At 61.6% G+C, this 111,664-nt stretch carries 119 protein-coding genes and 2 pseudogenes (2 of these 121 only partly in view); 67 read left to right on the plus strand and 54 right to left on the minus strand.

The window, feature by feature from the left end:
- The 6 genes in view from ISG32_RS21585 to ISG32_RS21610 are tightly spaced (at most 6 nt apart) and all read right to left on the minus strand, a layout consistent with a single transcriptional unit that may run on beyond the window.
- Positions 1–2,290, minus strand: the 5' portion of a protein-coding gene (locus ISG32_RS21585; protein ID WP_194773088.1) for a hypothetical protein. Its footprint begins 443 nt before the window's first position; the window shows 2,290 of its 2,733 coding nt (coding positions 1–2,290); the start codon lies at positions 2,288–2,290; the stop codon falls past the left edge of the window.
- Positions 2,266–2,778, minus strand: coding sequence for a glycosyltransferase family A protein (locus ISG32_RS21590; RefSeq protein WP_194773089.1), 513 nt, complete (start codon positions 2,776–2,778; stop codon positions 2,266–2,268). Before ISG32_RS21590 ends, ISG32_RS21585 begins: the two co-directional genes overlap by 25 nt.
- Positions 2,778–3,218, minus strand: coding sequence for a hypothetical protein (locus ISG32_RS21595; RefSeq protein WP_194773090.1), 441 nt, complete (start codon positions 3,216–3,218; stop codon positions 2,778–2,780). The genes ISG32_RS21590 and ISG32_RS21595 overlap by 1 nt, the downstream gene beginning before the upstream one ends.
- Positions 3,219–3,220: 2 nt before the next feature.
- Entirely contained in the window at positions 3,221–6,205 is a 2,985-nt protein-coding gene (locus tag ISG32_RS21600; protein ID WP_194773091.1) for a hypothetical protein, read from the minus strand.
- A 6-nt stretch (positions 6,206–6,211) separates the two neighbouring features.
- The gene (locus ISG32_RS21605; RefSeq protein ID WP_194773092.1) at positions 6,212–6,673 is read right to left on the minus strand and encodes a hypothetical protein; all 462 of its coding nucleotides are present in this window, start codon (positions 6,671–6,673) and stop codon (positions 6,212–6,214) included.
- Positions 6,670–7,839 (minus strand): hypothetical protein, encoded by a 1,170-nt coding sequence (locus ISG32_RS21610; protein ID WP_194773093.1) that lies wholly within the window; start codon positions 7,837–7,839, stop codon positions 6,670–6,672. The genes ISG32_RS21605 and ISG32_RS21610 overlap by 4 nt, the downstream gene beginning before the upstream one ends.
- Positions 7,840–8,008: 169 nt before the next feature.
- Between ISG32_RS21610 and ISG32_RS27790 the strand changes: the two genes are divergently transcribed.
- Positions 8,009–8,131 (plus strand): hypothetical protein, encoded by a 123-nt coding sequence (locus ISG32_RS27790; RefSeq protein ID WP_267254048.1) that lies wholly within the window; start codon positions 8,009–8,011, stop codon positions 8,129–8,131.
- 17 nt (positions 8,132–8,148) lie between these two features.
- Here ISG32_RS27790 and ISG32_RS21615 read toward each other — a convergent pair whose 3' ends face one another.
- On the minus strand, positions 8,149–8,376 hold the full coding sequence (locus ISG32_RS21615) for a hypothetical protein (protein ID WP_194773094.1): 228 nt from the start codon (positions 8,374–8,376) through the stop codon (positions 8,149–8,151).
- Between the two features lie 184 nt (positions 8,377–8,560).
- On the opposite strand from ISG32_RS21615, the gene ISG32_RS21620 reads away from it, so the two are divergent.
- Both ISG32_RS21620 and ISG32_RS21625 read left to right on the plus strand, forming a co-directional pair.
- Complete coding sequence (locus ISG32_RS21620) at positions 8,561–8,767, plus strand: hypothetical protein (RefSeq protein WP_194773095.1); 207 nt, start codon at positions 8,561–8,563, stop codon at positions 8,765–8,767.
- 56 nt (positions 8,768–8,823) lie between these two features.
- The gene (locus ISG32_RS21625; RefSeq protein WP_194773096.1) at positions 8,824–9,720 is read left to right on the plus strand and encodes a hypothetical protein; all 897 of its coding nucleotides are present in this window, start codon (positions 8,824–8,826) and stop codon (positions 9,718–9,720) included.
- On the opposite strand, the gene ISG32_RS21630 is transcribed toward ISG32_RS21625, so the two are convergent.
- Both ISG32_RS21630 and ISG32_RS21635 read right to left on the minus strand, forming a co-directional pair.
- Positions 9,647–12,238, minus strand: a complete 2,592-nt coding sequence (locus tag ISG32_RS21630; protein ID WP_194773097.1) for a hypothetical protein — start codon at positions 12,236–12,238, stop codon at positions 9,647–9,649. The genes ISG32_RS21625 and ISG32_RS21630 overlap by 74 nt on opposite strands.
- Complete coding sequence (locus tag ISG32_RS21635) at positions 12,228–13,538, minus strand: hypothetical protein (RefSeq protein WP_194773098.1); 1,311 nt, start codon at positions 13,536–13,538, stop codon at positions 12,228–12,230. Before ISG32_RS21635 ends, ISG32_RS21630 begins: the two co-directional genes overlap by 11 nt.
- 379 nt (positions 13,539–13,917) lie before the next feature.
- Here ISG32_RS21635 and ISG32_RS21640 point away from each other — a divergent pair, with 379 nt between their 5' ends.
- Positions 13,918–14,493 (plus strand): hypothetical protein, encoded by a 576-nt coding sequence (locus ISG32_RS21640; RefSeq protein WP_194773099.1) that lies wholly within the window; start codon positions 13,918–13,920, stop codon positions 14,491–14,493.
- Between the two features lie 42 nt (positions 14,494–14,535).
- Here ISG32_RS21640 and ISG32_RS21645 read toward each other — a convergent pair whose 3' ends face one another.
- From ISG32_RS21645 to ISG32_RS21755, 23 genes are all read right to left on the minus strand, one after another.
- Positions 14,536–15,867 carry a hypothetical protein gene (locus ISG32_RS21645; protein WP_194773100.1) on the minus strand — a complete coding sequence of 444 codons (1,332 nt, stop codon included), beginning with the start codon at positions 15,865–15,867 and terminating at the stop codon, positions 14,536–14,538.
- A gap of 16 nt (positions 15,868–15,883) precedes the next feature.
- Complete coding sequence (locus ISG32_RS21650; RefSeq protein WP_194773101.1) at positions 15,884–16,540, minus strand: phage adaptor protein; 657 nt, start codon at positions 16,538–16,540, stop codon at positions 15,884–15,886.
- A gap of 2 nt (positions 16,541–16,542) precedes the next feature.
- The gene (locus ISG32_RS21655) at positions 16,543–16,917 is read right to left on the minus strand and encodes a hypothetical protein (RefSeq protein ID WP_194773102.1); all 375 of its coding nucleotides are present in this window, start codon (positions 16,915–16,917) and stop codon (positions 16,543–16,545) included.
- Positions 16,918–16,994: 77 nt separating this feature from the next.
- The gene (locus tag ISG32_RS21660; RefSeq protein ID WP_194773103.1) at positions 16,995–17,396 is read right to left on the minus strand and encodes a hypothetical protein; all 402 of its coding nucleotides are present in this window, start codon (positions 17,394–17,396) and stop codon (positions 16,995–16,997) included.
- A 66-nt stretch (positions 17,397–17,462) separates the two neighbouring features.
- Positions 17,463–18,566, minus strand: a complete 1,104-nt coding sequence (locus ISG32_RS21665; protein WP_194773104.1) for a N4-gp56 family major capsid protein — start codon at positions 18,564–18,566, stop codon at positions 17,463–17,465.
- A gap of 165 nt (positions 18,567–18,731) precedes the next feature.
- Positions 18,732–19,745: a hypothetical protein gene (locus tag ISG32_RS21670; protein ID WP_194773105.1), complete on the minus strand. Its 1,014-nt coding sequence runs from the start codon at positions 19,743–19,745 to the stop codon at positions 18,732–18,734.
- 23 nt (positions 19,746–19,768) lie between these two features.
- Complete coding sequence (locus tag ISG32_RS21675) at positions 19,769–19,954, minus strand: hypothetical protein (protein WP_194773106.1); 186 nt, start codon at positions 19,952–19,954, stop codon at positions 19,769–19,771.
- A gap of 8 nt (positions 19,955–19,962) precedes the next feature.
- Positions 19,963–22,098 (minus strand): portal protein, encoded by a 2,136-nt coding sequence (locus ISG32_RS21680; RefSeq protein ID WP_194773107.1) that lies wholly within the window; start codon positions 22,096–22,098, stop codon positions 19,963–19,965.
- Between the two features lie 3 nt (positions 22,099–22,101).
- Positions 22,102–23,670 carry a terminase gene (locus ISG32_RS21685; protein WP_228529997.1) on the minus strand — a complete coding sequence of 523 codons (1,569 nt, stop codon included), beginning with the start codon at positions 23,668–23,670 and terminating at the stop codon, positions 22,102–22,104.
- Entirely contained in the window at positions 23,657–24,331 is a 675-nt protein-coding gene (locus tag ISG32_RS21690; RefSeq protein WP_194773108.1) for a hypothetical protein, read from the minus strand. Before ISG32_RS21690 ends, ISG32_RS21685 begins: the two co-directional genes overlap by 14 nt.
- Positions 24,332–25,121: 790 nt before the next feature.
- Positions 25,122–25,640: a hypothetical protein gene (locus ISG32_RS21695; RefSeq protein ID WP_194773109.1), complete on the minus strand. Its 519-nt coding sequence runs from the start codon at positions 25,638–25,640 to the stop codon at positions 25,122–25,124.
- 74 nt (positions 25,641–25,714) lie between these two features.
- Positions 25,715–25,879 carry a hypothetical protein gene (locus ISG32_RS21700; RefSeq protein WP_194773110.1) on the minus strand — a complete coding sequence of 55 codons (165 nt, stop codon included), beginning with the start codon at positions 25,877–25,879 and terminating at the stop codon, positions 25,715–25,717.
- A gap of 83 nt (positions 25,880–25,962) precedes the next feature.
- Positions 25,963–26,481 carry a hypothetical protein gene (locus ISG32_RS21705; RefSeq protein WP_194773111.1) on the minus strand — a complete coding sequence of 173 codons (519 nt, stop codon included), beginning with the start codon at positions 26,479–26,481 and terminating at the stop codon, positions 25,963–25,965.
- Positions 26,478–26,951, minus strand: coding sequence for a DUF1367 family protein (locus ISG32_RS21710; RefSeq protein WP_194773112.1), 474 nt, complete (start codon positions 26,949–26,951; stop codon positions 26,478–26,480). Before ISG32_RS21710 ends, ISG32_RS21705 begins: the two co-directional genes overlap by 4 nt.
- Positions 26,948–27,295, minus strand: a complete 348-nt coding sequence (locus ISG32_RS21715) for a hypothetical protein (protein WP_194773113.1) — start codon at positions 27,293–27,295, stop codon at positions 26,948–26,950. The genes ISG32_RS21710 and ISG32_RS21715 overlap by 4 nt, the downstream gene beginning before the upstream one ends.
- Positions 27,292–27,507 carry a DUF7220 family protein gene (locus tag ISG32_RS21720; RefSeq protein WP_194773114.1) on the minus strand — a complete coding sequence of 72 codons (216 nt, stop codon included), beginning with the start codon at positions 27,505–27,507 and terminating at the stop codon, positions 27,292–27,294. The genes ISG32_RS21715 and ISG32_RS21720 overlap by 4 nt, the downstream gene beginning before the upstream one ends.
- A complete protein-coding gene (locus ISG32_RS21725; RefSeq protein WP_194773115.1) occupies positions 27,504–27,965 on the minus strand; it encodes a RusA family crossover junction endodeoxyribonuclease in 462 nt (153 codons plus the stop codon). The genes ISG32_RS21720 and ISG32_RS21725 overlap by 4 nt, the downstream gene beginning before the upstream one ends.
- A 2-nt stretch (positions 27,966–27,967) precedes the next feature.
- The gene (locus ISG32_RS21730) at positions 27,968–28,663 is read right to left on the minus strand and encodes a hypothetical protein (protein WP_194773116.1); all 696 of its coding nucleotides are present in this window, start codon (positions 28,661–28,663) and stop codon (positions 27,968–27,970) included.
- A gap of 44 nt (positions 28,664–28,707) precedes the next feature.
- Positions 28,708–30,117, minus strand: a complete 1,410-nt coding sequence (dnaB, locus tag ISG32_RS21735) for a replicative DNA helicase (protein WP_194773117.1) — start codon at positions 30,115–30,117, stop codon at positions 28,708–28,710.
- Positions 30,114–31,010 (minus strand): DNA-binding protein, encoded by an 897-nt coding sequence (locus tag ISG32_RS21740; protein ID WP_194773118.1) that lies wholly within the window; start codon positions 31,008–31,010, stop codon positions 30,114–30,116. Before ISG32_RS21740 ends, dnaB begins: the two co-directional genes overlap by 4 nt.
- Positions 31,003–31,308: a hypothetical protein gene (locus ISG32_RS21745; protein ID WP_194773119.1), complete on the minus strand. Its 306-nt coding sequence runs from the start codon at positions 31,306–31,308 to the stop codon at positions 31,003–31,005. Before ISG32_RS21745 ends, ISG32_RS21740 begins: the two co-directional genes overlap by 8 nt.
- The gene (locus tag ISG32_RS21750) at positions 31,308–31,469 is read right to left on the minus strand and encodes a hypothetical protein (protein ID WP_194773120.1); all 162 of its coding nucleotides are present in this window, start codon (positions 31,467–31,469) and stop codon (positions 31,308–31,310) included. The genes ISG32_RS21745 and ISG32_RS21750 overlap by 1 nt, the downstream gene beginning before the upstream one ends.
- Positions 31,466–31,849 carry a hypothetical protein gene (locus ISG32_RS21755; protein WP_194773121.1) on the minus strand — a complete coding sequence of 128 codons (384 nt, stop codon included), beginning with the start codon at positions 31,847–31,849 and terminating at the stop codon, positions 31,466–31,468. The genes ISG32_RS21750 and ISG32_RS21755 overlap by 4 nt, the downstream gene beginning before the upstream one ends.
- A gap of 557 nt (positions 31,850–32,406) precedes the next feature.
- On the opposite strand from ISG32_RS21755, the gene ISG32_RS21760 reads away from it, so the two are divergent.
- Entirely contained in the window at positions 32,407–32,658 is a 252-nt protein-coding gene (locus tag ISG32_RS21760; RefSeq protein ID WP_194773122.1) for a hypothetical protein, read from the plus strand.
- Positions 32,659–32,714: 56 nt separating this feature from the next.
- Here the strand turns inward: ISG32_RS21760 and ISG32_RS21765 are convergent, their stop codons facing one another.
- Positions 32,715–32,969, minus strand: coding sequence for a helix-turn-helix domain-containing protein (locus ISG32_RS21765; protein ID WP_194773123.1), 255 nt, complete (start codon positions 32,967–32,969; stop codon positions 32,715–32,717).
- Positions 32,970–33,052: 83 nt separating this feature from the next.
- Here ISG32_RS21765 and ISG32_RS21770 point away from each other — a divergent pair, with 83 nt between their 5' ends.
- From ISG32_RS21770 to ISG32_RS21850, 17 genes are all read left to right on the plus strand, one after another.
- Positions 33,053–33,826: a helix-turn-helix transcriptional regulator gene (locus ISG32_RS21770; RefSeq protein WP_194773124.1), complete on the plus strand. Its 774-nt coding sequence runs from the start codon at positions 33,053–33,055 to the stop codon at positions 33,824–33,826.
- A 15-nt stretch (positions 33,827–33,841) separates the two neighbouring features.
- The gene (locus ISG32_RS21775; RefSeq protein WP_194773125.1) at positions 33,842–34,135 is read left to right on the plus strand and encodes a hypothetical protein; all 294 of its coding nucleotides are present in this window, start codon (positions 33,842–33,844) and stop codon (positions 34,133–34,135) included.
- A gap of 11 nt (positions 34,136–34,146) precedes the next feature.
- Entirely contained in the window at positions 34,147–34,530 is a 384-nt protein-coding gene (locus tag ISG32_RS27920; RefSeq protein ID WP_407645087.1) for a nucleotidyltransferase family protein, read from the plus strand.
- A 216-nt stretch (positions 34,531–34,746) separates the two neighbouring features.
- A complete protein-coding gene (locus ISG32_RS21785) occupies positions 34,747–35,040 on the plus strand; it encodes a hypothetical protein (RefSeq protein ID WP_194773126.1) in 294 nt (97 codons plus the stop codon).
- A gap of 210 nt (positions 35,041–35,250) precedes the next feature.
- Positions 35,251–35,481 (plus strand): hypothetical protein, encoded by a 231-nt coding sequence (locus ISG32_RS21790; protein WP_194773127.1) that lies wholly within the window; start codon positions 35,251–35,253, stop codon positions 35,479–35,481.
- A 44-nt stretch (positions 35,482–35,525) separates the two neighbouring features.
- Positions 35,526–35,801: a hypothetical protein gene (locus tag ISG32_RS21795; RefSeq protein ID WP_194773128.1), complete on the plus strand. Its 276-nt coding sequence runs from the start codon at positions 35,526–35,528 to the stop codon at positions 35,799–35,801.
- Positions 35,798–36,079 (plus strand): hypothetical protein, encoded by a 282-nt coding sequence (locus ISG32_RS21800; protein ID WP_194773129.1) that lies wholly within the window; start codon positions 35,798–35,800, stop codon positions 36,077–36,079. Before ISG32_RS21795 ends, ISG32_RS21800 begins: the two co-directional genes overlap by 4 nt.
- The gene (locus ISG32_RS21805; RefSeq protein ID WP_194773130.1) at positions 36,076–36,717 is read left to right on the plus strand and encodes a hypothetical protein; all 642 of its coding nucleotides are present in this window, start codon (positions 36,076–36,078) and stop codon (positions 36,715–36,717) included. Before ISG32_RS21800 ends, ISG32_RS21805 begins: the two co-directional genes overlap by 4 nt.
- Before the next feature lie 302 nt (positions 36,718–37,019).
- The gene (locus tag ISG32_RS21810; RefSeq protein WP_194773131.1) at positions 37,020–37,970 is read left to right on the plus strand and encodes a recombinase RecT; all 951 of its coding nucleotides are present in this window, start codon (positions 37,020–37,022) and stop codon (positions 37,968–37,970) included.
- Between the two features lie 13 nt (positions 37,971–37,983).
- A complete protein-coding gene (locus ISG32_RS21815; protein ID WP_194773132.1) occupies positions 37,984–39,900 on the plus strand; it encodes a YqaJ viral recombinase family protein in 1,917 nt (638 codons plus the stop codon).
- 68 nt (positions 39,901–39,968) lie between these two features.
- Complete coding sequence (locus ISG32_RS21820) at positions 39,969–40,595, plus strand: 3'-5' exonuclease (protein WP_194773133.1); 627 nt, start codon at positions 39,969–39,971, stop codon at positions 40,593–40,595.
- Positions 40,592–42,514, plus strand: coding sequence for a DNA cytosine methyltransferase (locus tag ISG32_RS21825; protein WP_194773134.1), 1,923 nt, complete (start codon positions 40,592–40,594; stop codon positions 42,512–42,514). The genes ISG32_RS21820 and ISG32_RS21825 overlap by 4 nt, the downstream gene beginning before the upstream one ends.
- A 217-nt stretch (positions 42,515–42,731) precedes the next feature.
- The gene (locus tag ISG32_RS21830) at positions 42,732–43,601 is read left to right on the plus strand and encodes a hypothetical protein (RefSeq protein ID WP_194773135.1); all 870 of its coding nucleotides are present in this window, start codon (positions 42,732–42,734) and stop codon (positions 43,599–43,601) included.
- Positions 43,598–43,972 carry a VVA0879 family protein gene (locus ISG32_RS21835; RefSeq protein WP_194773136.1) on the plus strand — a complete coding sequence of 125 codons (375 nt, stop codon included), beginning with the start codon at positions 43,598–43,600 and terminating at the stop codon, positions 43,970–43,972. The genes ISG32_RS21830 and ISG32_RS21835 overlap by 4 nt, the downstream gene beginning before the upstream one ends.
- Positions 43,969–44,178, plus strand: coding sequence for a hypothetical protein (locus tag ISG32_RS21840; protein ID WP_194773137.1), 210 nt, complete (start codon positions 43,969–43,971; stop codon positions 44,176–44,178). Before ISG32_RS21835 ends, ISG32_RS21840 begins: the two co-directional genes overlap by 4 nt.
- The gene (locus ISG32_RS21845) at positions 44,171–44,455 is read left to right on the plus strand and encodes a hypothetical protein (RefSeq protein ID WP_194773138.1); all 285 of its coding nucleotides are present in this window, start codon (positions 44,171–44,173) and stop codon (positions 44,453–44,455) included. The genes ISG32_RS21840 and ISG32_RS21845 overlap by 8 nt, the downstream gene beginning before the upstream one ends.
- On the plus strand, positions 44,430–45,515 hold the full coding sequence (locus tag ISG32_RS21850) for a tyrosine-type recombinase/integrase (protein ID WP_194773139.1): 1,086 nt from the start codon (positions 44,430–44,432) through the stop codon (positions 45,513–45,515). Before ISG32_RS21845 ends, ISG32_RS21850 begins: the two co-directional genes overlap by 26 nt.
- A 398-nt stretch (positions 45,516–45,913) precedes the next feature.
- On the opposite strand, the pseudogene ISG32_RS21855 reads toward ISG32_RS21850, so the two are convergent.
- The 6 genes and pseudogenes from ISG32_RS21855 to ISG32_RS21880 form a co-directional block, all read right to left on the minus strand.
- Positions 45,914–46,848 (minus strand): annotated as a pseudogene (locus tag ISG32_RS21855) (IS5 family transposase).
- 143 nt (positions 46,849–46,991) lie between these two features.
- Positions 46,992–47,714: an ABC transporter ATP-binding protein gene (locus ISG32_RS21860; protein WP_194773216.1), complete on the minus strand. Its 723-nt coding sequence runs from the start codon at positions 47,712–47,714 to the stop codon at positions 46,992–46,994.
- Entirely contained in the window at positions 47,714–48,571 is an 858-nt protein-coding gene (locus ISG32_RS21865; protein ID WP_194773140.1) for an ABC transporter ATP-binding protein, read from the minus strand. Before ISG32_RS21865 ends, ISG32_RS21860 begins: the two co-directional genes overlap by 1 nt.
- Positions 48,568–49,872: a high-affinity branched-chain amino acid ABC transporter permease LivM gene (gene livM / locus ISG32_RS21870; RefSeq protein WP_194773217.1), complete on the minus strand. Its 1,305-nt coding sequence runs from the start codon at positions 49,870–49,872 to the stop codon at positions 48,568–48,570. The genes ISG32_RS21865 and livM overlap by 4 nt, the downstream gene beginning before the upstream one ends.
- Before the next feature lie 8 nt (positions 49,873–49,880).
- Positions 49,881–50,795, minus strand: a complete 915-nt coding sequence (locus ISG32_RS21875) for a branched-chain amino acid ABC transporter permease (RefSeq protein ID WP_194773141.1) — start codon at positions 50,793–50,795, stop codon at positions 49,881–49,883.
- Between the two features lie 71 nt (positions 50,796–50,866).
- Positions 50,867–51,970, minus strand: a complete 1,104-nt coding sequence (locus ISG32_RS21880; RefSeq protein WP_194773142.1) for a branched-chain amino acid ABC transporter substrate-binding protein — start codon at positions 51,968–51,970, stop codon at positions 50,867–50,869.
- Positions 51,971–52,511: 541 nt separating this feature from the next.
- Between ISG32_RS21880 and pruA the strand changes: the two genes are divergently transcribed.
- Positions 52,512–54,062 (plus strand): L-glutamate gamma-semialdehyde dehydrogenase, encoded by a 1,551-nt coding sequence (pruA, locus tag ISG32_RS21885; RefSeq protein ID WP_194773143.1) that lies wholly within the window; start codon positions 52,512–52,514, stop codon positions 54,060–54,062.
- Between the two features lie 88 nt (positions 54,063–54,150).
- Positions 54,151–55,314 carry an NAD(P)/FAD-dependent oxidoreductase gene (locus ISG32_RS21890; RefSeq protein ID WP_194773144.1) on the plus strand — a complete coding sequence of 388 codons (1,164 nt, stop codon included), beginning with the start codon at positions 54,151–54,153 and terminating at the stop codon, positions 55,312–55,314.
- Here the strand turns inward: ISG32_RS21890 and ISG32_RS21895 are convergent.
- Positions 55,284–56,210 (minus strand): LysR family transcriptional regulator, encoded by a 927-nt coding sequence (locus ISG32_RS21895; protein ID WP_194773145.1) that lies wholly within the window; start codon positions 56,208–56,210, stop codon positions 55,284–55,286. The two genes, ISG32_RS21890 and ISG32_RS21895, sit on opposite strands and share 31 nt — an antisense overlap.
- A 361-nt stretch (positions 56,211–56,571) precedes the next feature.
- Between ISG32_RS21895 and ISG32_RS21900 the strand changes: the two genes are divergently transcribed.
- The 19 genes from ISG32_RS21900 (at position 56,572) to ISG32_RS21990 (ending at position 73,759) form a co-directional block, all read left to right on the plus strand.
- A complete protein-coding gene (locus tag ISG32_RS21900) occupies positions 56,572–57,444 on the plus strand; it encodes an amidohydrolase family protein (RefSeq protein WP_194773146.1) in 873 nt (290 codons plus the stop codon).
- Between the two features lie 21 nt (positions 57,445–57,465).
- Positions 57,466–58,608, plus strand: a complete 1,143-nt coding sequence (locus ISG32_RS21905) for an acyl-CoA dehydrogenase family protein (protein WP_194773147.1) — start codon at positions 57,466–57,468, stop codon at positions 58,606–58,608.
- Positions 58,605–60,086, plus strand: a complete 1,482-nt coding sequence (locus ISG32_RS21910) for a class I adenylate-forming enzyme family protein (protein ID WP_194773148.1) — start codon at positions 58,605–58,607, stop codon at positions 60,084–60,086. The genes ISG32_RS21905 and ISG32_RS21910 overlap by 4 nt, the downstream gene beginning before the upstream one ends.
- Positions 60,087–60,099: 13 nt before the next feature.
- Entirely contained in the window at positions 60,100–61,167 is a 1,068-nt protein-coding gene (locus ISG32_RS21915) for a Bug family tripartite tricarboxylate transporter substrate binding protein (protein ID WP_323745977.1), read from the plus strand.
- Between the two features lie 20 nt (positions 61,168–61,187).
- Entirely contained in the window at positions 61,188–62,054 is an 867-nt protein-coding gene (locus ISG32_RS21920; RefSeq protein ID WP_194773149.1) for an NAD(P)-binding domain-containing protein, read from the plus strand.
- A gap of 65 nt (positions 62,055–62,119) precedes the next feature.
- Entirely contained in the window at positions 62,120–62,788 is a 669-nt protein-coding gene (gene pxpB / locus ISG32_RS21925; RefSeq protein WP_323745978.1) for a 5-oxoprolinase subunit PxpB, read from the plus strand.
- A gap of 13 nt (positions 62,789–62,801) precedes the next feature.
- The gene (locus ISG32_RS21930) at positions 62,802–63,146 is read left to right on the plus strand and encodes a hypothetical protein (RefSeq protein WP_194773151.1); all 345 of its coding nucleotides are present in this window, start codon (positions 62,802–62,804) and stop codon (positions 63,144–63,146) included.
- 26 nt (positions 63,147–63,172) lie between these two features.
- The gene (locus tag ISG32_RS21935) at positions 63,173–64,153 is read left to right on the plus strand and encodes a 5-oxoprolinase subunit C family protein (protein ID WP_194773152.1); all 981 of its coding nucleotides are present in this window, start codon (positions 63,173–63,175) and stop codon (positions 64,151–64,153) included.
- A gap of 104 nt (positions 64,154–64,257) precedes the next feature.
- Positions 64,258–65,229: a Bug family tripartite tricarboxylate transporter substrate binding protein gene (locus tag ISG32_RS21940; protein WP_194773153.1), complete on the plus strand. Its 972-nt coding sequence runs from the start codon at positions 64,258–64,260 to the stop codon at positions 65,227–65,229.
- 33 nt (positions 65,230–65,262) lie between these two features.
- Positions 65,263–66,465 carry a pyridoxal phosphate-dependent aminotransferase gene (locus ISG32_RS21945; RefSeq protein ID WP_194773154.1) on the plus strand — a complete coding sequence of 401 codons (1,203 nt, stop codon included), beginning with the start codon at positions 65,263–65,265 and terminating at the stop codon, positions 66,463–66,465.
- The gene (locus ISG32_RS21950) at positions 66,462–67,394 is read left to right on the plus strand and encodes a LamB/YcsF family protein (RefSeq protein ID WP_228529999.1); all 933 of its coding nucleotides are present in this window, start codon (positions 66,462–66,464) and stop codon (positions 67,392–67,394) included. The genes ISG32_RS21945 and ISG32_RS21950 overlap by 4 nt, the downstream gene beginning before the upstream one ends.
- A complete protein-coding gene (locus ISG32_RS21955; RefSeq protein ID WP_194773155.1) occupies positions 67,391–67,855 on the plus strand; it encodes an acetyl-CoA carboxylase biotin carboxyl carrier protein in 465 nt (154 codons plus the stop codon). Before ISG32_RS21950 ends, ISG32_RS21955 begins: the two co-directional genes overlap by 4 nt.
- Entirely contained in the window at positions 67,848–69,212 is a 1,365-nt protein-coding gene (gene accC / locus ISG32_RS21960; protein WP_194773156.1) for an acetyl-CoA carboxylase biotin carboxylase subunit, read from the plus strand. The genes ISG32_RS21955 and accC overlap by 8 nt, the downstream gene beginning before the upstream one ends.
- Positions 69,209–69,634, plus strand: coding sequence for a hypothetical protein (locus ISG32_RS21965; RefSeq protein WP_194773157.1), 426 nt, complete (start codon positions 69,209–69,211; stop codon positions 69,632–69,634). The genes accC and ISG32_RS21965 overlap by 4 nt, the downstream gene beginning before the upstream one ends.
- Before the next feature lie 51 nt (positions 69,635–69,685).
- Entirely contained in the window at positions 69,686–70,588 is a 903-nt protein-coding gene (locus tag ISG32_RS21970; RefSeq protein WP_194773220.1) for a transporter substrate-binding domain-containing protein, read from the plus strand.
- 76 nt (positions 70,589–70,664) lie between these two features.
- The gene (locus ISG32_RS21975) at positions 70,665–71,417 is read left to right on the plus strand and encodes an AraC family transcriptional regulator (RefSeq protein ID WP_228530001.1); all 753 of its coding nucleotides are present in this window, start codon (positions 70,665–70,667) and stop codon (positions 71,415–71,417) included.
- Between the two features lie 221 nt (positions 71,418–71,638).
- Complete coding sequence (locus tag ISG32_RS21980; RefSeq protein ID WP_194773159.1) at positions 71,639–72,439, plus strand: NAD(P)H-dependent oxidoreductase; 801 nt, start codon at positions 71,639–71,641, stop codon at positions 72,437–72,439.
- Positions 72,440–72,466: 27 nt separating this feature from the next.
- Positions 72,467–72,934: a VOC family protein gene (locus ISG32_RS21985; protein ID WP_194773160.1), complete on the plus strand. Its 468-nt coding sequence runs from the start codon at positions 72,467–72,469 to the stop codon at positions 72,932–72,934.
- A 36-nt stretch (positions 72,935–72,970) separates the two neighbouring features.
- Entirely contained in the window at positions 72,971–73,759 is a 789-nt protein-coding gene (locus ISG32_RS21990; protein ID WP_194773161.1) for a crotonase/enoyl-CoA hydratase family protein, read from the plus strand.
- A 723-nt stretch (positions 73,760–74,482) separates the two neighbouring features.
- On the opposite strand, the pseudogene ISG32_RS21995 reads toward ISG32_RS21990, so the two are convergent.
- The 5 genes and pseudogenes from ISG32_RS21995 to ISG32_RS22015 all read right to left on the minus strand — a co-directional run bounded on the left by ISG32_RS21995 (position 74,483) and on the right by ISG32_RS22015 (position 80,033).
- Positions 74,483–75,416 (minus strand): annotated as a pseudogene (locus ISG32_RS21995) (IS5 family transposase).
- Between the two features lie 246 nt (positions 75,417–75,662).
- Entirely contained in the window at positions 75,663–76,760 is a 1,098-nt protein-coding gene (locus tag ISG32_RS22000; protein WP_194773162.1) for an alpha/beta hydrolase, read from the minus strand.
- A 78-nt stretch (positions 76,761–76,838) separates the two neighbouring features.
- Positions 76,839–77,924, minus strand: a complete 1,086-nt coding sequence (locus tag ISG32_RS22005; protein WP_194773163.1) for an alpha/beta hydrolase — start codon at positions 77,922–77,924, stop codon at positions 76,839–76,841.
- A 2-nt stretch (positions 77,925–77,926) separates the two neighbouring features.
- Positions 77,927–79,120 carry a (R)-mandelonitrile lyase gene (locus ISG32_RS22010; protein WP_323745979.1) on the minus strand — a complete coding sequence of 398 codons (1,194 nt, stop codon included), beginning with the start codon at positions 79,118–79,120 and terminating at the stop codon, positions 77,927–77,929.
- A 61-nt stretch (positions 79,121–79,181) separates the two neighbouring features.
- Positions 79,182–80,033, minus strand: a complete 852-nt coding sequence (locus ISG32_RS22015; RefSeq protein WP_194773165.1) for an aldo/keto reductase — start codon at positions 80,031–80,033, stop codon at positions 79,182–79,184.
- A 136-nt stretch (positions 80,034–80,169) separates the two neighbouring features.
- Between ISG32_RS22015 and ISG32_RS22020 the strand changes: the two genes are divergently transcribed.
- Positions 80,170–81,168 carry a LysR family transcriptional regulator gene (locus ISG32_RS22020; protein ID WP_194773221.1) on the plus strand — a complete coding sequence of 333 codons (999 nt, stop codon included), beginning with the start codon at positions 80,170–80,172 and terminating at the stop codon, positions 81,166–81,168.
- A 205-nt stretch (positions 81,169–81,373) separates the two neighbouring features.
- Here the strand turns inward: ISG32_RS22020 and rng are convergent, their stop codons facing one another.
- Entirely contained in the window at positions 81,374–82,864 is a 1,491-nt protein-coding gene (gene rng / locus ISG32_RS22025) for a ribonuclease G (RefSeq protein ID WP_194773166.1), read from the minus strand.
- 66 nt (positions 82,865–82,930) lie between these two features.
- Positions 82,931–83,758, minus strand: coding sequence for a uroporphyrinogen-III C-methyltransferase (gene cobA, locus ISG32_RS22030; protein ID WP_194773167.1), 828 nt, complete (start codon positions 83,756–83,758; stop codon positions 82,931–82,933).
- Positions 83,759–84,029: 271 nt separating this feature from the next.
- On the opposite strand from cobA, the gene ISG32_RS22035 reads away from it, so the two are divergent.
- The 15 genes from ISG32_RS22035 (at position 84,030) to ISG32_RS22105 (ending at position 98,850) form a co-directional block, all read left to right on the plus strand.
- Positions 84,030–85,751 (plus strand): cytochrome D1 domain-containing protein, encoded by a 1,722-nt coding sequence (locus tag ISG32_RS22035; protein ID WP_194773168.1) that lies wholly within the window; start codon positions 84,030–84,032, stop codon positions 85,749–85,751.
- A 17-nt stretch (positions 85,752–85,768) separates the two neighbouring features.
- Positions 85,769–86,137, plus strand: a complete 369-nt coding sequence (locus tag ISG32_RS22040; RefSeq protein WP_194773169.1) for a c-type cytochrome — start codon at positions 85,769–85,771, stop codon at positions 86,135–86,137.
- Between the two features lie 15 nt (positions 86,138–86,152).
- Positions 86,153–87,364 carry a cytochrome D1 domain-containing protein gene (locus ISG32_RS22045; RefSeq protein WP_194773170.1) on the plus strand — a complete coding sequence of 404 codons (1,212 nt, stop codon included), beginning with the start codon at positions 86,153–86,155 and terminating at the stop codon, positions 87,362–87,364.
- A gap of 2 nt (positions 87,365–87,366) precedes the next feature.
- Positions 87,367–88,416, plus strand: coding sequence for a siroheme decarboxylase subunit beta (gene ahbB, locus ISG32_RS22050; protein WP_194773171.1), 1,050 nt, complete (start codon positions 87,367–87,369; stop codon positions 88,414–88,416).
- On the plus strand, positions 88,403–88,876 hold the full coding sequence (locus ISG32_RS22055; protein WP_194773172.1) for an Lrp/AsnC family transcriptional regulator: 474 nt from the start codon (positions 88,403–88,405) through the stop codon (positions 88,874–88,876). Before ahbB (ISG32_RS22050) ends, ISG32_RS22055 begins: the two co-directional genes overlap by 14 nt.
- Positions 88,866–89,348: a siroheme decarboxylase subunit beta gene (ahbB, locus tag ISG32_RS22060; protein WP_194773173.1), complete on the plus strand. Its 483-nt coding sequence runs from the start codon at positions 88,866–88,868 to the stop codon at positions 89,346–89,348. The genes ISG32_RS22055 and ahbB (ISG32_RS22060) overlap by 11 nt, the downstream gene beginning before the upstream one ends.
- Positions 89,349–89,351: 3 nt before the next feature.
- The gene (gene nirJ, locus ISG32_RS22065) at positions 89,352–90,572 is read left to right on the plus strand and encodes a heme d1 biosynthesis radical SAM protein NirJ (RefSeq protein ID WP_194773174.1); all 1,221 of its coding nucleotides are present in this window, start codon (positions 89,352–89,354) and stop codon (positions 90,570–90,572) included.
- A gap of 121 nt (positions 90,573–90,693) precedes the next feature.
- A complete protein-coding gene (locus ISG32_RS22070) occupies positions 90,694–92,337 on the plus strand; it encodes a nitrite reductase (protein ID WP_194773175.1) in 1,644 nt (547 codons plus the stop codon).
- Positions 92,334–92,939 (plus strand): cytochrome c oxidase subunit 3, encoded by a 606-nt coding sequence (locus tag ISG32_RS22075; RefSeq protein WP_228530003.1) that lies wholly within the window; start codon positions 92,334–92,336, stop codon positions 92,937–92,939. Before ISG32_RS22070 ends, ISG32_RS22075 begins: the two co-directional genes overlap by 4 nt.
- Before the next feature lie 7 nt (positions 92,940–92,946).
- A complete protein-coding gene (locus ISG32_RS22080; RefSeq protein ID WP_194773176.1) occupies positions 92,947–93,228 on the plus strand; it encodes a cytochrome C oxidase subunit IV family protein in 282 nt (93 codons plus the stop codon).
- Positions 93,229–93,296: 68 nt separating this feature from the next.
- A complete protein-coding gene (locus tag ISG32_RS22085) occupies positions 93,297–93,731 on the plus strand; it encodes a c-type cytochrome (protein WP_194773177.1) in 435 nt (144 codons plus the stop codon).
- 19 nt (positions 93,732–93,750) lie between these two features.
- On the plus strand, positions 93,751–95,187 hold the full coding sequence (locus ISG32_RS22090) for a cbb3-type cytochrome c oxidase subunit I (protein ID WP_194773178.1): 1,437 nt from the start codon (positions 93,751–93,753) through the stop codon (positions 95,185–95,187).
- Positions 95,188–95,218: 31 nt separating this feature from the next.
- The gene (locus ISG32_RS22095) at positions 95,219–96,097 is read left to right on the plus strand and encodes a CbbQ/NirQ/NorQ/GpvN family protein (RefSeq protein WP_228530004.1); all 879 of its coding nucleotides are present in this window, start codon (positions 95,219–95,221) and stop codon (positions 96,095–96,097) included.
- Between the two features lie 45 nt (positions 96,098–96,142).
- Positions 96,143–97,996, plus strand: coding sequence for a nitric oxide reductase activation protein NorD (locus tag ISG32_RS22100; protein WP_194773179.1), 1,854 nt, complete (start codon positions 96,143–96,145; stop codon positions 97,994–97,996).
- 101 nt (positions 97,997–98,097) lie between these two features.
- On the plus strand, positions 98,098–98,850 hold the full coding sequence (locus tag ISG32_RS22105; RefSeq protein WP_194773180.1) for a Crp/Fnr family transcriptional regulator: 753 nt from the start codon (positions 98,098–98,100) through the stop codon (positions 98,848–98,850).
- 18 nt (positions 98,851–98,868) lie between these two features.
- Here the strand turns inward: ISG32_RS22105 and ISG32_RS22110 are convergent, their stop codons facing one another.
- From ISG32_RS22110 to ISG32_RS22135, 6 genes are all read right to left on the minus strand, one after another.
- Complete coding sequence (locus tag ISG32_RS22110) at positions 98,869–99,486, minus strand: Maf family protein (RefSeq protein WP_194773181.1); 618 nt, start codon at positions 99,484–99,486, stop codon at positions 98,869–98,871.
- Positions 99,487–99,515: 29 nt separating this feature from the next.
- Entirely contained in the window at positions 99,516–99,983 is a 468-nt protein-coding gene (gene rlmH, locus ISG32_RS22115; RefSeq protein ID WP_194773182.1) for a 23S rRNA (pseudouridine(1915)-N(3))-methyltransferase RlmH, read from the minus strand.
- A 77-nt stretch (positions 99,984–100,060) separates the two neighbouring features.
- The gene (gene rsfS, locus ISG32_RS22120; RefSeq protein WP_194773183.1) at positions 100,061–100,783 is read right to left on the minus strand and encodes a ribosome silencing factor; all 723 of its coding nucleotides are present in this window, start codon (positions 100,781–100,783) and stop codon (positions 100,061–100,063) included.
- A gap of 182 nt (positions 100,784–100,965) precedes the next feature.
- Positions 100,966–101,922 (minus strand): oxygen-dependent coproporphyrinogen oxidase, encoded by a 957-nt coding sequence (hemF, locus tag ISG32_RS22125; protein ID WP_194773184.1) that lies wholly within the window; start codon positions 101,920–101,922, stop codon positions 100,966–100,968.
- Positions 101,922–103,208 carry a phosphoribosylamine--glycine ligase gene (gene purD / locus ISG32_RS22130; RefSeq protein WP_194773185.1) on the minus strand — a complete coding sequence of 429 codons (1,287 nt, stop codon included), beginning with the start codon at positions 103,206–103,208 and terminating at the stop codon, positions 101,922–101,924. Before purD ends, hemF begins: the two co-directional genes overlap by 1 nt.
- A gap of 18 nt (positions 103,209–103,226) precedes the next feature.
- Positions 103,227–103,946 carry a YebC/PmpR family DNA-binding transcriptional regulator gene (locus ISG32_RS22135; protein WP_194773186.1) on the minus strand — a complete coding sequence of 240 codons (720 nt, stop codon included), beginning with the start codon at positions 103,944–103,946 and terminating at the stop codon, positions 103,227–103,229.
- A gap of 79 nt (positions 103,947–104,025) precedes the next feature.
- Between ISG32_RS22135 and ISG32_RS22140 the strand changes: the two genes are divergently transcribed.
- A complete protein-coding gene (locus tag ISG32_RS22140) occupies positions 104,026–105,537 on the plus strand; it encodes a helicase HerA-like C-terminal domain-containing protein (protein WP_194773187.1) in 1,512 nt (503 codons plus the stop codon).
- Positions 105,538–105,760: 223 nt separating this feature from the next.
- Here the strand turns inward: ISG32_RS22140 and gcvA are convergent, their stop codons facing one another.
- The gene (gene gcvA, locus ISG32_RS22145; RefSeq protein ID WP_194773188.1) at positions 105,761–106,663 is read right to left on the minus strand and encodes a transcriptional regulator GcvA; all 903 of its coding nucleotides are present in this window, start codon (positions 106,661–106,663) and stop codon (positions 105,761–105,763) included.
- A gap of 142 nt (positions 106,664–106,805) precedes the next feature.
- On the opposite strand from gcvA, the gene ISG32_RS22150 reads away from it, so the two are divergent.
- The 7 genes from ISG32_RS22150 to ISG32_RS22180 all read left to right on the plus strand — a co-directional run.
- Positions 106,806–108,098 (plus strand): adenylosuccinate synthase, encoded by a 1,293-nt coding sequence (locus ISG32_RS22150; RefSeq protein ID WP_194773189.1) that lies wholly within the window; start codon positions 106,806–106,808, stop codon positions 108,096–108,098.
- A gap of 329 nt (positions 108,099–108,427) precedes the next feature.
- Complete coding sequence (locus tag ISG32_RS22155) at positions 108,428–108,667, plus strand: hypothetical protein (protein WP_194773190.1); 240 nt, start codon at positions 108,428–108,430, stop codon at positions 108,665–108,667.
- 53 nt (positions 108,668–108,720) lie between these two features.
- Positions 108,721–108,885: an Imm58 family immunity protein gene (locus ISG32_RS27925; protein WP_194773191.1), complete on the plus strand. Its 165-nt coding sequence runs from the start codon at positions 108,721–108,723 to the stop codon at positions 108,883–108,885.
- A gap of 73 nt (positions 108,886–108,958) precedes the next feature.
- Positions 108,959–109,489 (plus strand): hypothetical protein, encoded by a 531-nt coding sequence (locus tag ISG32_RS22165; RefSeq protein ID WP_194773192.1) that lies wholly within the window; start codon positions 108,959–108,961, stop codon positions 109,487–109,489.
- A gap of 92 nt (positions 109,490–109,581) precedes the next feature.
- Entirely contained in the window at positions 109,582–110,046 is a 465-nt protein-coding gene (locus ISG32_RS22170) for a hypothetical protein (RefSeq protein WP_194773193.1), read from the plus strand.
- Positions 110,047–110,181: 135 nt separating this feature from the next.
- A complete protein-coding gene (locus ISG32_RS22175; protein ID WP_194773194.1) occupies positions 110,182–110,886 on the plus strand; it encodes a glutathione binding-like protein in 705 nt (234 codons plus the stop codon).
- A gap of 31 nt (positions 110,887–110,917) precedes the next feature.
- Positions 110,918–111,664, plus strand: the 5' portion of a protein-coding gene (locus tag ISG32_RS22180; protein WP_194773195.1) for a threo-3-hydroxy-L-aspartate ammonia-lyase. The gene runs 231 nt beyond the window's last position; only the first 747 of its 978 coding nucleotides appear in the window; the start codon lies at positions 110,918–110,920; the stop codon falls past the right edge of the window.

The raw sequence follows: 111,664 nt of genomic DNA on the forward strand, positions 1-111,664 counted from the left end.
ACGTGCGCAGGTTGATCGCATAGGCCTCGTGCTCGACGATTTCCTCGACCGAGAACTCAATGCGGCCACGCACCGCAGGCAACGTCAGCACCGCCTCGACCCAGCCACCAGCCACCACGGCGGGCAGCATGATTTCGGCGCGGGCGAATGCTTCGGTGGAGGCTTCGCCATGGGCGCGCACGGCCGGAAGCCCGATCACCGCCGAAGCAATACCCTCGGCGGTCGCAGCCCCGAGTGCCTGGACGGCCGGCAGCGCCGCCGCAGCCCGCGCGCCGGACTGCCCTCCGGCCACCAATGCCGGCAGCACCAGCACTGCTTCAGCCCATCCCCAAGCCGTCGCGGATCCATGCGCCACCACGGCGGGCAGCACGACCTCAGCACGCGCCAAAGTGCCGGTGGTGGCCTCGCCAGAAGCGCGCACGGCGGGCATTTTGATCGCGGCCTGCACACCGCCCTGCCCGCTGGCCAGCAGCGACGGAAGCGTGATCTCCGCGCCGACACCGCTGCGCGAAGCTTTGGCCGTGGCGCGTACAGCGGGCAGCGTCAACGCCGCCTGTGCGCCGGTCTGCGCGCGCAGCTTCAGGCCCGGCATCGGTACAGGCCTCTGCAGATAGCCTGCATCCGCGAGGGCGCCGAACATCGGCATCATCCCGGCGCGGAAATCACCATAGGACCGGTCGGCCCACAAGCTGTGCAGCGGCCGCATGGATGCAGTCGAGGTGAAGATGCCGCCGGTCTTTCCAGTGAGCACGCCACCCATCGGGTACATCTGGCTGTAGAGCAGCGCATAGGGCGGCACGCCGCGGCCATCCAATTGCCCGCCCATCGGTGCCATCTGGCCTGCGAAAGTACCATAGACCTTGTTGGTCAGCATCCCTGCCAGAGGACGAAATGCGCTGATGAAGCGCGAGCGCAGTGCACTCAACTCGCCACCGAGCGGGTGCATCTCCGTGCGAAAAATCGAATACGGACGATCCGCGAGCAGGCCCCCCATCGGGCGCATCGTGCTCGTGATGGCGCCGGAGCCGCCCTGCGTGAGCACCAGTTTGGGATCGTTGATGACGTCGGCGCTCGAATACAGCGAGGAGTCCAGAAACACCACGCCGATGCTCGGGGTCTGGCTCACATAGAACGCAACGCCATTGCGCGAATACGTGACGCGGCTGCCAAAGCGTTCGATGCGGAAAACGTCCGACTCGACGAATGACCCACCGAAGTACTTTTCTTCGCCACTATCGATCACGCGGAATGTGGAGCGACTGAAGTACAGGCCGTGCTGAATCTCGGCGTAATCCTGCGACGCATCGCTGTCGTTCAGGCCCACGACGGCGGCCACAGCCGGAAGAATCGTGAACTCGTAGTAGCCGCTCGCCGGGAGCAGATCAACGGATCGCGCGCCAGCATTCCAGCCGAGACCGAATAGCTCAATGACCGATGCGGCCCGAAATGCCACGGCAGGTTTCGCTGGCTGCGCGGGCATCGCCGGATGGTTGATGGTGACCGTCTGGTCCTCGCAGACGCGGACATTCTTGATGACGGCGGCGCGCGCGGGGACCCACTCGTAGCGCTCGATCTCACGTTTTGAGTTGTAGACAGGCGAGTAGGTCGCCATCGAGCCTGGGTCGATGGTCTTGGCTTCGATCCAGCACACTCGCTCGGTCTTCGTCTCGGTCCATGCCTTGGTAGCAGGGCGATACGGCTGGGCGGCCTGCGCGGCGCGCGCTGGTACGGTCGTGATGGCGGGCTTGATCTTGTGCAACCCCTGATCGCTCGTCTCGAGGGTGCCTACTCGGTCGGTCCAGAATTCCTTCGGCTCGGTCGGACCGCCGCCGGTCTCGCGCATCCACGCCAGGTACACATACGGAGTGGCGGTATTGGGGCCGCCGTACCCCACGCAGGTGTAACCATCCCTCCCCGCCTGCGCCCAGTTGATCGCTGTTGGGTTGAAGTCCAGCTCAGCGTCCGTCTCCGACGCGAAGATCGCATCATCTCCAAGGCTTGGGCTGTAGGCGTAGGTGCAGCGCAGCTCGCCCTCACCCACGAGCACCGATGGCTCATAGGCCGGGTTGCTGATGGTGTTTGCGTCGCCCTGGTAGCCGTACCGGTTCTGGTAGCCGGATTCACCGCATGTAAATTCAGAGGTGCCCTGCAGTTCGAAATGCCCATCCGCAAACAGGTAGAACACCCGCACGGGCATGGGCGGCCACGGCAAATCGTAGCTGCGGTCATAGTTCCACGCATGCCATGGCGAGCAAGAGGTGTAGCCTACGGCGACGGGTAGATCGGCCATGTTCCGAAACTCCGATGAGACTGTTGGGGGTGTTGGCGCCAGACGTAGGTGATTGCGTCGATTTCGAGCGGCGGGCAGATGTTGGCCAAGGCCGTGACACAGTGGTCGCGCGCGAAGCGTTTGCCGTAGCCGGGCAGATGCGGGGCGACGACCTCGCGGCGCAGTGCAAACAGGTGATGCTTCACGAACGGCCCGTGCCGTGCACCATCCTCGGTGAGCACCAGCTCGCGCGCGCAGGCAGCCGGGGCCCTCTGCAGCGCCTCGCACATGGCGTCCATGGCGCCCGGCAGCACAAAGTCGTCCGAATCAACGAAGGTCACATAGGGATGCTCGCCAAGCCCAAATCCGATCTCGCGACCGGCGGCGATGTTGCCCTCCACGCCCGCCACGACATGGACCGTGCACGGCTCACGCGCGAGCGACTCGAGGCACTGGTCGAGCCAGTCGGCTCGCGTGCCCGAATGCGTGAGGACGTGCACGTCGATCATCAGAACGTCGGCAGGTTGAGGCTGTACTCGTCGACGGTCTGGATCGCACCGGACACCAGATTCACCGAGCTCAGATTGCCCTCGGCGCCCGAGGTGGAAATCTTGCCCTGCACGCGCGGCTCCGTACTCGACGCTGCACCGGTGTCGGCCGAGCCGACATGACGGTAATACCCTGCGACGCTTGTCGCCAGCACGGTGCCCTGCAGGATGTCGGTCGGAACCTTGGCCAGCACGCCATCGGCCGAGGCCGTATCAAGAGTGAAGCCCACGCCCGCTCCGTCCTTGTCGATCACGCACAGCAGCGTTCCGGTCTCGGCTGCGTCGGCCGATGCCGGTGGTGTTCCGGTGAAGATGCGGATCTTGCCGCCAGCGAGCGCTTGGCGCGCGGAGCCCGTCACCAGCATGTAGTCGCGAAGACCTTGGGATACCTTGAGTGTCATGTTCAACCTCCATCGAAGTGGTAAAAAATTCCTTGCGAGCAAAACGATCCGAGCTGCATGTCATCGCCGCCCGGCTCTGCCATTTCGTCGTTCGTCTTCTTCTCGTCGCCGTAGTAGTCGTAGCCGCGCGGGTGTGCAGCAGGGTCTGCCGACTCGCTGCTCAGCACGTCCTTGAATGCCTTGTTGAAGGCCTCGCGATGCGTGGAATCCTTGCCGCCCTGCATGTGGATGACATCGATCCACGCGGGCGCGGTCGATTCCGGCAGCGGATCATCGAGCGAGTAGTCCGGGCCGTCTCCGGTGTCCAGGCTCGTGCGCTGCGTGCAGTTCCAGCACACGGCCCAGTGACCTTTCGGGCTCGCCGCGACGTGGTGGTGCAGATCGACATAGATCGAGCGGGCGGCGAACTCCTGCTGCATGGCAAGCGCCGCGCCTTCGTTGCCGCATGGCTGGCTGCCGCGCGGCAAACTGGGCAGAAGGACGGCCGTCTCGGATGGCTCGGTCTTGTTCCATGCGGGATCGCCGCCGAGCGCTTCGACGTCGGGCGTGTACAGCACGCTGCGAACCGCATCCCCACGGATGTGCAGATGCCGGTTCGGCTTGACCAGCGCCAGCGACGGGTATACGGCAGACTGGGTGAGGCCGGCGCTCGGTGTGGCCTGCGCGCGCTGGTAGGTCAGCGTCATGAAGTTCAGATAGCGCAGATCTGCGAATGCGATCGTCGCCATGAAGGACGCGGGCATCAGGTTGCCCGAGACGTACTCGCCGCGCTTCGGGCTGATGCGCGAGCCGACTTCTTCGTCGATCGGGGCGAGCGGCATGAATGTCTTGCCAGGGACGCCCCACACATACTCCTGCGAGCTCTGGTCAATGATGTTCTGGTCGTAGCCGCGAAACATCACGTCGCGCAGCATGTCCGTGTGGCCGTGCTCCCAGCGCAGGTTGTGCGCCACGCAGATGCGCTGGATCCGCTGATCGCCCTTCTTGACCGTGTAGTACGCATAGACGCCATTCGCCCGGAAATGACCGGTCAGACGACTCTCAAGGTGTGGCTCGTCGATGTGATCATGGTGTGCGCGCGTGGGCACGGTCTGCAGTGCGCCGCTCTGCCCCTGCACGAATGCAGGCGCTCCGATGTACGGGCCGCCCTGCGCGAACTCGGGATCGAGGTAATGCGGAAAGTATTCACCGCCAAGGTCCTTGGCCACGTCAACGCCGAAATCCTTGGCCGCGCCTTGATTGGCCCGCCTGGGCGTGAAATAGCATTCAATCTCCGCCGTCAGCAGATCGTCGCGCGCGAGGCCGTCGGCCGCGTCTGCCGCCTTCGCGCCCGGCCGTGGGACAGGGATGTAGTACGCGGCATCGATGAGATAGCGCTTTGACTCGCTGTAGGGACGATCCTGCAGCACCGTGAACACCACATCGAAATCAGACGGATCAGTCTCTGCACTGGTGCCCGGAACAATGCGGATCTCCAGTTCCAGCAGCCCCGGAATGTAGGTGAACGCAGGGTCGTAGTTCGCAGGATTCACGGACATCCACGTCACCTTGCGCATGCTGGCTGTGAACGTGTTGATGGCGTCTTCCTGTGTGGTTCCGAGCAGCTGTCCCGACTCGAACTCGTAAGCCGCCACCGGCACGCGCGCTCCGGTCGACCATGGGCGCTTGTGGCGCCACTCACGGACGCGGAGATACTGCACCGCATCGTCTTCGGTGATCAGGCTGCCATCGGCGTAGCGGCGCGGCGCGGCCGTTGTTGAGTCCAAGTCCTGGCGCTGTGTCAGGTTGAGGCCGGCATCGGTGAACACGGATGAGTAAGCACGCATCGCGCAGGTGTCCGCCAGCGCCATGAAGTTCTCGGCATTCGGTGCATCGCTCTTCGTCCAGATCCAGACCCACGATTCCACGCGCTCGAGCGCCGTGGTGACGCAGCGCGTGCCGTCGGAATTCCACTGCCAGAGCATCTGCTCGTTGGTTGCGTCCTCGCCGACTGGGACGGTGTGCACCCATGCCGGGTATGGAGGCGTGACGCGTTTGGCGTAGTCCTTCACATCCCAGAAGCCGCCGCCCTGCTCGTACAGGCCGGGGAACTTGCCCATGCTCTGGTAGGCGTCGAGCGGCCAGACCGAGAAGACGCCATGCGTGTCGGTCTGGATCACATACTGCCGCTTGGCGCCGCTCGGCAGCTCGACCTCCTGCACCGCGCAGCGGCGATACCAGACCTTGTCGCTGCCTGGATACTGGCTCGCGCCCACTCGCATGCCGTCGGCACGATAGAACGCGGACTTCGTGTCGAAGTGCTCGTCCATGTTGTTGGTGAGCGGAGACCACTCTCCGCGCCCGCGGCGGTTTGCGGCCACGGGCTTGAGCGCCGTGCTGCGCGGCGACGCCGTGTAGGCATAGGCCCCGATGCCAACGCCCGCGCCGTTGGGTGATGTGAGCACGCTCTTGCCGCCAGGCGAGTAGCTGACATAGGCCGCCGCCAGACGCTGGTTCTGCCACGAGTACCGGGTCGTGAAGTCGTCGGGCTTGCGGCGGATCGCGGTGTCGTCGCTGGTCTTTTCCGGCATCGGCACATCCACCTTCGACCACGATGAGACGCCCTCCGGAGGCTCGAAGACGTGGGAGAACAGGGGCGAGGCTTTGCCGTCCTTGTCGTAGCCCACGCCGTGGCCCTTCGTGAAATTGCCCACCGTCACGTTGCCGGTGTTGTCGTCCTCGACGGGATACTGCAGCCACCCGGCCGACCCGGTGGCCGCGTCGTATTCCCGCAGATCCTCGGTGACGAAGAACTCATATCCGGCGCTTCCGCCCCGTATGGCGATCCACGTCACCTCGTCATGGATACGCACAGTGATCGTGAAGCCCTGCACCACGAAATTGCGCGTCACATCCTGAACGCCAGAAGCCCGCAGACGCTGGGCCTGCGAGCGTGCGAACGGCAGGAGCTTGGCGCCGGCCGCGTTCTGGATGTTCAGGAATTCCACGGCGGTTTACTGCGCGGGCAGCGCCACGGAGAAGACGTCGATGGTGACGGGCAGGCCGACTGTGATCGCGATGCTGCTCATCTTGAAATCGCCGCCGCCAGCAGCCGCAGCCATGTCAAGGCGCGGCAACGTTGCAGATGCGGAACCATCATCCGGCGCGTTGCCGATGAAGCGGACCCAGCCTGCCTGTCCAACAGCCAATCCGATGAACTTCCAGACGGCGGCCGACGGCTTCGCGACGCCGCCACCTGCAGGAGCATCGAACTCAAGGCCATTGGCTGGCGCTCCTGCAACCCAAGCGCCGGCGTCGAGCGTGGCGACACCCAGCTTTGTGCCCGTCACTGCCGAGTCGGCCGACACTGGCTGAGGGCCAGAATAGATCTCCAGCACACCGCCATTCAGCGCGCCAGCGATACCAAGGGTGCCGCACGCAGCGTTGCGCAGGCCTGTCGAAAGTTTAACGGTCATGTGATACCTCGTTTGTTGAATGGGCTGCCGCCCGCGTGAAGAGAAGCGACAAAGCGCACCTGGCCGCCTGCCTCAATGACAGCGGCACCAGCGTGCGTACCGGGCGCAACGGATACGCGGCGCTCGGTGAGATTCGTGAATTCGGGAAACTGGCAAAGCCCGCGCTTGGTCCAGATCAGCAGACGCTTGCCGTCCAGTGCCCACGGCATGCCCGCTACCGTTCCGTAGTCGGCCAGAACCGGGAAAGCCTCGGGCGTGTATGCGTGGATCGCGCGGTCTGTGCCGACGATGAGCGCGGTGTCGTGCGGCGCGAGTGCGTGCACGCGCCCCGGCACCATGAAGAAGTTGGCCGACAGATTCCAGAGATGCGGCGCGAGCGCCTCGCTGCGCCAGACAACAGACTGGTCTTGCTCCGGCAGGTACATCGCGGCATAGATCGAGCCCGACCACTCAGCGATCGGCCCCACGCCGCGCGGCAACGCATCGAGTCCATCGGTCTGCAGCTCCTGGCCAAGCGCCTCGGGACCGCTGTTCCAGTTGAGCTGCGCACCAGCCGCGCTGGCAAGCTGGAACACCGTGCTGTTTGCGGGTGAGATGTAGACCCGCGTCACGGCGCCCGTGCGCTGCTCAATGCCGCTCACGCGTAGCGAGTGCCCTGCTTCGAGTTCGATCTCCGCCGCACTGCTCGCCGCCGACTCACGGCCATCGGGCAGCACCACGGTGCACGCGACGCGGTAACGGCCTGCAGGCAGCGTGCCACCGGTGATCGCAGAGAGTGCTGGCTCAGCAGGTGGATCGATGCGCCAGGGCAGCACAACGCCATCGGCGCGCACGATACCCGCCGCGTCGCCGCTGACAAAGAACGTCTGATCGTTGAACTCGGTCCAATGCGTCTCGCGCGCCAGCCCGGTTGCCAGTGTGACAGCGGACATGCCGGGCTGCAGCTCACGCAGTGCGCCTGCTTCAACGAAGTAGCAGCGCTCCTCGTCGCGCGTAGAGTAGATGCCGGTGGGTGCGCAGGCCATGCCCAATGCAAAGCCCTCTCGGCGGCGCACCGCACCGCTCTCGGTGATATCCACGTTGTCGGCAACCGTCAGCCAAGGCAGGCCCAGACGCACCGGGTCGGTGACGTTGTTCAAGCCCTTGAATTCGCGGATCGCTGTCATGCCGGTGATGATTCCGGCTTTGGCCTTGCGTGGCGAACCCCAAAGGGGTGTGAGCGCTCCAACGAAAAAGCCCTCTCATGAGGGCTTTGTTTTTGGGCGTTCGAAAAATCAGCTTTTGCTTTTTGGGTGAGCGCTTTTTTCGCGGTCCGGTGTCGTTGAACTGTGCTGCATGACGTTCAAGAACATGGACACCAAGTTCGGGCGCCTGCTTCAGGACCTGCACAACATGCTGGATCAGACCGGCTCAATGGCGGGGCACGTGGACTTGAAGGCGCTGGCGGCGGAGAAGTGACCGTGCCGCCTTCGCGGTCAGCCAAAGAAGCTGTGAATGGCGAAGCCCAGCCCGCCGAAGAAGAGAACGACGGCAAAAATGCCCAGCAAGACCATTCCCATGCCGGCCCATTCCTCCTTCATCTCCCGATGCTCCGCCTCCCCGCGCAGGAGGCGCTCGGATTCCGCAAGGCTCATGGGCGGACGGTAGCGATCAAGGGGCTTTGGCATCGTCGAAATGTAACCGACACCTGAGAGGCTGTCCATGTCCGAAGATCACAACGAAGCCTCTGCCGAGCACGTGATATTTCTAAACATTCCCCAATATTTCACACCATTTCACCAAATATGATTAAATAATACCCAATAACACCGTATAACAGCTGTGTTGGTGGCGCTAGAAGCCTCTGTGTTTTTAGCCCCGTAAGTTTTCCCACAATCTGGAACGACCATGAAGCAGATCGCTCTCTCCCTTCGGAAGAAGAGTCTCAAGCATGCGCCTGACCACTATCGGCTGGCAGCCATGAAGCGAGTAGCTCGCCGCGGAGCTGTGTCCGCCTCGGACGCCCAGGTTGTACAGAACGCCGATTCGCGCCAGATTGCAGGCTTCATGCCTGTCGGAGTCAAGGCGCGCGTATTGAGCTGGCCGAAATTGTAACTACGTCCGTGAGCCGGGCTAGACTGTGAGGCACTGCCTCCAACACATCAAGCCCAATGCGACCGAGTCTGCCGACGCCACGTCGAATCGACAAATTCACCCCGGACGACTTCCAGTTCGTCACCAAGAAAGTCTCCACCGATCCTGATCGCTTGATCCTTGTTGGAGGACAAGCGCTTGAGGTCTGGAGTGTGATTTTTGACATTCCATCACCTTTGGGTCAAGGTATTGCGCTCACCGAAGATGCAGATTGGCTGGGTGGCAAGTTGGATGCCAAATGGCTATGCGATCAGCTTTCTGGTGGTGCCGAGGTAGATCTCTATTTTGCCGACGACTTTGATGCGACACCCAGCTCGGCGATTGCATATGTCAAGCGGGGGCAGCGCGTGCTGCTCATGGATTTCCTTCGCACGATTGTGGGTCCCAGTGTCGAGGAAGTTCGGCGCTTGGCCGTGCGACTGAACTTGGATGGGTGCACGATGGATGTGTTGCACCCATTGCTTTGCCTGCACAGCCGGCTCGCCAATCTGGAAGTCCTGGAGCCAAAGCGTATTGGCAATGGACCGGCGCAAGCACTATGGATGGTGGATATTGCTAGAGCCTATCTGCTCAGTATGGTGGAGCGAAGGGAGCCACCCGATGAAGTAGCCGAAACATGCCGCTTCATCGCAGAGCTTGCGGAGTACAAAGCTGGCAAGTTCTGCTTTCTCGAATTCTCGATCGATGCACTGCGCTCAATTCCCGACGAAGCTGTTGCTTATGCAGGCAATGGCTTCGCCACCCAGGAATGGCCGCGCATTGTGAATCGCATCGAAATCAAGCGCGCAAAGTGGCTGGCGCATCGAGCGCGCACGGCCCAGCGGGCCGAAGAAGCTCAAGTCAGCGCACAACCCACCCACTGCCCGACGGGAACACCTGCCTCCCCTGCTTCCGAGCCTCCACTCCGGCCTTGATTCGGTTCGTGTAGATCACGGGCTCGGTGTTGCTGGATTGGCTGAGGGTGTTGATTGCCGCAGCTGGTGCGCCTTTGCTGAGTTCCGAACTACGCGCAAAGAAATTTACGGTTTTCGGACTATTGACAACCGCCGCACCAATCCGCGCGCCCACCCCTGCGGCCCCGAGACCAGTAAGCACCGGAACGTTTCCCGTGGCCAAAGCAGTCGCCAGCCCAGACCAATACCCTATAGCTGAAGCCTGCCGGGCCGTCCCACTTGGATTCGCTAGCACCTGTGCACCTTCCCTGCGCAGCGATGCCATCCGACCCATCTGCTCGATCTTCCCGCGAAGCCCAGGCATGCCCGAATTCGCGAACAGCGCCATGCGCGCGGGCCCGCTCATCGCAGCCAGATTCGTGAGGAACGTCTCGCTGGAGAAGTTCTCGCCCATCTCATTTTGAGCCGAGTTCCGCGCACGACCCAGACGCTGCAGCACAGCCGCCGCGACCTCGCGCCGGTTCTCGACCGGCATACTCTTCATGATGCGCGTGATCTGCGTTCCACCATCCGACATGCCGCTGGTGGCCGCACGAAAAATCTTCTCCGGAGCGTCGCGGTTCACCACGGACTCGAGCTGTTCCAGACGCTGGATGCTGGCGCGCGTGTACTGATTCGCCCTCCCCCACGCCTGTTCGGCCTGGGGGCCTGCTGCCTTTGCTGCATCACCCAGATCGTCGCTCAGCGCTGCGTACAGCGCGCGCCACTTGCTGCGCGGCACGTCGGCCGTGAGACCGCCCTCGCTGATCTCGGCGCCCACCAAGGTGCGCAGCTTCTTCAGCGACTCGTAGGGCAGCTTTCCATCCACTTCGCCGCGCAAGAAATCAGCTACCTCACGCTCGATCTGATCGCTGTTGCGGACCACATTGGGCGAGCGGATGCTGCCGAGATCCCTTGGGGACATGACGGAGTTCGGCTCAGGCAGGGCATTGATTTCCTTGGCGCTCATCACGGGATACTTGTCGGGCAGCTCTTTGATCTCCTTGGGGGTCTGGACGGGCTCGAAATTGTTCATCCCGAGGTTCGCGCGCTCGGAGTTACGAGCAGTGGCTGCCTCAGCCTGACGCTGAAGGTCTGCGCGCCACTCTGCGTTCTGCGCCTTTGCACTGGCTGCCTGGTCGTGCAGACCCTGGCGCCATGCCTTGTTCGCCTCGATCGCCTCATCGGTCTGAAGCCGAAGGTTTCCTGCGTGACGCTGATTGGCGGCCTCGGCACTCTGTGCTTCGGCAGTGAGGCGCGCACGTAGCTCTTCGGCCTTCTCACGCATGCCGGGACGCGACAGAATGGCTTCAATGCCGCCAGTGTCGCTCTTCAACCCACCTTCGATGCCCTGAATGCGCGCGTTCTTGAACCATGCGGAAAGTGCTGGCGCGCCCGCGATGTCGGCGTTCAGGTCGGCAAGCGCCTGCTGTGTGCGCGTGCTGGCCACCTGCGTGCTTGCTGGGATGAAGTCGTCGAGCTTGCGATACAGCGCCGTTTGAGTCGTTTTGACGTTGTCCTTGAACGCGTTCACGCCCTTGGCGATTGCTTCGCCTGCACCCCAGCCTGTGGCGTTGGGCGACAGCGAATCCGTGACTTCTTGCACGCTGTCCTGCAGCGCTTTTGCCTGCATTTCGCCGCGCCGCTGCATGATGCCAGCGCCACCGGGCACGTTCGACAGACCTGTTTCCGCCGCCTGAATGCCGCGCGACTGAGTGGCTTGACCAAGTGTCGGCGTCGTGCCCGTGGCATCCTCGAACGTCTTGATGTTCTCGACCATCCGTTGACGACCAGCCTCACCACCGCGAACCACGCCGCGCACCGCCGCCTTTGCCGCAAAGGAACCCACGGAAGGAGCGAGCCCGCCCACAAGCCCTGCGGCAAGCTGCGCACCTTCGCCACCTCCACTCTCACGCACGATATTGGATGCCGCACCGGAGGCCGCGCCACTGCCCAACTGCATTGCAGGCGCTGCCATCAACTCGGCGCCCACGGCGCGCGCGACAGGAGCGGCCGCAGATGTCGCAGCTGCTGCGCCCAGACCCATTGTTGAGGCTGCCCCGGCAGCGCCCCGATTGATGCCTTCAACAACACGCTCGCTGGCCGACTGTGCAACCGGCACGCCCGCTCGGGTCATCAAGTCGCCGACGGAGTCGCCGGCCATCTTGAGTCGCGGACCGATGCCCTTGCCGGCCACAAAGTCGGCGGCAGCATTGAGCGGCTTTGCGATCAGGTTGTCGCTCACCATCGCGGGGAGATCTACGAGGCCTTGGACTACCCCACGTGTACCGATACCGAAGCCGCGCGCAGCCTGATCGCCCAGCGATGGCTTGGCCGCCAGTGCCGCTGCGGGGGTGGGAGACGTACTGCCGGGTTCATCATCCCATTTGACCGCTCCCGGATCGATCTTCGAAGCAGGCGCATTGGCCGGCTCTGAGGTTGAGGTAGTGCCTGCCGCTGCAGGTTCGTCCCATTGAACTGCATTCGGATCAATTGGCATATTCGACACTCCCGTCGCTGTACTGAATCACTCGTCGACCGTTCATGGTGCCGGTGCGGGCGACGCTTCGTTCAGACTTGGGCTGAGCTGCCGATTGGCCCTGCGTTGGCGACGCGGATGTCTGCGCAGCCCCCAACACTTGGCCAACACGTTTCTCGGCATCGGGGACTTCAGCCATGATGCCCGCCGTCGCAATTCTTTGGTTCTGACGCTTCTGCTCAATCACCTCAGGCGTATCACCCACCTGCGGGAAGTACTGCTTGCGGGCATTGTTGAATTCTGCATCGGCAATGGCCGCTCCGGACTCCCGGCGCAAAACAGCATTGATGAAGTCACGTTGTGATTGCTCGACCTGCTGCTGCTCTGCTGATTGAGTCCAGTTGAGCATGCTTCCCAGCGCGCCATCTCCGGCAGCTCGTTTAATCAAGCCAGGCTGCTCGACGCCAGCCTTCCCATCCGGTCCATCCTTCGCCAGCTCGTCCAATTTTTTTCCCGCTTCCTGCATGCGCGTGCCGAACTGCAGGGCCTTGGCCTGCGTGTCGTTGAGCGGCGCGCGCGAGCCGCGGACTGTCGGATCTGCTGGCCCACCCGGAATGTGCGTAAGACTGCCATCCGCTGTGTAGCGATAGCCAGCAGGCGCTTGGCTGCGTGCGTTGGCAGCGTCGACGGTAGCACGACTGGCGATCTGTTGCCGTTGCAAATGTCCGAGCTCCTGCATGGAGGTGCGCTGCAATGCCCCGCCCTGCTCCATTTGGGTTCGGCGTGTGCTTCCAAGATCTCCGAGCATGGCGCGAGCATTGGCCCCCTGCTCCTGCATGGTCGTTTGAAGAAGCTGAGCGTTGCGTGCGCGAGATGCCGGATCGTTGCCCTGGGCATAGTCGAACTGGCGTTGCGCGCCCAACTCGCCTGCGAGGATCGAGCGTGCCCGGCGGAACCCCGTGTTGCCTGAGGCAATGAACGACGGGCCGGCCTGAGGAGCCTGAATCTGACCGGATGCCATGAGCCGCCCCATCGACTCCAGACGCGAGCGTGCATCCAAGTTATTCGCGGCACTTTCAGCCGATGCAGGAACGTCGCCGCCTGCAAAGTTGGAAAAGCCGGAACCGATACCGCTCGGCATCGCGCCTGCGGGCAGCGAAGTGACGGAGCCCGATGGAGCCTTGCCGTTGATGGTGATATCGCCCGCTACGTCATTGCCGCTGTAGCTGTTGCCTACGCGGGTGACATTCCCAAGAGTCCCGAGCGCCGAAGCAGCACCGCTGGATGGTTGAGTCGAATCTGAAGTGGCCGATTTGACCAAGGGCTTGCTCGGGTCCGCCATCGGCGGATTGACATAGCCGCGACCTGCACCCGCACTTACCGCGCCCGTAAGATTTCCCAGAATTGCTGGTGCCGAGACTGCCTCTGGTGACGCAGACACCGCAGATGCAATGGGCCCCCGATTGACCGGAGCTCCTCCGAAGCCACTTTCGCCCTGCAGGCGATTTCCGGGGAAGATATTCCTTGGAGATGTTGGTCGAGGAAGCTGCTCCAGCTCCTGCTCTGCGGAATTTGGGGATGCCATCTGCGGCCTTTCAATGGAGATTGGCTACAGTCTCCACTTGCGGCGGCGCGATGCAAAACCCCACAGGGGGCACAAACACAGCTCCGTCAATCAGCCTCTCAAGATCAAGCACACCATGAAATTCAATATCGACCGCCGCCATGCAGGAGATTCCCCATTACGCGCCGCGGAGATTGAGAGCCGCATGGAGCGAGATTTCTGCGTGGCGATGAGCGACGACGCTGGGCATAGCTATTTGATTTGGTTTCCACCAGTACCCGCCGCGCAGCTCGAGTCGCATTGGCAATCCATTCCAGCAAGCGCCAAACTGGATATGCAAGAGCGATTGGGCGGAGACTGGTTCACGATTTGCGATTGGCCGCATAGAACAATCAAGGTGGGCAAGTACCGAACGACGCAGCACTTCTCCAATGAAATGCGCTTGTATTTGAAGCTCGCGATTCCGGGCTTGTATAGCGGTGAGGCGTGCTGCGACAACGACTCTTATCTCATTACGCCGTCAGGCCAGAAGATCTATCACGCTGGATTCAATGGCGAGAAGGATGATCCCGAAGCCTGGGCAAAACGATTTGTCGAATGGAGTCAATGTGTCGCGGTTGTGCGGCATCACTGGGTGGCTTCACTGCCGCTTAAACGAGTGAAGGGTATGCCGCGGCGCCGTGCAAAGCGACGTGCGAAACGTTTGTCGTAAGGATCGCGGGAGCCTCTTGCGATCACAGATCGCTGTGCTCAGTTAAGGACTTGAAGCGTCGTCCGAAGGCAGGTGCATCAAAGTGGCAGCAGCTCCCAGCCCCAGTCCGGCACCAGCCGAGTTGAACTGGATGACCTTGTTCAGGTTGGGATTGCTGTTCACATATTCGCGAATGCGCTTCGCGGTTTTTGGCGCCACAGACTTGATGTAATTTGGATCAGCCATGTAGGCGCGAATGGCTTCGGACATCAATTCAGAATCGATCTCGGATGGAGGATAACCGTCAGTCTTCGGTGTTGCTCCGATCTTCCCTTTTGGAACATACATCGATGAGTTTTGGTCAGAATAAACTTGCGAAAGTTCACGCTTGATTCCGTCCGTAGGAATCTTCGAGCCACCTCGTCCGATGGTGGCAAAGGTTAAATCGTCGACTGCGTGACCAAGCTCGTGTCGCTGAACTCTGGCCTGCGTCTCGGCTGGCAATGCATGATCAATCGAAATGGTGCGCTGGTCCCCGGAGCGCGTGTAGCGTCCGAAGTCGCCCTTTAACTGCGGTCCGCTTCTGGCTGCGAAGTCGGTTTGAATTCCAAGGTCACGGGCAAGCCCGTACGCATCGACTCCTGAGAGGCCTTCGTCATCGCCTCCAACAGTTCGGCGTCCTGCGATGAAACGCGCTCCGAGAGGATTCCCATCGATGTCAACCGTAAGTGGGCTGCCTCTCTCCCCTTGAGCGCCTTGAGGGTAGTCGTCATGAAATGGCCTTTGCTGTAGTGGCTTAGGGTCACTGATTATAGCGTTTTTCGATGTTTTGACCAAATCAAACGCTTGCATTCTTGTAGCAGCATCGCCCGAATTTGCGACACCTCCAGCACCTTGCGCAGGCTTGGAAAAAATAGTTTGCGTATCCGTCGAAAATCCGGTTTTAGGACCCGTAGCAGCGGCTCGACCAAGGCCTGCCAAGGGCGTCATCAATGTTGCCAAGGCTTCAGCTGCAGGACGCCGCACGGGCGAAACCGACCCCATGTTTTCGAACTTCTGTCCCAGCCACTCAGATCCGCCAACGGGCGATTGGATCAAATCGGGAGGCGCGGACATCAGACCCAGCTTGTGGCCTGCCAGTCCACCGGCGGCGATGGCCGAGTTCGTGAGCACGGCAGCAGCATCGACCGGAGCTCCCATCACATTGATCGCGGCCCGGTTCGCGACATCGCGGACGGCTCCGAGAGATGCGGGATAGATTGCCGCGTTGATGCGATCCGGGATAGATGACATGGCTGCAGTCGCGCCTGATCGCGGATCCGCCGAAGCCTTCTTGGGGACGCTCGAGCGGTTCAGTTCCAGCAGTTGCTGAACGGCGTCAGATTGATCAGCCACGTGAATTCCTTGTGCGTCACCAACGCATGCGGACGACAGGGGGACGCTTGTCCCGGTGCTTGCGCTGCACGTTGGCATCTGGCCGCTCGCCGAAAGCGCGGGCGAACATGGCTTCATGTTCCAGCGCCTTCACCTTGTTGAAGGTCTCGGCGTCTGGTTTCAGACACGCGCAGCGATACACCCAATGGCGAAGATCCTCATGGAATCGCGCGGGGACTTCCGGCTCCACAATGGTCTGATCTTCCGTCAGTGGTTTGAGAGCGCCGCGATATACAGTGACCACCAGATCACCGACGACTGTCGGATTCGGTACCAGACGCACGCGAGGCTTCAGCTTACCGGTCGCTGGTTCGAAGATATAGAGTTGCGGCTGGCCGTGGCGATTCTCCCAGCCAGGCGAGTCGCAGTCGAGCTTTTCCACGCTCGTCTCGTCCAGAGGGCGGCCACGAAACGTGACCCGCTTGATTTCGAAGACGCTCGCATGCAGTTCGTAGAAGGCCTGCGCTGGCACGACGGCGGGCGTGAGCCGATCCTCGATCAGCTTTGCCCGCTCGCACGCCTCCTGCACCGCACTGTTCAGATAGCGAACGAGGTCCGCATCTGACCACAGATAGTTCTCCACCGCGTCGTCCAAGTCCGAGCGGAATGCGGCGAGGAGCTGATCGACCTTCATGATCAGTTGTCGTCGCCTTCAGATGCCTTGGACACCTCGGCCCAGATGGCATCCACTTCCTCGCGCGATACCGTGAAGCCGACGCGTGTGCCCAGCTTGCGCAGGTTGGGCTTGCCGTCAGCGGTGAAGTCGTCTTCGGCGCCGCCATCGAGCATGCCGTCCAGAGCGGCGCGAATCAACTCGGTGCGGTTGATTGCCGTGTTCTGCACAGGGTCAGGGTCGATCTGCTCGCCGGGCGGAACGGCGCCGCGAGACAGTGCCTCACGGCGGAAAATCATAGGCACATCAGTGCCCTCGTCGTCAGCAGCGATCACCAGCGTATGGCCGGAGGTCAGGCCGATGTGCAGGGGTTCGTCAGTGGGTGAACGGAGTTTCATTTTTCGCTTTCAAAAAGCCCGGAAGCCGCGAGGCTCCCGGGTTAAAAGGCCCGCAGGCCCGACCACTGAGAAACAGCTCAGCCCTGGCTGAAGGCCGAACGGCCTTCAACGAAATACTGGATGGTGATGCGCGCACTGCCCGCCGTTGCGGCGGCGCCCGACTGTGCAACCAGCGCCTTGAGCGCCTCGGCCACAGGGTGTTTGAAGCCGGTGATGGTCAGCGCCGTGCGGCCTGCTGTCTTCAGGTCGATGGCGACTGCCGTGTAGCGGTCATCATCGGTGGCATCGCCCAACTTCAGCGTTGCCGTGGTGGCGCTGTTCCATGCCGTAGTGACCGTCACGTCGCCGCCGACCAGCACAGCGTTACCCGGCAAGTCGATTGCAGGCTCGGCTGTGCCGTAGGCCGCGATGTCGGCAAAGCCGATGGTGAGGTGCGCCACGATCAGCTCCTGGCGACCGGAGTTCTTTTTGATGGCCATGATGGCCTCCTTTCAACATCAGGGGGAGTTGGGCGGACAGGGCGCGAGGCCCTGCCCTGTGGCTGCTTACTGCAGGTAGTGGTCCAGAGAGACCACGCCGAAGTCTTCGAGCGAGTTGTCGTATATCGAGAAGAATTTGGACTTCAGCAAGCCGAGCATCTTGTCCACGTTGATGCCCTGTTGGCTGTCGTACTGGAATTTCTTCTCGCACCACTCGGGAGCGCCCAAATCGGCCATCCCCAATGCCTGCGCACCGCAAAGCAACGTCCGGGTACCGTTCACGTTGCCGCCCGCGCCCCACTTCGCACCTGCTGCCGCGCCCTTGGTGTTGTAGACCAGCCGGTGTTCATGGATTACGGCACCGTCCACCGTAACGGTCGCGCCAGTGAACCAAGGCGAGTCGGTGCCGCTCTTGGCAGCAACCGCAACTACGGCGCGCTGGTAGTCGGGATCCTTCTTCAGTTGCGCCAATGTCTGCGGGTGAACGTGGAGCACGTAGTATTCCTTGCCTCCGCTCATCAGCGGCTTGACATAGTGCTCCTTGGCATAGGCGATCATGTCCACGATCATTGTGTACTTCGGCACGAATGCGCTAGTGATAGCACCCGTGTTCGAAGTCGCCAGCGATGTGCCGTCCCACATCAAGGAGCGCTTGGAGGTTGGCGCAGACACATCGGCGGCGAACGCCAGATTCGGGAACGGGGAGCCCACGCGTGGCGCACCGTTGTTCTTGAATCCATAGCTGATGCCCGACAGCGTCAGGAAGGCGAGCTGATCGATACGGTTGGCCAGCCAGTAAGCCAGGCGGCTCTTGCCCATTTCACGGAAGTTGATGACCGTCTTCTGATCGGCCATCTTGCCCTTGTTGCGCACACCGTGGGTCATCAGGCCAATGCTCAGAATCTGCGCATAGGACTGCATCGCCTCTTCGTTGCCTTCGCGCTCGTTATCATCGATAACACCGTCTTCCACCAGGTCGGCCACGAGCTGCATGATGCACTGCTCGCCCTTTTCGGTTTTGGTCAGCTCGGTGATGATCTGAATCATGGAGTTTTCGTCCTTCCCCATGAATTTCTTGATAAACATCTGATCGCGGGCTGCGTGCCAAACATCACGCTCCCAGACCAGCTTTTGTGCGGGCGTCAGCTCCGCGAAATTGGTTGCACCCATCGTTAGGCTCCTAGATTGGTTACGAAACAGGCGTTGCGCTGCCAAAGCGGAGACATGACGGTGAGGCGGTCAAGAGCGCCGGGAGTTTTAACGTCAACCCAAGACGAAAGAACACCCTGAGCAGAGATTCGGCAAGGCGGGCGAGTACCTTGCCGAACGAGTCAATCAATCGCCGCGCAGTTTCTTCTTCTCTGCCGCACTGAGGGCCGCGAACTGTTCATCCGTCATGTCCTCAACACTGACCTGAGACTCCGCTGCACGGTTGCCGACACCAGCCGTTTGGAGTGACGGCGGCTGTTTCTGGGAATCAGCGGCACCACGCTTCACGGCTTCTGTGGAGCGAGTATCCGGCTTGCCTGCAGCACCCGGCAAGGCCCCAGCCGGGGGATTACCTGCGGCACCTGCAGCGGCGGGCGCGAACTTCGGCGCGATCTTGGCAACGGCCGAGCGCAAAGCGACGTGCGGAGCCTGACCGCGAGCAATGCCCGCGTCGCGCGCCGCCACGATCAGCTCGAGTGCGTCTGCACCCTCTTCTGTGTCGAGCCACGGATGCGCCTTCATGGTCTCGGCAACCTCACCCTTCAGCATCGCGGCCTGTGAACGCTGCTCGGCCTTCGCGTCCGCGCGGGCCTCGGCCTCAGCGACCAGGTTGTCGTTGATCTCGCGGCGGATCTTCGACGCCTTGGCGGCATCGCCTTCGATCAGCGCAGCGACGTATTCCTGCTCCTTGGCGTCAGGGTCGAACTGCGCCGCCGGTGCAGGTGCAGCGGCAGCAGCTGGTGCGGGAGCCTGCGACGGCGAGCGCGCTGCAGCCAACTCGCGGCGCAGCTGCTCGTTCTCGGACTCCAGCTCCTTCTTGCGCGTGTTGACTTCGTTGAAGCGGGCATGCGGCACGCTCTGCGATCCAGACTTGCTCGCGTCGGTACCATCGCCTTCGCCCGCGCCCTCCCCGGTAGCGCCCTGCTCAGCAGCGCCAGCACCGGATTCGAGCACGGCCTGCAGGTTCGCTGCGTTGACAGCAGGGTCGACGATGTCGCCGCGGTCTTCGGGCTCGGCCGCAGCTCCACCACCCGCTTGCGGGTCTTCCAACACCGCAGCGTCAGTGCCGCCGGTGTTGGAGCCATCATCGCCAGCGGGTGCGTGCAAACGAGAGAGCAGCATTTTCAGAATCGGGTTCATCTCAATGGTCCTTTCTTGGGTGGTTACTTCTTCTCGGACGGCTGCAGCGTCTGCAGGTCCTTGATCTTTGCGGCGGCCTTGGCCAGCGCGGCTTTGTGCCGCTTGGAATCGCGTTTGATTTCCTCCGCCTCAGCAAGCGTGCGCATGTCGCTCTCGGCGCGCCAATCGTGGTCGGGCTCGACCGCGCAGCAGGTATCTTTCTTGGCCATGATGGCTCCTATGGTTGGTTGAGATCGCGCACACCATCTGCGCGCTGGGTTTCGAGACCCGCATTCAGGCCCTGCGCCGGACTGGCGGGTGTGAGCGGGTCGGTACTGGTCGGCATGTCGACCGGCGGAATGCTGGCTTCCGGTGCCAGGCCCTGCGGAACAATGGGGCCCGCGTTCTGGTCCTCGAACCCGGCCGAGCCGAGCATGTAGTCGGACATCTGGGCAGTGCCTGGAATCTGCATGAGCACCTGCGCGGCCTGCGAGGAGCTGTACATCGTCGTCATGCGCTCGTTCACGGTGCGCGAGCGTGTCAGCTCGGTGTCGGCTTGAATGTTCTCGATATCTGCATCAGCCTTGCGCGCCTGAGCGGCCAACAGGTCAGCCTTCGCCTGCAGCGTCGGGTCGGCGGGCGGCTGCTCACCCTGCATGCTGTCGATGATTTCACCCTTGTCAGCCAGATTCGAATACCGCAGGACCGTGGCGTCAGGAATGCGGATGCCCTTCTCACGCATCTCGAGAGCCTGGGTGAACTGGCTGTTCTCGAACGTGATCTGCATCGGCTGCTCGGTGATCACCACGTCGTAGGCTCCGACCGTCACGTCGTAGAGGTAGGCGCCGGTGCTGGGATCGAACTTGTTGATCTCCATGACCTGCTCGACTTCCTTGCCGGTGCGCGGGTCGGTCTCGGTGATGCGGAACACGCGGTAGCTGTCGTAGTAGCGCTGCATCAGCTTGAGCATGCGCACGGCCAGCAGGCGGCGCGTGTAGGCCAGGTTGTCGAGCGGCACGGCGAGCTGCTGCTGGCTTGCGAACTGCTTGGACTGGATGGCCACGCCGGCCTCGTTCGCGCCGCCCATGCCGCGCATGGCCTCGGGCACGGTCACGTCCTTGAGCGCCTTGTCGGCGCGGTCGATCAGCTTGTCGACGCCGGTTGGCACCGGGTTGGGCTGAATCTTCTTGGGTGGCGTGGAACCATTCTTGAACTCGAGCACGAGGCCGGTCCGCGCGCCGTCGCTCTCCAGATCCTCGGTGTCCATGTTGGTCAGCGAGTTTTCTTCGACGATCCAGCCTGAGTTCGCAGCCGTGTTGACGATGTGGATGTACTGGCTGACAGCCTTGTTGAGCGCCTCCTGCGGCCCGATGGCGTCATCCACCATGCCGCGCGTCTTGCCGCGACGAAAATAGGCGAAGTACGGCACGATGGTGAAGTGCTCGTATGGGCTGTAGTCGTCGAACAGCACCTGCGTGAACGTCGTGACCAGCCACTGCACGCGGCGCTTCATGCGCTTGGCGCGCACCGCGCCCTTCGAGAGCGCATCAGCGATCGAGTCGGCTGCGAGGTTGGCCTCGACCTGCACGTCTCCGGACTCCGGGAACACGATGCACGAGGTCATCTCGAACACGAATCGCTGGCGGTCGATGATGCGGTACCGGGCCAGGCCGTCACCGTCTTTCTCGGTTCGGTACGCATCGGCGAGACCTTGCAGACCGTCCGCGCCGAAGCTGTTGCGCCGGGTTTCCGCGTCCTCTTCGCCGAAGTCACTGCCGGCGTCGTTGCTGTCCTCGGCCGCCTTGCGCGCCTTCTTGCCGTAGCGCTGCTCGATCTCGTCCAACGTCAGGTAGCGGGTGACGATGACATCGCCCCACCCGTCCGGGTCATAAGACTTGGCGTCCGGATCGGGCACCACGTCGCGCGGATCGAGTGTGCCGATGCTGATCTCGCCCTTGATGTTGTTGTCGAAGGACACGCGCAGGTCGTAGTACCCGCGCTGCTCGATCAGGCCGTCGCCAAACACCTGCGTCTCCAGCCAATGGAACTGGTTGGAGCGGCAGACCTGCATCGCCACCTTCGAGAGGATGGTGGCCGTCTGCATGTCGCCGTCACCGCTCGCCGGTTTGTAGGCGATGTCCATGCGGTTGTTGATCTGGTAGCCGATGGCGCTGTTCACCGACGGCTTCACCTCGTTGAATTCGTAGGCTGGGCGGCCCTGCTCATCCAGAATGGCACGGTCTTCCGGCAGCCACTGCTCACCACCGCCGAGATACATTCCCTCGCAGCGCGCGGCCTGCATCATGTAGCGCAGGTGCCCGCGGTCCTTGCCGTACTGGTACCGGGCCCAGTTGTCTTGTGCCTTGGGGTCCATGGTTTATGCGGCCTGAGCCGATCCTCGTTTCTTCTTGGACAGGAGCTTTTCGCGCCAGGTCTTGTCCTTGGGTTTGGTCTTGGGTTTCGGCAGGTCCGCCACGAACGTCATGGCCACGCTGTCGCCCTTGTCGGGCGAGCGCCCGAGCACGTCGCGGATATCGTCCTTGCTGCTGATCTGGATGGCGGAGCCCTTTCCGGTCACCACTACCTTCCAGCGCGGCGCCGTGAGGTCACCCAGCAGGTCCGTGTCCGGCGGCAACGCAAGCGGTTGGGTGGCGGTCGGATCGAGCGCCTCACGCAGGCGCCAGTACATCTCGGCGCGCTTGTTGCGAAAGCGCAGTTGTCCGGCCATGTCCATCAGGCTGCTCGAGGCCGAGCCCACAACGGCATGCACGTTCAGGTTGAGGCCGACGAGAAAGTCGAGCGCGCTGGAGCCGATCCCGATGCTGTCGATGGCAATGGGAGCGCCGTCCCGCACCAGTGGCGTGACGAACCCTGCAGCGGATGGGCCGTCCTTGATGACTGCACCCGGTGCCGTGATCACTTCGTCGAACCAGCTGCCGTGGCGTCTCGCTGCCGACGACTTGTCGATGCCACCGCGCGACGGGTCGAAGCCGAGTGCCGTCATCGGCCCTTTTTCCTCGCGCGGCTTCCAGCGTGCCTGCGCCGCCTTCACCCACTCGGTCGGGATCAGCTGCCACACTGGATCCGTGCGGCCAGCCTGAAAGTCGCCCTTCAGCATCTGCGAGCGAAGGGGCTCGGGCAACGCCTGCAGGGTGGCCTTGTAGCCGGTGACCTGCAGAAACAGGTTGTCGTCGACGTTGGAGCTGATGAAGGTGCGGCTCTTCGGCTTTACGAACTCCCCGCCGACCTTGACAGGGTCCGGCCCCGGCACTTCCTGATCCTCGCCCTTCTCGTTCGTGACATACCAACGCAGCTCGCCGGGCTTCGCAGGGTTGGGATGCATTGGATCAAGCCACGCCGCCCAGTACCGAATGACCCACTCGCCCTCGGCATTGGTGGGTGGATTGCCCGCGCAGATCACGCGCTGGCGCACATTGGGGTTGTCCGTGCGCATCCAGCCGATGAGGGTTCGGAACTGCAGCTCGGCGAAGTGACAGATCTCGTCGAAGCCCTTCAGGTCGTGCGGGCGGCCCTGGTACTTCATCCAGTCGTCGGGTTCCTTCACGCTGCCCAGCTCCAGCACGCGATCCTCAGGCAAGCGCCACACGCCGCTCTGGCTGTTGTAGCCCTTGCGCGTGCCGAGGATCTTGGTCATCCGCTCTTCCAGGCCCACCAGCTGCACGGATTCTCGGCGGAAGATGATGCTGTGCTCGTGCTGGGTGAGTGCGGCACCGAGCAGCAGGTCGGTCTTTCCGCCCCCGGCCGAGCCACCATAGAAAACGATGTCGGCCAGCGACTCAAGCGCCGCAAGCTGGGGGCCGACCTGCGGCATCCAGATGGGCAAGCCTTCCGTGAGCAGTTCGTCGAGTTCTGCACGCTCCTCGGGTGTCAGGTGCTGCACCAGCTTCAGCAGCTCGCCGGGCGTGAGATCGTCAGGCCGCATCATCGGCAGCCTTTCGGGCCTTGGCGATCAGCACCGCCATGCGGCTGGCGCGCTGCGCGTCGGTGAGAGACGATGTGCCAGCGGCGGCGGCGGCGGAATCCTCCGGCTCATCCAAACCGAAAGCGACACGTTCAGCGGCCTGCAGGCGCGCCATGGCTTGGCCAGCACGCTGCGCGGTCAGCACCAGCTCGCCGAGGGGGAGTCGTTTGGCTTGGTCCGTCTCGCCCGCGGCGGTTTCGAGTTGGCCGACGAGACCCATTGTCAGGGCCGACAGCTTGGCGATGTCGCGGCGGTGGCCGAGAACCACCTGCTTGTTCGTCTCGGCAGCGGCGAGCACTGCGTTGATGGTTGCATTGCCACCTTTGGCAACCCGCGTCGCAACCTCTTCGGCAACTTTTTCGGCAACCTGCTCAGCGATCAGCTTGGCCTTCGTGGCGCGGCGGACTTCGTTGCTCAGATCCTTTTGCCACTTCTGGACCTTGGCGCGCTTGCTGATCGCCTGCCGGGAAATGACGTTGCCATGCTTGTCGGCCAGTTCCTGATCGCTGAACTGGCCGGTGCGGTAGTCGCGCTCGATGGCTTCCCAGTCAGCACGGCGCCGCACCGGGGCGGGAGCCCCGCCCGCGCCTGGCGATTCTGCTGGGGGTTGAGATTCGTGAACCATGCCGGAGATGATTCCGGCATTTGATATATATAACCATCCTTAGAGGGGTGTTCTAATGCCGTTCCGAAATCGAGAGCAATGACCATGAATCTAACTCACCCTGCAAACCGCCGAAGTCGGATCGCTCTTCAATGCGGCGTCCTGACCATCTCCATCTTGCTCGCTTTTGCATGGCTTCTGGGAGTTAAGGTGGTCGATTTGTTTACGGGTGCAATGTCTGGGTTAGGTGCGATAGGAGCGCTCATGGCGGCATATGAATCGGCCGATGCTGCCAGAGATGCTGCGCAAGCTGCGATACTTTCTGCTGAAGCGACCGTTACCACCGCCGACGCAGCAGTTCGTGCCAATAAATTGGCAGAAAAGCAAGCCATCCCTCATCTGGTCCTGTCAGTAACGCGTATCTGGGCCTACTATTACGACGAGCATGGACGTCCGTGCGAGTCAGATTACTTGCTCGGTTCTGTTGCAATAGACAATATAGGCAGCATTTATACAACGCTCAATTCGATCACTGTCTATATCTACAGAGATGACGGAAAACATAAGTACTTTAGCTTTGTCGGCAGAGAGCCGCTGCACACGAACAAAGACACAACAATAGATATCTACACCACCCCCCGGGATTTACATCGCCTCTCTCAAATCAAAGGTTATGGAATAGAGGCCACCACAGTTCATGAAATGCAGCATAACGCCATTGGCTGGGTGACAGAGGGTGGAGACAACCTTGTGTCGAAGCAGTTGGGCTGCAACCCATTGCCCGACAAGCTGCCTGTCTGGAAGCCTGAATTTATACGATCAGACTCATCTGTGCCGACTTCCTCAACTCCCGGATCTCCTGCGCCTGCTGCTGCGCCACCCGTTCCAAATCGCTCACCCGATCCGTCATCGCCCGCTTCTGCGTCATAACCTCGGCCAACAACGCCCCCATGTCATGCTGCGTCTGCAGCTGCGCGTACTGGACCAGATTGCCGCGCAGGCGCATGGCGATGATCTGCGCCTCGCGCGGCCAGACCTTGAGCACCTGATCCCCGACCTCGATCACCGTCATGCCGTCTGGCGTGTCGGAGAACATGACGGTGCGCGGCTCCGGCATCGGATCGACGAGTTCATACACGCCGTCGACAACGCGCCGCAGGCGGCCGTCCTCAATCCATCGGCTGACGTGGTCGTCGATCTTCGTGTAGGTCAGGCCGGTCAACTCCATGAGGCGCTGACGGCTGATGGCCTGGCTGTTGGCGCGCATGCCCAGGATGGCATCCCAGATGATCTGACTGGTGGCGCTGGTGGTTTGCGTGGTGGTATTCATCATCAATTCCCCGTAAACTGTGAGTGCTCAGGTCACAGACCGGGTGAGGCCACCTTCGGGTGGCTTTGCCTTTTTCAGGGTGGCTTTTTCCTCAGGCTCAGCAGGCGCTGGTGCTCCGCCTTCACTTCCCGGTGCCCGGCTTCCCAGTCCTCGCCCAGCAGGGTGACAATCGCCGCGCGATAGGCTGGCGTGGATTTACCGCTTTGCTTGGACTTGAAGAATTCGAGACCGTTGGCCAACGCGCGCACGCTGCAGCCCCGGCACCCAGCCATGTACCCCGGCCAGTTCGCGGACGTTGCAGCAGCTATGCAGTCTGGGCATTTCATCGCGCCCCACCCAGCAGGCCAGCGAACGGATTGGCTCCCGCCGCCCAAGCCGTCCCGCGCTTGATGTTGTTGATCGTGGATCGAGAGACCCCGTACCGCTTGGCCAGCACCGGCCCGGACTCGGCACTGATCGCGATTTCGCGCGCGACGGTCACGGATCCGATCCGAGAGCTTGCGCGACGTGTTTGCGTGAGTTTGGCGATGCGGATCTGCTTCACGGCACCAGCGTTTGAGGTGCGCGCCATTGCCGACATGTGGTGCCGAAAGCTGAGCTGCACGATGTGCTTGGGCTCCACGCAGCTGGAATTTCCGCAGTTGCAGGGCACGAATGCGGCTGCCGAGCAGTCAATGCCGGCCAGCGTCAGCAGCAGGCGGCGCACCGGCACCATCTTGCCGCCGTGGTGCACCTGCGGAACGCCGTTGGCCAGATAGCCGGTCCAGAGGCGGCAACTGCCCTCTTCCACGGTGCGCGCCAGAAGAGATTGGATGGTGTGAATTTTCGGTGCTTTGCTCATCGTTCGAAGGTCTTCATGAAAGAGTCCATGCAGTCCCAGCGCTGCTGTGCGGACAACTCGGGCCAGAGCGCGACATGCGCGCGCTCTGTCCAGAGGAACGCGTCGACGGCTCTGTGAAGCTCGGAGAATTCGACCTCGTCAAGGCTGTCGAAGTCGATGCTGCGAGGGATTGCATTGGGTGTGCCGTCCACACCTGGCACGAAGTCGGCATATCCGGCGCCCATCACCACCCAGTGCCGCAGGTGGTCCATCACCTGAAAGGCCTCGGTGCGCCGGAGCAGCTCCTGCAGCTTGGCGAAGAACAGCCGGTGATGGCGCGGACTGCGGGCCAGACGGTAGGAGAACGTCAGGGTCTGGCCGACGGGAAGATCCAGCACCAGCTTTCGCCACTTGGCGTATGCACGCTGGCCAGCCGGGTCGAGCCCGCACAGCTTGCCCTGCCTGTCCTTGGTGATCACGACTTTGCTCATGCGCGTCGCTCCTCTGATTCGGTCAAGACGCTGTCGCAGGACCGGCACTTGGCCCTGCCGCTGTCGGCGTAGATCGTGACGTTCTGCTCGCCAGCGCGATACACGTTGCCGCAACCCGGGCACGTGAAAACAGAGCGCCCGCGTGGAGTGCGCAATGCCTTCTGCTCAGTCCATGCATCGCGCAGCTGCTCACGCATCCGGTGGTTCTCTGCCTCGAGTTCGCGAGCCAGCGGCGCCAGCTCTTGGTGTACGGCCTCGAAGTACTTGGCCAAGTCGCGCGGGCCCGAGCCGGGGTGCTCAGCCATCACGCGTTGGATCAGCTGGTCGACGGTTTCGCGGCTCATGCTCGTGCCCATCGATTGAATGCCCGGCGCACCAAGTAGCCGCGCACGATGCTGGCAACGGTGAAGATGCCGGTGATCTGCAGGTTCTGGCCGAGCGTCACCGCGTGTCCGTAGGCGGGAAGCACGTAGGCAGTCAGGATCAGCGACACCACGAAGCCGATGGCGATGCTGATGCAGGTCTCGGCAAGCGACGAGAGGCGCGATTGGCTCATGCCAGCTCCAATGTGGCTTGCGCCACTACGGGGGCCGCTGCCAGGCTGATGCGCACCACCAACTTCCCGCCCTCGACCGGCTCGCCGCGCGTGGCAGTGATCGAGCGCACCCACTTGTCATCCTCCATGACGATGCCCTTGAGCGCGTCGAGCAACACCTTCTGGGCGTTGTCGAGGTCGATGCACTGCACGGTGTCCTCCCACCCTGCCGGATCGCGCTTCATGCGGCGCAGATAGTCCTGCGGGCGGTGCGGGTGCAGCGTGTAGGCGATGGCCACGCGGCCAAGGAGCGGAGCCCGCACCCCCGCTGCGCGCGCCAGCCAGCCCACGTGTTCCTTGAACTCCTTGGCTTCCTTGCTGACGTATTGGGTCGCCTGCATGCGACCACCGACGTTCATGACGCGATGCTTCCAGTAGCGGTTCGCGCTGATCGGGTATGGCAGGGTGAGCTCGATCATGATCAGCGCTCGTCCGATTCCAGTGAAGCCGCCTGCTGCTGCTCGTCGTCCTGCTCGCTGGCGGCCTTGATGAACAGGTCCTCGGCGGTCGGCTCATCCTCGTCGTCGCCAAAGGGGAATGGGTTTTCCTGCTCCTCGTCCTCTTCGGAATCGCTTTGCTGCGAGACCACCGGCGGGATCAGCGTGATCGCGATCAGGTCTTGCTCAAGCAGTGCCAGCTTGCCGCAGGTTTCCTGGTCCAGCCGGTCGCCGGCGTACTGCACCTGCCAGCTCAGCAGAACCGTGCCGCCCTCCTTCGTATCGATCGCGCGCTTGACCACCTTGCAGCAGTCGAATGCCATGTTGCTGGTGTCGTCGCCCAGACCGTACTCGATGCGCAGCTCGAAGCCCGCGAGCTTGTTCTTCTTGTCGTCCAGGCCGAACTTGCCGCCGTTCAGGCGCGGAAAGCGCAGATTGGGAGTGGTGGCGGGCACGCCTTCGATCTCGGCTTGGCCAGACGATGTGTCGGCGTTCCAGTACAGCGCCTCGCGCAGGCCCGGCACGATGATGTCCAGCTGCGTGTTGGGCACGTTGACCGACATGGTCAGGTCGACCGCCTGAACGTGATCATCGCCGTGATGTTCCTTGCGGAAATTCACGCTGGTCAGTGTCACATCGGTGGGGTTGCGGAAAGCGAACTCGGAAACGGGTGCGGTCATTTCAATGGTCCTCAGTGGTTGGGGTTGGGTTGGGGTGAAAAGGGTCAGAGTTCTTTCGTGCGCTGCACGCGCACCTGACTGGTGGGCGCAGGCTCGTGGGCCGGCCAGTCGCAGAACCGTGTCTGCGTGCCGTGGTACATGAGATCGAGGTAGCCGGGTTCGCCGTCGCGCAGCTTGGCCACCGACGCCTTCGCGTAGTTCTGCCACTCGCTACCGAGATCCGGCTTGGCCTTGATCGGGCGGTGCACGAAGATCACGATGTCGGCGTCCTGCTCGATCGAGCCGGAGTCGCGCAGGTCGGACAGCACCGGCATCTGATCGATGCGTTCCTCCACCTTGCGGTTGAGCTGCGCGAGCAGCAGGATCGGGCAGCCCAGCTCCTTGGCCAGGCTCTTGAGGCCGGTGGTCGCCTCCTCGAGCTGGTAGGCGCGGGACTGCTTGGAGTCGGTGCCGGACATGAGGCCGAGGTAGTCCACCACCAGCACGCCCAGCTTGCCGCGGCGGCGGCGCAGCGCTCGGGCCGATGCGCGCAGCTGGTTGATGTTCAGGCCGCTGCGGTCGTTGATCGAGATCGGTGCGCGCGAGATCTGGTCGGCGGCTTCGGTGAGGTACGGCCAGTCTTCGTCGGTCAGGCGCTCGCCGCGCTTGATGCGGCCAAGGTGGATCTGCGAGACCAGCGCCATGAGGCGCGCGAACACCTGACGCTTGGGCATCTCCATCGAAAACACGCCGATGGGCAGGCTCTGCGACAGCGCGATGTGCGCGGCAATCGACAGTCCCAATGCGCTCTTGCCCATGCCCGGGCGGGCGCCGATCACCACGAGCTCGCCCTCACGCAGGCCGCCGTCAAGGCGCGCATCCAGATCGGCCAGGCCGGTGGGCGTGAAGTCTGGAACGGCTGTGCCACTGGCCTGCTCGTTGATGCGGTCGATCAGCACCTGCATGCCCTCGGCGGCTTCCTGCCAGTCATCATCCGCGCCGCGGCTGTCGAACAGCGAAGTCACCTTCGACGTGGCGGCCTCGAGCGTCTCGTCAAACGTGGCCTTGCGATTCTGTGCAATCTCGATGATCTCGCCGCCCGCAGCCATGAGCGTGCGGCGCAGCGCCAATTCGCGCACCGTTTCCGCATAGCGGCGGATGTTGCCCGCGCTCGGCACATACTGCGTCAGCGCGTGCAGGTACTCCATGCCCCCGGCCGCGTCGATGCTGCCGTGACGCCGCAGCTCCTCGGACACCGTGATGACGTCCGCGGGCTTGCAGGCGTTGATCAGCGCCGCAGCGGCACCGAAGATGAGCTGGTGCGCGAGACGCGAGAAATCGCTCACCACCAGCAGGTCACCGACGCGATCCCAGTGGCTGTTGTCCAGCAGCAGGCCGCCGAGCAGCGATGATTCCGCAGGCACGCTGGCGATGTCCGCCGAAGCGACGGTGCCGGGCTCTTCGAAGTCGATCATGCCGCCACCTCCGTGCGCTCGATGACGTGCCGCAAGCCGCGTTCCGTGATCAGAAAATCGAGATCGCATTTCCAGTTCTGGTGCTCGGCACTGCGCGCGCCGCGGCCCATCAGGAAGTCGTTGTGCGTGGCCAACTCGAAGTATTCGCGGATCCAGGCGAGCGCCTCATCGGCGGTGGTAGCCCGACGCGCACCGCTCGGCTTCTTGCTGCGCAGGATCCAGTCCCACCACTTTTTCATCGCCTTTTTGCGACTGTCGCTGACCAGCTTCACTGCCGGCAAGTTCGGCAAAACGTCGTGGTAGATCGCAACGATTTCATCGAACTCGCATTTCGGCACGGCGGCGGTCGGCGGCTTGGCCGCTGACGAAGCCGTAGGCTCTTTATCCTGCTCTTGTTCTTTCTCCTGTTCTTGCTCTTGTTCTTGTTCTTGGCTTCGAAGGGCCTTGCAAGGGGCTTGGGTAGCCCCTTCTTCACCCCTTCGATATTCAAGGTGAAATGCCGCCGCGTATCGGTCGAAGAACGCCCCCAGAAACGGGTTCTCGGAGAGCGCGTCGTAGTCCCTTTGAACCCCCTTCGTACGCAGGTCGTTGGCCTTGAGTTCAGGGGCAATCTGGTAGCTGGCCATCTCGTGCACCCAAACGAACTCTGATTCGGCGTCATAGGAGCAAAACCCGGCATCAATGCAGCTTTGAAGCCCCTTCGAAGCCCCTTCTTCACCAAGACCCGTCTCGTAGGCCATGTAGAGAATCGGCTGCGCGAACAGACCAAGCATGTTGGAGCTGGGCGAGGTCATCAGGTACATGGCCACAATAAGCCCCTCCGGAGACTTGCGAAGGGTCTTGAAGGTCTTGCCGTGCCACATGCGCGGGACCGCTTTTGCGTAATCACGCATGAGGCAGTCCTTTCTCTGCAGCGATACGTGCCTGCATCTCAAGGGACCGCCCCTTGATCAATTCGTACATGCGATCCTGGTGTCGGCGGGCTTCATATTCCTCGTGCTCGTCCTTTGTGGTGCTCCAGAGAGACATGTGCAGATGCATCCCTTCAATTTGGATGAGCAGCTCACGGTGAGCGTCGGAAATCGGTAGTGGAATGGCTGCTTCGCCAAAGTCCACAACGAAGACTTGCGTCAACTCCGAGCCTTGTTCGCCGGCGCGCCTAACGATGGCAGTTTCAACGGATGCACGCATCACACCACCTCGAGCGCCGCGTGGTACGCGTCGTAGAACACCTGCCACTGGTGCGTGCCGGGCTCATAGTGATTGGCTTCGTCGTGCGGGACGGCGTCAGCTGCGGCGGTCTGCGCGATCACGCACAGGGCTTCGTTGGTCAGTGGTCGGATGTCGTTCATTTTTTGTTGGCTTTCAGTTGCGAGGTCACGGCCGCCAGCTCTTCCGCGAGGCGTTCGACCTTGTTAAGCAGGCGCGCTTCACGCGCCTCCGGGCTGTCCATGTACTTGGCGCACAGGTACTCGATGACGGCTGGCGCGTCACCTGTGGATTGAAGGAAGGCCTCAAGGTCATCGAGGTTGAAACGTTGGGTGTCACCCTCGGCAGGATTGAGCTTCCGGCTCAAAGTCGAAGGGTTCAGGTCCATGTCGGCCGCGATCACCTTGGCGCTCTTGGCCAGGGTTGGTGTGCGATGCGCGATGTAGCTGCGCAGCGTCGGCCAGCGTTCAGGCAGGGACGGCTCGAAGCTGAAGGTCATCTGAGTTGGGGCGACAGTCGTCATGCTTCGCATACCTTTCCGACGCGCCGCACTTGAGAGATATCAAGCGATGTCAAGTCGTCATGGCATCTGTTGCCATATCCCAAGCAGGCAAAAAAATTAAATTTCGTCGAATGGAAATCAACGAAACCCACGAAAGAAAAGCGCCCAGACCCGAAGGCCCGGGCAAAAGCTGCAGCGCCGACTACAACGCTGCGAGCGAGGGGTACGAATGGGACGACTGGGTGCTGGTCGTGACCACGCGGCGATGCGTGGCGTGGCGAGACCGTGCAGACGAAGGAGCGATCAGGCATGCGTGCACTCCTCGCGTTGTGGCGCGGGTGTCGGTCGAAATGCACGCAGTGCTTCTCGCAAAGCCTCGTTCGTCGGAAGAGCGATGACAGCGCCGCCGGAAAGATTCGGCCACGGCGTGCGCGGCAGAACAGCCGAGCCCTCCGGCTCGCTCGGATCGGGGCGCCTGAGCTGCTGGTCAGCCATGGGTGACCTCCGCGCAAAAGGTGCCCGCTACCTCCCGGGGCACAATGGCTGTTCCCCAACAACCAACCCCGAGAGGAGCGGACATGACGCAAGAACTGATCGATTCGCTGGATGGACGTGTGCAGGCCTTGTCGATGGCATTGGCTTCAATCATCAGAACACTCCCATCCGTCAACGCTGCGCAGGCCGCATTGCACTTGAAGGTCGACCACGAAGAATTGCTGAAAGAAGAACAGCAAGACCCACTCCCAGAACACAACAAGCGCTCGCGCGACGTGATCGTGAATGGGTACTTGGAATTGCTCTCTGCTCAATCTTCAGCACAGCGCTTCTAAGCTGTTTGCTTAGACGTACGTCGGCTTCATTGAGGTGCGTCGTGGATGACTTCGAGTCAGCCATGACTCGCCTCCTCTTCCGTGGGCTCAGTTTGAGTGAGCTTGGGCAACGAGGCGGAGCCATAGACGTGATCAAACCCAATCACAAGGCCGAGGGTCCCTGCGAAATCAATCAGACGCCGAGCCATTTCTGATGGCATCGCCTGACCACGCTCGTAATGACCTACGTTTGCTTGCGTGCAGCCAAGGCCGTCGGCCATCGCCTGCTGCGTGATGCCGAGACGCACTCGGATGACTTTTAGGTTGTGCATGCGCAATTATTAGTTGCGCTTGTTTTTATGTCAATACCGCCGCTTGTTGCTGGAGCTGCACTTGTTTATTAGTCTCGCTAGTTATGAATGATCCAAAGCGTGCTGTTCTGACTGATGAGAATCGCGAGGAGTCCAAGCGCCTTCGAGCAATTTGGGACGAACGCCATCCCCGTCTCAGTCAGGCCGAATTTGGCGAAATGTATGAAATCGGAAGCCAGGCTGCAGTAGGTCACTTCCTCAATGGACACTCCGCCATCAGCTTGAAGGCTGCCAAAGGTTTCGCGCGAGGTCTGGGTTGTGACATTGCTTCGTTCAGCGAGCGCCTTGCTCGCCAAGCATCGGAAATCGCCTCGTTTACTCAATCCATAGCCCCGGCTCCAGTTGGTGTTCCTGTCTCACCTCGTGATCATCCACCCGAGGGATATGTGCGCTTGGAACATCTATCTCCACGACCTTCAATGGGGCCAGGGAACGCCGTAGGCGAGCCGATCCACATCGTCCGCCACTTGGACGTCTTGGAAAGCTGGGTTCGCCAAAAAGTAGGCAGTGCAGATTACGACCGAGTCAAGATTCTCACGGGTTGCGGACAGAGCATGCAGCCCACCATTCAGGACAACGATCTTGTTTTTGTCGACATCAGCGAAAGAACAATCGACATCCCGGGTATTTACGTGATTGACGTCCATGGGCGATTCCTTCTGAAACGCGCACTGATCCTGTCTGATGGAACTCTGGTGCTCAAGAGCGATAACCGTGATGAGTTCCCAGATGAGGAGCGCATTGACCTTCGCCGCTATGCCGACACCGTCAACGTCGCTGGTCGCGTCAAGGCATGGTGGACGCTCCGCCAAGGTTAGAACTCAGAAGACTCAGTGTTATCGAAAAAATTGGCGTTCAACGTGATCCCCAGCCTCCGAATCGAAAAGGTCGACTCCAGCGAATACCACGGCCGGATCCTCGACGGTCGGGAGCTGCTTGGCGAGGTCTACCAGCCGACCATCGCGGACGTGATCGGCGAGGCGGCCAAGCTCTACCAGCCCGCACCCCAGGCCTTCAACATCTACTACGGCCCAGTGAGTGTGGGCACGATCATTCGCGACCGCATGATGTACGACGCTGAGACCTATGCGCATCGGCTGGTGGTGCTGGAAGCACTGCTGGCCTGAATCGAGTCGTTGTGCCTGAAGTAGCGACGCCAATCGCCGATTTCAAAGATCTGATTTTGCAATGGGCACGCTGCAGAGATGAAGTGAAACGGGCATGGATTTTTGGGAGTTATGCCTACGGGACTCCATGCCCCGGCAGCGATCTAGACGTCGCAATAGAGATTTCGCCATCAGCGATCGATCACTGGGGAATTTTCACCTTCTGGATGCGTCATGGGTCGCGACTCGAAGAGGATCTAAGAAACCGGTTTCGAGCTCACTGGCCGATGCTGGAAGTGAATCTGGAGTTGTTCCATCGCTACTACGGGAAGATTGCCTATTCCGCCATTTGTCAGCGGCGGCTTGCACCTGTCTATAGGCAGCCAAAATCTCTGGATCGTTCGCGTAGCCAATAGGCAACTCGCCATTCTTAAGTTTGACTTCGAAGCTATGGAACCAGCCATGCCGCTCCACGCACACTCGAATGCGTGTAGAGCAGCTGAAGACTTTCACTGTCACCTTTGCCATGACGCTCATCGATAAACCTCTAGAATGTTGCGAAAAATACTGTACATACAAACAGTCTTTTGCGATACTCACCACTGTTTATTTATCCAGTTCAGGAGTGAGTCATGTCTTCAATCAGCGCCACACTTCGTGATGCCCCCAACAAGATGTCCGCCGAAGGAATCTCGGCGGCCGAGATGAAGTTCACCAACATCCTCGCCAAACAGTTCCACTCTTCAGACCAGATGGCGCGTGCGCACAAGGCCTACCAGGAAGCCGTCGAGGGTGACGTTGCGCTTTCCACCACGGCGCAGCAGCTTGCAAAGTCCTTCGCCGATGCATACGCGAAGGCAACCCAGATCGCCCTCGGCGGCTATCGCCCGACTGAAGAGACGCACTTCGACGTCCGCTTGGCCTAATTTTTTGTTTCTTCTTCGCAGCCCTCTTTGCCGCCCGTCGAGGCGGCTTTTTTTCGCCTCATGAGCGCTCGAAAAAACTTCACTCAAATAACAAGCGCCGCTATTGACTATTTAAACAAGCGCAACTAATAATACATCCAACGCAGCACACAGCGTTGGTCAACCAGAAATCCCTCCGGTTGGCCCCGAGCCCAACCAGGAGAAGGTTTCATGCAAAACGAAGTGGTGGAGAGAGCCGAGAGCGCCCAAGCGCCTCGCGTCGAACCGTCGTTCAACGACGACGACGTTTACGTCTTCGACGTGGAGACCTGCACGGTCATCGCCAGTTACGGCGCATCGAGTGCAACGGCTCAAGCTGCGCGGCGCCATGGCGTGCCGGTCAAGGCCGGCCAGTCTTGGGTGAAGGGCCGCACAGCCCGCTCGCTGGGGTTGCTGCAATGAGTGCGGACACCAAGCAAGTTTGCTCTGTCCGAATGAGTCCTGGCTTGATCAAGGAACTCAACGAACTAGCAGCAAAGAACCGCCGCAGCTTCAGTCGCGAAGTGGAGCATCGTCTTGAAGACGGTATGGGCGCGCTACAAATCACAAAGCGAGACCAGTTCGCTATGCATGCACTTAGTGTGATGTGTGGGTCCAACGTCCGCGATACAGGCACCTTTGCCTCGCCCACAGGGCGCGAGACGGTGGCGCAGATCTGCTACTTGATGGCAGACGAAATGATGAAGGAGTCAGCGCGGTGGGCTCAGGGAGTCGCATCATGATTCCGACTTCCAACCTCATCAACGCCGCCATCATCATGGCGATCATCAGCGTCATGTGCTGGGCGCAGGATGACGACGCCCGCGCCGATGCCAACACGCCCGACGTGCAGGCCATCGCCGAGCAGGAAGATGCCGACGCACTCAACTCACGCGAGTGGGCCGGGCAGCAGGTCTGCGGCCCAGACCGCACGGCAGTTTGGGATGACGACAAGTCCCTGCGCTGCCTGCGCAACGTGGACGCACCGCGCACCGTGACTGCATCAGGAGTGCAGCAATGAAAGAGCGCCCGATCCTTTTCTCTGCGCCGATGATCCGCGCCATTCTTGACGGTCAAAAAACGCAGACACGTCGCCTCGTTAAGGGTGAGCAGCCCTTGGGCCGCGACGGCTTCCACATCGTGTCCGCTGGCTTCCGTGACGAGAAGGTCGTCATGCACGAGGTGGAGCTGGACGCTGCCGTGTCCGAAGTCCTGTGGTCACAGGCTTGTCCGAATGGACGTCCCGGCGATCAGTTCTGGGTGCGCGAGTCCTGGGCGTTCGGGCTGGACGCGATCAGCAGCGCACGCGACGAAGACGCGCCAGTCGTGTTCGCTGCCGATGGTGAGCAAGCCCTGCGCAGCCGCCTGTGCGAACGCTGGCGCCCGAGCATCCACATGCCCCGCTGGGCCTCGCGCCTCAGTCTCGAGATCCACGGCATCCGCGTCGAGCGCCTGCAGGACATCAGCAGAAACGACGCGCTGGCCGAGGGCATCGTCCGGCATCCCGATGGCAGCTATGGCCTCGCCGACACCAGCCACTACCACAGCGACGACCCGCGCCAAAGCTTCTTCAGCCTGTGGGAATCGATCAACGGCGACGGCAGCGTGATGGCGAATCCATGGGTCTGGGTCTACGACTTTCGGGAGGTGCAGCCATGAAGCTCGCCACTGCCCTCGCCTGCTGGTTCGCCTCGATCGCTGCATCCGTGGCGTTCGCCGCTGCCCACCTCTACCGCTTCTGAGACGCGCCATGGAATGCCCCACTGGAAAGGTGGTGCTCACCAGAGAACACGCCGAGGTGGCCGCCAAGCGCGGTCGCCGCCGGCGTGATAGCCGACTCGGCGAGTACCGGTGTCCTGTCTGCGGACAGTGGCACGTGGGCACGCCAAGCCGCAAAGACCAGGACCGCCGCATCCCCTTGCTGCGAAATACCGATCACCAACTGCACTTGAACTCAAACCATGAACACGACCACTCGAACTGAAAACAACGCGTTGACGGTCTCGCCCCGTCAGCAATTCGACCTGAGCCCGCAGACCTTCGATCAAGCCATCACCTTCAGCGGCTACCTCGCCGACAGCGATCTGGTGCCCAAGGATTTCAAGGGCAAGCCGGGCAATTGCCTGATCGCCATGCAATGGGGCGCCGAGCTCGGTCTCAAGCCGCTGCAGGCGATCCAGAACATCGCCATCATCAACGGCCGTCCTGCGCTGTGGGGCGACGCCGTGATCGCTCTGGTGCGCAGCAGCCCGGCGTGCGAGTACGTCATCGAGGAGAGCGACGGCAAAACCGCAATCTGCAAGGTCAAGCGCCGCGGCGAGCCGGAACAGTTCCGCTCGTACAGCATGGATGACGCCAAGCAGGCAGGCCTTCTGGGCAAGCAAGGTCCGTGGTCCCAGTACCCGAAGCGCATGCTGCAGCTGCGCGCCCGCGCCTTCGCACTGCGCGACGTGTTCCCAGATGTTCTGCGCGGCATGCCCGTAGCCGAAGAAGTCCGAGACGAACCCACTGAAAAATTCATGGGCCCCGTCGACGAGGTCACATCAGCGCCAACGCCAGCACCGCAGCTCGACCCTTACCCCACCGCCGATTTCGAGAAGAACCTGCCCGCCTGGCATCAGGCCATCGCAGCTGGCCGCGCCAGTGCCGACCAGATCATCGGCCGCGCCAAGACCAAGTACTCCCTCTCCCCGGATCAGGAAAACCTCATCCGCAACCGGCCCGCACCCGCAGCAACAGCTGATGCCGAAGAGCCTGCATGGGCCACCGCCGAGGAAATCGAAAAGCGGATGAACGCCGCCACCGACATGGACCAGCTGAACGACGCCGCCGCGCTGATCGATGGCGCGTCCTCCGCCGCGCGTGAACACCTCGAAGCGCTCTACGAATCCCGCCTCGCCGCACTCAACTGACAAGGACCCGACCATGCAGACACACGACAACCTCGTTCAAGGCTCCCCCGAATGGCACGCCTACCGCGCGCAGCACTTCAACGCCAGCGACGCGCCGGCCATGATGAGCTGCTCGCCCTACAAGACGCGCGAGCAGCTGCTGCGCGAAGTCGCTACCGGCATCGTGCCCGAGGTCGATGCAGCAACGCAGAAGATCTTCGACACCGGCCATCGTTTTGAAGAAAACGCTCGCACGCTGGCCGTGCAGATGCTCGGCGAGGAGCTGTTCCCCGTCGTCGGCTCCGATGGTGAACTGTCGGCCAGCCTGGACGGCCTGACTATGCTGGGCGAGACGATCTGGGAGCACAAGACGCTCAACAAAGATCTTCGAAAGGCGTTCGCAGACATCGAGACAATCGAGCCCGCGCATCGCAAGAGCGCTGGCGGCCGATGCCTGCCACTGCTCTATCGCGTGCAGATGGAGCAGCAGCTCGCGGTAGCTCAAGCTGACCAAGTGCTGTTCACGGCATCGAAGTGGGCCGACGACGGCACGCTGCTGGAAGTCCAGCACTGCTGGTACTTCCCGGATCTCGAGCTGCGCGGAAAGATCGTTGCGGGTTGGGCTCAGTTCAAGCTCGACTTGCAGTCCTTCAATCCGGCAACCGCTGACCCAGCGCCAAAGGTGGTGGCAGAAGTGGTCACCGACTTGCCCGTGGTCTACGCGCAGGTCCATGGCGAACTCACCCTCACCGACAACCTGCCCGACTTTGAGAAGGCTCTGCGTGTCTTCGTGGAACGCCGCCTGATCACATCCCCCGAGACAGATCAAGATTTCGCCAACCTCGAACAGCAGATCAAGACCCTGAAAAAGGCTGAGGATGCGCTCGATGCCTCGGAGGAGCAGGCGTTCTCGCAAACATCGGTGCTCTCGGCATTCAAACGCACCAAGGACATGCTGCGCACTCTGGCGCGAGAGCACCGATTGACGTCCGAAAAGCTGCTGTCCACCGAGAAGGATCGCATCAAACTCGCCCAGGTGCAACGCGGCAGACAAGCGCTGGCAGATCACATCGCCGCGTTGAACAAGCGCCTCGGCAAGCCCTACATGCCCACCATCTCCAACGACTTCGCGGGCGCCATCAAAAACAAGCGCACCGTCGAAAGCCTGAAATCGTCTATCAACGCCGAACTGGCGCGCGCGAAGATCGCCGCCAACGAAGCCGCCGACCTGATCCAGTTGAACCTGAACACGCTGCGCGAGATCGCCAGCCAGCACGCATTCCTGTTCGCCGACACCGCGCAGCTGGTGCTCAAGACCAATGACGACGTGGCCACGTTGGCGCGTGCACGCATCGCCGAGCACGACGCCAAGGAAGCGGCACGCCTCGATGCCGAGCGCGAGAAGATCCGCCGCGAGGAACAGGAGCGAGCCGATCGCGAGGCCCGCGCACGTCTTGAGCAGCAGCAACGTGAAGAGCAGCGTTTGCGCGACGAAGCTGCTGCCGCTGATGCACAGCTGCGCGCAGACGCCATCCGCGCCGAACAGGAGGCCCAGGCAGGAATCGCTGAAGCGCGCGCCACGGAAGCGCTGCCCGCAGCGATTCTCAACGATCTGAGCAGTCTCGCGCGTGACGTGCGCGCTGATGTCGTTGCAGGTGTCGATGCACGCCAAGCGATCAGCACCGCGCAGCGCACCTCGGCCGTCGCTCCTGCCGCTGCGTCGGCAGCGCCAACAGGGACGCCCACGTTGAAGATCGGCGTAATCAATGAGCGCCTGCAGGTGTTCAAGATCTCCGAAGAAGGTCTGAACACGCTCGGCATCACGCCCGCGGCGCGCGAACGCGGCAACCCGCTCTATCACGAGATCCAGTTCCCCGCTATCTGCGCAGCAGCGATCGAGCACCTGAGCGCCGTCGCCGAGCGGTACTTGGACGAACGCGCATCAGCCTGATCACCCCGGTCGAAAGCGTCCTGATGGATGCCGGTAGGCCACCTCCAATTCAACTTGAAAAAATCAACATGACCACCGCAATCTTCTTCGACACAGAGACATCCGGCCTGCCGCTCTTCAGCGAGCCCTCGGAACATCCTGCCCAGCCGCACATCGTCCAGCTCGCCGCCTGCCTCGTCGACCTCGACACACGCAAGACCTTGGCCAGCATGGACGTGATCATCAAGCCCGACGGCTGGACGATCCCCGACGAGGTCGCCAAGATACACGGCATCACGACCGAGAAGGCCGTGGACCTCGGTGTTCACGAAGACCTGGCACTCGAGATGTTCCTCGGCATGTGGGCCGGCCGCCCGCGCATCGCGCACAACGAATCGTTCGATGCCCGCATCATCCGCATTGCACAGCACCGCTTCACCACGGTCTGCGACGACCAGCAGCGCGACAACTGGAAAGCAGGCAAGACCGAGTGCACTCAGATCCTCTCGACGCCGATCCTCAAGCTGCCGCCCACCGCGAAGATGATCGCTGCACGTCGCAATCACCACAAGAGCGCGAACCTCGGCGAGGCATACAAGTTCTTCACCGGCAAGGATCTGGTGGATGCGCACAGCGCCATGGCAGATGTGCAGGCATGCATGGCGGTTTATTTTGCGATCAAGGATCAAGCCGCAGTCGGAAAGGCGTTCGCATGATCGCGCAGGAAATCACCCACTTCCACCTGTTCGGCGGCGCGGGCTCCGGCGCTGCCGGTTTCAACGACGCCACGCCCGACATCGGCACGATCAAGGGCCGCATGCGTTGCGTCGGCGGCATTGATGTTGACGCCCGCGCCTGCGCCGACTTCAAAACCATGACCGGCGTGCCGCAGGCGTGCGTCGATCTGTTCGACATCGAGCAGTACAAGGCCTGGCACGGGCACATGCCGCCGCCGGGTTGGGTCGAGGCCTCGGCCGACACGGTTCGCCAAGCGGCTCACGGCTACATGCCCGACATCGTTTTCCTGTCGGCACCCTGCAAAGGCTTCAGCGGGCTGCTCGCCGCCGCGCACGCATCGACCGTCAAGTACCAGGCGCTCAATCAGCTCACGCTGCGCGGCGTATGGCTCATGCTCGAGGCCTTTGCCGACAACCCGCCAGGCCTGATCATTTTCGAGAACGTGCCACGCATTGCGACGCGCGGCCGCCATCTGCTGGATCAGATCATCAGCATGCTGCAGCACTACGGCTATGCAACGGCCGAGACGACACACGACTGCGGCGAGCTCGGTGATGGCCTCGCGCAAAGCCGTCGCCGCTTCCTGCTCGTCGCGCGCCACGCCAAGAAGGTTCCGCCGTTTCTCTACGAGCCGCCCCGCCGCGCGCTGCGCTCGGTCGGTGAAGTACTCGGCCACATGCCGCTGCCCGGTGATCCTCTCGGCGGTCCGATGCACCGCATGCCGGCGCTGCAGTGGAAGACGTGGGTACGCCTCGCATTCGTGGAGGCTGGCAGCGACTGGCGCAGTCTCGGTCGTCTCGCTGTTGAGAATGGACATCTCCGCGATTACCTCGTAGTGCCCGAGATGCACGGCGGCATGCTGGGTGTGAATCGCTGGAACGAGCATACAGGTACAGTCACGAGCAGAGGCCTGCCCACCAATGGCAACTTCGCCATCGCAGATCCTCGATTCGAACAGTCCGCAAAATGGAAGGACGGACAAGCGCTGGGAGTGCGCCGCTGGGAAGAGTCGACCGGTACAGTCGCTGGCCAGCAGGGTCCGCTTCAGGGCGCGTACAGCGTCGCCGACCCGCGCCACGACGGCCCGGCCAAGCACTCGAATGAGTTCCGCATTGTCCAGTGGGACCGCGCAGCGCGAGCAGTGACGAGTGCCCACGGCACCGGGCAGGCCATTGCCGACCCGCGCCAGGCGGGCGAGGCCTTCGCCAAGTATGCGGTGACCGCTTACGACCAAGCGGCCGGCACCGTGATCGCGGGCAGCACCACGGGTCAAGGCGCTTTCGCTGTTGCCGATCCACGGCCCGGCATGCAGCGCACGAAAGGCGATGCTTTCCATGGCGGCGGTCACTATGGCGTCGTGCGGTATGCCGAATCCTCGGGCGCCGTGAGCGCGTCGGCGTGCCATGACAACGGACCATGGTGCGTCGCTGACCCACGCGTTCCAGACGGCGTTCCAGCAGAATCGTTGACTGGCGCGGTTTCCGCTGCAGTTGGAACACAACTGGAACGCAGCGTTGTGAAAAATGTTCCAGCAATGCCTGCACCCAACGACAAGCTCGTGGCTCGCATTCAATCGCTGGACGGCACCTGGCATCGCCCCTTCACGACACTCGAGCTCGCGGCTCTGCAGAGCTTCATCGACCCCGAAGAGTACTTCGCAGCCACCGGCCCGGCGGCGCGCGGCGAACAGTTCGTGCTCGACGGCGGAAGCGATCAGCGCTGGCGCGAAGCCATCGGAAACGCTGTCCCGAGAAAGGCGGCCAAGGCCATCGGCACGGTGATGGGACAGACCATCCTGCTGGCGCGCAATGGCGAGACCTTCGTCCTCGGCAGCACACCGATTTGGGTGCAGCCGATGGTGGCGGCGATCAGTGTGGCACAGGGAGCGCAGCAATGACCACCGCCGCATTCACCGCCCTCGCCCCACACATCGGCCGCGCACTCGCTGAGGTGAAGAACACCCACTGCGCGCCGCCCACCTACCGCCCGGCTGACGCGCTCACCGGTCACATGACGTGTCCGCGGTGCCAGAGCCGTTTGAACTACACCGTCAGCGCCGAAGGCGTCACATCTGGCCGCTGCGTCGCTGCCCGTTGCATTCGATGGAGCAATCAATGACCAAAGACATGATCGACAAAGAAGCACTCACCACTCTGATTGCTGAGCACCTGGAGGGCACATACCACTGCAACCGCGTTTGGGATGCTTGGAACGTCGGAACGATGAGCGAAGAAGACTTCGAGCCTGTGGGCGAATCCGACACCCCTGGCGAGATCGCGGACGCCATCATCGCCAAACTCGACGCAGGCCGCGCAGCCCGAGCGCAGACACCCGCTGCAGTGGAGCCGGTGGCGTGGCTACACACGAACAGGCTGGGCGGCGTTCAAGTGTTTACCACCGAGCCGCCGCCGGGCTTGAAGGAGCGTTGCCAGCCTTTGTTTACCACCACCAAGGCAGAGCCTGCGCCAGATGCACAAACGATCGAAGATGCCCAACTCTGGCGCGATCACGTCGGCAAGCTCGATGCTCTTGTGACGTACTGCCCAACGTGCTGCGGGGGCTTCACCGCGAAGGCTGATATGAGCCGCGACGAAGTGATCTTTGATTGCGGTAAGACGGCTGGCCGCGTACTCGCCACCAAGGCATCCCCTGCGGATGCGCTAGATGCTCTCTCGCAAGCGGCGCGCGACGTGGTTGCGGAGCGCCAGCGGCAGATCAGCGTCAAGGGTTGGACGTCGGAGAATGACGACGAGCACGTAAACGACGAGATCGCAGCGTTGACATGTTTCTACGCGATGCCCGAGGGCGTGCGCGAATGGTCGGCGGCCGAAACTGGCTATGGCGACACATGGGGCGATGCAATAGTGCCGCTCGGCTGGGATGTCGACACGGGAGACCGTCGACGCGAGCTGGTCAAGTCAGCCGCGCTCAGCCTTGCCGAGATTGAGCGCCTCGACCGCACACAGAAAGGCGGCGCCGCATGAAAACAATGACCCTCCAAGAATTTCAGGCTGCCTGTCAGGCCCAAGCTTCAAATCGCGAGCAGATCGTGTTCAGGTGCCCGATGTGCGGCACCATGCAATCGGCTCAACAACTGATCGCTGCTGGTGCAGGCGCAGACTTCGGCGCCGTGGAACGCTACCTTGGTTTTTCGTGCATCGGCCGCTTCACCGGTGCCGAATCTCCGCGCCGCGATCCCGATGGGCGGCCCTGCAATTGGACGCTGGGCGGCCTACTCCAAACGCACCGCATGGAGGTGGTCACGACCGACGGCAAACATCATCCGCACTTCGAGCTGGCAACAAATGTTGAGGCTGAAATGCATCGAGCCGCACTGGCAGGATCGTCGATATGAACACCTCATTCCTCGGCATCCAACAATGGACGGTAGCCCGCTTTCCCAACGGCTCATGGACAGTCGGCGGAGCGCCCGATTCGCAGCGGCTCAAGGACTGCGAAGTGTTCCAGGTGTGGGCGAGCAGTCGCCAGCAAGCCAAAGACAAAGCCCAATTGCGCAGAAATTACCGACTCAAACAACAGCGGGAGGCCCAGCATGGCTGAATTGTCAGCATATCTGTCCGACGCGGAAATCGATGATATCTGCGCCCCGCTTCAGGTAGGCGCCGCCAAGTGCAAGCACCTGCAGCGGCTCGGGCTCATCGTGAAGCGCAAGGCCAATGGTCGACCTCTTGTCGCGCGTGCAGAATTCGAACGTGTCATGACCGGCGGTCAACTCATCGATCAGGAAACAAAATCAAGCACGTCGCAACCCGACGTTGTAGGCCTTCAGGACTTCTTCCAAAAGCGAAAAAATGGGACGCGCACGCAAGGACGGTGATCCATTCGGCCTGGCCGGTACGCGCCTCGCGTTCAAACACGGCGCGTTCTACTATCGGCATCGCGATGGTCGCTGGGAGCACGTCGGGACAGACGTAAGAAAGGCAAAAGCGCGCGCCAACATCTACAACAGTCCTTCCGACAACTACGGAACCATGAGCTACTGGCTCGATCAGTTCCTGGTCAATTGCGAGAGTCGCGTTGCGGCTGGCGACATGGCGAAGCGAACAAAGGACGACTACACCAAAGACTCCGTGCCGTTGAAGGTGTTCTTCGGCTCCATGCTGGTTGAGCACATAGAGCCGCACCACATCCAAGCCTACCTCGATGCTGGCGCGAAGGCTGATCGTCCAGTGCGGGCAAATCGAGAAAAAGCCTGCTTGAGCTCGTGCATCTCGTGGCTGATCAGAACGAACCGAACCACCCTCAAAATCAACCCGTGCATGCAGAAGAGCGGCACGAAAGAAAACTCGGAATCAAAACGGGAGCGGTACGTCACACACGAGGAATACCAACAGGTTTGGGATGCAGCAGGCCCACAAGTGCGCATCCTCATGGAGCTCACCTATCGGACGTTGCAGCGACCGGAGAGCGACATCATCTACTGGACGCCCAAAGTCCTGATTCGCGACCCGCATTCCGGTGCTCGCATCATCACGTTCGAACAAGGCAAAACGAAGACCAAACTGAAAATTGCGATGACGGAGACCTTGGAGGCATTGATCAATCGAGCGACAGGTCCGAACCCGCAGATGAATCAACCTCTCGTGCACACGCAAAGTGGTGAGGGCTACACATATTCAGGCATCACATCCATGCTCACCAAAGCGATCCAGAAGGTCAATGCCGAAAGAAGAAAGAAAGGCCTGGAAGAAATGCTCCCGTTTGGTTACCGCGACATGAAAGGCAAGGGTGCAACCGACATGTGGTTGAACGGAACTCCCATCGAGCAGATCCAGTTGCTCTGCGGCCACTCTGATAAATCCACCACCGAAAAGTACATCAAGGCTCGTTGGAACGCCACTGCACAGCCAAACGAGCTGAATCTCAAGCTGAAATAGGGAGGTTTTTGTGTCTCATATCCAGTGATTTAGGCCGACTGCCCATAGGCAAACAGCGCCCGACAACCTCAGAAAATATGAGACATCCGCAAGGTGAAAGCTAATCCAGCCAACGTATCGAGCATGATTGCAGCAGCGGACTTTTAATCCGTTGGTCACAAGTTCGAATCTTGTACGTCCTACCAACAACACGGCGCAAAGCCTAAAAAGCCTGCTTCTGAAAAGATAGCAGGCTTTTTCTTTTTCTGACTCATTGCCAGAATTTTTCTGACTGTCGGTGTTGAGATGGGTCGGCGCCGACACTGAAGGCTTTGGGGACCAAATTGTCGCCGGCACAACGTGTCGGCTCTGTTGCATAACCCCATCTGAGGTCAAGCTTCCCCCAACCCCAGACGTAGCTATGCCACGGCCACTGTTTGGGGTGTGCCCAGCTCGGTAAAGCGATTGAGGATAGATGCGCGAATGTTGAGTTCGGCCACTTGTCGCTCAAACGTGCGAGCCATTACCTTCTCACCCAATCGTTTGAAGCAATTCATTTTCGTCTCCACCAAAGACCTGCGGTGGTAGCCGCTCCAGCGTTTCCAGATATAACGGCCCAACCGCCTACATGCATTGACGGCCTCATTGCGATGCGCGAACACCAACCCTTTGCGTAGCTTCGCACCCTTGCGTGGCGGGATGATGGGAGTGGTTTGGCGCTGATGACAAGCCTCGTACACATCCTGCGTGTCATACGCTCCATCACCTGTGAAGCTGACAACTGCTTCATCGTTTGGCATTTTTGGACCAGCAGTTCGGCAGCCACTGGCGAGTCGCCCACTTCGTTGGTGGTCACGACAATGGCACGAATCTGCAGCGTCTGTGCATCTATACCCAGGTGCACCTTGCGCCACTGTTGGCGACGCTCTGTGCCGTGCTTCTTGGTTTTCCACTCACCTTCGCCCAAAAATTTGATGCCCGTAGAGTCAGCAAGCAAGTGCAGTCCGTTGCGGCTTGGACGATAACGCACCTGCACATTCAAACCCTTTTGTCTGCGACACACCGTGCTGTAGTCAGGCGCTGACCAGGGCAGGCCAGCCATTCTCAGCAGCGACTGAATCAAGCCCAAGGCCTGGCGCAAACGCAAGCTGAACAGGCATTTGACGGTCAGGCAAAACTGGATGGCAGCATCCGAAAATGTCTTGTTGCGGCCAGGCTTGCCATCTGGAACCGCTAGCCATTGGATGTCCTTGTCCAGCCAGATGGTCAAATCACCCCGGGCCTTCAATGCTGCGTTGTACGCCTTCCAATTTGTAGTGCGGTAGCGCCGCTTGCCCCAGCTCGATTCACTCATGCGGTAAGACTACCGCAGATGACCGGTTGAGTTGTGCAACAACGCCATTACGATGCAGAAGCTTGCTCCCCTTGGGCGGACCATGTAGGCGGTTCAGATGCACATAGAGTCCGACTTCACAAGCTTCTGAAACGCCGTTCTTCTCAGGCCACCTCGGCCTGTCCTCCCGCAAGATAGGCCGCTTTGACCTGCGCGCTGTTGAGCAACTCGCGCCCAGTCCCTGAGAGCACGATCTCTCCATGCTGAAGAACATAGGCCTGGTGCGCCAACCGCAGTGCATGGTGCGCGTTCTGCTCGACCAGCAAAACGGTCATCCCATCGGTGCGATTCAGCTCGCTGATGATCTGGAAAATCTTGCGGATGTAGATCGGCGCCAGTCCCAGCGAGGGCTCGTCGAGCATGAGCAGCTTGGGGCGGCTCACCATCGCACGGCCAATGGCCAGCATCTGCTGCTCGCCGCCCGACATGGTGCCGGCCCTCTGCTGGTGGCGCTCGCCCAGCACCGGGAACAGCGCGAAAACCCGCTCCAGGTCGGAACTCCAATGCTTCGGATCGACGAAAGTAGCCCCCAGCCTCAGGTTCTCTATCACCGTCATGCGTGGAAAGATCCGGCGCCCTTCGGGCGACAGCGCGATACCGAGCGAAGACACCTTGTGCGAGGGGACTCGGCTGATGTCCTGCCCTCGAAACAGAATCTGCCCGGCCGAGATGCGCGGAGCCCCGAAGATGCTCGTCATCAGCGTTGATTTGCCTGCGCCGTTTGCGCCGATCAAGGTCACGATCTCGCCTTGGCGCACCCGCAGGTCAATGCCGCGCAGCGCTTGAATGGCGCCATAGCGCGCGTGAACGTTCTTGAGTTCCAACATCATGCTTCGATCCTCCCGGCAACGCTTGCATTTGCTTCATCGCCCTCGTCTTCATCGGGTTCGCCCAGATAGGCGGCAATGACGTGCGGATTGTTCTGAATCTCCTGAGGCGTTCCCTCGGCGATCTTGCGGCCGTAGTTCAGCACGACGACATGCTGTGACACCTTCATGACCACATCCATGTCGTGCTCCACCAGCAGAACGGCAATGCCCTCCTCCGAGATCAAACTCCGCAAGAGCGCATTCAACGCCGAGGATTCACTTGGGTTCAGTCCCGCCGCAGGCTCGTCCAGACAGAGGATCCGCGGCCTGGCGGCCATGGCACGGGCAATCTCGATGCGACGCTGCACGCCGTAGGACAAAGCCCCTGCAGGAGAATCCGCCTGTGCCTTCAGGTCGAACCGCCCGAGCAGTGCCAAGGCCGTCTCAACTGCTTCCTCTTCGGCCTTGCGGTAGCGTGCCAATCCCAGAAGCCCCGCCAGCGAGAACGCGCTGGCCTTCTGGAGCACGTTGTGCTGGGCGACGATCAGGTTCTCCAGCACCGTCATTTTGGGAAACAGGCGGATGTTCTGAAACGTGCGCAGGATCTGTGCTTCGCGCGCCAGTTCATGGCTGGGCATGCGCTCCAGCCGCAGGGCCCCATGCTGCGGATGCTGCATGGTGACGGTGCCGGAGCTGGGCTGATAGAACCCCGTCAGGCAATTGAACAACGTGGTCTTGCCAGCGCCGTTCGGGCCAATGATCGACGTGATTTCTCGCGCTTGGACGGTCATCGACAGGTTGTCGATCGCCTTCACACCGCCAAACCGCATCGTGAGCGCATTGACCTCCAGCAGTGCAGGTGCTGTGGGGTTCATGCTGTCGCCTCCCGTTGTTGAAGTGCTGCGCTGCCGCCCTTGCGCGCCGAACTCAAGGTGGCGCGGCGCTCTGAGAGCAAACCACCGGGCCGCCAGACCATGATGGTCACCATCGCTGCACCGAAGAGCATCATGCGGTACTCACTGAAGTTGCGGCCCAGCTCAGGCAGCAGCACCAGTACGCAGGCCGCCAGCACCACTCCCAACTGGCTGCCCGATCCACCCAGCACGACGATTGCCAGAACCATTGCGCTTTCGGCGAAGGTGAAGCTCTCCGGGGAAATGAAGCCCTGCTTGGCGGCAAAGAACACACCCGCAAATCCGCCCAACGTGGCCCCCAGCGCAAACGCCGAGAGCTTGACGTTGGTGACGTTGATGCCCAAGGCCTTGCAAGCGATTTCATCCTCGCGCATGGCCTCCCAGGCTCGACCGATGGGCAGGCGCCGCAGGCGCAGAACCAATATGTTGGTCAGCAACGCCAGCACGAGAATCACCAGGTAGAGGAACACCGTGCGATGCCAAGCGGCGTACTCGATGCCCAGCATGCCTGCAAACGTCGGCGTGTCGCCAGGCGGTGCGAAAGGCAAGCCGAAGAGCGAAGGACGCGGTATCGAAGAAACGCCGTCCGGGCCGTGCGTCAGCTCCGTCCAGTTCAACAGAACCAGCCGGATGATCTCGCCAAACCCCAGCGTCACGATGGCAAGGTAGTCGCCGCGCAGCCGCAGCATGGGGTAGCCCAGCAAGACCCCCGCGGCCGCAGCAAATGCGCCGGCGATGGGCAAGCACCACCAGAATGAGAAGCCAAACTGCGTTGCCAGCAGTGCATAGGTATAGGCTCCCACCGCATAGAAGGCGACGTAGCCCAGATCGAGCAAGCCCGCCAACCCAACAACCACGTTCAGCCCCCAGCCCAGCATGACGTAAATCAGCACGGTGGTCGCCGTGTCTACAACATATCGGTTGTCGTAGAAGAAGATGGGCAGCACCAGCGCCATGCCCAGCGCAAAGGCGCCGACCGTCGTCGTAACCCGATTCGCCTGCATGGCGACCACCGGCGAAGGGGCCGCTTTGCCGCGGCTTGCCCGCTGGCGCTCAAACAGCCAGCGCACCACCATGCGGCCGGCGAAGACCGCCACCGCGGCCACCAGCAGCCAGCTCCAGCGGGTATGAACCTCAAGCTTGCCGCCCACATCGACCGTCGTCAGGCCGATGAAGGGGATGCCCAGCACCAGCGCAGCCAGCGCCGCCAGACCCGCATCGGCAAGCCAGCGCTGCCATCCCTCTTTGTTCGGAGTCGTCATTGTGGACATCACACTTTCTCCACTTCAGGGCGGCCCAGCAGGCCGGACGGGCGAAGGACCAGTACCAGAATCAGAATGGCGAAGACAGCCACATCCTTGTACTCGGCCGAGAAATAGCTGGCATAGAACGCTTCGATCAGCCCAATGAGCAAACCGCCCAGCATGGCCCCAGGCAATGAGCCGATGCCCCCGAGCACTGCGGCGGTGAAGGCTTTGATCCCTGCAAGAAATCCGATGTAGAAGTCGATCACGCCGTAGTACATGGTCACCAGCAGGCCCGCGACACCGGCCAGTGCAGCGCCGATCATGAAGGTTATCGAGATCGTCCGATCCGCGTTGATGCCCAGAATCCGCGTCATGCCCTGGTCTTGCTCGCACGCCCGCTGGCGTCGGCCAAACGAAGTGCGCGTGATCATCCAGGTGAACGCTGCCATCAGTACGGCCGTGGTGATGATGATCAATAGCTGCACGTAGGAGAGGCGTACCGCGTTCGCACCGCTGCCGAGCAGCTCGAAGCCCCCTTCCCACAGCGGCGGGAGATTCTTGATGCGGGCGCCCTGAAGAAATTGGACGCTGTTTTGCAGAAAGATCGATGCGCCGATGGCCGAAATCAACGGCGCCAGCTTGGACGATCCACGCAGAGGCCGGTAGGCCACACGCTCCACGGCCCACCCGTAGCCTGCGGTGAACACCACCGAAACGAGCAGCACCAGAAAGAGCCCCAGTGGAACGGAAGTGATACCCGCCGCCGCCAGCAAGGTGAAAGCGGTCAGTGAGATGAACGCGCCGAGCATGTAGATGTCTCCATGCGCGAAATTGATCATCCCCAGAATGCCGTACACCATCGTGTAGCCGATGGCGATGAGGCCGTAGAGCGATCCGAGCGTCAGCCCGTTGATCGCCTGTTGAAAAAACTGTGACATGAATGCCTCCTCGTGCGTTGATCGTCTTGCAGACCGAGGGCGCACGGGGCGCGCACCCTCGGTGTGTCATGTCACTTGACTACGTCGTACTGCTTGCCCTTCCATTGGTAGACGAGGAAGCCGGGATTCTTGGGATCACCCTTGGCATCGAACTCCACCTTGCCGATCACGGAGTCAAAGCTCCCGTTTGCCAGCGCCTTCTGCACATCGGCGTACTTCAAACTGCCCGCCTTCTGCAGTGCCTGCGCATAGACCTGCACTGCGGCGTAGGTGAACAGCACGTAGCCCTCGGGCTCAATCTTGTTGTCGCGGAAGCGTTTGACGATCTCGGCCGAGGCTGGGTACTTGCGGGGATCAGGATAGAAGGTGAACAGCAGCCCATCGATGGCCGATCCCGCCGCCGTCGCCAGTTCAGCGCTGGACGACGTGTTGCCGCTCATCACCGAGAGATTCATCCCGCCCTGCTTGGCCTGGCGCAGGATCAGGCCCAGCTCCGTGTAGTAGCCGCCGTAAAACAGCGCGTCCACACCAGCCGCCTTGAGTTTGGTGACCAGCGCGGTGTAGTCCTTCTCGCCCGCCGTGATGGACTCGCGCAGCACGGGTGCGTTCTTGCGCTCAGTCAGCGACTTGACCACCACATCGGCCTGGCCCTTGCCGTAGGCGCTCTTGTCGTCGATGACCGCGATCTTCTTGCCGGCAAAGTTCTTGCTCAGATACTCGGCCGCTACAACGCCTTCCTGATCGTCGCGCCCGGTCAGGCGAAAGATGCCCTTCATGCCGCGCTCGGTCACCTTGCCATTGGTCGAGATCGTGATCATCGGGATCTGGGCTTCGTTATAGACCTCCGAGGCCGGAATCGTCGAGCTGGAGCAGTAGTGCCCAACGATCGCCGAGACCTTCTTGTTCACCATCGCATTGGCAACAGCCACGGCCTGTTTGGGATCGCAGGCGTCGTCGCCGATCTCCACCTTGAGTTTCTGACCCAACACTCCGCCCGCCGCGTTGACTGCCGCGACGGCAGCCTCCACGCCGTTGCGCATCTGTTCACCACCAGAGGCGTATTGACCTGACATCGGACCGGCGACGCCAATCACGATGTCAGCACGTACGACTGGCGCGGCAGCGATAGCGGCCAGCCCCACGAAGGGAATAACGATACGCGTGAACGAATGCATAGAGGTCTCCAGAAAAATCGCCGCAAACGGCAGGTTGAGATGCGTGAGCACCACGCTTCGGCGCAATGGCTCTTCACGTCGGCCAAATTCTGGATTTCATCCCCCTTTGCGTCTTGCAAATTTCAGTGTTGAAAACTACGGAGATCTGCATAGCAATACTCGGGTTCCTACCTATCTCGCAGCCCAATGCCACACCGTATCCGATGCCCTCAATTGATCCGCCCTATTGCGGTGCAAGTGCTCTTCACACTGCACCTATAGAGGGAAATTTCCAGCACATCGCACCAACCGTGTGTGGTGCAAGCCATCACTGCTGGGTGCAATCTTTCCGCTGTCTCAAATGCCTGGCGTGACAAGGAAATACCAAGCTTGTGCGGAGAAACGCATACCAATTCAATTGCGTTGAATATGCAGAATTCCGCAAATTCTCACCATCAAAAAAGCGAGACGCGAGAAGCTTGGATGGCGACACTTTCAAAACCCCCAAGCGGTGGCATTCCACCACCTTCATTTCGTTGTTTCTCTCTGATGGAGTCAAGCCATGCACGTTCTGCCCTATACCAGCGAACCCTACGACACCTACACCTCTCCGGCATCCCTGGAGGAAATGAGCGCAGCCCTGAAGAGCGTGCGCGCCCAGTTCGAAAAAACCTACCCCATGGTGATCGGTGGGAAGAAAATTCAAACCGAGGCGACGCTGGTCTCCACCAACCCCTCGGCACCCAGCGAAATCGTGGGCAGGTCGGCGTCCGCCTCGCGCGAACACGCAGAGGCCGCGCTCACGGCTGCTTGGGCGGCCTTCGAGGACTGGAAGCTGTGGAAGCAGGAAGACCGCTCGCGCGTGATGCTCAAGGCCGCCGCGATCATGCGCCGCCGCAAGCGCGAACTGGAAGCCTGGCTGGTCTTCGAGATCGGCAAGAATTTCGTCGAAGCCAGCGCCGAGGTCGCCGAGATGATCGACTTCACCGAGTACTACGCGCGCCAGGCGCTGCGCCATGTCGGCGGTCTCGGTCATCTGAATGCCGTTCCCGGCGAAGAGAACGAGAGCTTCTACATTCCGCTGGGCGCCGGTCTCACGATTTCTCCGTGGAACTTCCCCATGGCCCTGATGACGGGCATGACGGTGGGCGCGATCGTCGTTGGCAACACCGTGGTCTGCAAGCCCGCCGAGGATACGGTCGTGTCCTTGGCGAAGGTGTTCGACATTTTTGAAGAAGCCGGTCTGCCGCCCGGCGTGGTGAACTTCCTGCCCGGCGTGGGCGCCCAGGTAGGCGCCTACCTCGTCGAACATCCGCGCACACGCTTCATCAACTTCACGGGGAGCCTGGCCACCGGCAAGCGCATCCATGAGGCGGCAGCCAAGATCGGCGACGACCAGCGCTGGTTCAAGCGCGTGTTCCTCGAACTCGGCGGCAAGGACGCGATCCTCGTGGACGAAACGGCCGACCTCGACGCCGCCGCGCTGGGCGTGATCCAAAGCGCGTATGGTTACCAGGGCCAGAAGTGTTCCGCCTGCTCCCGTCTGATCGTGGTGGACAGCGTGTACGACGATCTGCTGGAGCGCGTGGTGGAGCGGACGAAGCAACTTGTGGTGGCCCCGGCGGAGCAGAACCCTGACCTCGGCCCGGTCTGCAATGCAGCGCAGGACGGCAAGGTGCGCGAGTACCTGGATATCGGCCGCAGCGAAGGCAAGCTGCTCGTCGGCGGCCGTCGCATCGACGGCGAAGGTTTCTTCATTCAACCTACGGTCTTCGGCAATATCGCGCCTGAAGCCCGTCTGGCCCAGGAAGAAGTGTTCGGCCCCGTTGTTGCTGCCATCCGCGTCAAGGACTTCACAGAAGGCATGGCCGTGGTCAACAACACGGTCTATGGCCTGACCGGTGCGTTGTATTCGCAGGATCGCGACCGCATCGAAATCGCCCGCCGCGACTTCCACGTCGGCAACCTGTACTTCAACCGCAAGTGCACCGGCGCGCTGGCGGGCGTGCAGCCTTTCGGCGGCTTCAACCTGACCGGCACCGACACCAAGACCGGCGGCCCCGACTACCTGCTGCAATTCATGCAGATGAAGTCGGTGGCGGAACGCTTCTAAGTCGACCACTCGCCAGGGCCGGTGTTGACCGGCCCTGGCAATTTGCAGCGCAGCTCATCCACAGTTCCCCACCAAAGCACCAAGCACCATGGGCCAGCACACCATCATCATCGGAGGCGGCGGCATCGGGTCAGCCACCGCGGCCTTTCTTGCCTCGTCGTCCGCGGCCGGTGACCGAATCACGGTCATCGAGCGCGACCCCACCTACCAGACGGCCTCTTCGAGCTTGTCGGCCAGCTCCATCCGGCAGCAGTTCTCCACACCGGCGAACGTCCAGCTTTCCCAATTCGGCTGGGAATTCATGCGCTCCTGCCTTGATGAGGCGCGTGTACCCGGAGGAGCCGTCGGTCTCAATGAACGTGGCTATCTGTTTCTAGGCGGCGAGCACCAGGCCGGTTCGCTGCGCCAGCGCGCCGATGGCAACCGCGCATTGGACGTTGCCATTCAAGAGTTCACGTCGCAAGAATTGTCTGCACGCTATCCCTGGATGCGCTGCGATGACTTGGCCTACGGCGCCGTCGCCACGGCCGGTGAGGGTTGGTTTGACGGCTATATGCTCCAGCAACTCTATCGGAGCCGCGCCCGAGCCCATGGGGTGCAATATCTGCACGGTAACGTGATCCGGCTGGAGACGCACGGCTCGAAGGTCGTTGCGGCCATTCTGGCCGACGGCAGCCGTATCGAGGGCGATCGCTTCGTCAACGCAGGCGGCGCCTGGTCTGCCAAGGTGGCGCACAGCGTCGGCGTGGAACTTCCAGTGCGTGCAAGACGGCGCACGATCTTTATCGTCTCGTGCCCCACTCCGATCGCCGATTTCCCCATCCTGATCGACACCTCGGGCATCTTCGTTCGCCCTGAACAGCACCACTTTCTTTGCACCGTGTCGCCCGAAGCGAAGGACGATCATGACGATCTTCCACTCGATCCTGATTTTTCGCTTTTCGACGATCCGATCTGGCCCACACTGGCCGAACGCATTCCCGCCTTCGAGGCGCTGCGGGTGGAACGTGCCTGGGCTGGTTACTACGAGTACAACACTGTCGATCACAACGGTCTGGTAGGCCAAATAGGCCCGGACAACTTCGTCGTCGCCACCGGCTTCAGCGGCCACGGGCTGATGCACAGCGCGGGCGTTGGGCGCGCCGTGGCTGAACTTCTTACCCATGGTGCATACCAAACCATTGATCTTTCTGCGCTGACCCCTGGACGGCTTGAATCAGGTCAATTGATCGTCGAAGACGCAGTGTATTGACTGCGTCCAGCAACAAATACCCGGCGCACCGTTTCACGCAACCAAGCATGGGCTGGATCATTCGTGTTGCGCGGATGCCAAGCCGCCTCGATGGGCATCCGCAGCGCAAGCGGCAAGGGCCGAGTGATACATCCCTGCGGGAATTGCGCCAGCTGCGCCCAATGGCTCGGCATGGCAACCACCAGATCGGTGCACTCCACCACCTCGAGCGCTTCGAGACAGTTGGGCATTCTCGCGACGACGTCGCGCACCAGGCCCTTGGCCGTCAGTGCGCGATCGATTGCACTGCTGCCGACCCCCGTCACCTTGATGTGGGCGAGCTGAAGATAACGCTCCAACGTCAATTCCTCCGCGGCATAGGGATGCCCACTGCGCATGGCAACCGAAAACGTGTCTTCCAGAACACCCATCGACTCCATGGGCCCGCCCAACTGGAGATCGGCCAGCCGGATCTGGAGGCCTTCGTACGCCACGGCACTGCTTACCTGGCGCTCATCCGGCGTCTCGAAGACCAGTCGCATGTGCGGAGCCGCTTCGCGTACATGCGCGCACAGACGCGACATGAGGTATGGGCGGATGTAGTCGGTCACGCTGAGATGGAACGTGGCGTGACAGGTGGCCGGATCAAAGCGGCGCTTTTCGTCCACCGCAGTTTCGATGGTCGCCAGACCGGATTTGACCGCGATGGCCAGCGTCACGGCGCGCGGAGTGGGCTCCATGCCACTGGGGCCACGCACCAGCAATTCGTCCTGAAATGTCTCACGCAAGCGTTTCAGCGCATGGCTTACCGCCGACTGCGACAGCGCAAGCCGCTCTGCCGCGCGCGAGACGTTGCGCTCCTCTATCAGTGCTTGAAAAGTCACCAGCAAATTGAGATCAATGCGCCGCAATCCCATGCCTCAGCTCCCGTTTTTTGGAAAAGAGATTGCAGTATGCCCCATATTGATAGGGAGAAACCATAGGTATGAATCTCATGCATATGCCCCATGCCAATTCAGATAAGCGCGCTGCATACGCCTTGGACAGAATGCGTTGCATTGCCCTCACATCCAAGCCGGCAAGGGCCCCACCCATTGATCTTTTAGCTATTGAAATTGAGTGAGAACGTCATGAGTCGCGCTGTTGAATCCCACGTCGGACTGCCAAATGTGTCGCTGCATCCGTCTCACTCCCAAACGCATTCGCGAAGGACGACTCTCGCTTGAACAGTGAGTGTCGTGTCCTGATTCTCGCCCCACCTATTTCAAGGAGATATTCGTGCTGAACTCAGCAGCCAGCCTGCCGCCCCCAACCGAGTACCAGAAGCCGCGCTTTGTCATGCCGCGCGGTGCCTGCGATTCACACACCCACGTCATTCCCGACAGCGGATGGACGCTGGTGCCTGAGGCTACCTACACCCCCGCTCCTGCCCCCGCTCCGGTACATCTGTCCATGCTGGACAGTCTGGGGCTGGAGCGCGGCGTGGCCGTACAGCCCAGCATCTTCGGCACGGACAACACGGCCGTGATTGAAGCGATTGCGCGGGCACCGCAGCGGCTGCGCGGTGTGGCCGTCGTGGACCCGTCGATTGCCGACAGCGAGCTCCAAAAGTTGCACGCTCAGGGCATCCGGGGCGCAAGGTTCAACGTCATGCTCGGCGGCGGTGGTGGCTTCAAGGCCATGACAGAGCTGGCCCCCCGCCTCGCAGCGCTCAACTGGCATGCCGAGATTCTGGTGGATGGTCATCTCCTTCCAGAACTCCAGACCGCATTGCAAGCGTTGCCCTGCCGTCTGGTCATCGATCACATGGCCAGCCTTCGCGCCGACGTCGGACTCGACTCCGCTCCGGTGCGCGCGCTGCGCACGTTGGTCACGGCTCGCGACACCTGGGTCAAGCTCTCCGGCACCTATCGCTTGGCCGATCAGGTCAGCGACTCCCGCCTGGCTGAGCGCGGCCGCATGCTGGTCAAGGAAGCCCCGGATCGCATGGTCTGGGGCAGTGATTGGCCCCACGTGGCCTGTGCGGTCATGCCGGATGCCGGTGAACTGCTGAACGTACTGGCAGGTTGGTTCGATGCCGACCAAGCCGTGTTGCAACGCATCCTGGCAGACAACCCGGCCCGGTTGTTCGATTTCCCCGCAGTTACCTAGTCCCCTTTTCAGGAGATCACCTTGAACATCAATCTTCAACTCCAAGACCCCAAGTGGGCTGATCAGGCGATCGCCACGGTCAAGGAACTCGTCGTCGAATGCCGCGAGGAACTGGACGAGTGCGAGCGCATCGGCCGCTTCCCAGCCGAAACGTACCGCCGCATGGGCGCGCGCGGCCTGCTGGGCGTCATCACCCCGACTGAATGGGGAGGCTTGGGCGGGAATGCGCCCGAATACTGCTTCACCACGGAGGCCATGTGCCGTTACGGCCTGGTCTCCAGCCAGGTGCAGATCCAGGGCATGCGCTGGATGAATGACTGGGGCACGCCGGAGCAAAAGAAGAAGTACCTGCCTGGCATGGTGGCGGGATCGCTGGTGTTCTCCGAATCCATTTCGGAGCCCGGCGCGGGTTCTTCGCTGAAGAAGCTCTCCACCACGGCCGTGCGCAAAGGCGGCGACTGGGTCATCAACGGCAAGAAGATCCACATCAACCTCGGTGCCGAGAGCCACGTCACGCTGGTGTATGCGATGACCGACGCGGGGCTGACCTCGTTCCTCGTGGATACCGATCTTCCCGGCCTGACGCGCCGCCACAGCGACCCGCTGGGCTACCGCTTTCTGCCCACGGCGGACATGATCTTCGAGGACCTGCGCGTTCCCGATTCGGCGCTGCTCGGCGCACCCGGCGAAGGCATGAAGACCTTCCTGTCCACGTTCAACGTCAGCCGCCTGGGCAATGCTTCCGAGCTGATCGGCTTTGCCACCCGTGCGCTGGCCGAAGCCGTGGACTACGCCAAACAGCGCGACGTGGGGGCCAACAAGGTCACGGACTTTCAGGGCATCCAATGGACGCTGGCGGACTGCTACAGCGCGCTGTACGGCGCCTCGCTGGCCCGTGACCACGCGGCCAATCTTGTCAAGCAGGGCCAGGAATTTTCCATGGCCACCAGCTTGGCCAAGAAGCTGGCCGTCGATGCCGCCGAGAAGACCACCAACGACTGCTTCGCGCTGACGGGCGGCCACGGCCTGTACCGCGACAAGCCGTGGGGCCAGTTGCTCTACGAAGTGAAAACCCTGCGCATCGCAGGCGGCTCGGTCGAGATCCTGCGCAACTACATCGCGCAGCAGATTCTCAAGGACGAACAACTCAAGGGACTCAAGTGAACAACGTCGCTCAACTCATCACCTCGGCCGCCGCTGCGGTGCCTCACGCCGCGTTCGGCACCTTCCGTCAACAGGATCGGCTGGACCGCGTCGTCGAACGCGCCCGCGCAGTGGCGGACCAACTCTCCCAAACGGGACTGGTGCGCGGCGACGTGGTCGCCGTCATCGGTCACAACAGCGGGGCATACCTCGTCACCTGGATGGCCACGCAGTTCGCCGGCCTGCAGGCTGCGCTCATCAACCCGGCCTACCCGGATGAATTGCTGGGCGCCATGCTGGACGACCTCGCACCGCGCGGCATCTTCTGGGTGGGTCGCGATCCCGGCACGCTGGCGCAACGCAAGGAAACCCAGGTGGACATGCAGCCGGCCTGGGACAGCACGTTCAAGGTGCTGCACACCGACGGCCACCAAGTCGCGGGCTCCGGCACGGGACTCGATTGCGAACTGTATGAAATCTCGGCCTACATCCACACCTCGGGCACCACCGGCCGGCCGAAGTTCTGCGCACTGAGCCACGGTTACTTCCTGCGTCTGGGTCGCTTCTTTGCCGACACCTTCGCACTGTCGCCGCAAGACACCGTGTGCGCTCCGCTGCCTCTGTTCCACATCAACCCCATGGGATATGGCGTTCTGGGCGCGCTCACGGCGCACTCCGCGCTGCTGTCCACCGAAAAATTCTCCGCCGCGGAGTTCTGGCCCGACATCAAGAACCATGGCGTGACGGCGCTCGTGCTGCATGCGCCACCGGCCAACCTGCTCAAGGCAAAGACCACGGCACAGGAGGCCGATGGCCATCAGGTGCGGATCGGTTTCCTGTGCGATCAAGCCTTCCTGCGCCAGTTCAAGGTGCCGATTGGCGTGGGTGCCTATGGCTCCACCGAGGCGGGCGGTTTGTGTCACACCTGGCTCCTGCGCCCTGACGACGATGACCTGCCCGTCGAGGGCGCATCCCACCTCGCGGGCCGGGCGCGCTATGACTTCGAGCACAAGATCGCTGAAGACGGCGAGATCTGGGTACGCGGCAAAAGCCCGCTGTCGCTGTTCTCGGGCTACGCCAAAGGGGGGCGCATCGAGCCCCAGACCGACGCGGACGGCTGGTTCCGCACGGGTGACCGTGGCCGCCTGGACGAGTACGGCCGCCTGGTCTTTGTAGAACGCATCAGCGAGTCCATCCGCATCAATGGCGAATACGTGCCGATCGACTTCGTCGAAAGCCGGCTCAAGCAGGCCAAGTCGCTTGGCGAGTTCGCTCTGTGGCGCGTGGACTCCCCCTCCAAGGGCCACGACGTGGTGCTCTATACGACCGCGACCGACGTGGACCACACGGAGGTTCGCAAGGTGCTTGCCGACATGCCCAAGTACATGCACCCCGGCGAACTGATCCGCATTGCCCAACTTCCGCGCGACCCCGGCATCGGGAAAGTCCAGCGACGCCTTCTCAATGATCAGCCGCGTCTGGTCGTGACCAAGCTGTGAGGAGACGGCCTGTGTGGAGACTTTTTTCGAAGCGCGGCGCGCAGCCAAGCCGGTGATAGAGGCATCAAGAGACATCAATAGACAAAAGGAGACAACGATGAACAAAAGAAATTCTCGACGTGCCCTGCTCACCCTCGCGACAGCAATGGTGGGTTGTGGAATCGCACCCGCCGTTTGGGCGCAGGGGGCCTACCCGGACAAGCCCATTCGGCTCATCGTCCCCTTCCCGCCAGGAGGTGGGGCAGACCGGGTAGCGCGCACGCTGACCCAGAAGCTGACGCAGACCATGAAGACGTCCTTCGTGGTGGAGAACCGCGGTGGTGGCAACGGCACCATCGCACTCGACGCCGTGGCGAAGGCACCAGCCGACGGCTACACGCTTGGACTGACGCTGACAGACCATCTCGCATTGAACCCGGCGCTGTTCGACCGCCTGCCCTATGACGGTGCCAGAGATCTGGCTCCCGTGGCGCTGATTGCCTCCTATCCGTTCATCTTCGCGGTGAATCCGAGCAGCGGCCCGGCAACGATGGCGAAAGCTCTCGAGTCCGCCACGGCAGCACCGGACGCGGTCTCCGTTGGCTTTCCGAGTGCCAACTCGCGTCTGGCGATAGAGCAACTGCAGCGGCGCGCCAAGGTGCAACTCAATCAGATTCCCTACCGGGGAATCGCACAGGGGTTGCCGGATTTGATTGGCGGTCGCATCACGTTCTGGATCGGCACGAGTGCCACGCTGCGTGCCCCCATTGAAGGCAAGCAAGTCCGCGGACTTGCCGTGACCTCAGCAAAACGCTTGCCCGCACTGCCGGACATTCCGACGGTCTCGGAACTGGGCTTTCCTGACTACGAGACGGTCAGTTGGTACGGCCTGCTGGCGCCGGCGAAAACTCCCGCACCCATCGTGGCTCAGTTGAACGCCGCGATCAATGCCGCGCTGAGCGACCCTGAAGTCAAGGCCGCCTTCGAAGCGGATGGAGCCACCATTCTCGGCGGCTCCAGCGCCGCCTTCAAGGAGACCTGGCTCAACGACACAAAACGTCTTGGTGCCATTGCCAAGGAATTGGGACTCAAGGCGAACTGATTCGCCATTTGGAGAAATACATGAGGATTGCAATCATCGGGCTTGGCGAGGTGGGCCGCTGCTATGCCAAGGCCCTTCACGCCGCGGGTTATCAATTGAGCCTGTGCGACGCCCGCCCGGCTCCGGCGGCCAGCGAGCTTGCCACCACATGGGCACTGCCCATTCAAACCTCCGTGGGCGCCTGGCTGCAGGAGTGCGAGTGGGTGCTTTCCTGCGTCACGGGCTCCCACGCGCGCACCGTTGCAGAGCAGTGCCTGGAACACATGCGCCAAGGCAGTACTCTGTGCGACCTGACCACGGCCAGTCCGGACACCAAGCGAGCCGCAGCGAAGCTGGCCGAGGCGCAATCCGTGCGCTATGTCGACGTGGCCATCATGGGTGCCATCTCGCTGAGCCTCGAGAAAACGCCGTTGCTGGCCTCAGGCGCCGGCTCCACTGATTTCGCCCAAGTGCTGGCCAAGGCCAACGGCAACGTCCGCGTGATCGATGGCGGAGCTGCCGGCGATGCCATTGCGCTGAAGATCCTTCGCAGCGTATTCACCAAAGGCATGGAAGCGCTCAGTGTCGAGCTGCTGATGGCGGCCGAAGCCCAAGGCGTGCGCGAAAAGCTGTACGCGCAACTGCGGGACATCGACGAAACCCCGTTGCGCACGTTCATCGACATGCTCGTGCGCACGCACGTCATCCACGCGCGCCGCCGCGCGCATGAAGTGCACGACGCCGCTGCCGAAATGGCCAAGCATGGCCTGCCGTCCGTCGTCCTGTCGGGCGTTGAGAAGCGCTTCGCCAAGACCATCGCCGGGCTGGATGCCAAGGCCCCGGCTCAGACAGAGCCCACGATCGACGAATCACTGGTCTGGCTCCTCGCACAAGCCCGCCAAAGCTGAACGCGCGCCACTCGACAAATATGTTCAAAAACGACCTTGCAGACCCGACAGCCCGCATATCCCACGTGGGCATCAGCGGACTTTTGCTGGATGTGGCTGGTGCCACCTACAACGAAAGGAGCCAGCAGCGCATCTGGGCATTGGCAAGCCGCCTGCGATCCAGCGAAAGCCCTCTGTCCGTTGAAGAGGTCGTGCCTGGCGTAAACAACTTGCTGGTGGTCTTCGACCCACTGGCCATTCACCCAGAGGCCGTCAGAGCACACCTGCTCGAGGCATGGCACACAAGCCAGCCCGATGAGGAAATCGGGCGCGAGATCTCCATTCCCGTCACCTATGGCGGAGACGTGGGCGAGGATCTGCCCAGTCTGGCGGAGTCAGCGGGATTGAGCGTTGCGCAGTATGTGCAGCGTCACAGCGATGCGCTGTACACGGTCACCAGCTTGGGGGCCATGCCGGGCTTTTGCTACATGGCGGGCCTGCCGGGCGAACTGGCAGCGCCGCGCCGTTCCGTGCCACGGCAGAGACTGGCAGCCGGTGCAGTCGTTGTAGGCGGCGCGCTCGCTGGCGTCATGCCTTGCACAGCCCCCTCCGGGTGGCATGCGCTTGGGCACACCGAATTGGCGCTCTTCGATGTCAACCGCAGCACGCCCTGCCTCCTCGCGCCGGGTGACCGCGTGCGATTCGTGCCGAAGGGCATCGTGACTGCAGCGTCGTACACGAGCCGAATCTATTAGAAGGTAGCCAGACGTGATGTATCAAATGCATGAAGCGCGCCGCTCGCTTCTGAGCCCCTTGTCCGACTTCTCCGCAGCGTCGGCGAAGCTCCATCCCCACCCTCAAGCACCTTTCACGCATACGCCATTCGCGTCGCGTGTGGCGACTGGACTCCACCTGGTGACGTTGCTGCACGACACGATGCGCATGCTGTTGCAGGATCAAAAGATCCATGTCACAGACTGGATCGGCGCACGCATGGTTCGTGTCGGCGCAGGGGCGCTTCATCTCGATGGCGGCGTCCGATGCATCCAGCAGTTCATCCGCCACACTGGTCCGGCAGCAAAGCGCTTGATTGCGCGCGCGGGTGCCCTGTGACTCCAGTCAATCTCTCTGCCCCGTCCATGATCGACATACTGTCATCCGGCGCACTCAATCAAGTCCAGGACCTGGGACGCAAGGGCCATATGCAGCAGGGCATCTCGCGCGGAGGCGCGATGGATGCCCCGGCATTGGCCGCAGCAAATTTGCTGGTAGACAACCCCCCCACGGCAGCGGGTCTGGAAATCGGCATGTTTCCATTTCGCGTGCGCTTCCGCCAGACAACGCGCTTCGCCTGCACGGGCGCCCATTGCGTAGTCCGCATCGACGATCGCGTGCTTCCTCCTTGGTGGTCTGCCGTGGCGCAGCCAGGGCAGACACTGACCATTGAGCCACCGCTGCTTGGCCTGCGCTCCTACCTGGCCATTGCTGGCGGCATAGACGTGCCCGTGCTCCTGGGATCGGCATCCACGGACAACAAAGGCAGTTTCGGCGGCTTCGAGGGGCGTGGTCTGCGACGCGGCGATGCGCTGCCGGTTGCAGCGGCGGCATCCTCGGTCATGCAGCCCCGGGAGTTTGGCTGCGTGCCAGCCAGGGTCGCCGCATTTTGGCAGCAGCTGCGGGAAGGCCGCGTGACGCTACAAGCCATTGCGGGGGCCGAGTACCCCTTGTTCACAGAGCAAGCCCAAGCCGCGTTCTGCGATCAGGATTGGATCGTGACCCGTGAGGCCAACCGTACTGGCTTTCGTCTTGACAGTGCGAGCGGCGAACGGCTGGAGCTGCGGCACCCCGTGGAATTGCTGTCACACGGCATCTTGCCTGGAACCGTGCAAGTCCCGCCCTCAGGCAATCCCATTGTGCAGATGGCTGAGGCAAACACCTGTGGCGGCTATCCCAAGATTGCCACCGTCAATTCAGCGGACCTCTGGCAGTTGGCGCAAACGCCAGCAGGCGTCAGTGTTCGCTTTTCTCTCACAACGCTGGACAAAGCGATCGCTGAGGCACAAGCCCTGCAGCAGTGGCTGGTCAAGCTGCAAGCCGATCTTTCCCTGCTCAGGAGGTGATGCCCCGCGCCTCCGTGCCTTGCCTTCTTGTTGGTTTTTTTCTCTCTCTTCCTCACCGCCCGTCACGCAAGTGCCGACCTTTCTCGCCCACATGGAGTTCGATCATGAAAGCCGTTCTTTCCGCATTCGTGCTTTGCACCGCATCACTGCTCTCCCCTCTGTCAGCGCAAGCATCGGACTTCCCGTCCAAACCGATCCGATTGGTCGTTCCCTATCCGCCCGGCGGAACCACTGATGTTCTGGCTCGCACCATGGGACAGAAGCTGTCCGAAGCCATTGGGCAGCCGGTGCTTGTCGACAACCGGCCTGGCGCCAGCGAAGCCATCGCCGCGAGCCTCGTCGCGAAATCGCCCCCCGACGGGTACACCATCTTTCTGACCTCCATCTCGGGACTGGCTGTCAATCCCGGGCTGTACGGACGGACGCTGACCTACAACCCGCAGAAGGACTTTGCACCACTGATGTACGTGGGGAGAGTTCCAAGCATCATCGTGGTCAACCCCAAGCTGCCTGTCCAGAACATGCAGGAATTGCGCACCTATCTCCAAAGCGGCCCGGATCGGAGCTATGCCTCGCCAGGCAATGGAACGACGGGGCACCTGGGCATGGAGATGTACAAAAAGGCGGTGGGCCTGAACACGACTCACGTTCCCTACAAAGGCGGAGCACCTGCTCTGCAGGACATGATGGCGGGCCAGACGGACGTCATGATGGGCCTCATTTCAGAGGCCATGCCGATGGTCAAAGGCGGCAAGCTGCGAGCGCTTGCGGTGACGACATTGCAGCGTTCCCCCGCTTATCCAGACCTTCCCACAGTGGCGGAGTCGGGCCTTCCTGGCTTCGAGATGTTCTTCTGGTACGCCTTTGTCGCTCCTGCCGGCACGCCGCCCACCATCACCGCCGCACTGAACAAAGCGCTCAACCAGGTTCTGGTCGATCCGTCGATCCGCAGCAAATTCAACGAGCTGAGTATCGAAGCCGGTGGCGGTGCGCCGCAGAAGGTGACCGATCTCACGCAAACCGAATCAGTGAAGTGGAAAAAAGTGATCGACGACGCGGGCATCAAAGTCGAGTAATCACTCGTCCCGTTTTTTCAGAGGACTATGCATATGAGTTTCATCGCAACACGGCTTGGCGTCATCGCTCCGGCAGAGACCATGGAGATGGCAGCCCGTGCCGCCACCCTGCGCCGCCAGGGTCTGGACGTGATTTCGCTCTCTCAGGGCGAGCCTGACTTCAATACGCCGGAACACATCCAGCAGGCGGCCATGCGGGCCATGCAGAGTGGCCAGACCCGCTATACGGAGGCCGCCGGTGTACTGGCGCTGCGCACGGCAGTAGCGGCCAAGATGCAAGTTGATCACGACCTGCACTACACAGCCGACGAAGTGAGCATCACGGCAGGCGCGAAGCAGGCCATCTTCAACGCCTTTTTCGCCACGCTGAATCCTGGCGACGAAGTGGTGGTACCAGCGCCCTGCTGGGTCTCCTACCCCGAGATCGTCAAGCTCACGGGCGGTACCCCCATCGTCGTCGAATGCCCCCGCGAAGCGGGCTTCAAGCTCACTCCCGCGCAGCTGGAGGCCTGCATCACGCCGCGCACCAAGTGGCTCATGCTGAATTCCCCTTCCAACCCCACCGGCGCGGTCTATTCCAAAGAAGAGCTGGAAGCCTTGGGCACCGTGCTGCGCCGCCATCCTCAGGTCTGGGTACTGACGGATGACATCTACGAGAAGCTGATCTACGGCAGCGAGCCCTTTGCCAACATCCTGCAAGTGCTGCCGGATCTTCAGCCACGCACACTCATCATCAACGGCGTTTCCAAGGTCTATTGCATGACGGGCTGGCGCATCGGCTATGCCGTTGGACCCCGTGAGCTGATCAAGGCGATGACCCTGATTCAGGGCCAAAGCACCAACAACGCCAACGCAATCGCCCAGGTCGCCGCCGTGGAAGCGCTGACCGGCGATCAGTCCTGCGTGGACACGTTCCGCGCCGCGTTCCATGAGCGCCGGGACTTCATCGTTGACGCGCTGCGCAAGGTGCCGGGCTTGGAAGTGGATGTGCCGCAAGGGGCTTTCTACGTCTACGTTTCCTGCCGCGCGCTGATCGGAAAGCGCACGCCGCAGGGCCAGGTGCTGGCCACTGACAGGGACTTCGTTCGCTATCTGCTTGACGCGGCCCACGTGGCCGTCGTGTCGGGAACAGGTTTCCTCCATTCCCCGTACTTCCGCGTTTCCTACGCAGCAGGATTGGAACTGCTCGACAAGGCAGTCCAGCGTATTCACAAGGCAGTGTCCGTCTTGGAATGAAGACCCACGGCAAGCGGCCCTGCACGCCATACGGCGTGCGGATCGCATCTGTAAAACACCCGTCTCATGCGCTCGAGAACCGTGAGACGATGCAGGAGGAAATCACGATGGAAACGGTACATTCGGCCAGCGTTCTGCGCGTCGATCTGAATTCAGACATGGGGGAAGGCTTTGGTCCTTACCGAATGGGAGACGACGAAGGCATTCTTGAAGTCGTGAGTTCGGCCAATGTGGCCTGCGGCTTCCATGCAGGCGACCCGGACATCATGGCCCATGTCTTTTCAACCGCCAAGGAGCGCGGCGTGGCCGTGGGTGCGCATCCTGGGTATGCGGATCGTTGGGGTTTCGGCAGGCGCAAGCTGCCGCACACTCTCGGTGAAATCGAACGACTGGTAGCCTACCAAGTGGGCGCCGCAATGGCGCTGTCGGCATACGCAGGCCACCCGATCACCTACGTCAAGACGCATGGCGCGCTGGGCAATCTGACGCAGACGGATCCGGACATCGCCGCTGCGGTGTGCCGCGCCGTCAAGGCAGTGGACCCCTCGCTCGCATGCTTGGCCATTGCACGTGGTCATCAGGTTCGCATCGCCCAAGAAATGGGGCTGCGCGTGTACTCAGAGATCTTCGCGGATCGCGCCTATACCGAAGAAGGATTTCTGGTTTCTCGGCAGCATCCGAATGCGGTGCTGCACGACCCTCAGGCTGTGGCACAGCGTGTGGAGCGCATGGTCAGCAAAGGTGGCATCGAAACGGTGTCGGGCCAGATCCTGCCAACGCCCATCGATTCGATATGCGTGCACAGCGATTCACCCAACGCCGTCGAGATGGCGCGCCAACTCAGGATGGCGCTGCAGGCTGCAGGCATCGCCGTGTGTTCATTTACGGAGAGCGCCCCTCCACCCGTCACGCAGCGAGGTACACCATGAGCCATCTGGAGATGTTCGAGCCACTCGTCGCGTTGATGGACCGCTCCTCCTTGACGGAGCTGGAACTGCGCCATGCGGATGGCTGGCGCATACGCCTCTCCCGCGCTGCGCCAAGCGCCGCAACACCTGCATCCGCAGCACCCGCAGTTGCAGCCCGCCCTTCACAGCCTGCTCCTGCAGCGCCTTCTCCTGCCCCCACCGCCGCGCTCGTCACAACGAAAGCGGGCATCGCAGGTATTTTCTGTGCGCGCCCTTCACCGGATGCACCGCCCTTCGTCAGCGTCGGCGACATCGTGCAGGAAGGGCAAACGCTGGCCATCATCGAGGCGATGAAGGTTCTCAACGCAGTGGAGTCCGACCGACACGGACGGATCGTGCGGATCCTCGCGCAGGACCAAAGTGCAGTGGACGCTTCGACGCCGCTGTTCGAGCTGGAGGCACTGGAGGTAATCCATGTTTGACTCAGTGATGATCGCCAATCGAGGCGAAATCGCGCTGCGCGTTGTGCGCGCCTGTCGCACGCTTGGCCTGACCAGCATAGCGATCCATTCGGAAGCCGACTCCGGCACCCGCGCAGTCGCCCTGGCCGACCGCGCTTTGTGCATCGGCCCGGCCGCGGCAGCAAAGAGCTATCTGAGCATTGACCACATTCTCGCGGCAGCCAAGCTCACGCAAGCGCAGTCCATCCATCCAGGATATGGGTTCCTGTCGGAGAACGCGGATTTTGCCGAGGCTGTAGAGAAGGCTGGATTGACATTCATCGGCCCTCCTTCGCATGTGATCCGTTTGATGGGCGATAAGGTCAGCGCCAAGCAAGCCATGCAAGCCGCCGGAGTACCTTGCGTGGTCGGCTCCGAGGGAGCACTGAGCGGCGATGCGGACGAAGCGCGCGCCATTGCCCGCTCCATAGGCTACCCGGTCATTGTCAAGGCCGCCGGCGGCGGCGGCGGACGCGGCATGCGTGTCGTCCAATCAGAGAGCGAATTGATGGATGCCATCGCATTGACGCGAGAAGAAGCCGCACGTGCATTTGGCAATCCGGCCCTGTACATCGAAAAATTCCTGCAGCATCCACGCCATGTGGAGATCCAGGTACTGGCTGACTCTCACGGCAACGCGGTTTGGCTGGGTGCCCGCGACTGCTCGTTGCAGCGCCGCAATCAAAAGCTGGTGGAGGAAAGCCCGGCGGTTGGGATTGCTCCCGAAGAAATCCAAAAGCTGGGCGAGCAATGCGCGCGCGCCTGTCTCGAGATCGGCTACCGCGGTGCCGGCACCTTTGAGTTCCTCTACGAAGATGGGCACTTCGCTTTCATCGAGATGAACACGCGCGTTCAGGTCGAGCACCCAGTCACGGAAATGGTCACCGGCATTGACATCGTCCGGGAACAGATCGAAGTCGCTCGCGGCAAGCCCCTGTCCTTCACTCAATCGGATGTGGTGCCGCACGGACATGCAATCGAATGCCGCATCAACGCGGAGGACCCTCGCAGTTTCACGCCGTCGCCAGGGGAAGTCACCCGCTGGATCGTACCTGGCGGGCCGGGCATTCGAGTGGAATCACACATGCATGCCGGAGCCACCGTTTCCCCGCACTATGACTCCCTGGTCGCCAAGTTGATCGCGCATGGGAGCACACGGCAAGAGGCAATGGCCCGGATGCGCACGGCTCTGGCCGAGTTCGAGGTGCAAGGTATTCATACCACGATTGCCTTGCATCGCGCCTTGATGGAAGAGCCCGGCGTCACCGAGGGGGGCTTTGACATCCACCACTTGGAGCGCTGCCTGGCGGCAGGCTTCACGCCAAAGGAGCAGGCATGAACATCGAACAAGTCAGTCAGATCATTGAGCGGCTGGAGCGAAGCACCGTTGACGATTTCGAAGTGGAAGTCGACGGCTTCGTGCTGCGTGGTCATTTCAGTTCACGCGCTCCCTCCCGTAGCGACTCCAGTGAATGCCCGGCGGCCCTCTCGGTATCTTCCGCCAAGCCAGCCGCCCTCTCTGAAACCACCACGGTGAAATCCCCATCCATGGGGATTTTCACCACTGTCCATCCATTGACACAGGCCACTTATTCGATCGACGCGGGGAGAAATGTGGCTGCCGAAGAAATTTTGGGCTTCATCATCCTGGGGTCAGCAATTCAGCCAGTTTTGGCGCCCAAGGCCTCAATACTGCACCGCAGCTTGGTCGAAGATAAACAGATTGTCGGATATGGGCAGTCGCTATTTGAACTTGGCTAAATTCTTATGGTATCTGCACCCACTTATATCACCTAGACAAAATCCATGAAAATACAAAAAAACATCCTCTTCATCTCTGCGATTTTTCTGACAACGGGTACATCCATTGCACAGAGCAACGATACCTTGGAAAAAATCAAAGCTTCAGGGTATATCACCCAAGGGGTACGCGACTCTTCTGGGGCATTGGCCTATACCTTGGGAAATGGGGTCTATACCGGATTTCACTATGACATTTGCACCAACATCATTCGCGATATTCAAAAACAACTTGGAATCCCTCAATTGGAGACCAAGTATGTTCTGGTGTCCTCAGCCAATCGCATTCCACTCGTGAAGAATGGCACCGTCGACATCGAATGCGGATCAACAACCAATAATTTGGCCCGCCAAAAGGAAGTATCTTTCGCCAGCACCCTTTATATCGAAGAAGTGCGGATCGCTGTCAGAGCCGATTCAAAAATCGCCTCGCTCGCCGACCTGAATGGAAAAACCATTGTCACGACCACAGGGACGACTTCTATTCAGACAATTCGCCAGAATAAGCGGGCTCAGAACCTCGACTTCCGTGAAGTCAACGGCAAGGACCATTCCGACAGCTTCCTAGTGCTTGAGAGTGAGCGCGCCGACGCTTTTGTATTGGATGCGCAAGTTCTGGCTGGAACTATTGCAACAGCAAGAAACCCCAAGAATTTCAAAATCGTCGGCGAGTCGTTGTCGATCGAACCAATTGCCATCATGATCCGCAAGGATGACCCAGCCTTCAAAAAAGCCGTCGATGACAGCATTGCTCGCCAAGTCAATGACAATACTGTGGCCAAGCTGTATGACAAATGGTTCATGCAGCCTATCCTGCCCTCCAATACTGCACTTAACCTGCCAGCATCTGCCGCCACAAAAGCCGCCTGGAAAAATCTCAACGACAAACCTGCAGAACACTACAAGACCAATTGACTTTTCAATTATTTTGTAGCAACCTAGTATTTAATTCAGCCAGCCAAGAATTGGGTTTACGACGGAGATGTCATTGATGCAGCTTGAGCCCCAAACCTTGGAATGGCTGGCACGAACACCAAGCCTCATGGAAGAACTGTTCGATGGATTACCTGATGTTCTTTTTTATATTAAAGACGTTCAGGGATGCTATCTTTGGGCCAACAAAACATTGATTGCCCGAAGCCACATCAGCAATCGCTCAGACATCATTGGCAAAACTGCTGATCAGCTATTTCCCGCGGCAGGCTCCAGCACCATGGCGCAAGATATGGATGTCCTTCAAACCGGACGTCCGATTCGAGAGGTCCTGAGGCTTTACCGCACCACCAAAGGGGAGCGATTTTGGTGTCTCAGCTCCAAATTCCCTCTGCTTGACGAATCCAGAAGAGTTGTTGGTTTGGCAGGAATGTCTCGCGATTTACCACGCCCCAACGAACGCCATCGGAGCTATCACCGTTTAGCGAAATTCCTGGAATTCATTGATCTGAGAATTGATCAGCCCGTGAAGATTGCGGATGCCGCCAAGCATGCCTCGGTATCCATCGACACTTTGGGTCGGCTGGTTCTTGACGTTTTTCATGTCACGCCCAAACAGTTGCTGATGAAGAAGCGCATTGACAAAGCCTGTCAACTGCTGGACGAAACAAGTCTTTCAATCACGGATATCTCCGGTGAATGCGGGTACTCAGATCACAGCGCATTCACCCGCCAATTTCGCATTGCGACGCATATCACACCTGCCCAGTATCGAACCTTACTCAAGGGCGTTACACATCTCCACGGCTAAAAAGCATTGGCTTCAACAGGCACACATTTTCCTTGCAAAAGAAGAATGGATGCGACCCCGACCATGTCACGCGGCATGCAGCCATGCCTTGACGAGATCCGCGTCGACACACTGCCATCCTTGACTATGCTGAATTCCGCAAGAACTGGTGGGCCAATTTGACTATCTCAGAGCACCTTTATTTCCGAGAATTGTCCGTATCTCTCAAAAGGGTCTTCACCATGAAATTTCTGATCGTTTTTGCCCATCCGGAGCCTGCATCTTTTAGCGGTGCATTGAAAGACGTTGCGGTTGAAACCTTGAAGCAACAGGGTCACGAAGTAACTGTCAGCGATTTATACAAAATGGGCTGGCATCCTGACCTCGGGCCAAGTGATTTTGAGGGGGAACGAGCCAATGCCAGCTACCTCGACCTTTCACGTGAACAAGAACACGCATTCGCAGCCCAGAGCCATAGCAAGGACGTGATGGCTGAGCAGGCAAAGGTGGCGGCCGCCGATGCCATTCTTTTTCATTTTCCTGTGTGGTGGTTCTCCATGCCAGCCATCCTGAAGGGATGGGTCGACCGAGTCTTCAGTCGCGGTTTTGCGTATTCCGCCGGGCGCAAATACGAATCGGGGCATTTCAAGGGCAAGCGAGCCATGCTGTGTCTCACCACCGGCACCGCATCCACCCTGTACGAACCCAACGGCATTGATGGCGACCTGCATCACGTACTTTGGCCCATCCACAACGGCATTCTGGCCTACACCGGTTTCACCGTACTCCCGCCATTCGCGGCCTGGATGCCCGCCCGGGTGACAGACGATGAACGAAAGGCCTATTTGACGGCTTACCGTGACCGCCTGACAGCCTTTGAAACAACCACACCTCTTTATTTCCATCCGTGGAGCGACTACGACCACTCTCAGCGGTTGAAGCCCGGTGTTCTCGCACGCTCAGGTGTGCAATGGAATCCGCGCGCTGAACAAACGTTCGAACAATCAGCGGCAGATTTTGCTGAGCGCTCTGCTCAAGCATAGTTCCATCATCAAAAGGGGAGCGGCACCATGTCTCAAACACCAGAAAATCTCTTTCGCGTATTGCATCATGTTTGCATCGTCGTAAAAAACATTGATGCTGCCGTCACCTACTATGAGTCCATCGGTGTAGGCCCATGGGGTCAATTCCCATCATTGGAAATTTTCCGCGATGAGCTCTGCGTTCCTGACACGGACGCCTTCATGAAGATGAAGTACCGCTATTGCAATCTCGACAACGTTCAACTCCAGCTCTGCGAACCCGGCCCGGGAGGAAGTGCCCAGCGCGCCTTTCTTGATGCGCACGGCGAAGGAGTCTTCCACCTGGGTTTTACGGTCCCTGACTTGGAGGCAGCGGAACAACAGGCCAAGAAAATCGACCTTGAGCCTTGGATGCGCGGCCGCACCAAGGATCGCAGCAGCGGATTCACTTATTTCGATACCCGGCCGAAAGGCGCCGGCGTCGTTCTGGAAGTACGGGCCAACAAGCTCGTCTAAACCATTCTGATCGCAACCTTATCCACGGAAAAATTCATGTCCTTTTTGACCATCGAACGCAGCGGCAGCATCGTGACCGCAACCATGAACCAGCCCGAGACGCGCAATGCGCTCACTGGCAATTCAGCGGTACGGGAATTCGTGGAACTGTGCGACAGCTTGCGCAAGGATGCCTCGGTCAAGGTACTCATCATCACCGCCGAGGGGCCGATCTTCAGTTCAGGTGGAAACGTCAAGGACATGAAACGCTTCTTTGACGAAAACCTCACGCCTGACCTGATCCGCGAAGAGTATCGCCAAGGCATCCAGCAGCTCCCCTTGGCCCTGTATGAACTTGATGTGCCCATCATCTGCGCCGTCAACGGCCCTGCCATCGGCGCCGGTCTGGATCTGACGTGCATGTGCGATATCCGCATTGCGAGCGAGGCGGCGACCTTCGCCGAGAGTTTCGTGCGCGTGGGCATCGTTCCAGGTGATGGCGGAGCCTGGCTGCTGCCGCGTGCGGTAGGCATGGCCAAAGCCTCCGAAATGGCATTCACGGGTGAAGCCATCAGCGCTCAGGATGCACTGGCTTGCGGCCTGGTAAGCCGTGTTGTGCCCGCAGATCAGCTGTTGCCTACCGCGCGGACGTTGGCCCAGAAGATCGCCGCAAACCCCGGCGCTGTTATGCGCATGACCAAGCGCCTGCTGCGGGAAGGAGAGCGCTCCACCCTCTCGTCACTGCTTGAACTCTCTGCGGGCTATCAAGCCATCGCACACAAGACGGCAGATCACCGCGAAGCGGTATCTGCCTTTGCAGAAAAGCGGACACCTCAATTTCAATAGGCTGGCCTGCTGAATCAGCGAGCAGCGCGTGACGGGCTCCGACCCCCATGACCTCGGGACTCTCCAGCCTGTGCAAAATGCGACTGGCGGAACGGCGGAGCGACAAATTACCATGGCGTTGCTCCTGGTACCGTGACATGCAGCCCTTCCGCTGGGTATGCCACCCCACTTGACGCGGTACTCAACTCTGACGAGCAGACCTTGAAGGTAGTGCCACTAGGTAACAGCGTGTAGTTGAAGACTGAAGCTTGAATCGACCAGCCCTTCCTAGATCGCTGCTTGCCTTAGTTCAATGGCTGCACTGAACATCAGCAGTCATTGGTCGTTCTGTCTTGACCGACTGCAACCAGCCTGAAGCCAAATTTGGTTTCCCAAATCGACTTTGCAGCGATTGTCGACCTCGGACCGATGCTGCCCACAGGCTGTAGTGGACGGACACCAGTTGTTGAACGCTGCTTACGCTGAGAAGCCACGTCACCCTTGACTAGAGTCCATACTTCTACCAGACGAACTCCCTGCGTCCCCTCGCTACCTCTTGGCCATCCACTACCCGTTGCTGATTTGGCATGCTATTGGTGGCGCAGCGGCGCTCAACCTGTAGGGCGTACAGGGTTCAAGATTCTGGTCGAGCGTTATTTTTCGGGAAGAAACGACTTGGTAACCCTATGCGGCTCTGTTGCATAACTCCATCTGAGGTCAAGCTTCCCCCAACCCCAAACGTAGCTATGCCACAGCCACTGTTTGGGGTGTGCCCAGCTCGGTAAAGCGATTGAGGATGGATGCGCGAATGTTGAGTTCGGCCACTTGTCGCTCAAACGTGCGAGCCATTACCTTCTCACCCAATCGTTTGAAGCAATTCATTTTCGTCTCCACCAAAGACCTGCGGTGGTAGCCGCTCCAGCGTTTCCAGATATAACGGCCGAACCGCCGTCATGCATTGACGGCCTCATTGCGATGCGCGAACACCAACCCTTTGCGTAGCTTTGCGCTCTTGCGTGGCGGGATGATGGGGGGTGGTTTGGCGCTGATGACAAGCCTCGTACACATCCTGCGTGTCATACGCTCCATCACCTGTGAAGCTGACAACCGCTTCATCGTTTGGCATTTGGGCCAGTAGTTCGGCAGCCACTGGTGGGTCGCCCACTTCGTTGGTGGTCACGACAATGGCACGAATCTGCAGCGTCTGTGCATCTATACCCAGGTGCACCTTGCGCCACTGTCAGCGACGCTCTGCGCCGTGCTTCTTGGTTTTCCACTCACCTTCGCCCAAAAATTTGATGCCCGTAGAGTCAGCAAGCAAGTGCAGTCCGTTGCGGCTTGGACGATAACGCACCTGAACATTCAAACCCTTTTGTCTGCGACACACCGTGCTGTAGTCAGGCGCTGACCAGAGCAGGCCAGCCATTCTCAGCAGCGACTGAATCAAGCCCAAGGCCTGGCGCAAAGGCAAGCTGAACAGGCATTTGACGGTCAGGCAAAACTGGATGGCAGCATCCGAAAATATCTTGTTACGGCCAGGCTTGCCGTCTGGAACGGCCTGCCATTGCATGTCCTTGTCCAGCCAGATGGTCAAATCACCCCGGACCTTCAATGCTGCGTTGTACGCCTTCCAATTTGTAGTGCGGTAGCGCCGCTTGCCCCAGCTCGATTCACTCATGCGGTAAGACTACCGCAGATGACTGGTTGAGTTGTGCAACAACGCCACAAACCCTTCACGCATCCGCGCATTCGACGCGTCGCGAGCCAAGACCGTCTGACTGTCGCCAAGCCCATAGCCCCAGCCCGGCCGACTCAACTGCCATGGCTGAGCCGGTCAACGGAATCATCGAGAGGGCAGTCATGAATGCTCGTCGCGCAGGCTCTTGGGTCATGGCAGTTTCTTTCGAACATTCGAGCGTTTGATTCACAAATATTTGCCGTAAAACGGCGCTAACTTGGCAACGGCAGCCTCCACGTATTTCGGCACCCAGTAGGTTTCGATATGCGTAGCTCCGTCGATCAGGAACAGTTCCTTGTTCTTCGCACCTGTCGCCTTGGCAAGCGCGTCTTCGCTCATGTAGAGGCTGTCCGCCTTGCTGCCGGCAATCATCAGCAGGGGTTGCTCGATCAGCTCGATCTGGTCCATGGCGTCCCAGCGCATCAGGTCCAGCAGGCTGCTGGTGGTGTACTTGAAGGTCGAGCCCGGATGGGCGTGTGTGCGCCAGTAGTATTCATAGCCTTCGCGATACAAATCGTAGGGCAGCGCGGCGATCTGCGCGTCTGTCAGATCGGCGTTCCCCGAATACAGCACCGTGCCGTCAATTGCCTGCTGGGCGCGCGCATCAGAGGCTTGCTTCAAGCGCTGTTGGACCGTGTCGAGTTGCGAGTCCACATAGCCGTTGCGACGGACGCGACCGGTATTGAACATGCTGAGCGTAGCGACTGATTTGAAACGCTTGTCGGTCTTAGCTGCAGCCAGCGAATAACCGCCGCCGCCACAGATGCCGAGCAGGCCCAGACGCTCAGCATCCACGCCCTCGTAGCGGCTGATGAAATCCGCCATGCCGAGGATGTCCTCGATGCGATTGGCGGGCTTAACCACTGAGCGTGGCAAGCCACCACTACCGCCCTGATAGGCTGCGTCAGCAGTGATCGCCACAAAGCCTTGTTCTGCCAGACGCTGTGCGTACAGCCCGGCTGCCTGCTCCTTCACGTCACCATTGGGGTGCGCGATGACGACGGCGGGGTAGTTTTTCTTCTTCAGGTCAAAATTGGCCGGCGTGTAGACGTTGGCAACGATGTTCAGGTCATTGAGCTTGTAGGTCACGGGATGGATATTGACCTTGCCCGGCACGTTGGCAGTGATGGCATCGTCATAAACCAAAGTGAACGGATTTTTCCTGTAATCTGCTGCGTGAGCGGGCTGAATCATGGCGGTCACTCCAAGCGTTGCTGCGGAGATGGCGAGCGCGGACGCTCCGAGGAACTCGCGCCGTGGATGACTGATGGTGTCGTGTGTCATAGGGACTTCTTTCTATGGGAGCGCCCTGCCGCACGATTGCGTGCCAGATAGCGTTTGGAGAAAGCATTGGGTAAAGGGTCAATCGAGCTGCTTCTCGGCAAGAAGCGTGGACACCAGTTCGACGATCTGCACGTTGTTCAGGTCGGACATCAGGAAATGCGTGTTCCCCCGGATGCCCGCTTCTGGCAGATGCACAAGTCGGGCGTCGCCGCCATGCCGGTTGATGGCATCCACCCAGAGCCGCGCCATCGCCAGCCGCACCCGCCAGTTGTCTTGGCCGCGCTCTGTTGTGAGCTCGGTCGGAAAGTTATCGCCGTAGTAGATGACGATGGGGATGCGGGTGAGCTTCTGGAAATCGGCCAGCGGCACTGACTCTGGAGCCAAGCTGCCCGCCGCACTGGGCATGGCGGGTGGCATCTCGCCTGACGGGAAGATGAAGCCGCTGCCCGGCTCAAACGCGACGATGGCCTTGACGTTGGCACTCTTGATCGCGGCCAGCCAGCCGGGTCCGCCGCCTTGCGAATGGGTGAAAAGAATGGCGGGGCCGGTTCTGGCAAACAGCGCGGCCATGGCATCGGAAATCACTCCCGCGTCATAAGGCCCGGTGTTGGGCGTGATGGAGCGGAAGAACTGCTCCAGCGTCTCGGGCTTGCGGTCGAACTGCAGGTTGTCAAAGTAGTTCGGCCATTTGCCAAGACGGAATTGGTCGAAGAAGAGCTGATCATTGGGAGCAGGCTCAGTCGATGCAGCGACGGTGCTGTTGCCCGCGCGACCACGTCGCGGCTGGTCAACCAGATAGACCGGAAAACCGCGGCGCAGGAACAGGGTCTGAAAGCCCTCGCGGCCGTCCGATGTGGTTTCCCAACTGCGCGCCGATTGAAAGGCGCCGTGCAGCATCACGATGGGCAGCGGTCTGGGGTGCTGCGGCACCTGATAGAAGGCGTAGAGGTGATCGCCATGAAAGCTCTGCCCCGCAGCACTCGGGTTATTGTTGTCGTAGGTGCCGGGGGATTTCAACACTGTTCCACCCACGCTGAAACTGCCCTGCTTCTGGATCACGAGCGGCGCGGTAGCCTTGTCCACGCTGCTGCGCGGTGTTGTGCAGCCTGTCAGCGCGGCAGCGATCGCCAGCGCAGCGACCAATGGTGTTCGCGTGATGTTCATGCTCAACCTTTCGATGCCGCGAGGGCTTGCTGGAGTGCATCGTTCGCGCGAGCCGCTGCTTCGCAGCCCACGGCGTCGGTCAGCGCCTCGATCAACTGCTGCAATTGCGCAGCACTGAGACCCACACGCAGACTGGCACGCATGTGCGAGCGCAATTGCGCCTCGGCACCTATCGTTGCTGCAAGCGCACCCACGGTGGCCAACTCGCGGCTCTGCCAGTCGAGGTTGTCGCGCTCGAAGATGTCGCCGAACAGGTGGGTCTGCAGAAACTGGTTGATGACCGGCGCAAACTCGAACACCGAGCCCTGCACCGGCCCACCAGAGATTTCTGTTTGATTGGCTGTGCCGGTTACTGCCAACTCACGTCCGGTGACAACAGCGCGGCTGGGTTCCACGCCTTGTGCGTCCTGAATACCCCGCTGCTGGCGCGCCTGCACCACCTTCATCAACTCGCCCAAGGCGTTGAGACTGCGCGGAAAGCCAGCATAGGCATAGAGCTGCACCAGCACCTCTTTGGCCTCAGCCACCGTCAGGCCGGCATCCAACCCCTGATTCAAGGCAGCATGGAGCCTTGGCATATCACTGGCCGCCATGAAAGCACCGATCAATGGAATGGCGCGCTGCTTGGCGGACAGTGTTTCGGACGTGAGGCCGATTCGAATAGAGGTCCGCGATCTGTCGCTGACATGGGCGTCGATGTCACTGCTGACCAGTGCGTCCAAATAGTCCTGGTCAGTGACCTTCTCCTGCCATGTGACGGAGACGCCTCTTTCCTTTTCTGCCACGGCCACATGAGTCATCGAGCCACTGGGGCCGGCACCATGCCAGTGCAGCACATTGGCGGGGATGGTGACCACATCACCAGTGCGGATGGCCTGCGCAATGTGGCCTTGCTGCTGAACCAGACCGAGTCCCTCAATGACGATCAGCGTCTGACCGAGCGGATGGGCGTGCCATGCGGTTCTGGCGCGCGCGTCGAAGCTCACCGTGGCACCACCGAGCGTGCCCGGCGGCATTGCGTGGAACGGCGAGCTGATGCGTGCCGTGCCGGTAAAGGTTTCAGCCGAACCCGTGACAACTGGCTGCGCAGACCCCGGACGCACTGCCACGATGGGGTCGAGCGCGGTGACACTGGAAGACTGTGCGTCGGCAGCCATCGCTGCGCCAGTCAGTGCAATACAAAGCAATGATTTCACAAGATGGCCTCATGTGGTTAGCGCCCCTCATCGTGGACGTTGGGGAACACGCTGAGCTGTCTTAAAGATTCAGGTTGCGTTCAGACATCCACTTGACGATCGCTGGATCGCGGTGCGAGAAAAAGCTGCTGGTGTTGGTGTCCAGCGCTGCGATGCGAACCATGTCGGCGTCGTCCAACTCAAAGTCGAAGATGTCGATGTTCTCGACCATGCGCGCCTTGCTGACCGACTTGGCCAATGCCACGATCCCACGCTGCACCAACCAGCGCAGCACAACCTGCCCTACGGTCTTGCCAGTGCGCTCGGCAATTTCAAGCAGGGTTGCGTTCTGGAACAGGCCATTGCGTCCCTCGGCAAACGGTGCCCAGGCTTCGGCCTGAACGCCGTTCTCCTGCATGAAGGGCACGCTTTCGAGTTGCTGCTGGAATGGGTTGATCTCGACCTGATTAACGGCTGGCGCCACCTCATTGAACGCCATGAGGTCCATCAGCCGGTCCGGCTGGAAGTTGCTCACGCCGATAGCGCGCAGCTTGCCCGCTTTGTAGGCCTCCTCCATCACACGCCAGGAGCCATGCACATCACCAAAGGGCTGGTGGATGAGGTAGAGGTCCAGATGGTCCAGTTGCAGGCGAGCAAGCGATTTGTCGATGGCCTGCCGGGTGCGCTCGTAGCCCGCATCCTGCACCCAGAGCTTGCTGGTGATGAAGAGCTGCTCACGCGCGATGCCACTGGCGCGCACCCCCTTGCCCACGGCCTCTTCGTTCATGTACGAGGCGGCGGTATCGATCAGCCGGTAGCCGGTTTCAATGGCGTCAACGACGCAGCGCTGACATTCGGCGGCGTCAGCAATCTGATAGACGCCATAGCCCAGGACGGGCATGTGTACGCCGTTGTTCAGTGTGACGTGTTGCATTTCATGCTCCTTGCCTTGAGGAAATCAGTTCGTTGGGATGAACTTTAGGCAATGCACTGGCATCTGAATAGCTTCAAATCGGTTGTTTAATTGTCATCTATAAGATGATAATAAGTTGACCAGAAAATCCTTCATCATGGCCATCAACGAGCTGCGCTCCATCACCACCTTCATCAAGGCCGCCGAACTGGGCAGCCTGCGCAAAGCCGCCCAGGCGCTCGACATCAGCCCCCAGGCAGCGAGCAAGGCGCTGGCTCAACTGGAGGAGCATCTGAACGCGCGCCTGTTCCATCGCACCACGCGCGTGATGTCATTGACGGATGCCGGACAGCGATTGTTCGAGGACGTTCAGCCATCGGTGCTCGGGATGCAACGCGCGCTCGACACCGCAAGATCGACCAAGGACGAATTCGCGGGCCCCCTGCGCATCGTGGGTCCGCGCACCACGTTTCAACCCATCCTCTGGCGGCTGATCGAAGAGTTCTGCGACCAGCACCCAAGGATTCAGCCCGACGTTGTGCTGGACGACCGCATCGGCAACTGGGTGGAGGACCGCGTGGACGTAGGGTTCCGGCTCGGGCCATTGCCCCACGAAGGCGTCATTGCACGCAAGCTGTTTCCTGTGCAATTACCGATCTGCGGCGCACCTTCGTACTTCCAGCGATACGGTGTGCCTGACTCCTTGGCTGACCTCGCCTCCCACCGCTGCATTGCCTACCGCCACCCCAGCACGGGAAAGGTCCTGCCTTGGCGCGTGAAGATCGGCGATATACCAGCCGATCAGCCCGTCGTGCCCACGATCTGCAGCAACGACGAGCTGTTCGAACTGCAAGCGGTTCTGGCCGGCAAAGTACTCGGACAGATCGCAGGCGTGACCGCGGCAGCGTACATCCGCTCGGGCCAACTGATCCCGATCCTCGTGGACCACATGCCCAACTATGCGAACTATTTCGTCTACTTCGGCAGCCGATCTTCCCAACCTGCGCGCGCACGCGCATTCATCGACTTGGCCGTTCAGCGACTCGGAGACCACTCGGAGTACGTACTGTCGGAGAGCGAATTGCGCGGCACCAAGCGGAAAACACACGCGGGAAAGAAAGCGGCAAAGTCAACCGGCGGTCAACGGCCTGCATAAATCCATTTGCGATACAAGCCGCATCCCTGAGGATTGAAGGAGCCGAAAGGTGAGTGCATGCGATGGCGAGCAGAACATGGTCGCGGAAACCTGGCTGATTTTCCACTGTCAGCCGGTGGTCGCGGCGCGCACGGGCACAAAAAGGCGGAGCGCTTGTGCAATCGCGCCAGTTCTCGAAGCCCGCCCACTACGGACGACACGGCACTCAAATCAGCACAATGTCGTACTGCTCCTGCGCCATGTCCGTCTCGGAATGCAGCGAGATCGGTTTGCCGATGAAGTCCGACAGACCGGCCAGATGCTGGCTTTCCTCGTCGAGGAACAGCTCGACCACCTTGGCCGAGGCGATGACGCGGAATTCCTTGGGGTTGAACTGGCGGGCTTCGCGAAGGAGTTCGCGGAGGATTTCGTAGCAGACGGTGCGCGAGGTCTTGACCTGGCCGACGCCCTGGCAGGTGGGACACGGCTCGCAGAGCATGTGGGCCAGTGATTCGCGGGTGCGCTTGCGGGTCATCTCGACGAGGCCGAGCTGCGAGAAGGAACCGACCATCGTCTTCACGCGATCGCGCGAGAGCTGTTTGCGGAATTCGCTGAGCACCTGGCCCTGGTGTTCTTCACGCACCATGTCGATGAAGTCGACGATGACGATGCCGCCCAGATTGCGCAGGCGCAGCTGACGTGCGATGGCGCCCGCGGCTTCGAGGTTGGTCTTGAAGATGGTGTCGTCGAAATTGCGTGCGCCGACGTAGCCTCCGGTGTTCACGTCGATGGTGGTCAGCGCCTCGGTCTGGTCGACGATCAGGTAGCCGCCGGACTTCAGATCCACCCGTTTGCCGAGTGCCTTGGCGACGTCCTCATCGATGGAGTACAGGTCGAAGATCGGTCGCTCCATCTTGTAGAGCTGCAGCTTGGCCGCCGCAGCGGGCATGAACTCCTTGCCGAAATCCTGCATCACGGCGAACTGTTCGCGGGAATCGATGCGGATCGACTGGGTGTGCTCGCTCACCAGATCCCGCAGCACACGCTGCAGGAGATTCAGATCCTGATAGAGCAGGCTTTTGGGCGGCTGGCGCAGCGCGGATTCGCGGATGCCGCTCCAGGTCTTGCGCAGATAGGCGATGTCCTCGGCCAGCTCTTCGTCGGTTGCATCTTCGCCGTTGGTGCGCAGGATGAAGCCGCCACCGCCGCCCGTGGACTTGTCGCCCACCAGCGCCTGCAGCCGGTTGCGCAGCGCCTCGCGCTCGTTGAGCGGAATCTTCTGCGACACGCCGACATGGTCGTCCTGCGGCAGAAACACCAGCAGACGCCCGGCGATGCTGACCTGCGTGGACAGGCGCGCGCCCTTGGTGCCGATGGGGTCCTTGATGACCTGCACCATCAGCGCCTGGCCTTCGAAAACCTGCTTTTCGATGGGGACCAGAGGCTCGGTCTTGTTGCGCATGGCCATGGGCGGTTCGCCGCCTTCGTTACGCTGCCAGACATCGGCCACGTGCAGGAAGGCCGCGCGCTCGAGGCCGATGTCGATGAAGGCCGACTGCATGCCGGGCAGCACGCGCGAGACCTTGCCCAGATAGATGTTGCCGACCAGGCCGCGTTCCAGCGTGCGTTCGACGTGCAGTTCCTGAACCGCACCGTGCTCCACTACCGCGACGCGGGTTTCCTGTGGTGACCAGTTGATGAGAATGTCTTGTTGCATTGGGCTTTTCGGAAATTGGCTCCATGATGCCTCAATCCGACAACCCTTGGCTGCGAGAAAGCGACTTCAGCCCTCCGTCAATGAGGTCGGCGCATGCATGGCACCGGCCAGCACCGGCTGCAGGCTCACCACCTCGCCCACGATGATCAGGGCCGGCGGCTTCACCTGATGCTCTGCCGCGAGCGCCTGCAGCGTCTCCAGCGTGCCGCAGATGCAGCGCTGGGTGGGAAGGCTGGCCTGCTCCACCAGCGCTGCTGGCATGCTGCCCGGCAGGCCGTGGCTTTGCAGCTCGCGGCAGATGACCGGCAGGTTGGCCATGCCCATGTAGAACACCACGGTCTGGCGCGGTCTGGCCAGCGCATCCCAGTCCAGCTCGGCATCGTGCTCTCCGCGCAGGTGGCCCGTGGCATAGACCAGTGTGGCCGCATGATCGCGATGGGTGAGCGGAATGCCCGCATAGGCCCCGGCCCCCTGCGCCGCGGAGATGCCGGGAATCACCTCGAACGGTATGCCGGCAAGCGCCAGCGCCTGCGCCTCCTCACCGCCCCGCCCGAAGATGAATCCGTCGCCTCCCTTGAGCCGCACCACGTTCCGCCCACTCAGGGCCAGACGCACCATCAGTTCGATGATGTCCTCCTGCGGCATGGTGTGGTGGCCCGCGTGCTTGCCCACGTAGATCAGATCGGCCTCGTCGCCCGCAAAGCGCAGCACCTCCTTGCTCACGAGCTGGTCGTAGAGCACCAGCCGCGCGCCGCGCAGGGCCTTCACCGCGCGCAGCGTGAGCAATTCCGGATCGCCCGGTCCCGAGCCCACCAGCGTCACCCTGCCGGGGCATTCCCCACCGGGTCCCTGCGGCGCGCGCGCCTTGCGGATTGCATCTTCAACCATGTTCATCGCAGCCTCTTTTCTGTCGGTTTCGGTGCCTGATCCGCATATTCAAGCCTTGTCCGGATCGCCTCCTTAAACCAGTTCAAGGACATCTATCCACCTGCGCGCGACGATGAATCCACTCGCTAAGAACCCGCCCAATGAGTCAGTCGAGACCTCGATCCGATTCAGGCGGTGGGCAATGACAAGAGGGAATGGACAGCGACCTCGCGAGATGAATCCGCCCCTTTGGACGGACTTCAAACATGCGCTGATCCGTGATGCAGAGGATCACACAATGACAGCAAAGAGGATCGCCCGACTGATCGCGCTAGCGGCAGCAGCGATGGTGTCAGTCAGCACGATGGCTCAGGACGCGAAGCACGCGCCGCAGGCCGAGGTCAATTACCAGGCAGGTGGCTCGCCGCTGGCGAATGAGCCGATGTACCAGAGCAGCAATCCCAAAGCTCCGCCGATGACGCAGGCAGAGTTCGATCTGGGTCGCAAGATCTACTTCGAGCGCTGCGCCGGCTGCCACGGCGTGCTGCGCAAGGGCGCCACCGGCAAGCCGCTCACGCCCGACATCACCGTCGGCAAGGGAACGGACTACCTGAAGGTGTTCATCGCCTACGGTTCGGCCGCGGGCATGCCCAACTGGCTCACGTCGGGCGAGATGAGCGAGAAGGAAGTGGACCTGATGGCCCGCTACATCCAGCAGGACCCGCCCACACCGCCCGAATTCGGCATGGCGGACATGAAGAACACCTGGAAGATCCTCATCGATCCGAAGGACCGCCCGAAGAAGAAGGAGAACAGCTACAACATCTCCAACATCTTCTCGACCACGCTGCGTGATACCGGCGAGGTGGCGCTGATCGACGGTGACACCAAGCAGATCATCAACATCATCAAGACCGGCTACGCGGTGCACATCTCGCGGCTGTCGGCCTCGGGGCGCTATCTGTTCGTGATCGGCCGCGACGCGAAAATCAACATGATCGACCTGTGGATGGCGAAGCCGGACAACGTCGCGGAAATCCGCGTCGGTCTGGAGGCCCGCTCGGTCGACACGTCCAAGTACAAGGGCTACGAGGACAAGTACGCAGTCGCGGGCAGCTACTGGCCGCCGCAGTACGTGATCATGAACGGCGACACGCTGGAGCCGCTCAGGATCGTCGCCACCCGCGGCATGACGGTGGACACGCAGGAATACCACCCCGAGCCACGCGTGGCGGCCATCGTGGCCTCGCACTACAAGCCCGAATTCCTCGTCAACGTGAAGGAGACCGGCAAGACGCTGATGGTGGACTACAGCAACATCAACGAGCTCAAGACCACCGAGATCGGCTCCGCGCGCTTCCTGCATGACGGCGGCTGGGACTCGTCCAAGCGCTACTTCATGGTGGCTGCCAACAACAGCAACAAGGTGGCGGCCATCGATGCCAAGAACGGCAAGCTGGCGGGCCTGGTCGACGTGGGCAAGATCCCCCACCCCGGCCGCGGCGCGAACTTCACGCACCCGACCTACGGGCCGGTCTGGGCCACGGGCCATCTGGGCGACGACACCATCTCGCTCATCGGCACCGACCCGGTCAAGCACAAGCAGTACGCGTTCAAGGAAGTCGCCAAGCTCAAGGGTCAAGGTGGCGGTGCGCTGTTCATCAAGAGCCATCCCAAGTCCACGCACCTGTACTCGGACACCCCGCTGAACCCCGATGCCAAGCTCTCGCAATCGGTGGCGGTGTACGACATCAAAAACCTGGACAAGGGCTTCACCGTGCTGCCGATCGCCGAGTGGGCGGGCCTTACGGATGACGGCGCCAAGCGCGTGGTGCAGCCGGAGTTCAACAAGGCCGGTGACGAGGTCTGGTTCGCCGTCTGGTCGGCCAAGGACAAGCAGAGCGCCCTCGTCGTCGTGGACGACAAGACGCTCAAGCTCAAGGCCGTGATCAAGGACCCGCGTCTGATCACGCCGACCGGCCACTTCAACGTCCACAACACGCAGCACGACGTGTACTGAGCACGGAGGCCACTGACATGACCCGCTTTCCTGCCCGCCATCTTGCATGGTTTGCACGCTTTGCCATGGCGCTCGCATCCCTCTCGGCTCCTGTCGGCGCACTGGCCGATGCGGGGTCGAGCGAGCTGAGCGCCGAGCGCGAGACTGCGCTTGTGCGCATGGTGCGGCAGGACTGTGGTTCATGCCACGGCATGCAGCTCACCGGCGGGCTCGGCCCGGCGCTCACCAGAGAAGCTCTGGTGAACAAGCCGCCGCCGTGGCTCGCCGCCGTCATCACCCACGGTCTTCCGGGAACGCCCATGCCGCCCTGGAAGGCCCTGCTCACCGACCGCGAGGCGAGATGGATCGCCGAACGGCTCTCGCAAGGCTTCCCTACACAGAACTAGAAGGAACCGGACGCCATGAAACGACGCACCTTGATCTCCGCAGCCGCCGCGCTTGCACCGTGGGCCTCGGCTGTCGCTTCCACATCCAACCTCCCCGACACCACTGCCGGCGCAGCCACCACGCTGCGCGGCACCGGCGATCTCGGCGTGGTGATCGAGCGCGCAAGCGGCTCGCTCACCCTCGTCAACACCACCACGCTCGAGACCATCGGCTGGGTGCAGGGCCTCGGCGATCTTTCGCACGCCTCGGTGGTGTTCTCGCGTGACGAGCGCTACGCCTTCGTCTTCGGCCGCGATGGCGGCCTCACCAAGGTCGATCTGCTCACCCAGTCCATCGTCCACCGCGTGATGCAGGCGGGCAACTCGATCGGCGGCGCAATCTCCGCCAAGGGCAACGTGATCGCAGCGCAAAACTACACGCCCGGCGGCGTCAAGCTGTTCTGCCCCAAGCTCAACCTGCTGGCCGACCTGCCGGCGACCACCGCCGACGGCAAACCCTCGCGCGTCGTCGGTCTTGCCGATCTGCCCCAGCAGCGCTTCATCTACAGCCTGTTTGACGCCGACGCGATCTGCATCGCCGAATGCAGCGACCCGCGCAATCCGCGCGTCACCACCCTGCCCCACATCGGTCGCCAGCCGTATGACGCGCTGCTCACGCCCAACGGTCGTCACTACATCGCCGGCCTGTTCGGCGAGGACGGCCTCGCGCTCGTCGACCTGTGGGACGAACAGCCCAGCGCGCGCCGCATTCTCTCGGGCTACGGCCGCGGCGAAACGCCCCTGCCGGTCTACAAGATGCCGCATCTGCGCGGCTGGGCCATCGCGGGGCAGTATGCCTACCTGCCCGCCATCGGCCGCCACGAGGTGCTGGTGGTCGACACGGCCAGCTGGAGCGAGGTCGCTCGCATTCCCGTCGCCGGGCAGCCGGTGTTCGTGATGGCGCGGCCCGATGGTCGGCAGGTCTGGGTGAACTTCGCCGTGCCCGACTACGACCGGGTCCAGGTCATCGACACGCCCAGCCAGCGCGTGATCGCTACGCTCAGCCCCGGCAAGGCCGTCATGCACATGGAGTTCGCCCCGCGTGGCCAGTCGGTCTGGATCAGCTGCCGCGACAGCAATCAGGTGCAGGTCTACGACACCCACACGCAGCAGTTGCTCGCCAGCCTGCCCGTCAACGCGCCCAGCGGCATCTTCTTCACCTCCCGCGCACACCGCATGGGGCTCTGAACATGCTGCAAGCCGACAGCACCGCCCTCGCCCTGCTCAACCAATGGCAGCGCGGCTTTCCGCTGGTGGACGAGCCATTCGCCGCCATCGGCGAAACGCTCGCGCTGAGCGGCAAGCAGGTGCTCGACCGCTACCGGCACCTCCACAATTCCGGTGCGTTCAGTCGCATCGGCGGCGTGTTCGCGCCCGGTGCCGGGGGCGCCTCGCTGCTGGCGGCCATGGCCGTTCCTGCGCACATGCTTGAGCGCGTGGCGGCCATCGTCTCGGCCCAGCCCGGCGTCAACCACAACTATGAGCGCGAGCACGAGGTCAATCTCTGGTTCGTGGTGACCGGCCGCGACGCCTGGGAGGTGGAGCAGCAACTGCAGCGCATCGAGGCCGCCAGCGGTCTGCGCACGCTGCGTCTGCCCATGCTGCATGCGTTTCGCATCGATACGGCATTCGACCTCGGCGCCGTCTCGCATGACCGGCAATCGAGCGGAAGAACCCGCATCGCCGCAGCGCCCATCGCCATGGATGAAGAGCCCCTGGCCGCATTGGTGGAGCAGGGAATCGAGCTGTGCGAGCGCCCTTTCGACGTCTGGGCGCGGCATCTGGGCTGCACGCTGGACGTCATCCGCCAGCAGATCGCTCAGTGGACGGACAGCGGCGCACTCAGCCGCTTCGGCGTGGTCGTGCGGCACCACGAGGTCGGCTTCCGCGCCAATGCCATGGTGGTGTTCCAGGTGCCCGCGCACCGCATTGACGCCTGCGGCGACGTGCTCGCGCACTTTCCTGGCGCCACGCTGGTCTACCAGCGCGCAACGGCCGAAGGCTGGCCGTTCAACCTCTATTGCATGGTGCATGGTCGCGATCGCTTCAGCGTGCTGCAGACCATCGCCGCCGCGATCCGCCATGCGGCGCTGGACAACGTGCCGAGCCGCATCCTGTTCTCGCGCACGCGCTTCAAGCAGACCGGAGCGCGACGCTTTGCCCCTCATCCGCAAGTTCCTCACCTCTCGACAACTACGCCAACAGAGACTTCCAAGGAGAATGAACATGCTCACAGCTGACGACGCCCTGCTGATCGAACATCTGCACGGCAACTTCCCGTTGGTGGACCGGCCCTTCGGCGCCGTCGCCAACGAGCTTGGGTGGAGCGAAGAACAGGTGCTCAAGCGCCTCGGCCTGCTGCTCACGCAGGGCGTGCTCACGCGCTTCGGCCCGCTGTTCCAGATCGAGCGCGCGGGCGGACAGTTCCTGCTCGCGGCCATGGCCGTGCCCGAGGAGCGCTTTGACGACATTGCGCTCACCGTGAACTCCTTCACCGAGATCGCCCACAACTACCGCCGCGATCACGCGCTGAACATGTGGTTCGTGATCGGCGCCGAGTCGCCCGAACTCGCCAACGCCGTGGCCGCGCGCATCGAGGCCGAGACCGGCATCGCCGTCGCCGTGTTTCCAAAAGAGGAAGAGTTCTTCGTCGAACTCCGGCTGCAGCCCTTGACCGAGGAGACCCGCCATGGCGCTTGATGATTTCGATCGCGCGCTGATCGCCGCCACGCAGTCGGGGCTTCCGCTGCTCGCACGGCCCTACGACGCCGTGGGCGCCACGCTGGGTGTGTCCGGCGAGCGCGTGCAGCAACGCCTCGCCGAGATGCTCGACCAGGGCCTGATCCGCCGCATCGGCGCGGTGCCCAACCACTACCGGCTCGGTTACGTGGCCAACGGGATGAGCGTCTGGGATGTCGACGATGAACGCGTCTCCGACCTCGGCCGGCTCGTCGCCGCGCTGCCCGAGGTGAGTCACTGCTACCGCCGCCCGCGCCATCTGCCGCTGTGGCCCTACAACCTGTTCGTGATGCTGCACGGCGCAAGCCGGGCGCGCGTCGAAGCCCAGGCCGAGCACATCGCGCGGATGCTCGGCGATGCCTGCCGCGCGCACGACATTCTCTATTCCACCGCGATTCTCAAGAAAACCGGACTGCGTCTGAAGGAGGCCTGAGCCATGTTCCGAATCAGCCAATACATGCGAGAACTCAAAACCGCCGAGGACACGGGCCAGTACCCACAGGTCCAGAGCCGCAAGGCGCGGGGCCCGGTGGTGATCTGGAATCTGATCCGCCGCTGCAACCTCACCTGCAAGCACTGCTATTCGTTCTCGGCCGATCATGAATACACGGGGGGACTCGACACGGCGGAAGTCTGCAAGGTCATGGACGATCTGCGCAGCTTCGGCGTGCCCGCGCTGATTCTCTCCGGCGGGGAACCGCTGCTGCGCCCCGACCTCTTCAAGGTGCACGACTACGCGCGCAAGCTCGGCTTCTACACGGGCCTCTCGACCAACGGCACGCTGATCGACGCCGAAGCGGCCGTGCGCATCGCGCAGTCGGAGTTCGACTACGTGGGCATCAGCCTCGACGGCCTGCGCGTCATCCATGACAAGTTCCGGCGCATGAACGGTGCGTTCGACAAGAGCCTCGCGGCCGTGCGCCATCTCGTCAAGCTCGACGTCAAGGTCGGCCTGCGCTACACCATGACAGCGATGAACGCCGACGATTTTCCCGCGCTGCTGCAGCTCATGCGTGACGAAGGCGCGCAGAAGTTCTATTTCTCGCACCTCAACTACGCCGGCCGCGGCAACGTGCACCGCGACAAGGACGCCAACCACATCGCCACGCGCGAGGCGCTGGACCTGCTGTTTGACCACGCTTGGCAATCGGCCTGCGAAGGGCATGACGAGGAATTCGTCAGCGGCAACAACGACGCCGACGGCATCTACCTGCTGCACTGGGTGCAGAAGCATATGCCGCAATGGGCGCCCGATCTGTATGCGCGCCTCGTCGACTGGGGCGGCAACGCGAGCGGCCAGATGGTGGCCAACATCGACAACCTCGGCAACGTCCACCCCGACACCATGTGGTGGCACCACAACCTCGGCAACGTGCGCGTGCGGCCGTTCTCGCACATCTGGCGCGACATGGGCGACCCGCTGATGGCGGGCCTCAACCAGCGCCCGCGCCCGGTGCAGGGCCGCTGCGCCCAGTGCCGCTACCTGAACATCTGCAACGGCAACACCCGCGTGCGCGCCCAGCAGATGACCGGCAATCCATGGGCCGACGATCCCGGCTGCTATCTGAGCGACGAGGAAATCGGTGCGCCGCCGACCATCGCCGCCCACACGCCCTTTGTCGCCCGAAACAGAACCATCGCAATTCACCATGCATGAGAAGAAGCCCCCCCTGAGTCGCTTCGCGCCTTCCCCCTCTCTCGCTTCGCGGGAGGGGGACGCAGCCAGCGCGGCGGGGCGGCCCTTGCGCGGCTGCCCTCGCTTAGGACTCGCCAGTTTCATGCGCTGCGCAAAGCGCGAAGCGCCCTGGGAAACTGACTCCGACAAACCCTCTTTGATTACCACGCTGGCACTCGCCGCCGCACTGCTCGCGGTGGGCTGGCTCAGCGCGCCCGCGAATGCGCAGACACCGCCTCCCGCCGCGCAGGTCAACGCCATCTACCAGCAGCATTGCGCCGTCTGCCATGGTGTCGAGCGCACCGGAGCGATGGGCCCCGCACTGCTGCCGGAGAGTCTGGAGCGCACCCGGACCGACGAGGTGCTGCGCGTGATCACCCACGGCCGCACGGCCACGCAGATGCAGGGCTTCGCCGAACAGCTTTCGCAGCAGGAGATCAAGGATCTCGCCGCATGGATACGCACGCCCGCCGCCACCCCGCCGCGCTGGAGCGAGGCCGAGATCCGTTCCTCGCGCAGCTTCTTCCCCGCAGGAAAGGACGAGCCCTCCGTGCCCGCGTGGAAGGCCGATCCGATGAACCTCTTCGTCGTCGTGGAAGGCGGTGACCACCATGTCTCGCTGCTCGATGGCGACACGTTCGAGGTCATCACGCGCTTTCCCTCGCGCTACGCGCTGCATGGCGGCCCCAAGTTCACGCCCGACGGACGCTATGTGTTCTTCGGCTCGCGTGACGGCTGGATCACCAAGTACGACCTCTGGCGGCTGCGCGTCGTCGCCGAGGTGCGCGCGGGTCTGAACATGCGCAATGTCGCGGTGAGCAGCGATGGTCGCCATGTGATGGCCGCCAACTACCTGCCGCACACGCTCGCGCTGTTCGATGCGGATCTGAATCTCGTGCGCACCTACGATGCCAACTCGCAGGACGGTGGGCGCAGCTCTCGCGTTTCGGCCGTCTACGACGCCGCGCCGCGCCAGAGCTTTGTCGTGGCGCTCAAGGACATCGCCGAGATCTGGGAGATTCCCTACGGCTCGATCCGTCCCGTCGCCACCGGCGCCAATCCGCAGGATGCCCAGACCCGCACCATGGCGCGCGCGATGGAGCATCTCGCAGTGCAACGCACGACGCTCTCCGAGCCGCTTGATGACTTCTTCTTCGACCAGTCCTACCGCCATGTGCTCGGCGCGACGCGCGCACGCAGCGCCGAGGACGCCACGCCGAGCGCGCAGGTCGTTGACCTCGATCTGCGCCGCAAGACCGCCGACCTGCCGATCAGCGGCATGCCGCACCTCGGCTCGGGCATCACCTTCGCGTGGAACGGCACGACGGTGCTCGCCAGCCCCAACCTCGGCACCGGCGCCATCGACGTGATCGACATGCGCACCTGGAAGCCCGTGCGCACGCTGGCCATGCCCGGCCCGGGATTCTTCATGCGCAGCCACGAGAACACGCCCTACGCCTGGACCGATTCGATGATGAGCCGCACGGCCAAGGACACGCTCACCATCATCGACAAGCGCACGCTCGCGGTCGCCGGACAGGTCCGCGAGCCGGGCAAGACGCTGGCCCACATTGAATTCACCCGCGACGGCAGATACGCGCTCGCGAGCCTCTGGGAGATGGACGGCGCGCTCATCGTCTACGACGCCAGCAGCTTCCAGGAAATCAAACGCCTGCCGATGAGCAAGCCCGTGGGCAAATACAACGTGTGGAACAAGATCACGCGCAGCGAAGGAACATCGCATTGAGCATTCCGGCTTCCGAACTTTCAAGCGCCGTCGGCGAAGACGAGCCCCCCGCGCGGCTGGCCGGCGATCTGGTGGTCTGGCTCTTCGTCGGGCTGGAGCTCGCGACCTTCGGTCTGCTGTTTCTGGCGTTCGCGTTCACCCGGCTGCTGCAGCCTGAGGTTTTCGCCGCCGGGCAGGCCGGACTCGACCAGTCCGTGGGCGCGATCAACACGCTGCTGCTGATCAGCGCGAGCGCATGCGCCGCCCACACGCTGGCCTGCGCGCGCGCGGGCCATCACCGCACGGCCACGCGCTGGCTGCTCGCCGCGCTGCTGCTCGGTGGCGGATTCCTGATCCTCAAATCCCACGAATATCTGACCAAATGGCGTGCGGGCACCGACTTCGCAAGCAACGATTTCCACATGCTCTGGTTCATGCTCACCGGCTTTCACTTCATGCATGTGATGGCCGGCTGCGTGATCTTCACGCTGCTGCTGCGCCCGCTCGCACAGGGCCGCTACAGCGCCGGGAACTGCAATGCGCTCGAATCGGGCTGCGTGTTCTGGCACATGGTCGATCTGCTGTGGATCGTGCTGTTTCCTCTGGTCTACCTCCTGCGGTGAGTCGCCCATGAACCCTGCACACCGCAACGCAACCCGCCGCATCCACGTCGTCTGGGCGCTGCTCGTCATCGCCACCCTCGCCTCCTGGTGGCTGGCGGAAGACCCCGACGCCCCGCACCTGGGGCTGCTCGCCACCGGCGTCGTGCTCGCGCTTTCGGGCATCAAAGGCGTGATGATCGCGCTCGATTTCATGGAGCTTTCGCATGCGCCGCGGCTCTGGCGCAGGCTGCTTCTGGGATGGCTGGCCGCCGTGCTGCTGGTGGTCCTCGGCACGCGTTTCTTTTCTTGAACGGGTTCAATTACAAATCCCGAGCAAAAAAGGAGGATGAAGCCCTCAGGATCGATGGAGGGCTTCTTATGAGCCAGCAAACCGGCGGGTTTACCAAGCAAATGGCCCGCAACATGTTCTACGGCGGAACCGCTTTCTTCGCGCTGCTCTTCGCGGCGATGATTTTCGACAGCGAACGCCGCATCCCCGAGCGCTCCAACGCGCACGAGATCACGCCGGCGGTCATCGCCGGCAAACAGATCTGGGAGACGCGCAACTGCATCGGCTGCCACACGCTGCTCGGTGAAGGCGCGTACTTCGCGCCCGAGCTCGGCAACGTCTACAAGCGCCGAGGCCCTGATTTCATCAAGGCGTGGATGGGCGCCATGCCCTCGCATGCGCCGGGCCGCAGGCAGATGCCGCAATTCAATCTGAGCGAAAAGCAGACCGGCGATCTCATCGAGTTCCTCAAGTGGACCGGCGAGATCAACACCGAGAAGTGGCCGCCGAACATCGAAGGTTGAACGAGCAAGGAGCATCGCAATGACCAATCCAGTTCTCAAATACCAAAGCCAATCCGTCGCCAAGCTGTACTTCATTGCAGCCATGGCGCTGTTCGCGGGACAGATCATCTTCGGCGTCGCGCTCGGGCTGCAATACCTGATCGGCGACCTGTTCTTCCCCTACATCCCGTTCAACATCGCCCGGATGGTGCACACGAATCTGCTGATCGTGTGGCTGCTGTTCGGCTTCATGGGCGCGGGCTACTACATCGTTCCGGAAGAGGCCGAGACCGAGCTGCACAGCCCGGCGCTCGCGATCGCGCTGTTCTGGATCTTCCTCGCCGCGGGAGCGCTCACCATCGTCGGCTATCTGGCCCTGCCCTACGCCAAGCTCGCCGAGCTGACGGGCAATGACCTGCTGCAGACCATGGGCCGCGAGTTCCTCGAGCAGCCGCTGCCCACCAAGGTCGGCATCGTGGTCGTCGCGCTTGGCTTTCTCTACAACCTCAGCATGACCATCCTGAAGGGCCGCAAGACCAGCGTCTCGGTGGTGCTCATGATCGGGCTGTGGGGTCTGGCGCTGATGTTCCTGTTCAGCTTCGTCAATCCGCACAATCTGGTGCGCGACAAGATGTACTGGTGGTTCGTCGTCCACCTCTGGGTGGAAGGCGTGTGGGAGCTGATTCTCGGCGCGCTGCTGGCCTTCGTGCTCATCAAGGTGACCGGCGTGGACCGCGAAGTGATCGACAAGTGGCTGTACGTGATCATCGCCTTCGCCCTGATGACCGGGCTGCTCGGCACCGGCCACCACTACTACTTCATCGGCATGCCTGCGTACTGGAAGTGGGTCGGCAGCATCTTCTCGGCCCTTGAACCACTGCCCTTCTTCATGATGACGCTGTTCGCGTTCAACATGGTCAAGCAGCGCCGTCGCGAGCATCCCAACCAGGCCGCCATCGTCTGGGCACTGGGCACCGCCGTCGTGGGCTTCCTCGGAGCGGGCGTCTGGGGCTTCATCCACACGCTGAGCGTGGTGAACTACTACACCCACGGCTCGCAGCTCACCGCCGCACACGGTCACCTCGCGTTCTACGGCGCCTACGTGCTGGTGGTGATCACGCTGATCAGCTACGCCATGCCGCAGCTGCGTGGCCGCCTCGCCAACAGTCCCGAGGCCCAGCGGCTTGAGATCCGCAGCTTCTGGATCATGACCATCGGCATGTCGATCATGGTGCTGGCGCTCACCGCCGCCGGCGTGCATCAGGTCTGGCTGCAACGCCTGCCGACCGAAAACGCCATGGGCTTCATGGCGACGCAGGACCAACTGCGTGGCTACTACTGGGTGCGCGTGATCGGTGGCCTGATCTTCCTGGCAGGTCAGTTCACCTACTTCGCGAGCTTCTTCGTCAAGGGCGCGCATGTGCTGCCCGAACTGAAGAACGCCACCAAGGCCACGCTGTCGCCACAAGCGGCCTGACCCGGCGACAAGACCAAGAGAGGAGCCACGCATGGACCACAGCGAAACCCAGCACATGCCGACCGAGCTGTCACCACACGGCACGCCCCATGGCATCCCCCATGGCGTGGCTCACCCCTCTCCGATCGAGCCCGCCGTGCCCTTCTACGCTGCGGCAAGCGACGAATGCGCGCTCTTCGAGCACGCCTTCCGCCAACGCCTGCCGGTGCTCATCAAGGGCCCGACGGGCTGCGGCAAGACCCGCTTCGTCGAGCACATGGCGGCGCGCCTTGGCAGAAAGCTCATCACCGTGAGCTGCCACGACGATCTGGCGGCCGCCGACCTCGTGGGTCGCCATCTCATCGGCGACGGCGGCACACGCTGGGCCGATGGCCCGCTCACCCGCGCGGTGCGCGAGGGCGCGATCTGCTATCTCGACGAGGTGGTCGAGGCACGCAAGGACACGACCGTCGTGCTCCACCCGCTGGCCGACGACCGCCGCACGCTGCCCATCGAGCGCACTGGCGAGGAACTGTGCGCCGCCGACGGCTTCATGCTGGTCGTGAGCTACAACCCCGGCTACCAGAACGTGCTCAAGGGCCTCAAGCCCAGCACCCGCCAGCGCTTTGTGGCGCTGCAGTTCCACTACCCGCCCGCACATGTCGAGCGCGAAATCCTGCTGCGCGAATCGGGCATCGCGCCCCACGTGGCCGACCAGCTCGTCGCCCTCGCGCAGGCGCTGCGCCGCCTGACCGAGCAGGATCTGGAGGAAACCGTGAGCACCCGGCTGCTGGTGATGGCCGCCCGCCTTGCCGCCAGCGGCCTGCCGCTCGCCAAGGCCTGCCGCGCGGCGATTGTCGATGCACTGACCGATGACGTCGACACCACGGCCGCATTGTTCGAACTGGTGAACGCCGTCATGACGGAGTGATCCCGCAAACAAGCACCCGACAACTGAAATCAGCGGAGCCGCAACATGGAAGAATGGGTCGGTCGTCAATGGCACCGCTTCATCACGAGCGTGGCCGAGCAGCGCGCGCCACACGCCGCCGTGCACCTGCGTGACATGCAGCGAACCATCGGGCTGCTGTTCCGCGCGGGCGGAGGCGACCACGGCGCACGCATCGCCGAGGCGGGACGCACCCGCACCGGCGGCCCGCGCAGCCTGCTGCAGCGCGTGGCGGGCAGCACCAGCAACGCGGAGCTTGGCACCTGGCAGCAGGACACGCTGGCGCTGCCGCAGCAGATCAGTCTGTTCGAAGACCCGGAGCTCAATCGCGGCCTCTATCTCTGGCTCGCCGCGCTGGGTTCCTGCATGCGGCCCGGTGGCGAATGGCTGAGCTGCAACGTACTGGCCAGCGCCCGTGCCCTCAGGCGCTTTCCAGGGCTGCGCGCCATCCACCGCAGACTGCTGCAGGCACAGCTGGATGAACGTCCCCGCCCCTCGACTTTGCGCCCCGCCGATGCCCGCGCCGAGCGCGCTCTGCAGCGCGCTTTGCGCGAACAGGTGGTCTGCACCGATGGCCTGCAGCTCACCGTCGAAAACGTGGCTCCGGTCTGGCTCTGGTACGTGCTGCCCACCGGCGGCAGCGTCCAACCTTCGCCAGCCCAAACACCCCAACAACCCGAGCAGCCCGACAGTCCCTCGTCCAAACAAGCCCTGCAGGATGCCTGCCGCCGCGCCGCCAAGCGCGTCGAGGACGAGCGCAATGGCGCGCCGCTGGTGATGTTCTTTCGCGCCGAATCGATACTGTCCTGGGCCGAATTCACCAAGGTCAACCGCGCCGATGATGACGACGACGATGGCCGCCAGCTTCAGGCCGCGAACGACATGGAGGAACTCGCCATCGCCAACGACGGCAGCTCCATCGCGTCGCGCGTGAAGTTCGATCTCGACCTGCCCAGCGCGTCCGAGGACGATCTGCCGCTCGGCGACGGCATGGCGTTTCCCGAATGGGACTGGCGCAAGGAGCGGCTGCTGCCCGATCACTGCGCGGTGCAACTCGTGATGAGCAAGGAAACGCAACCCACCGAGCCCGACGCGCGGCTGCGCAGGATCTCGCGGCGCATGCGGCGGCATCTGGACATGACTCGCCAGGCTCCCGACCGCGTGCGCGGCTGCACCGATGGCGACGAGCTGGATCTCGACGGCTGGGTACGCCATCAGGTGGAAGCGGTCTGCGCGCCGGCGCATGCGCGGCTCAACGCCAATCCTCCCGTCTTCATGCAGCGTCGCCGTACCCAGCACAGCCTCGCGAGCCTGCTGCTGGCCGATCTGTCGCAATCCACCGACGCCTACGCCACGCAGGACGCACGCGTGATCGACCTGATCCGCGACTCGCTGCAGGTGTTCGGCGAAGCACTTTCTGCCACGGGCGACGCGTTCGAGATGCTGGGATTTTCATCGGTGCGCCGGCAACACGTGCGCATCCAGCATCTCAAGGGTTTCGACGAACCCTGGAGCGCCGCCGCCCGCGCCCGCGTGCAGGCCATCCGGCCGGGCTACTACACGCGCATGGGTGCGGCGATCCGTTATGCGATCAAGCGCCTTGGCGAGCGTACCGAGCGCCAACGCCTGCTGCTGATCCTCACCGACGGCAAGCCCAACGATCTTGACATCTACGAGGGCCGCTACGGTCTCGAAGACACCCGCCACGCTATCCAGGAAGCGCGGACCGCCGGACTCACGCCGTTCTGCGTGACCATCGACCAGAAGGCTCACGACTACCTGCCGCACCTCTTCGGCTCACAAGGATACACATTAATACACAGACCACAGGAGCTCAATCATCGGCTGGCGCGGCTCTATGCCGAGCTCACACGCGGGTAATGTCCTGACTCGCATCAATGCTTGACAACAATTTGTTTCAGATCACGAAGTGGCCATTCGAAAGAAACTCTAATCGCTGCACCCACTTCAAAGATGCCGTCATGGACATTCAGAACTTCGATATCCCGCGATATCTGGCCGCCCTCCCTCTGTTTCAGGAGATGACCAGCGCCGAACTGCAGCGCCTTGCCACCGGCTGCCGCCTGCGTCGCTTCTCGCGTGGCGACACGGTCTTTCGCGTGGGCACGCCCTGCGAGGAATTCCATGTCACGGTGAGCGGCCAGATCAAGCTGTTCGCGCTTTCGCCGGCCGGTCAGGAAAAGATCATCGAGCTCGCGGGCCCCGGAATCACCTTCGCCGAAGCGCTGATGTTCACCGACAAGCCGTACATCGTGAATGCGCAGGCGCTCGCCGATTCGCTGCTGCTGAGCGTCGGCAAGGCCGCCGTGGTGCGGGAAATCGAATGCGATCCGCGCTTCGCGATGCGCATGCTCGCGGGCATTTCACGTCGCCTGCATGGGCTGGTGCACGACGTGCAGGCCTACTCGCTGCACAGCGGCATGCAGCGCGTCATCGGCTATCTGCTCAATTCACTGCCCGAGGATGTGGAAGACGCGGCCGCACTGGCGCTCTCCAGCGCGGGCTGCGGCGCTCGGCCCATGGCGCTCAAGGCCCGCACGCTGGACATCTCGCTGCCCGTGAGCAAGGCGACGATCGCCTCGCGCCTGTCGATCACGCCCGAATACTTTTCGCGCGTGCTGCACGACCTCGAAGCCGAAGGGCTGATCCGCATGGACAAGCGCGACATCCACATTCCAGACGCCGCACGTCTGGCCAATCACACGCTGCAGTGACCGCGAAATGGAAAGTGATCAAACAGCGATCACGCCTGCGGCGCGCAACAGCTGGGCAGTCTCGTAGAGCGGCAGGCCCATGATCCCGGTGTAGCTGCCGTTCAGATTCGACACGTACTGCGCGACAGGCCCCTGGATGCCGTAGGCACCGGCCTTGCCCATGGGCTCACCGCTGGCCACGTAGGCATCGATCTGCGCAGCGCTCATCGCCGCGAATTTCACACGCGATTCGGAAAGCGCCGTGAGCCGCTTGTTGCCCACCTGCAGCGCGACGGCGGTCAGGACACGGTGCTCATTGCCCGAAAGCTCCCCCAGCATGCGTCTGGCGTCAGCCGCGTCTTCGGGCTTGCCGTAGATCTTGCGCCCCAGCGCCACCGTCGTGTCGGAGCACAGAATCGGCGCCTGCGCCAACCCCCGGCGCTCCAGGCGCGCAACGGCGGCGTCGAGCTTCAATCCGGTCACGCGCTCCACATAGTCCAGCGGCAACTCGCCGGGCTGCACCGCTTCGATCGCTTCCGCATCCTCTTTTTGATCATCTCCCTCGTTGGGCAACAGCAGCGAATGGCGCACTCCAAGCTGCTCGAGCAACTGGCGGCGACGGGGACTCTGGGACGCGAGATAGATGAAGTCGGGCATGGGCAAAGCGAAAAGAATCGGTGGGATGGTTACTCGCGATGATACGGATGACCCGCATTGACCGACCACGCGCGGTACAGCTGCTCGATGAGCAGCACCCGCACCATGGCATGCGGCAACGTGAGATCGGACAGGCGGATGCGCTCGTGCGCGGCCTGGCGGAAAGCGGGGTCGAGCCCGTCCGGCCCGCCAATGACCAGCGCCACATCGTCGCCACTCAATTGCCAGTCCTTCAGCCGCTGGGCAAGGGCCTTGGTGGTCAGGTTGGTGCCGCGCTCATCCAGCGCAACGATGCGTGTGCCACGCGGTATCGCCGCCTCGATGCGTTCGCGCTCGGCGGCATACAGGTTTTCCAACGTCTTGGAGCCGCGTGGCTCGGTCTTCACCGCCTTGAGTTCAACCTTGATTTCGTGCGGAAAACGCTTGGCGTAATCGTCATAGGCCGTCTGCGCCCAATCGGGTACACGCTGACCTACAGCGACGATCAATAGCTTCATGATGAGAGCTTGCAGTTTTCAAAAACAAAAGAGGTCTGCTGTGCAGGCACAGCGAGACCTCTGTAGTGAGCCTGAGATTAGGCCTTGCGTGCCGGTGCTTTGCGCGCCGGAGCCTTCTTGGTGGCAGGCGACGCCTTCTTGTTCGCGGAAGGTGCATTCACCTTGACGATCTTGACAGGTGCCTTCGCCGCTGGCTTCCTGGCCGTGGCCGACTTGGTAGCTGGCTTGGCTGCGGACTTTGCGGCTGGCTTGGCAGCCGATTTTGCCGGAGCAGCCTTCTTGGCCGCTGCGGGCTTCTTCGCCGCGACAGGCTTTGGAGCCGCTGCTGCCGTCTTGCGTGCCGGAGCCTTCTTGGCGGCGGGCTTCTTCTTGCCTTCGGCGCTCGCGTCTTCGGAAGCGGTCACGCGGCGGGGTTTGGCGGCACCGAGCTTCAGGCGGACGGGTGTCTCGCCCCAGATCTCTTCAAGGCGGTAGTACTGGCGGATTGCGGGCTGCATGATGTGCGCCACGGCCTGGCCGCAATCCACGATGATCCACTCGCCGTTGTCCTCGCCCTCGGTGCGCGGCTTGCTGAAGCCCGCTTCCTTGACCGCGTCGCGCACGCTGGCGGCCAGTGCCTTGGTCTGGCGGTTGGAGTTACCGGTAGCGACAATCACGCGCTCGAACAGCGGCGAAAGTGCTTCGGTGTTGAAGACCTGGATGTCAACCGCTTTGACGTCCTCCAGTCCATCAACGATGGCGCGTTGGAGCTTGGTCACGTCTTTTTTGGCGGCAGTTTCCGATTTGGGGGAAGTAGTCATCAGTCAGTCTTCAATCAATGAAAGGAAGATGAAGTTTTCAATATAACGCGCCCGCTGGATTTGCGGCAGTAGGACTGCAACCCGGCAGGAATCGAAAATCTTTGGGAAAAACAAAATGGACGGCGTCTGCCCGGCAGCACCGTCCGCTGCGAAAAATTATAGGCAATCAGCCGGTTCGGCACTCAAACCCAGTCGCGACGCTTGAGAAAATGCGAGGTCAGCCGCTCTTCCGGCGAGCCTGGCTCGTCCTTGCGCTGGTACGACCAGCTCACCAGCGGCGGCATCGACAGCAAGATGGATTCGGTGCGCCCGCCCGACTGCAGCCCGAAGTGCGTGCCACGGTCCCAGACAAGGTTGAACTCCACGTAGCGGCCACGGCGATAGAGCTGAAAGTCACGCTCACGCTCGCCATAGGGCGTGTTCACGCGGCGCGCGACGATGGGCTCATAGGCCGACAGAAACGCGTCGCCCACGCTCTGCAGCATCTCGAAGCTCTGCTCAAACCCGAGTTCGGAAAAATCGTCAAAGAAAATTCCCCCCACACCGCGCTGTTCGCTGCGGTGCTTGTTGCAGAAATACTCGTCGCACCATTCCTTGAAGCGCGGATAGAGCCCAGTACCGAATGGAGCCAAGGCATCACGACATGCGCCGTGAAAGTGCACGGCATCCTCGTCAAACCCATAGTACGGCGTCAGATCCATACCGCCCCCAAACCAGCATACTGGCTCGGCGCCGGGCTGGCCCGCCGCGATCATGCGCACGTTCATGTGAACGGTGGGCACGTATGGATTGCGCGGATGGAAGACCAGCGACACGCCCATGGCTTCGAACGGCGCTCCCGCCAGTTCGGGGCGGTGCTGCGTCGCCGACGGCGGCAGTTGCGGGCCACGCACATGCGAGAAACCACAGCCTGCGCGCTCGAACACCCGGCCACCTTCCATGATCTTGGTGATGCCATTGCCTTGCAGACGCTCTTCGGGGCCTTTGCTCCAGGCGTCCGCCAGAAAACGGGCACCGCCCGCCTCTACCGGCCCTTCGATGGTCTCCAGCGCATCAGTAATGCGCGCCTGCAGGTCCACAAGGTAGTCACGCACCCGGCTCACGCGATGGGCCGGGTTCAGCGGTGTCGATGTGGGCATCACGAGTGTTGCTTGACGCCGCGATGGCCAATGTCGCGACGATATTGCGCGCCGTCGAAATAGATGCCGCGCGCCACGTCATAGGCACGCTGCTGCGCCTGCTTGACGTTGTCGGCCAGCGCCGTCACGCACAGCACGCGACCGCCGCTGGTGCGCAGCACGCCGTCCTTGAGCTCGGTTCCAGCATGGAACACCATGGCGTCTTCCGCATCCTGCGGTAGACCGGTGATTGCGTCGCCCTTGCGCGGTGCCTCGGGGTAGCCATGGGCCGCCATCACCACACCGAGCGCGGTGCGCCTGTCCCACTGCAGCTCGACCTGATCGAGCTTGCCGTCGACCGCTGCCGCCAGCACATCCACCAGATCGCTCTTCAGGCGCATCATGATCGGCTGCGTCTCGGGATCGCCCATGCGGCAATTGAATTCCAACGTCTTGGGATGGCCCTTGGAGTCGATCATCAGACCGGCGTATAGAAAGCCGGTGTACGGAATCCCGTCCTTTTCCATGCCGCGCACGGTGGGCAGAATGATCTCGCGCATGGCACGCGCATGCACATCGGCCGTTACCACCGGCGCGGGCGAATACGCGCCCATGCCACCGGTGTTCGGGCCCTGGTCGCCGTCTTTCAGGCGCTTGTGATCCTGGCTCGTAGCGAGCGCCGCCACGTTCTTGCCGTCACACAGCACGATGAACGAAGCCTCTTCGCCCTCAAGGAATTCCTCGATCACGACGCGCGCGCCGCCTTCGTTGTGCGAGACGCCATATTTGTTGTCGACCAGCATGAAGTCGACCGCATCGTGCGCTTCCTGCACGGTCATGGCCACCACCACACCCTTGCCCGCAGCCAGACCGTCGGCCTTGACCACGATGGGCGCGCCGAGCTTGTCGACAAATGCGTGAGCAGCCTCCGGATTGGTGAAGGTCTCGTACGCAGCCGTCGGGATATTGTGGCGCTTCATGAAGTCCTTGGAGAAGGCCTTCGAGCTTTCAAGCTGCGCAGCAGCACGGGTCGGACCGAAGATCCGCATGCCATGCGCGCGGAACTCGTCCACTACGCCTGCGGCGAGCGGCGCTTCCGGGCCGACCACGGTCAGGCCGATCTTCTCGTTTTGCGCCCACGCGCGCAGCTCAGCGGGATCGCTGATCGGCACGTTCACGAAATCGGGATTCAAAGCTGTGCCGCCGTTGCCCGGCGCCACATAGACCTTGGAGACCTTGGGCGAGCCGTCAAGCTTCCAGGCCAGTGCGTGTTCTCGGCCGCCGCCACCAATCACGAGGACTTTCATTGTCTTGTCTTGGCCTCCTCACAACTCAGCGTTGTGATAGACCTCTTGTACGTCGTCCAGATCTTCCAGAACATCCAGCAATTTCTGCATGCGGGCCGCGTCCTCGCCTTCCATGGCGATCGACACGTCGGGGCGCATGGTCACGTCCGCCAGATCGGCCACGAGGCCAGCGGCCTGCAGCGCGTTCTTCACGGCTTCGAAGTCGCCCGGCGCGGTCAGCACTTCAATCGCGCCTTCCTCATCGGTGATCACGTCCTCGGCCCCGGCTTCGAGCGCCACTTCCATGACCTTGTCCTCGTCCGTTCCCGGCGCGAAGATCATCTGACCCACATGTTTGAATTGAAACGACACCGAACCATTGGTGCCCATGTTGCCACCGTATTTGCTGAAGGCATGACGCACTTCAGCGACGGTGCGAACGTGATTATCGGTCATTGTGTCAACAATGATGGCCGCACCACCGATGCCGTAGCCTTCATAGCGGATTTCTTCGTACGTCACACCCTCGAGATTGCCGGTCGCCTTGTCGATGTTGCGCTTGATGTTGTCCGCAGGCATATTGGCGGCCTTGGCCTTGTCGATGGCCAGGCGCAGACGCGGATTGGCATCGGGATCGCCGCCGCCCTGGCGGGCCGCCACCATGATTTCACGAATGATGCGAGTCCAGATCTTGCCGCGCTTCTCGTCCTGACGGCCTTTTCGGTGCTGGATGTTGGCCCATTTGCTGTGTCCTGCCACAGGGTGTCCTTCTGATTTAATAATCTACTGTCCGCGATTTTACTTTTGACTTCGATTCCCTACTTTCTCAATCACTGCCATGGCTGAACCACTCATCATCGCCCAGCACGCGTCCGTCCAGTGCCAACTGCTGCCCGGCCTCGCCAATCGCCACGGTCTGATCACCGGCGCGACCGGCACCGGCAAGTCCGTCACGCTGCAAAAGCTCGCGGAAGAGTTTTCCAGAATCGGCGTGCCGGTCTTCCTCTCCGACGTCAAGGGAGACCTCACCGGCATCAGCCAGGCCGGCCACATCGGCGACAAGATGGCCGCCACGCTCAAGGAGCGCGGCCTGCCCATGCCCGAATCGCTCGCCTGCCCCACCACGCTGTGGGACGTGTTCGGCCAGCAGGGCCATCCGGTGCGCGCCACCATCTCCGACATGGGCCCGCTGCTGCTGGGCCGCATGCTCGACCTGAACGACACACAGATGGGCGTGCTCAATCTGGTGTTCAAGATCGCCGACGACAACGGCATGCTGCTGCTGGACCTCAAGGACCTGCGCGCCATGCTCACCTACGTGGGCGACAACGCCAAGCAGTTCACCACCGAGTACGGCAACGTCAGCTCGGCCAGCATCGGCGCCATCCAGCGCGGTCTGCTTCAGATCGAACAGCAAGGCGGCGACCAGTTCTTCGGCGAGCCCATGCTCAACATCCAGGACTTCATGCAGACCGTCTCGGGCAAGGGAGTGATCAACATCCTCGCGGCCGACAAGCTCATGAACTCGCCGCGTCTGTACGCGACCTTCCTGCTGTGGATGCTGTCCGAGCTGTTCGAGCAGCTCCCGGAAATCGGCGATCCCGACAAGCCCAAGCTCGTGTTCTTCTTTGACGAAGCCCACCTGCTGTTCAACGAAGCGCCCAAGGCGCTGCTCGAGCGCATCGAACTCGTCGTGCGCCTCGTGCGCTCCAAGGGCGTGGGCGTGTATTTCGTTACGCAGAATCCGCTCGACATCCCCGATTCAGTGCTCGCCCAGCTCGGCAACCGCGTCCAGCACGCCCTGCGCGCCTTCACCCCACGCGACCAGAAGGCCGTCAAGGCCACGGCCACGACCATGCGCCCCAATCCCGGCCTCGACATCGAAGCCGCGATCACCGAGGTCGGCGTCGGCGAGGCCCTGATCAGCTTTCTCGACGCCAAGGGCCGCCCCACGCCGACCGAGCGCGTCTACGTGATTCCGCCAGGAAGCCAGATCGGCCCGATCACGCCCGAGCAGCGCAAGGCACTGATGGCCAACTCGCTGGTCGCCGGCATCTACGACACCACAGTGGACCGCGAATCGGCCTATGAAGTGCTGCGCGGACGTGCAGGCGAGCAGGCGGGGAATGCAGCGGTCATCAAGGACAAGGCCGCGCAGGAAGCCGATGGCGGCGGCGGAATCATGGGAGAGATCAACACCATCCTCTTCGGCACCACCGGGCCGCGCGGCGGCAAGAAGGATGGCATCGTGCAGACCATGGCGAAGTCCACGGCCCGTACCGTAGGGACCAACTTGGGCAAGCAATTGCTTCGCGGTGTTCTCGGCAGTCTGCTGGGTGGTCGCAAGTAAGGGATTGGCTCTGATCCTGCGAAGCCTTGCTGCTTCGACTGGACATTCATTTGGAGGCGGCCATGCAGGCCCTCATGCGTCGTTGCTCACGCTTGCCGTACGAAGGTACTGTCTGCGCGTGGGGCGCCCAGCCTGAGGGCCCGTCTTGCCGTTGTGCTGGATGATCGACGCGCCCTGTGCGCTTAGTGGGCCCGCTGCTTCGAAGTCCGAACGGCCGACTCGCTTATGCGCTCCTTGAAAATTTGCTGCCCAACTCGTGCAGCCAGCTCACAAACGCCTTGATGACGGGATCTTCCAGTCTTGCGCTCGGCACATGACTGGAATAGCGCCAGGCAGGAAGCGCCGGGCCGTCGAGCGGGAAGACGAGGCGGCCTTCTTCGATGTCGAGCGCAACGAGCGCGGTCGGGCCCATGGCGATTCCCAGCCCGTCGATTGCTGCCTGAAGCGTCATGTAAAAATGGTCCAGCTGGAGCGCGTTGACGCTCGCCAATTGCGGGTTTCCGCTGGCGGCCAGCCATTCACTCCAGAGGCCTGGATACGTCGCCGTGTGCAGCAGGGTGTGGCGCGCCAAATCTCCCACGGCGTGGATCGGATTTGCCTCCAGTACGCGCGGAGCGCACACGGGCAGGCGCACCTCGGAGAGAAATTCTTGCACCACATACCCCGCGGGCGGTTGCTGCGCATTGCCCCGGATCGCGACGTCGAACTCCTCACGCAGCCGGTCGATGGGCTCGTCAGAGGTGGTCAGCCGCACCTTCACCGCCGGATACGCCAACTGAAACCCCGAGAGCTGTGGCAGCAGCCAGCGCAGCGCGAATGTCGTCGGAGCATTCACGCGGATGACCTGCTGGCGCGTGAGATTCAGTTGCTCGTCGGTCGCAAGCGCGATGCGGTCGAGCGCCGCCGCCACTTCCGACAAATAGAGGCGCCCCGCCTCGGTGAGCGCGATGCGCCGCCCCACCCGCGCGAACAGCGCATGCCCGAGCCAGTCCTCGAGCTGGCCGACCTGCCGGCTCACCGCACCATGCGTCACGCAAAGCTCGTCCGCCGCCGCCGACATGCTTTCGAGCCGCGCAGCGGCCTCGAACGCGCGCAGCGCATTCAATGGGGGCAGACGACGCGGCATGCTAGAGCTCGCTTGTGAGTTTTACTGACATGATCAATGAGTTTAAATCGATTTTCGCCGCAATGAATGTTCAATACATTCACCCTCCGTGCTGACGACATGTCGTGGACATGTCACTTTTTTTCACCAAGGAGGTTTTCACATGTCCAATGTCGTGGTCGTAGGTGCTCAATGGGGCGATGAAGGCAAGGGCCGCGTCGTCGACTGGCTGGCCGAGAAGGCCGACATCGTCGCCCGCTACAACGGCGGCCACAACGCGGGCCACACCCTCGTCGTCGACGGCAAGACCTACAAGCTCGCGCTGATCCCGAGCGGCGTGGTGCGCGGCAAGCTCGGCGTGATCGGCAACGGCGTGGCCGTCGACCCAGAGGCGCTGCTCGCCGAGATCGCCCGCATCGCCGAACTCGGTCTGCAGGTCACCCCCGAGGTGCTGCAGATCGCCGAAACCGCCACGCTCGTACTCCCCATCCACCGCGCCATCGACGCCGCGCAGGAACAATTGCGCACTGGCACGACCGGCTCGGCCATCGGTACCACGCTGCGCGGCATTGGCCCGGCCTACGAGGACAAGATCGGCCGCCGTGGTCTGCGCATCTGCGACCTCGCCGACCCCGAGCGCCTCTCCGCCAAGCTCGACCTGCTGCTCGCCCACCACAACGCCTGGTTTCGCGGACTCGGCCTCGTGCCGTTCGAGAAGGGCCCCATGCTTGAAGGACTGCTCCAACTGGCGCCGCAGGTTTTGCCCTTCGTGGGCCGGGTCTGGGAAACGCTCGACAAGGCACACACCAACAAGCAGCGCATCGTGTTCGAAGGTTCGCAGGCCGTGATGCTCGACATAGACTGGGGCAGCTATCCCTACGTGACCTCCTCCACCACCATCGCCGCAGGCGCCGCCAGCGGCACCGGCATCGCGCCCTCACACATCGGCTCCGTGCTCGGCGTGAGCAAGGTCTACGCCACCCGCGTCGGCGGTGGCCCCTTCGTCTCGGAACTCGACGACCCGCTCGGCGAAGCCCTGCGCGCACGCGGCCGTGAATACGGCGTCAACACCGGCCGCCCTCGTCGCTGCGGCTGGCTCGACACGGTGCAACTGCGCCAAAGCATCAAGGTCGCAGGCATCGACCAGCTCGCCCTCACCAAGCTCGACGTGCTCGACGGCTTCGACGACATCTGCATCTGCACCGGCTACGAACTCGACGGCCAACGCATCGACCACATCCCCGCCAACGACGCCGAACAGCAACGGCTCAAACCCCTGCTCAAGCGCTTTGACGCCTGGAAGGGTTCCACCCAGGGCCTGCGCTCATGGAATGACCTGCCCGCAGAGGCCAAGGCACTGATCGGAGCGATCCAGGCCGAGGCGGGCATCCCCGTCGCCATGGTCACCACCGGACCGGAACGGGATGACGCCATCGTGCTGCGTTCATCGTTCTGACCTGGTGGCAAGTTCACATCGTCAAGGAACCTCTGCACGAATCGATCGTCAAGCGGCCAGATGCAGATCTGGGATGGGATTTTCAACGCATAAGACCGCCCGAGGCTGCGCCAGCACGCGTCGATCCCTTTCGTGCAGAGGTTCCCCAAGGAAATTACGTAATATGGGTGTTTCTTCGTCAAACCGAATTCCATGGATTAAATGAAATGAATAAAGACTAAATTCTCAAAGAATTTGGCAGAAATTACATTAAAGAGACTCGAGACAGCTCAATAAAAAAGATTCGCGGATATGCCGCAGGGGAATACAATACTGAAGAAACGAGAGTTGTGGAGAGCTTTCTCAAATCCCTATCCGATGAGCAGAAAAAGGTTTTTGACGATATTTTATTATTGACAGTTGACTCCGTGATTTTTCGAGTTTTGCGACTTGCCGATCAGGGGGTGTTAACAATAGGATATGGGGATATTGAAAACATCTCGGAAGCAAGTGATGGATTATCCGGTGAAATATTTGGAGAAAATGGATGGATTCGGTCATTTAGTGATTTCCCTCCATCCATGAAGTAAATATCACCCCTCCTGGGAACCACTGATTTTCTCAAGCGCATTTTCGATGAAAAATGCATTCCCTATCCATCGCCCTTGCGATCAGCCTGCTTGCCTCCGCCATATTTACCTCCCTCTGGATTGATCGCTCCACCTCACTCAGTTGCATAACCCGATCTTGCGAAATGAAAATAATCAATACTGCAGCACCGCAACCCCACTCGCTTCGGAATGAATAGGCATTACAGAAATTCTGCATCAAGCACAAATTAAAAATGCAGAAATAATCAATTCAAGAAATTTCATACAACGATGCTCCGCACCTTGAGAAAATTCACAAGTAACTTATTCTTTTTGGCGCTGGTTTTGTCGGCAATTTCCTCAAAAGCAGCCCAATCAGACAATGACACTCTATTTGTGATTACTCAATCAGGCGATCAGCTTGAAGGGACGTCAACCATCTCGACAGGCATCAGAAGAATCGACAACGACTATTTAGTCTTATTCAAAGAGAAAAATAAAGGGAGTAAGTTTATTTTCAAACTCTATGACACACCGCTTGCACTCGGCATGTTGAGCGAGAGCGGTGATTCATATTACGTACTGAGCATGAATGCAACATCGTACGTGTATAGAATATTCTCAAAAGATGACGCCATGGTTTTCGAGGGGTTTTCGAAAGCGACTCCTCCGAGTGTAATCTGGTGTCACAACGAGGAATGGCCGCAAATTCACACCTCCAGCAAAGAGTCCGGTGACAATCGTGGCAATTGGCGATACAGCAAAGCTGACGGGAGGTATATAAAATCAAAAACATCCTGCCTCAAATCATTGAATCGATGACAGCGGGACACTTCTCCGAAAAATCACCCCACCAACAATTCATTAAAAGCAGCTTAGCCTTCACTGCCACACATATCAAAAGCTCCAAACCCATGACCAAGACAGTCCTGTCAAATAGCGACTACCAAGCATTGAAGTTGTTTGAAGATTTATTCTTCGAGTGGTACGTACCCAAGTACCCGACAACTCCGAACATAAAACCATCAGAATTTTTCGATCAACTTGAAAAGACATCCTTGGCCAAGGCAAAAATAGGAGTACAGATGTCGGTGAATGACTCGATCGAGTCGACGCTGGCATGGTCACCCGAAAAAGTTGCTGAAGCTGATGCCAAATTATTGAACGCGGGCGCCTTGTCTTTGAGCGAAGTACGTCGACGCTATTCAAAAAAACTCGTCCAAGTGCTGAATCGCGGAAAAATTCGGTCTGAGACTGAATACTATCTGGTACGCGGAATCATTGACGCTCAAGGAGTTGCGCTCAATAGCAAAGAAGTCACCATGGCACTTCAAATGCTCGATGAGTTCGAGAAGAACGTTGCCGCCACAAGGCGCTGAAATATTGGCTCAAGCATTCGGCAATGATTCACCTTTTCGGATTGTCAGAAAAACAAAAGCGCTTCATTCCCACCCCCAACACATGTCTTTCCCCCTGTGCGACAAAGGATCTCCCTCATCGCTGCGGACGCCGACATGATCGATCTGTATTACTGGACCACGCCCAACGGGCACAAGATCACGCTGTTTCTTGAAGAAGCCGGTCTGCCTTACCGGATTCATCCCATCAACATCGGCAAGGGCGAGCAGTTCGCGCCGGAGTTTCTGAAGATCGCGCCGAACAACCGCATTCCTGCGATCGTCGATCAGGCGCCTGCGGATGGCGGGGCGCCGGTTTCGCTGTTCGAGTCGGGGGCGATTCTGCTGTATCTGGCGGACAAGACCGGGCGCTTCATTCCTCAGGATCTACGGGGGCGCAACGAGGCGCTGCAGTGGCTGTTCTGGCAGATGGGCGGGCTTGGGCCGATGGCTGGGCAGAACCACCATTTCGTGCAGTACGCGCCCGAGAAGATTCCCTATGCCATGGAGCGCTATGTGAAGGAGACGGGGCGTCTCTATGGCGTGCTCGACAGGCATCTGGGCGATGGGCGCGAGTTCATCGCGGGGGCGGAGTATTCGATTGCGGACATGGCCTGCTATCCGTGGATCGTGCCGCACGAGCGCCAGCAGCAGGCTCTGGCGAACTTTCCGCATCTCAAGGCGTGGTTCGAGCGGATTGCGGCGCGGCCTGCCACACGCAGGGCTTACGATCTGGCGCAGACCATCAACGTCTCGCCGACCGTGGACGACGCTTCGAAGAAGGTGCTGTTCGGACAGGACGCGAGCACCGTCAAACGCTGAGTTGCGTCAATCAATCAAGGAATCACGTCACATGAGCACCACTGCCGCCCTGCCCACCTTTGCCGATGTCGTTGCCGCCGCCGAGCGGCTGCAGGGCGTTGCCCACCGCACGCCGGTGATGCGCTCGACCACGGCCGATGCGCTGCTGGGCGCCGAGCTGTTCTTCAAGTGCGAGAACCTGCAGCGCATGGGAGCGTTCAAGTTTCGCGGCGGCTACAACACGCTGGCGCAGTTCTCGCCGGAGCAGAAAAAGCGTGGCGTGCTGGCGTTCTCGTCGGGCAACCATGCGCAGGCGATTGCGCTGTCGGCACGGATTCTGGGCATGCCGGCGGCCATCGTGATGCCTGAGGATGCCCCTGCGGCCAAGCTCGCCGCCACGCGTGGCTACGGCGCCGAGGTCATCAACTACGACCGCTTCACCGAGGACCGCGAGGCGATCAGCCAGCGCATCGCGAGCGAGCGCGGCATGACGCTGGTGCCGCCCTACAACCATCCACACGTGCTCGCGGGCCAGGGCACGGCGGCGCTGGAGCTGCTGCAGGAAGTGCCCGATCTGGACTGTCTCTTTGCGCCGCTGGGCGGTGGCGGGCTGCTGTCGGGCACGCTGCTCGCTGCCAAGGGGCTGGCGCCGCAATGCAGGGTCTACGGCGTCGAGCCCGAGGCGGGCAACGACGCCCAGCAGTCGCTGCGCAAGGGCGAGATCGTGAAGATCGACACGCCCAAGACGCTCGCCGATGGTGCGCAGACGCAGGCGCTGGGCGACATCACCTTCGCCATC

This window comes from Diaphorobacter caeni, from assembly GCF_015354245.1.
GTDB lineage: Bacteria > Pseudomonadota > Gammaproteobacteria > Burkholderiales > Burkholderiaceae_C > Diaphorobacter_A > Diaphorobacter_A caeni.

Excerpts from the sequence above, each read along its gene's own strand:
- ISG32_RS21590 (WP_194773089.1), bottom strand. The coding sequence starts at position 2,778 with ATGATCGACGTGCACGTCCTCACGCATTCGGGCACGCGAGCCGACTGG.
- ISG32_RS21595 (WP_194773090.1), bottom strand. The coding sequence starts at position 3,218 with ATGACACTCAAGGTATCCCAAGGTCTTCGCGACTACATGCTGGTGACG.
- ISG32_RS21605 (WP_194773092.1), bottom strand. The coding sequence starts at position 6,673 with ATGACCGTTAAACTTTCGACAGGCCTGCGCAACGCTGCGTGCGGCACC.
- ISG32_RS21610 (WP_194773093.1), bottom strand. The coding sequence starts at position 7,839 with ATGACAGCGATCCGCGAATTCAAGGGCTTGAACAACGTCACCGACCCG.
- ISG32_RS27790 (WP_267254048.1), top strand. The coding sequence starts at position 8,009 with ATGACGTTCAAGAACATGGACACCAAGTTCGGGCGCCTGCTTCAGGAC.
- ISG32_RS21615 (WP_194773094.1), bottom strand. The coding sequence starts at position 8,376 with ATGGACAGCCTCTCAGGTGTCGGTTACATTTCGACGATGCCAAAGCCC.
- ISG32_RS21620 (WP_194773095.1), top strand. The coding sequence starts at position 8,561 with ATGAAGCAGATCGCTCTCTCCCTTCGGAAGAAGAGTCTCAAGCATGCG.
- ISG32_RS21625 (WP_194773096.1), top strand. The coding sequence starts at position 8,824 with ATGCGACCGAGTCTGCCGACGCCACGTCGAATCGACAAATTCACCCCG.
- ISG32_RS21630 (WP_194773097.1), bottom strand. The coding sequence starts at position 12,238 with ATGCCAATTGATCCGAATGCAGTTCAATGGGACGAACCTGCAGCGGCA.
- ISG32_RS21640 (WP_194773099.1), top strand. The coding sequence starts at position 13,918 with ATGAAATTCAATATCGACCGCCGCCATGCAGGAGATTCCCCATTACGC.
- ISG32_RS21650 (WP_194773101.1), bottom strand. The coding sequence starts at position 16,540 with ATGAAGGTCGATCAGCTCCTCGCCGCATTCCGCTCGGACTTGGACGAC.
- ISG32_RS21655 (WP_194773102.1), bottom strand. The coding sequence starts at position 16,917 with ATGAAACTCCGTTCACCCACTGACGAACCCCTGCACATCGGCCTGACC.
- ISG32_RS21660 (WP_194773103.1), bottom strand. The coding sequence starts at position 17,396 with ATGGCCATCAAAAAGAACTCCGGTCGCCAGGAGCTGATCGTGGCGCAC.
- ISG32_RS21665 (WP_194773104.1), bottom strand. The coding sequence starts at position 18,566 with ATGGGTGCAACCAATTTCGCGGAGCTGACGCCCGCACAAAAGCTGGTC.
- ISG32_RS21670 (WP_194773105.1), bottom strand. The coding sequence starts at position 19,745 with ATGAACCCGATTCTGAAAATGCTGCTCTCTCGTTTGCACGCACCCGCT.
- ISG32_RS21675 (WP_194773106.1), bottom strand. The coding sequence starts at position 19,954 with ATGGCCAAGAAAGATACCTGCTGCGCGGTCGAGCCCGACCACGATTGG.
- ISG32_RS21680 (WP_194773107.1), bottom strand. The coding sequence starts at position 22,098 with ATGGACCCCAAGGCACAAGACAACTGGGCCCGGTACCAGTACGGCAAG.
- ISG32_RS21685 (WP_228529997.1), bottom strand. The coding sequence starts at position 23,670 with ATGATGCGGCCTGACGATCTCACGCCCGGCGAGCTGCTGAAGCTGGTG.
- ISG32_RS21690 (WP_194773108.1), bottom strand. The coding sequence starts at position 24,331 with ATGGTTCACGAATCTCAACCCCCAGCAGAATCGCCAGGCGCGGGCGGG.
- ISG32_RS21695 (WP_194773109.1), bottom strand. The coding sequence starts at position 25,640 with ATGAATACCACCACGCAAACCACCAGCGCCACCAGTCAGATCATCTGG.
- ISG32_RS21705 (WP_194773111.1), bottom strand. The coding sequence starts at position 26,481 with ATGAGCAAAGCACCGAAAATTCACACCATCCAATCTCTTCTGGCGCGC.
- ISG32_RS21710 (WP_194773112.1), bottom strand. The coding sequence starts at position 26,951 with ATGAGCAAAGTCGTGATCACCAAGGACAGGCAGGGCAAGCTGTGCGGG.
- ISG32_RS21715 (WP_194773113.1), bottom strand. The coding sequence starts at position 27,295 with ATGAGCCGCGAAACCGTCGACCAGCTGATCCAACGCGTGATGGCTGAG.
- ISG32_RS21720 (WP_194773114.1), bottom strand. The coding sequence starts at position 27,507 with ATGAGCCAATCGCGCCTCTCGTCGCTTGCCGAGACCTGCATCAGCATC.
- ISG32_RS21725 (WP_194773115.1), bottom strand. The coding sequence starts at position 27,965 with ATGATCGAGCTCACCCTGCCATACCCGATCAGCGCGAACCGCTACTGG.
- ISG32_RS21730 (WP_194773116.1), bottom strand. The coding sequence starts at position 28,663 with ATGACCGCACCCGTTTCCGAGTTCGCTTTCCGCAACCCCACCGATGTG.
- dnaB (WP_194773117.1), bottom strand. The coding sequence starts at position 30,117 with ATGATCGACTTCGAAGAGCCCGGCACCGTCGCTTCGGCGGACATCGCC.
- ISG32_RS21740 (WP_194773118.1), bottom strand. The coding sequence starts at position 31,010 with ATGCGTGATTACGCAAAAGCGGTCCCGCGCATGTGGCACGGCAAGACC.
- ISG32_RS21745 (WP_194773119.1), bottom strand. The coding sequence starts at position 31,308 with ATGCGTGCATCCGTTGAAACTGCCATCGTTAGGCGCGCCGGCGAACAA.
- ISG32_RS21750 (WP_194773120.1), bottom strand. The coding sequence starts at position 31,469 with ATGAACGACATCCGACCACTGACCAACGAAGCCCTGTGCGTGATCGCG.
- ISG32_RS21755 (WP_194773121.1), bottom strand. The coding sequence starts at position 31,849 with ATGACGACTGTCGCCCCAACTCAGATGACCTTCAGCTTCGAGCCGTCC.
- ISG32_RS21760 (WP_194773122.1), top strand. The coding sequence starts at position 32,407 with ATGACGCAAGAACTGATCGATTCGCTGGATGGACGTGTGCAGGCCTTG.
- ISG32_RS21765 (WP_194773123.1), bottom strand. The coding sequence starts at position 32,969 with ATGCACAACCTAAAAGTCATCCGAGTGCGTCTCGGCATCACGCAGCAG.
- ISG32_RS21770 (WP_194773124.1), top strand. The coding sequence starts at position 33,053 with ATGAATGATCCAAAGCGTGCTGTTCTGACTGATGAGAATCGCGAGGAG.
- ISG32_RS21785 (WP_194773126.1), top strand. The coding sequence starts at position 34,747 with ATGTCTTCAATCAGCGCCACACTTCGTGATGCCCCCAACAAGATGTCC.
- ISG32_RS21790 (WP_194773127.1), top strand. The coding sequence starts at position 35,251 with ATGCAAAACGAAGTGGTGGAGAGAGCCGAGAGCGCCCAAGCGCCTCGC.
- ISG32_RS21800 (WP_194773129.1), top strand. The coding sequence starts at position 35,798 with ATGATTCCGACTTCCAACCTCATCAACGCCGCCATCATCATGGCGATC.
- ISG32_RS21805 (WP_194773130.1), top strand. The coding sequence starts at position 36,076 with ATGAAAGAGCGCCCGATCCTTTTCTCTGCGCCGATGATCCGCGCCATT.
- ISG32_RS21810 (WP_194773131.1), top strand. The coding sequence starts at position 37,020 with ATGAACACGACCACTCGAACTGAAAACAACGCGTTGACGGTCTCGCCC.
- ISG32_RS21815 (WP_194773132.1), top strand. The coding sequence starts at position 37,984 with ATGCAGACACACGACAACCTCGTTCAAGGCTCCCCCGAATGGCACGCC.
- ISG32_RS21820 (WP_194773133.1), top strand. The coding sequence starts at position 39,969 with ATGACCACCGCAATCTTCTTCGACACAGAGACATCCGGCCTGCCGCTC.
- ISG32_RS21825 (WP_194773134.1), top strand. The coding sequence starts at position 40,592 with ATGATCGCGCAGGAAATCACCCACTTCCACCTGTTCGGCGGCGCGGGC.
- ISG32_RS21830 (WP_194773135.1), top strand. The coding sequence starts at position 42,732 with ATGACCAAAGACATGATCGACAAAGAAGCACTCACCACTCTGATTGCT.
- ISG32_RS21835 (WP_194773136.1), top strand. The coding sequence starts at position 43,598 with ATGAAAACAATGACCCTCCAAGAATTTCAGGCTGCCTGTCAGGCCCAA.
- ISG32_RS21840 (WP_194773137.1), top strand. The coding sequence starts at position 43,969 with ATGAACACCTCATTCCTCGGCATCCAACAATGGACGGTAGCCCGCTTT.
- ISG32_RS21845 (WP_194773138.1), top strand. The coding sequence starts at position 44,171 with ATGGCTGAATTGTCAGCATATCTGTCCGACGCGGAAATCGATGATATC.
- ISG32_RS21850 (WP_194773139.1), top strand. The coding sequence starts at position 44,430 with ATGGGACGCGCACGCAAGGACGGTGATCCATTCGGCCTGGCCGGTACG.
- ISG32_RS21860 (WP_194773216.1), bottom strand. The coding sequence starts at position 47,714 with ATGTTGGAACTCAAGAACGTTCACGCGCGCTATGGCGCCATTCAAGCG.
- ISG32_RS21865 (WP_194773140.1), bottom strand. The coding sequence starts at position 48,571 with ATGAACCCCACAGCACCTGCACTGCTGGAGGTCAATGCGCTCACGATG.
- livM (WP_194773217.1), bottom strand. The coding sequence starts at position 49,872 with ATGACGACTCCGAACAAAGAGGGATGGCAGCGCTGGCTTGCCGATGCG.
- ISG32_RS21875 (WP_194773141.1), bottom strand. The coding sequence starts at position 50,795 with ATGTCACAGTTTTTTCAACAGGCGATCAACGGGCTGACGCTCGGATCG.
- ISG32_RS21880 (WP_194773142.1), bottom strand. The coding sequence starts at position 51,970 with ATGCATTCGTTCACGCGTATCGTTATTCCCTTCGTGGGGCTGGCCGCT.
- pruA (WP_194773143.1), top strand. The coding sequence starts at position 52,512 with ATGCACGTTCTGCCCTATACCAGCGAACCCTACGACACCTACACCTCT.
- ISG32_RS21890 (WP_194773144.1), top strand. The coding sequence starts at position 54,151 with ATGGGCCAGCACACCATCATCATCGGAGGCGGCGGCATCGGGTCAGCC.
- ISG32_RS21895 (WP_194773145.1), bottom strand. The coding sequence starts at position 56,210 with ATGGGATTGCGGCGCATTGATCTCAATTTGCTGGTGACTTTTCAAGCA.
- ISG32_RS21920 (WP_194773149.1), top strand. The coding sequence starts at position 61,188 with ATGAGGATTGCAATCATCGGGCTTGGCGAGGTGGGCCGCTGCTATGCC.
- ISG32_RS21935 (WP_194773152.1), top strand. The coding sequence starts at position 63,173 with ATGATCGACATACTGTCATCCGGCGCACTCAATCAAGTCCAGGACCTG.
- ISG32_RS21940 (WP_194773153.1), top strand. The coding sequence starts at position 64,258 with ATGAAAGCCGTTCTTTCCGCATTCGTGCTTTGCACCGCATCACTGCTC.
- ISG32_RS21945 (WP_194773154.1), top strand. The coding sequence starts at position 65,263 with ATGAGTTTCATCGCAACACGGCTTGGCGTCATCGCTCCGGCAGAGACC.
- ISG32_RS21950 (WP_228529999.1), top strand. The coding sequence starts at position 66,462 with ATGAAGACCCACGGCAAGCGGCCCTGCACGCCATACGGCGTGCGGATC.
- ISG32_RS21955 (WP_194773155.1), top strand. The coding sequence starts at position 67,391 with ATGAGCCATCTGGAGATGTTCGAGCCACTCGTCGCGTTGATGGACCGC.
- accC (WP_194773156.1), top strand. The coding sequence starts at position 67,848 with ATGTTTGACTCAGTGATGATCGCCAATCGAGGCGAAATCGCGCTGCGC.
- ISG32_RS21965 (WP_194773157.1), top strand. The coding sequence starts at position 69,209 with ATGAACATCGAACAAGTCAGTCAGATCATTGAGCGGCTGGAGCGAAGC.
- ISG32_RS21975 (WP_228530001.1), top strand. The coding sequence starts at position 70,665 with ATGCAGCTTGAGCCCCAAACCTTGGAATGGCTGGCACGAACACCAAGC.
- ISG32_RS21980 (WP_194773159.1), top strand. The coding sequence starts at position 71,639 with ATGAAATTTCTGATCGTTTTTGCCCATCCGGAGCCTGCATCTTTTAGC.
- ISG32_RS21985 (WP_194773160.1), top strand. The coding sequence starts at position 72,467 with ATGTCTCAAACACCAGAAAATCTCTTTCGCGTATTGCATCATGTTTGC.
- ISG32_RS21990 (WP_194773161.1), top strand. The coding sequence starts at position 72,971 with ATGTCCTTTTTGACCATCGAACGCAGCGGCAGCATCGTGACCGCAACC.
- ISG32_RS22000 (WP_194773162.1), bottom strand. The coding sequence starts at position 76,760 with ATGACACACGACACCATCAGTCATCCACGGCGCGAGTTCCTCGGAGCG.
- ISG32_RS22005 (WP_194773163.1), bottom strand. The coding sequence starts at position 77,924 with ATGAACATCACGCGAACACCATTGGTCGCTGCGCTGGCGATCGCTGCC.
- ISG32_RS22015 (WP_194773165.1), bottom strand. The coding sequence starts at position 80,033 with ATGCAACACGTCACACTGAACAACGGCGTACACATGCCCGTCCTGGGC.
- ISG32_RS22020 (WP_194773221.1), top strand. The coding sequence starts at position 80,170 with ATGGCCATCAACGAGCTGCGCTCCATCACCACCTTCATCAAGGCCGCC.
- rng (WP_194773166.1), bottom strand. The coding sequence starts at position 82,864 with ATGCAACAAGACATTCTCATCAACTGGTCACCACAGGAAACCCGCGTC.
- cobA (WP_194773167.1), bottom strand. The coding sequence starts at position 83,758 with ATGAACATGGTTGAAGATGCAATCCGCAAGGCGCGCGCGCCGCAGGGA.
- ISG32_RS22035 (WP_194773168.1), top strand. The coding sequence starts at position 84,030 with ATGACAGCAAAGAGGATCGCCCGACTGATCGCGCTAGCGGCAGCAGCG.
- ISG32_RS22040 (WP_194773169.1), top strand. The coding sequence starts at position 85,769 with ATGACCCGCTTTCCTGCCCGCCATCTTGCATGGTTTGCACGCTTTGCC.
- ISG32_RS22045 (WP_194773170.1), top strand. The coding sequence starts at position 86,153 with ATGAAACGACGCACCTTGATCTCCGCAGCCGCCGCGCTTGCACCGTGG.
- ahbB (WP_194773171.1), top strand. The coding sequence starts at position 87,367 with ATGCTGCAAGCCGACAGCACCGCCCTCGCCCTGCTCAACCAATGGCAG.
- ISG32_RS22055 (WP_194773172.1), top strand. The coding sequence starts at position 88,403 with ATGCTCACAGCTGACGACGCCCTGCTGATCGAACATCTGCACGGCAAC.
- ahbB (WP_194773173.1), top strand. The coding sequence starts at position 88,866 with ATGGCGCTTGATGATTTCGATCGCGCGCTGATCGCCGCCACGCAGTCG.
- nirJ (WP_194773174.1), top strand. The coding sequence starts at position 89,352 with ATGTTCCGAATCAGCCAATACATGCGAGAACTCAAAACCGCCGAGGAC.
- ISG32_RS22070 (WP_194773175.1), top strand. The coding sequence starts at position 90,694 with ATGCGCTGCGCAAAGCGCGAAGCGCCCTGGGAAACTGACTCCGACAAA.
- ISG32_RS22080 (WP_194773176.1), top strand. The coding sequence starts at position 92,947 with ATGAACCCTGCACACCGCAACGCAACCCGCCGCATCCACGTCGTCTGG.
- ISG32_RS22085 (WP_194773177.1), top strand. The coding sequence starts at position 93,297 with ATGAGCCAGCAAACCGGCGGGTTTACCAAGCAAATGGCCCGCAACATG.
- ISG32_RS22090 (WP_194773178.1), top strand. The coding sequence starts at position 93,751 with ATGACCAATCCAGTTCTCAAATACCAAAGCCAATCCGTCGCCAAGCTG.
- ISG32_RS22095 (WP_228530004.1), top strand. The coding sequence starts at position 95,219 with ATGGACCACAGCGAAACCCAGCACATGCCGACCGAGCTGTCACCACAC.
- ISG32_RS22100 (WP_194773179.1), top strand. The coding sequence starts at position 96,143 with ATGGAAGAATGGGTCGGTCGTCAATGGCACCGCTTCATCACGAGCGTG.
- ISG32_RS22105 (WP_194773180.1), top strand. The coding sequence starts at position 98,098 with ATGGACATTCAGAACTTCGATATCCCGCGATATCTGGCCGCCCTCCCT.
- ISG32_RS22110 (WP_194773181.1), bottom strand. The coding sequence starts at position 99,486 with ATGCCCGACTTCATCTATCTCGCGTCCCAGAGTCCCCGTCGCCGCCAG.
- rlmH (WP_194773182.1), bottom strand. The coding sequence starts at position 99,983 with ATGAAGCTATTGATCGTCGCTGTAGGTCAGCGTGTACCCGATTGGGCG.
- rsfS (WP_194773183.1), bottom strand. The coding sequence starts at position 100,783 with ATGACTACTTCCCCCAAATCGGAAACTGCCGCCAAAAAAGACGTGACC.
- hemF (WP_194773184.1), bottom strand. The coding sequence starts at position 101,922 with ATGCCCACATCGACACCGCTGAACCCGGCCCATCGCGTGAGCCGGGTG.
- purD (WP_194773185.1), bottom strand. The coding sequence starts at position 103,208 with ATGAAAGTCCTCGTGATTGGTGGCGGCGGCCGAGAACACGCACTGGCC.
- ISG32_RS22140 (WP_194773187.1), top strand. The coding sequence starts at position 104,026 with ATGGCTGAACCACTCATCATCGCCCAGCACGCGTCCGTCCAGTGCCAA.
- gcvA (WP_194773188.1), bottom strand. The coding sequence starts at position 106,663 with ATGCCGCGTCGTCTGCCCCCATTGAATGCGCTGCGCGCGTTCGAGGCC.
- ISG32_RS22150 (WP_194773189.1), top strand. The coding sequence starts at position 106,806 with ATGTCCAATGTCGTGGTCGTAGGTGCTCAATGGGGCGATGAAGGCAAG.
- ISG32_RS27925 (WP_194773191.1), top strand. The coding sequence starts at position 108,721 with ATGCATTCCCTATCCATCGCCCTTGCGATCAGCCTGCTTGCCTCCGCC.
- ISG32_RS22165 (WP_194773192.1), top strand. The coding sequence starts at position 108,959 with ATGCTCCGCACCTTGAGAAAATTCACAAGTAACTTATTCTTTTTGGCG.
- ISG32_RS22170 (WP_194773193.1), top strand. The coding sequence starts at position 109,582 with ATGACCAAGACAGTCCTGTCAAATAGCGACTACCAAGCATTGAAGTTG.
- ISG32_RS22175 (WP_194773194.1), top strand. The coding sequence starts at position 110,182 with ATGATCGATCTGTATTACTGGACCACGCCCAACGGGCACAAGATCACG.